This window comes from Bradyrhizobium sp. SZCCT0231 (assembly GCF_018130245.1).
Taxonomy (GTDB): Bacteria; Pseudomonadota; Alphaproteobacteria; order Rhizobiales; family Xanthobacteraceae; genus Bradyrhizobium; species Bradyrhizobium japonicum_F.
This window is the reverse complement of sequence record NZ_JAFCKP010000008.1, coordinates 1-112295: the sequence shown is the minus strand read 5'-3', so window position 1 is coordinate 112295 and position 112295 is coordinate 1. Positions and strand designations below refer to the sequence as shown.

Annotated in this window: 105 protein-coding genes and 2 tRNA genes (1 of these 107 running past the window's edge); 36 read left to right on the top strand and 71 right to left on the bottom strand. The window is 64.8% G+C overall.

Annotated elements, in window-relative coordinates; all coding sequences use genetic code 11:
• From lon to JQ566_RS20060, 5 genes are all read right to left on the bottom strand, one after another.
• Nucleotides 1-562, bottom strand: the 5' end (the start) of a protein-coding gene (gene lon, locus JQ566_RS20080; RefSeq protein WP_212374784.1) for an endopeptidase La. 1862 nt of this gene lie to the left of the window's left edge; the window shows 562 of its 2424 coding nt (coding positions 1-562); it begins with the start codon at nt 560-562; its stop codon lies beyond the left edge, outside the window.
• 320 nt (nt 563-882) lie between these two features.
• Nucleotides 883-2154: an ATP-dependent Clp protease ATP-binding subunit ClpX gene (gene clpX / locus JQ566_RS20075; protein WP_008547851.1), complete on the bottom strand. Its 1272-nt coding sequence runs from the start codon at nt 2152-2154 to the stop codon at nt 883-885.
• Between the two features lie 418 nt (nt 2155-2572).
• On the bottom strand, nt 2573-3208 hold the full coding sequence (locus JQ566_RS20070; RefSeq protein ID WP_212374782.1) for an ATP-dependent Clp protease proteolytic subunit: 636 nt from the start codon (nt 3206-3208) through the stop codon (nt 2573-2575).
• 379 nt (nt 3209-3587) lie between these two features.
• Complete coding sequence (gene tig, locus JQ566_RS20065; RefSeq protein ID WP_212374780.1) at nt 3588-4949, bottom strand: trigger factor; 1362 nt, start codon at nt 4947-4949, stop codon at nt 3588-3590.
• Nucleotides 4950-5123: 174 nt separating this feature from the next.
• Nucleotides 5124-5208: transfer RNA gene (locus JQ566_RS20060), tRNA-Leu, on the bottom strand.
• Nucleotides 5209-5362: 154 nt separating this feature from the next.
• Between JQ566_RS20060 and JQ566_RS20055 the strand changes: the two genes are divergently transcribed.
• Nucleotides 5363-6670 (top strand): multicopper oxidase domain-containing protein, encoded by a 1308-nt coding sequence (locus JQ566_RS20055; protein ID WP_212374778.1) that lies wholly within the window; start codon nt 5363-5365, stop codon nt 6668-6670.
• A gap of 36 nt (nt 6671-6706) precedes the next feature.
• Here the strand turns inward: JQ566_RS20055 and JQ566_RS20050 are convergent, their stop codons facing one another.
• Together JQ566_RS20050 and JQ566_RS20045 are read right to left on the bottom strand one after the other, a co-directional pair.
• Entirely contained in the window at nt 6707-7540 is an 834-nt protein-coding gene (locus tag JQ566_RS20050; RefSeq protein WP_212374777.1) for an outer membrane protein, read from the bottom strand.
• 121 nt (nt 7541-7661) lie between these two features.
• Entirely contained in the window at nt 7662-9161 is a 1500-nt protein-coding gene (locus tag JQ566_RS20045) for an NAD(P)H-hydrate dehydratase (RefSeq protein ID WP_212374775.1), read from the bottom strand.
• A gap of 380 nt (nt 9162-9541) precedes the next feature.
• On the opposite strand from JQ566_RS20045, the gene JQ566_RS20040 reads away from it, so the two are divergent.
• Both JQ566_RS20040 and glnA read left to right on the top strand, forming a co-directional pair.
• Nucleotides 9542-9880, top strand: coding sequence for a P-II family nitrogen regulator (locus JQ566_RS20040; RefSeq protein ID WP_007603495.1), 339 nt, complete (start codon nt 9542-9544; stop codon nt 9878-9880).
• 154 nt (nt 9881-10034) lie between these two features.
• Entirely contained in the window at nt 10035-11444 is a 1410-nt protein-coding gene (gene glnA, locus JQ566_RS20035) for a type I glutamate--ammonia ligase (RefSeq protein ID WP_212374773.1), read from the top strand.
• Between the two features lie 166 nt (nt 11445-11610).
• On the opposite strand, the gene JQ566_RS20030 is transcribed toward glnA, so the two are convergent.
• From JQ566_RS20030 to JQ566_RS20020, 3 genes are all read right to left on the bottom strand, one after another.
• Nucleotides 11611-12372, bottom strand: a complete 762-nt coding sequence (locus JQ566_RS20030) for a slipin family protein (RefSeq protein ID WP_212374771.1) — start codon at nt 12370-12372, stop codon at nt 11611-11613.
• Nucleotides 12369-13751: an NfeD family protein gene (locus tag JQ566_RS20025; protein ID WP_212374769.1), complete on the bottom strand. Its 1383-nt coding sequence runs from the start codon at nt 13749-13751 to the stop codon at nt 12369-12371. Before JQ566_RS20025 ends, JQ566_RS20030 begins: the two co-directional genes overlap by 4 nt.
• A gap of 180 nt (nt 13752-13931) precedes the next feature.
• The gene (locus tag JQ566_RS20020) at nt 13932-14186 is read right to left on the bottom strand and encodes a tautomerase family protein (RefSeq protein WP_212374767.1); all 255 of its coding nucleotides are present in this window, start codon (nt 14184-14186) and stop codon (nt 13932-13934) included.
• A 150-nt stretch (nt 14187-14336) separates the two neighbouring features.
• Between JQ566_RS20020 and JQ566_RS20015 the strand changes: the two genes are divergently transcribed.
• On the top strand, nt 14337-15314 hold the full coding sequence (locus JQ566_RS20015; RefSeq protein WP_212374765.1) for a GlxA family transcriptional regulator: 978 nt from the start codon (nt 14337-14339) through the stop codon (nt 15312-15314).
• Between the two features lie 358 nt (nt 15315-15672).
• Here the strand turns inward: JQ566_RS20015 and JQ566_RS20010 are convergent, their stop codons facing one another.
• On the bottom strand, nt 15673-16446 hold the full coding sequence (locus tag JQ566_RS20010) for a gamma-glutamyl-gamma-aminobutyrate hydrolase family protein (protein WP_212374763.1): 774 nt from the start codon (nt 16444-16446) through the stop codon (nt 15673-15675).
• Between the two features lie 280 nt (nt 16447-16726).
• Between JQ566_RS20010 and JQ566_RS20005 the strand changes: the two genes are divergently transcribed.
• Complete coding sequence (locus JQ566_RS20005) at nt 16727-17878, top strand: AI-2E family transporter (protein WP_212374761.1); 1152 nt, start codon at nt 16727-16729, stop codon at nt 17876-17878.
• 7 nt (nt 17879-17885) lie between these two features.
• On the opposite strand, the gene JQ566_RS20000 is transcribed toward JQ566_RS20005, so the two are convergent.
• The 6 genes from JQ566_RS20000 to JQ566_RS19975 all read right to left on the bottom strand — a co-directional run bounded on the left by JQ566_RS20000 (nt 17886) and on the right by JQ566_RS19975 (nt 21555).
• Nucleotides 17886-18182, bottom strand: coding sequence for an antibiotic biosynthesis monooxygenase family protein (locus JQ566_RS20000; RefSeq protein ID WP_025036647.1), 297 nt, complete (start codon nt 18180-18182; stop codon nt 17886-17888).
• A 99-nt stretch (nt 18183-18281) separates the two neighbouring features.
• A complete protein-coding gene (locus tag JQ566_RS19995; protein ID WP_212374759.1) occupies nt 18282-18518 on the bottom strand; it encodes a hypothetical protein in 237 nt (78 codons plus the stop codon).
• Nucleotides 18519-18574: 56 nt separating this feature from the next.
• Complete coding sequence (locus JQ566_RS19990; RefSeq protein ID WP_212374757.1) at nt 18575-19795, bottom strand: GGDEF domain-containing protein; 1221 nt, start codon at nt 19793-19795, stop codon at nt 18575-18577.
• A gap of 229 nt (nt 19796-20024) precedes the next feature.
• Nucleotides 20025-20504 carry a 30S ribosomal protein S9 gene (gene rpsI, locus JQ566_RS19985; RefSeq protein ID WP_018642439.1) on the bottom strand — a complete coding sequence of 160 codons (480 nt, stop codon included), beginning with the start codon at nt 20502-20504 and terminating at the stop codon, nt 20025-20027.
• A gap of 1 nt (nt 20505) precedes the next feature.
• Nucleotides 20506-20970, bottom strand: coding sequence for a 50S ribosomal protein L13 (gene rplM, locus JQ566_RS19980; RefSeq protein ID WP_011087726.1), 465 nt, complete (start codon nt 20968-20970; stop codon nt 20506-20508).
• Nucleotides 20971-21126: 156 nt separating this feature from the next.
• Nucleotides 21127-21555, bottom strand: coding sequence for a PaaI family thioesterase (locus JQ566_RS19975; RefSeq protein ID WP_100232682.1), 429 nt, complete (start codon nt 21553-21555; stop codon nt 21127-21129).
• An 86-nt stretch (nt 21556-21641) separates the two neighbouring features.
• Between JQ566_RS19975 and JQ566_RS19970 the strand changes: the two genes are divergently transcribed.
• From JQ566_RS19970 to JQ566_RS19955, 4 genes are all read left to right on the top strand, one after another.
• A complete protein-coding gene (locus JQ566_RS19970; RefSeq protein ID WP_212374755.1) occupies nt 21642-22466 on the top strand; it encodes an enoyl-CoA hydratase in 825 nt (274 codons plus the stop codon).
• Nucleotides 22467-22589: 123 nt separating this feature from the next.
• Complete coding sequence (locus JQ566_RS19965; protein WP_212374754.1) at nt 22590-23174, top strand: CoA-binding protein; 585 nt, start codon at nt 22590-22592, stop codon at nt 23172-23174.
• Nucleotides 23175-23323: 149 nt separating this feature from the next.
• Entirely contained in the window at nt 23324-24604 is a 1281-nt protein-coding gene (locus JQ566_RS19960) for an O-acetylhomoserine aminocarboxypropyltransferase (protein ID WP_212374751.1), read from the top strand.
• A gap of 120 nt (nt 24605-24724) precedes the next feature.
• Nucleotides 24725-25069: a hypothetical protein gene (locus tag JQ566_RS19955; protein ID WP_212374749.1), complete on the top strand. Its 345-nt coding sequence runs from the start codon at nt 24725-24727 to the stop codon at nt 25067-25069.
• Between the two features lie 19 nt (nt 25070-25088).
• Here JQ566_RS19955 and JQ566_RS19950 read toward each other — a convergent pair whose 3' ends face one another.
• Nucleotides 25089-26171 (bottom strand): COX15/CtaA family protein, encoded by a 1083-nt coding sequence (locus JQ566_RS19950; RefSeq protein ID WP_212374747.1) that lies wholly within the window; start codon nt 26169-26171, stop codon nt 25089-25091.
• A gap of 93 nt (nt 26172-26264) precedes the next feature.
• Between JQ566_RS19950 and JQ566_RS19945 the strand changes: the two genes are divergently transcribed.
• Nucleotides 26265-26486, top strand: coding sequence for a DUF2842 domain-containing protein (locus tag JQ566_RS19945; RefSeq protein ID WP_061877803.1), 222 nt, complete (start codon nt 26265-26267; stop codon nt 26484-26486).
• Here JQ566_RS19945 and JQ566_RS19940 read toward each other — a convergent pair.
• On the bottom strand, nt 26483-27529 hold the full coding sequence (locus JQ566_RS19940) for a polysaccharide deacetylase family protein (protein WP_212374745.1): 1047 nt from the start codon (nt 27527-27529) through the stop codon (nt 26483-26485). The genes JQ566_RS19945 and JQ566_RS19940 overlap by 4 nt on opposite strands.
• A gap of 130 nt (nt 27530-27659) precedes the next feature.
• Between JQ566_RS19940 and JQ566_RS19935 the strand changes: the two genes are divergently transcribed.
• Nucleotides 27660-28841 carry a GNAT family N-acetyltransferase gene (locus tag JQ566_RS19935; protein ID WP_212374743.1) on the top strand — a complete coding sequence of 394 codons (1182 nt, stop codon included), beginning with the start codon at nt 27660-27662 and terminating at the stop codon, nt 28839-28841.
• A gap of 203 nt (nt 28842-29044) precedes the next feature.
• Here JQ566_RS19935 and JQ566_RS19930 read toward each other — a convergent pair whose 3' ends face one another.
• Complete coding sequence (locus JQ566_RS19930; RefSeq protein WP_212374741.1) at nt 29045-31339, bottom strand: GumC family protein; 2295 nt, start codon at nt 31337-31339, stop codon at nt 29045-29047.
• Between the two features lie 191 nt (nt 31340-31530).
• Between JQ566_RS19930 and JQ566_RS19925 the strand changes: the two genes are divergently transcribed.
• From JQ566_RS19925 to JQ566_RS19915, 3 genes are all read left to right on the top strand, one after another.
• Entirely contained in the window at nt 31531-32664 is a 1134-nt protein-coding gene (locus tag JQ566_RS19925) for a glycosyltransferase family 4 protein (protein WP_212374739.1), read from the top strand.
• A 118-nt stretch (nt 32665-32782) separates the two neighbouring features.
• Nucleotides 32783-34333: an undecaprenyl-phosphate glucose phosphotransferase gene (locus JQ566_RS19920; protein ID WP_212374737.1), complete on the top strand. Its 1551-nt coding sequence runs from the start codon at nt 32783-32785 to the stop codon at nt 34331-34333.
• A 153-nt stretch (nt 34334-34486) separates the two neighbouring features.
• Nucleotides 34487-35743, top strand: a complete 1257-nt coding sequence (locus JQ566_RS19915) for an O-antigen ligase family protein (protein ID WP_212374735.1) — start codon at nt 34487-34489, stop codon at nt 35741-35743.
• On the opposite strand, the gene JQ566_RS19910 is transcribed toward JQ566_RS19915, so the two are convergent.
• Nucleotides 35712-36188 (bottom strand): MarR family winged helix-turn-helix transcriptional regulator, encoded by a 477-nt coding sequence (locus JQ566_RS19910; protein WP_212375054.1) that lies wholly within the window; start codon nt 36186-36188, stop codon nt 35712-35714. The genes JQ566_RS19915 and JQ566_RS19910 overlap by 32 nt on opposite strands.
• Before the next feature lie 147 nt (nt 36189-36335).
• On the opposite strand from JQ566_RS19910, the gene JQ566_RS19905 reads away from it, so the two are divergent.
• A complete protein-coding gene (locus JQ566_RS19905; protein ID WP_212374733.1) occupies nt 36336-37532 on the top strand; it encodes an FAD-dependent monooxygenase in 1197 nt (398 codons plus the stop codon).
• 130 nt (nt 37533-37662) lie between these two features.
• Here JQ566_RS19905 and JQ566_RS19900 read toward each other — a convergent pair whose 3' ends face one another.
• From JQ566_RS19900 to JQ566_RS19890, 3 genes are read right to left on the bottom strand one after another with little or no spacing between them, the layout of a single operon-like run.
• Nucleotides 37663-38841 (bottom strand): saccharopine dehydrogenase family protein, encoded by a 1179-nt coding sequence (locus tag JQ566_RS19900; protein WP_212374729.1) that lies wholly within the window; start codon nt 38839-38841, stop codon nt 37663-37665.
• A gap of 9 nt (nt 38842-38850) precedes the next feature.
• Nucleotides 38851-39633: a DUF169 domain-containing protein gene (locus JQ566_RS19895; RefSeq protein WP_212374726.1), complete on the bottom strand. Its 783-nt coding sequence runs from the start codon at nt 39631-39633 to the stop codon at nt 38851-38853.
• Between the two features lie 52 nt (nt 39634-39685).
• Nucleotides 39686-40453, bottom strand: coding sequence for a YdcF family protein (locus JQ566_RS19890; RefSeq protein ID WP_212375052.1), 768 nt, complete (start codon nt 40451-40453; stop codon nt 39686-39688).
• A gap of 168 nt (nt 40454-40621) precedes the next feature.
• Here JQ566_RS19890 and JQ566_RS19885 point away from each other — a divergent pair, with 168 nt between their 5' ends.
• From JQ566_RS19885 to JQ566_RS19875, 3 genes are all read left to right on the top strand, one after another.
• Nucleotides 40622-41563 carry an acetamidase/formamidase family protein gene (locus JQ566_RS19885; RefSeq protein WP_212374724.1) on the top strand — a complete coding sequence of 314 codons (942 nt, stop codon included), beginning with the start codon at nt 40622-40624 and terminating at the stop codon, nt 41561-41563.
• Between the two features lie 200 nt (nt 41564-41763).
• Nucleotides 41764-41961: a hypothetical protein gene (locus tag JQ566_RS19880; RefSeq protein ID WP_024341172.1), complete on the top strand. Its 198-nt coding sequence runs from the start codon at nt 41764-41766 to the stop codon at nt 41959-41961.
• A 74-nt stretch (nt 41962-42035) separates the two neighbouring features.
• Nucleotides 42036-42527: a GcrA family cell cycle regulator gene (locus JQ566_RS19875; RefSeq protein WP_212374721.1), complete on the top strand. Its 492-nt coding sequence runs from the start codon at nt 42036-42038 to the stop codon at nt 42525-42527.
• Between the two features lie 272 nt (nt 42528-42799).
• On the opposite strand, the gene JQ566_RS19870 is transcribed toward JQ566_RS19875, so the two are convergent.
• Entirely contained in the window at nt 42800-44323 is a 1524-nt protein-coding gene (locus tag JQ566_RS19870; RefSeq protein WP_212374719.1) for a porin, read from the bottom strand.
• A 406-nt stretch (nt 44324-44729) separates the two neighbouring features.
• Here JQ566_RS19870 and JQ566_RS19865 point away from each other — a divergent pair, with 406 nt between their 5' ends.
• Entirely contained in the window at nt 44730-45236 is a 507-nt protein-coding gene (locus JQ566_RS19865) for a MarR family winged helix-turn-helix transcriptional regulator (protein WP_212374717.1), read from the top strand.
• Nucleotides 45237-45265: 29 nt separating this feature from the next.
• Here JQ566_RS19865 and JQ566_RS19860 read toward each other — a convergent pair whose 3' ends face one another.
• Nucleotides 45266-46378, bottom strand: coding sequence for an alpha/beta hydrolase family protein (locus JQ566_RS19860; protein ID WP_212374715.1), 1113 nt, complete (start codon nt 46376-46378; stop codon nt 45266-45268).
• A 261-nt stretch (nt 46379-46639) separates the two neighbouring features.
• Nucleotides 46640-47611, bottom strand: coding sequence for an SDR family NAD(P)-dependent oxidoreductase (locus JQ566_RS19855; protein WP_212375050.1), 972 nt, complete (start codon nt 47609-47611; stop codon nt 46640-46642).
• A 558-nt stretch (nt 47612-48169) separates the two neighbouring features.
• Here JQ566_RS19855 and JQ566_RS19850 point away from each other — a divergent pair.
• Nucleotides 48170-48409: a hypothetical protein gene (locus JQ566_RS19850; RefSeq protein WP_015685698.1), complete on the top strand. Its 240-nt coding sequence runs from the start codon at nt 48170-48172 to the stop codon at nt 48407-48409.
• 155 nt (nt 48410-48564) lie between these two features.
• Here the strand turns inward: JQ566_RS19850 and JQ566_RS19845 are convergent, their stop codons facing one another.
• Complete coding sequence (locus tag JQ566_RS19845) at nt 48565-49539, bottom strand: alpha/beta hydrolase fold domain-containing protein (RefSeq protein WP_212374714.1); 975 nt, start codon at nt 49537-49539, stop codon at nt 48565-48567.
• Here JQ566_RS19845 and JQ566_RS19840 point away from each other — a divergent pair.
• Nucleotides 49538-50284 carry a TetR/AcrR family transcriptional regulator gene (locus JQ566_RS19840; RefSeq protein ID WP_249139615.1) on the top strand — a complete coding sequence of 249 codons (747 nt, stop codon included), beginning with the start codon at nt 49538-49540 and terminating at the stop codon, nt 50282-50284. The genes JQ566_RS19845 and JQ566_RS19840 overlap by 2 nt on opposite strands.
• Nucleotides 50285-52760: 2476 nt before the next feature.
• Here the strand turns inward: JQ566_RS19840 and JQ566_RS19835 are convergent.
• The 8 genes from JQ566_RS19835 to JQ566_RS19800 all read right to left on the bottom strand — a co-directional run bounded on the left by JQ566_RS19835 (nt 52761) and on the right by JQ566_RS19800 (nt 59314).
• Nucleotides 52761-53567, bottom strand: coding sequence for a transglutaminase-like domain-containing protein (locus JQ566_RS19835; protein ID WP_212374713.1), 807 nt, complete (start codon nt 53565-53567; stop codon nt 52761-52763).
• A 1004-nt stretch (nt 53568-54571) separates the two neighbouring features.
• A tRNA-Pro gene (locus JQ566_RS19830) sits at nt 54572-54649 on the bottom strand.
• Nucleotides 54650-54771: 122 nt separating this feature from the next.
• Nucleotides 54772-55350, bottom strand: coding sequence for a MerR family transcriptional regulator (locus tag JQ566_RS19825; protein WP_212374712.1), 579 nt, complete (start codon nt 55348-55350; stop codon nt 54772-54774).
• A gap of 24 nt (nt 55351-55374) precedes the next feature.
• A complete protein-coding gene (locus JQ566_RS19820) occupies nt 55375-55716 on the bottom strand; it encodes an integration host factor subunit alpha (RefSeq protein ID WP_212374710.1) in 342 nt (113 codons plus the stop codon).
• Between the two features lie 133 nt (nt 55717-55849).
• Complete coding sequence (locus tag JQ566_RS19815) at nt 55850-56830, bottom strand: beta-ketoacyl-ACP synthase III (protein ID WP_212374709.1); 981 nt, start codon at nt 56828-56830, stop codon at nt 55850-55852.
• Complete coding sequence (plsX, locus tag JQ566_RS19810; protein WP_212374707.1) at nt 56827-57888, bottom strand: phosphate acyltransferase PlsX; 1062 nt, start codon at nt 57886-57888, stop codon at nt 56827-56829. The genes JQ566_RS19815 and plsX overlap by 4 nt, the downstream gene beginning before the upstream one ends.
• A 299-nt stretch (nt 57889-58187) precedes the next feature.
• Nucleotides 58188-58754: a YceD family protein gene (locus tag JQ566_RS19805; RefSeq protein ID WP_212374705.1), complete on the bottom strand. Its 567-nt coding sequence runs from the start codon at nt 58752-58754 to the stop codon at nt 58188-58190.
• Nucleotides 58751-59314, bottom strand: a complete 564-nt coding sequence (locus JQ566_RS19800) for a ubiquinol-cytochrome C chaperone family protein (protein WP_212374703.1) — start codon at nt 59312-59314, stop codon at nt 58751-58753. Before JQ566_RS19800 ends, JQ566_RS19805 begins: the two co-directional genes overlap by 4 nt.
• Before the next feature lie 98 nt (nt 59315-59412).
• On the opposite strand from JQ566_RS19800, the gene JQ566_RS19795 reads away from it, so the two are divergent.
• Both JQ566_RS19795 and JQ566_RS19790 read left to right on the top strand, forming a co-directional pair.
• Nucleotides 59413-59898 carry an outer membrane protein assembly factor BamE gene (locus JQ566_RS19795; RefSeq protein WP_212374701.1) on the top strand — a complete coding sequence of 162 codons (486 nt, stop codon included), beginning with the start codon at nt 59413-59415 and terminating at the stop codon, nt 59896-59898.
• Nucleotides 59899-60092: 194 nt separating this feature from the next.
• Nucleotides 60093-61094 carry a Bug family tripartite tricarboxylate transporter substrate binding protein gene (locus JQ566_RS19790; protein WP_212374699.1) on the top strand — a complete coding sequence of 334 codons (1002 nt, stop codon included), beginning with the start codon at nt 60093-60095 and terminating at the stop codon, nt 61092-61094.
• A gap of 48 nt (nt 61095-61142) precedes the next feature.
• Here the strand turns inward: JQ566_RS19790 and JQ566_RS19785 are convergent, their stop codons facing one another.
• The 12 genes from JQ566_RS19785 to JQ566_RS19730 form a co-directional block, all read right to left on the bottom strand.
• The gene (locus JQ566_RS19785; protein ID WP_212374697.1) at nt 61143-62693 is read right to left on the bottom strand and encodes a peroxidase family protein; all 1551 of its coding nucleotides are present in this window, start codon (nt 62691-62693) and stop codon (nt 61143-61145) included.
• Nucleotides 62694-62864: 171 nt separating this feature from the next.
• A complete protein-coding gene (locus JQ566_RS19780) occupies nt 62865-64985 on the bottom strand; it encodes a sodium-translocating pyrophosphatase (RefSeq protein WP_212374695.1) in 2121 nt (706 codons plus the stop codon).
• Between the two features lie 236 nt (nt 64986-65221).
• Entirely contained in the window at nt 65222-66214 is a 993-nt protein-coding gene (gene thiL / locus JQ566_RS19775; RefSeq protein ID WP_212374693.1) for a thiamine-phosphate kinase, read from the bottom strand.
• 175 nt (nt 66215-66389) lie between these two features.
• Nucleotides 66390-66887, bottom strand: a complete 498-nt coding sequence (gene nusB, locus JQ566_RS19770; RefSeq protein WP_212374691.1) for a transcription antitermination factor NusB — start codon at nt 66885-66887, stop codon at nt 66390-66392.
• 4 nt (nt 66888-66891) lie between these two features.
• Nucleotides 66892-67383, bottom strand: coding sequence for a 6,7-dimethyl-8-ribityllumazine synthase (gene ribH / locus JQ566_RS19765; RefSeq protein ID WP_018644625.1), 492 nt, complete (start codon nt 67381-67383; stop codon nt 66892-66894).
• Between the two features lie 95 nt (nt 67384-67478).
• Nucleotides 67479-68102 carry a riboflavin synthase gene (locus JQ566_RS19760; protein ID WP_212374689.1) on the bottom strand — a complete coding sequence of 208 codons (624 nt, stop codon included), beginning with the start codon at nt 68100-68102 and terminating at the stop codon, nt 67479-67481.
• Entirely contained in the window at nt 68102-69250 is a 1149-nt protein-coding gene (ribD, locus tag JQ566_RS19755) for a bifunctional diaminohydroxyphosphoribosylaminopyrimidine deaminase/5-amino-6-(5-phosphoribosylamino)uracil reductase RibD (RefSeq protein ID WP_212374687.1), read from the bottom strand. Before ribD ends, JQ566_RS19760 begins: the two co-directional genes overlap by 1 nt.
• The gene (gene nrdR / locus JQ566_RS19750) at nt 69247-69729 is read right to left on the bottom strand and encodes a transcriptional regulator NrdR (RefSeq protein ID WP_131868092.1); all 483 of its coding nucleotides are present in this window, start codon (nt 69727-69729) and stop codon (nt 69247-69249) included. Before nrdR ends, ribD begins: the two co-directional genes overlap by 4 nt.
• A 71-nt stretch (nt 69730-69800) precedes the next feature.
• Nucleotides 69801-71099: a serine hydroxymethyltransferase gene (gene glyA / locus JQ566_RS19745; RefSeq protein WP_212374685.1), complete on the bottom strand. Its 1299-nt coding sequence runs from the start codon at nt 71097-71099 to the stop codon at nt 69801-69803.
• A gap of 264 nt (nt 71100-71363) precedes the next feature.
• Nucleotides 71364-71585, bottom strand: a complete 222-nt coding sequence (locus tag JQ566_RS19740) for a hypothetical protein (RefSeq protein WP_027573689.1) — start codon at nt 71583-71585, stop codon at nt 71364-71366.
• 37 nt (nt 71586-71622) lie between these two features.
• Nucleotides 71623-71859 carry a hypothetical protein gene (locus JQ566_RS19735; protein ID WP_212374683.1) on the bottom strand — a complete coding sequence of 79 codons (237 nt, stop codon included), beginning with the start codon at nt 71857-71859 and terminating at the stop codon, nt 71623-71625.
• A 108-nt stretch (nt 71860-71967) separates the two neighbouring features.
• Complete coding sequence (locus tag JQ566_RS19730; RefSeq protein WP_212374681.1) at nt 71968-74538, bottom strand: autotransporter outer membrane beta-barrel domain-containing protein; 2571 nt, start codon at nt 74536-74538, stop codon at nt 71968-71970.
• A 205-nt stretch (nt 74539-74743) separates the two neighbouring features.
• Here JQ566_RS19730 and JQ566_RS19725 point away from each other — a divergent pair, with 205 nt between their 5' ends.
• Nucleotides 74744-75748 (top strand): AraC family transcriptional regulator, encoded by a 1005-nt coding sequence (locus JQ566_RS19725; RefSeq protein WP_212374679.1) that lies wholly within the window; start codon nt 74744-74746, stop codon nt 75746-75748.
• Between the two features lie 176 nt (nt 75749-75924).
• Here JQ566_RS19725 and ldtR read toward each other — a convergent pair whose 3' ends face one another.
• Nucleotides 75925-76443, bottom strand: a complete 519-nt coding sequence (ldtR, locus tag JQ566_RS19720; protein ID WP_025036696.1) for a transcriptional regulator LdtR — start codon at nt 76441-76443, stop codon at nt 75925-75927.
• A 526-nt stretch (nt 76444-76969) separates the two neighbouring features.
• Nucleotides 76970-77467, bottom strand: coding sequence for a DUF6163 family protein (locus tag JQ566_RS19715; protein ID WP_212374677.1), 498 nt, complete (start codon nt 77465-77467; stop codon nt 76970-76972).
• Nucleotides 77468-77618: 151 nt separating this feature from the next.
• On the opposite strand from JQ566_RS19715, the gene hemB reads away from it, so the two are divergent.
• The 3 genes from hemB (at nt 77619) to JQ566_RS19700 (ending at nt 80318) form a co-directional block, all read left to right on the top strand.
• A complete protein-coding gene (gene hemB, locus JQ566_RS19710; RefSeq protein WP_212374675.1) occupies nt 77619-78680 on the top strand; it encodes a porphobilinogen synthase in 1062 nt (353 codons plus the stop codon).
• Between the two features lie 250 nt (nt 78681-78930).
• Nucleotides 78931-79473: an RDD family protein gene (locus JQ566_RS19705; RefSeq protein ID WP_212374673.1), complete on the top strand. Its 543-nt coding sequence runs from the start codon at nt 78931-78933 to the stop codon at nt 79471-79473.
• Between the two features lie 68 nt (nt 79474-79541).
• Nucleotides 79542-80318, top strand: coding sequence for an arginyltransferase (locus JQ566_RS19700; RefSeq protein ID WP_212374671.1), 777 nt, complete (start codon nt 79542-79544; stop codon nt 80316-80318).
• A 70-nt stretch (nt 80319-80388) separates the two neighbouring features.
• Here JQ566_RS19700 and JQ566_RS19695 read toward each other — a convergent pair whose 3' ends face one another.
• The gene (locus tag JQ566_RS19695) at nt 80389-81741 is read right to left on the bottom strand and encodes an Nramp family divalent metal transporter (RefSeq protein ID WP_212374669.1); all 1353 of its coding nucleotides are present in this window, start codon (nt 81739-81741) and stop codon (nt 80389-80391) included.
• Between the two features lie 171 nt (nt 81742-81912).
• Between JQ566_RS19695 and JQ566_RS19690 the strand changes: the two genes are divergently transcribed.
• Entirely contained in the window at nt 81913-83166 is a 1254-nt protein-coding gene (locus JQ566_RS19690) for an MFS transporter (RefSeq protein WP_212374666.1), read from the top strand.
• On the opposite strand, the gene JQ566_RS19685 is transcribed toward JQ566_RS19690, so the two are convergent.
• On the bottom strand, nt 83163-84422 hold the full coding sequence (locus JQ566_RS19685; RefSeq protein WP_212374663.1) for an adenylate/guanylate cyclase domain-containing protein: 1260 nt from the start codon (nt 84420-84422) through the stop codon (nt 83163-83165). The genes JQ566_RS19690 and JQ566_RS19685 overlap by 4 nt on opposite strands.
• A gap of 179 nt (nt 84423-84601) precedes the next feature.
• On the opposite strand from JQ566_RS19685, the gene JQ566_RS19680 reads away from it, so the two are divergent.
• Nucleotides 84602-85759, top strand: a complete 1158-nt coding sequence (locus JQ566_RS19680; protein WP_212375046.1) for an MFS transporter — start codon at nt 84602-84604, stop codon at nt 85757-85759.
• A 31-nt stretch (nt 85760-85790) separates the two neighbouring features.
• On the top strand, nt 85791-85982 hold the full coding sequence (locus JQ566_RS19675) for a hypothetical protein (protein WP_212374661.1): 192 nt from the start codon (nt 85791-85793) through the stop codon (nt 85980-85982).
• Nucleotides 85983-85991: 9 nt separating this feature from the next.
• On the opposite strand, the gene dmeF is transcribed toward JQ566_RS19675, so the two are convergent.
• The gene (gene dmeF / locus JQ566_RS19670; protein WP_212374659.1) at nt 85992-86975 is read right to left on the bottom strand and encodes a CDF family Co(II)/Ni(II) efflux transporter DmeF; all 984 of its coding nucleotides are present in this window, start codon (nt 86973-86975) and stop codon (nt 85992-85994) included.
• 196 nt (nt 86976-87171) lie between these two features.
• On the opposite strand from dmeF, the gene JQ566_RS19665 reads away from it, so the two are divergent.
• From JQ566_RS19665 to JQ566_RS19655, 3 genes are all read left to right on the top strand, one after another.
• Nucleotides 87172-87990: a chromate resistance protein ChrB domain-containing protein gene (locus JQ566_RS19665; RefSeq protein ID WP_212374657.1), complete on the top strand. Its 819-nt coding sequence runs from the start codon at nt 87172-87174 to the stop codon at nt 87988-87990.
• Nucleotides 87990-89375, top strand: coding sequence for a chromate efflux transporter (gene chrA / locus JQ566_RS19660; RefSeq protein WP_212374655.1), 1386 nt, complete (start codon nt 87990-87992; stop codon nt 89373-89375). The genes JQ566_RS19665 and chrA overlap by 1 nt, the downstream gene beginning before the upstream one ends.
• Nucleotides 89376-89610: 235 nt before the next feature.
• Nucleotides 89611-90012: a hypothetical protein gene (locus JQ566_RS19655; protein WP_249139611.1), complete on the top strand. Its 402-nt coding sequence runs from the start codon at nt 89611-89613 to the stop codon at nt 90010-90012.
• A gap of 225 nt (nt 90013-90237) precedes the next feature.
• Here the strand turns inward: JQ566_RS19655 and JQ566_RS19650 are convergent, their stop codons facing one another.
• From JQ566_RS19650 to rpoZ, 13 genes are all read right to left on the bottom strand, one after another.
• Nucleotides 90238-91782, bottom strand: a complete 1545-nt coding sequence (locus JQ566_RS19650; RefSeq protein WP_212374651.1) for a GMC family oxidoreductase — start codon at nt 91780-91782, stop codon at nt 90238-90240.
• Between the two features lie 4 nt (nt 91783-91786).
• On the bottom strand, nt 91787-93337 hold the full coding sequence (locus JQ566_RS19645) for an ABC transporter substrate-binding protein (protein ID WP_212374649.1): 1551 nt from the start codon (nt 93335-93337) through the stop codon (nt 91787-91789).
• A 401-nt stretch (nt 93338-93738) separates the two neighbouring features.
• A complete protein-coding gene (gene parC / locus JQ566_RS19640; RefSeq protein ID WP_212374647.1) occupies nt 93739-95997 on the bottom strand; it encodes a DNA topoisomerase IV subunit A in 2259 nt (752 codons plus the stop codon).
• A gap of 61 nt (nt 95998-96058) precedes the next feature.
• Nucleotides 96059-96346: a hypothetical protein gene (locus tag JQ566_RS19635; RefSeq protein WP_212374646.1), complete on the bottom strand. Its 288-nt coding sequence runs from the start codon at nt 96344-96346 to the stop codon at nt 96059-96061.
• 100 nt (nt 96347-96446) lie between these two features.
• Nucleotides 96447-97199: a DNA repair protein RecO gene (gene recO / locus JQ566_RS19630; RefSeq protein ID WP_212374644.1), complete on the bottom strand. Its 753-nt coding sequence runs from the start codon at nt 97197-97199 to the stop codon at nt 96447-96449.
• A 147-nt stretch (nt 97200-97346) separates the two neighbouring features.
• Nucleotides 97347-97727: a hypothetical protein gene (locus JQ566_RS19625; protein WP_212374642.1), complete on the bottom strand. Its 381-nt coding sequence runs from the start codon at nt 97725-97727 to the stop codon at nt 97347-97349.
• 21 nt (nt 97728-97748) lie between these two features.
• Complete coding sequence (gene era, locus JQ566_RS19620; protein WP_212374640.1) at nt 97749-98675, bottom strand: GTPase Era; 927 nt, start codon at nt 98673-98675, stop codon at nt 97749-97751.
• Nucleotides 98665-99501 (bottom strand): ribonuclease III, encoded by an 837-nt coding sequence (rnc, locus tag JQ566_RS19615; RefSeq protein WP_212374638.1) that lies wholly within the window; start codon nt 99499-99501, stop codon nt 98665-98667. The genes era and rnc overlap by 11 nt, the downstream gene beginning before the upstream one ends.
• Complete coding sequence (gene lepB / locus JQ566_RS19610; RefSeq protein ID WP_212374636.1) at nt 99498-100262, bottom strand: signal peptidase I; 765 nt, start codon at nt 100260-100262, stop codon at nt 99498-99500. Before lepB ends, rnc begins: the two co-directional genes overlap by 4 nt.
• A 249-nt stretch (nt 100263-100511) precedes the next feature.
• Nucleotides 100512-100931: a holo-ACP synthase gene (gene acpS / locus JQ566_RS19605; protein WP_212374634.1), complete on the bottom strand. Its 420-nt coding sequence runs from the start codon at nt 100929-100931 to the stop codon at nt 100512-100514.
• Complete coding sequence (locus tag JQ566_RS19600) at nt 100928-101680, bottom strand: pyridoxine 5'-phosphate synthase (RefSeq protein WP_212374632.1); 753 nt, start codon at nt 101678-101680, stop codon at nt 100928-100930. Before JQ566_RS19600 ends, acpS begins: the two co-directional genes overlap by 4 nt.
• 39 nt (nt 101681-101719) lie before the next feature.
• Nucleotides 101720-104008 (bottom strand): RelA/SpoT family protein, encoded by a 2289-nt coding sequence (locus JQ566_RS19595; protein ID WP_212374630.1) that lies wholly within the window; start codon nt 104006-104008, stop codon nt 101720-101722.
• Nucleotides 104009-104214: 206 nt separating this feature from the next.
• On the bottom strand, nt 104215-104607 hold the full coding sequence (gene rpoZ / locus JQ566_RS19590; protein ID WP_007603391.1) for a DNA-directed RNA polymerase subunit omega: 393 nt from the start codon (nt 104605-104607) through the stop codon (nt 104215-104217).
• 332 nt (nt 104608-104939) lie between these two features.
• Here rpoZ and JQ566_RS19585 point away from each other — a divergent pair, with 332 nt between their 5' ends.
• Nucleotides 104940-105584, top strand: coding sequence for a LabA-like NYN domain-containing protein (locus tag JQ566_RS19585; protein ID WP_212374628.1), 645 nt, complete (start codon nt 104940-104942; stop codon nt 105582-105584).
• A complete protein-coding gene (locus tag JQ566_RS19580) occupies nt 105565-106239 on the top strand; it encodes a uracil-DNA glycosylase (RefSeq protein WP_212374626.1) in 675 nt (224 codons plus the stop codon). Before JQ566_RS19585 ends, JQ566_RS19580 begins: the two co-directional genes overlap by 20 nt.
• Here JQ566_RS19580 and JQ566_RS19575 read toward each other — a convergent pair.
• Genes JQ566_RS19575 through dapA form a run of 4 tightly spaced genes read right to left on the bottom strand, consistent with a single transcriptional unit; the run spans nt 106236 to nt 108713 of the window.
• A complete protein-coding gene (locus tag JQ566_RS19575) occupies nt 106236-106817 on the bottom strand; it encodes a peroxiredoxin (RefSeq protein WP_212374624.1) in 582 nt (193 codons plus the stop codon). The genes JQ566_RS19580 and JQ566_RS19575 overlap by 4 nt on opposite strands.
• A gap of 4 nt (nt 106818-106821) precedes the next feature.
• Nucleotides 106822-107295, bottom strand: a complete 474-nt coding sequence (gene smpB / locus JQ566_RS19570) for an SsrA-binding protein SmpB (RefSeq protein ID WP_212374622.1) — start codon at nt 107293-107295, stop codon at nt 106822-106824.
• Nucleotides 107296-107354: 59 nt separating this feature from the next.
• Nucleotides 107355-107768: a large conductance mechanosensitive channel protein MscL gene (mscL, locus tag JQ566_RS19565; RefSeq protein WP_212375044.1), complete on the bottom strand. Its 414-nt coding sequence runs from the start codon at nt 107766-107768 to the stop codon at nt 107355-107357.
• Between the two features lie 54 nt (nt 107769-107822).
• Nucleotides 107823-108713, bottom strand: coding sequence for a 4-hydroxy-tetrahydrodipicolinate synthase (gene dapA, locus JQ566_RS19560; RefSeq protein WP_025036729.1), 891 nt, complete (start codon nt 108711-108713; stop codon nt 107823-107825).
• Nucleotides 108714-108992: 279 nt separating this feature from the next.
• On the opposite strand from dapA, the gene JQ566_RS19555 reads away from it, so the two are divergent.
• Entirely contained in the window at nt 108993-111392 is a 2400-nt protein-coding gene (locus JQ566_RS19555) for a lytic transglycosylase domain-containing protein (RefSeq protein ID WP_212375042.1), read from the top strand.
• A 453-nt stretch (nt 111393-111845) separates the two neighbouring features.
• On the opposite strand, the gene JQ566_RS19550 is transcribed toward JQ566_RS19555, so the two are convergent.
• The coding region (locus JQ566_RS19550; protein ID WP_212374620.1) for a porin at nt 111846-112295 on the bottom strand (450 nt) is incomplete at its 5' end.

Below are 112295 nucleotides of genomic sequence, written 5' to 3'. Positions count from 1 at the left end.
GGCGATCAGCAATCTTGACCGCGAGATGCGAGGCAACCGTGTCGGCGAGCTTGGCGAAGTCGGTGATCGCCTGCACGACGCCGACGACCTCGGCCGAGATCTTCTTGTTGAGCTTCACATAGCTCTCGAAATCGGACACGACCGAGCGCGCCAGCGCCTCCGCCTCGACCGACTTTGCGTCGGTGTCGGCGAGCGCAACGGCCGTCGCTTCGTAATAGTCGGCGCGGTCGGTGTATTTCGACACGCGCGCACGCTCGAGCCCTTCGACCAGCACCTTCACGGTGCCGTCGGGAAGCTTCAGGAGCTGGAGCACGCTGGCAAGCGTCCCGGTCTCGTAAATGGCATCGGGCGCCGGATCATCGTCGGACGCGTTCTTCTGCGTCGCGAGCATGATCAGCGCGTCGTTCTTCATCACCTCTTCGAGCGCGCGGATCGATTTCTCGCGGCCGACGAAAAGCGGAACGATCATGTGCGGGAAGACGACGATGTCGCGCAGCGGCAGCACGGGATAAGCGTGCGTTTCGCCATGGACGATGGTTGGCCGGGGTTTGGGATTAGTCATGGCCTTTTCCTTTTGCTTTGCCCCCTTGCACGCAGCCCGCTGATCATGCGCAACCGCCACAAGGTGCCGAGGTGATCCGCAAGACCGGTCGGCCCTCTACGAGTGGACCGGCTCGTCGGATCGGAACTGAGGCGAATCTTGAAGAGAATTTCGCTCGCCGCCGACATTAGGTGGCTATCGACCCGGGGGGTGTCAAGTCATTGAAAGACGCGCGCCATCAGGCGCTTACGCACGCAATAAGCGACGCAACACCGGCTGCGGAAATACCAGTTCCGCAGCCCACCTTGAGGAGACAATTGGAGCGTTCCAGCGCCGCCAGATCAGGCGCTGGCATTCTCGACGGCGCGATCGGATCGATCGGCGTAGATGTAGAGCGGACGCGCCGTTCCTTCCACCACTTCGCGGGAAATCACGACTTCTTCCACACCTTCCAGGCCCGGCAGATCGAACATGGTCTCGAGCAGGATCGCCTCGAGGATCGAACGCAGGCCCCGCGCGCCGGTCTTGCGCTCGATCGCCTTGCGGGCGACCGCGCCAAGCGCCTCGTCGGCAAAGGTCAGCTCGATGTTCTCCATCTCGAACAGCCGCTGGTACTGTTTCACCAGCGCGTTCTTCGGCTCCGTGAGGATCTTCTTCAGCGAGGTCTCATCGAGGTCCTCGAGCGTCGCCACGACCGGCAGACGGCCGACGAATTCGGGGATGAGGCCGTACTTCAGGAGGTCCTCGGGCTCGACGTGACGGAAGATCTCACCGGTACGGCGATCCTCCGGCGCGAGCACCTGGGCGCCGAAGCCGATCGAGGTCGACCGTCCGCGTGCCGAGATGATCTTCTCGAGGCCAGCGAAAGCGCCACCGCAGATGAACAGGATGTTGGTGGTATCCACCTGCAGGAACTCCTGCTGCGGATGCTTGCGGCCGCCTTGCGGCGGGACCGAAGCCACCGTGCCTTCCATGATCTTCAGCAGCGCCTGCTGCACGCCCTCACCCGACACGTCGCGCGTGATCGAGGGGTTGTCGGACTTGCGGCTGATCTTGTCGATTTCGTCGATGTAGACGATGCCGCGCTGGGCGCGCTCGACATTGTAGTCGGCGGCCTGCAGCAGCTTCAGGATGATGTTCTCGACGTCCTCGCCGACATAGCCGGCTTCGGTCAGCGTCGTCGCATCCGCCATCGTGAACGGCACGTCCAGGATGCGGGCGAGCGTCTGCGCGAGCAGCGTCTTGCCCGAGCCGGTCGGACCGATCAGCAGGATGTTCGACTTCGCGAGCTCGACGTCGTTGTGCTTGGTCTGATGGTTGAGGCGCTTGTAGTGGTTGTGCACCGCGACCGACAGGACCTTCTTCGCATGGCTCTGGCCGATCACATAATCGTCCAGCACCTTGCAGATTTCCTTCGGCGTCGGAATGCCGTCGCGCGACTTGACCAGCGAGGACTTGTTCTCCTCGCGGATGATGTCCATGCAGAGCTCGACGCACTCGTCGCAGATAAAGACCGTGGGACCCGCGATCAGTTTGCGGACTTCGTGCTGGCTCTTGCCGCAGAACGAGCAATATAGCGTGTTCTTGGAGTCGCTCGTGCCGACCTTACTCATTCCTGTCTCCGTCCGCGGTTCGATCCCGTTCCGCTCGATCGCTCCATTCCGACACGATGGTCGGCATGAAGCTTAAGTAGAGCAAATTCCGTACCAAAAAAGACCCTACGCTTTACTACATCCCGTACGAATCACGGCCGCTCGATTCTCCGCGATCTTAGCCGATCGATCGTAGCCAACCATGCTGTCACCCGACTATCAAGAATTCGCTAATCGGGGGTCGCCGGCTACCCGTGACAATACCGTGATTTCCGGTCTTGGCACGGGCCAAAGTGATCGAAATCACCCCGGCGTTGCGGGATTGCCACGAAAAACAAGCACGAAAGCGGAACTTTCTGCTTGTCGCAGCGCGCAAAACCACTTTTGCGACGCGCGCACCCGCGCCGACCGGAGGGATCGCCGTTATGACCCAGTATTGCTACGGGGCTTTCGCCGACGCCGGCTCCTCGGCGCGCTTGTCGATGACCTTGTCGACCAGGCCGAACTCCTTGGCGTCGTTCGCGGTCAGGAACTTGTCGCGTTCCAGCGCATCCTCGATCGACTTGTAGGTCTGGCCGGTGTGCTTCACGTAGATTTCGTTGAGCCGCTTCTTCAGGTTCAGGATTTCCTGGGCGTGCAGCATGATGTCGGTGGCCTGACCCTGGAAGCCGCCGGAGGGCTGGTGCACCATGATGCGCGCGTTCGGCAGCGAGAAGCGCATGTCCTTCTCGCCGGCGGCGAGCAGCAGCGAGCCCATCGAGGCCGCCTGCCCCGTGCACAGCGTCGAGACCGGCGGGCGGATGAACTGCATGGTGTCGTAGATCGCAAGGCCCGACGTCACCACGCCGCCCGGCGAGTTGATGTACATCGAGATTTCCTTCTTCGGATTTTCCGCCTCGAGGAACAGGAGCTGCGCGACGATCAGCGTCGACATGCCGTCCTCGACCGGGCCGGTCACGAAGATGATGCGCTCCTTCAACAGGCGCGAGAAAATGTCGTAGGCGCGCTCGCCACGGTTGGTCTGCTCGACCACCATGGGCACGAGGTTCATGTAAGTTTCAACCGGATCGCGCATGAGTCACCTAGGGTTTTTCGGAGACGGACATCGCCGGGCCTGGCTGCCAGTTTGGCTGGATGTGCCGGAAGGGCGGATGGACGTCCCGTGATGCAGGAACTTGGTAGAGGTAGAACGTGTAGCGACAGATATAGCCCAATTCGCGCCTGACAAGTGCGGAGCGCATTAAGGCTTAATCCGTCGGGGAGTTGAAGCTGATTCGCACAAAGTGGCCCAGCCGGCCATCTGGCTAGCTGGACCTCTTTCCCGATCATCCTTAACAGAAATCTGTCCTGGAGCGCCGTTCCGATGGAATCGGAAAGGGGCTCTGGCGTCTATTTTTAACGCATTCTCCTCACGCGAAGCGGTATCCACCTCGCTCGAAAACGCTCTAGAGCCCTCAGGCTGCGGTCTTTTCCGCGTCGTCGTCCTTGTAGAGATCCTCGCGCGAGACCTTCTTCTCGGTCACGTTGGCGAGCTCGAGGATGAAGTCGACGACCTTGTCCTCGTAGATCGGCGCACGAAGCTGGGCCAGCGCCTGGGCGTTGTTGCGATAGTAGTCCCAGACCTCCTTCTCGCGGCCGGGCATCGAGCGCGCGCGCTCGATCACGGCGCGGCCGACCTCGTCGTCGGTCACGGTGATCTTGTTCTTCTCGCCGATCTCGGAGAGCACGAGACCGAGCCGCACGCGGCGGTCGGCGATCTTGCGGTACTCTTCCTTCGCCTTGTCCTCGGTGGTGTCCTCGTCGGCAAAGGTCTTGCCGGCGGAATCCATCTCGGCCTTGACCGAGTTCCACATTAGATTGAACTCCTCGTCGACCAGCGAGGGCGGCGCCTCGAAGCGATGCGCCTCGTCGAGGCGATCGAGCAGCGCGCGCTTGACGCGCTGGCGCGTCGCGGTGGCGAACTCGGCAACCAGGCGCTCGCGCGCGGCTTCCTTGAGCTTGTCCAGCGATTCCAGGCCGAGCGACTTGGCGAACTCGTCGTCGATCGCAAGCTCCTGCGGCGCCTCGATCAGGGTCGCGGTGGTCTCGAACTCGGCGGGCTGGCCGGCCAGCTTCTCGTTCATGTAGTTCTTCGGGAACGACACCTTCAGCGTGCGCGTCTCATTGGCGCCGATGCCGACGAGCTGCTCCTCGAAGCCCGGGATGAAGGTGTTGGAGCCGATCAAGACCTGGATGCCCTCGCCGGTACCGCCCTCGAAGACTTCGCCGTTGATGCTGCCCTTGAAGTTGATGGTGACGCGGTCGCCCGAGGCGGCCTTGGCGCCCTCGCCCTTGGCGGCATAGGTGCGGTTGGAATCCGCGATGCGCTTGATCGCCTCGTCGACGTCGGCGTCGGAGACATCGGCAACGGGCTTCTCGACCTGGAAGGTCTTGAAGTCGGCGAGCGCGATCGCCGGCACCACCTCGATCGCGACCGTGTAGGTCAGATCGGTCTTGCCGCTCAGCAGCTCCTCGACGTCCTTCTGCTCCGTCGGCATGGTGATCTTCGGCTCGGTCGCGAGACGGAAGCCGCGCTCGGAGAACAGCTGCGTGTTGGTGTCGCGGATGGTCTGGTCGATGGTTTCGGCCATGACCGAGCGGCCGTAGACCTTCTTCAGGTGCGAGACCGGCACCTTGCCGGGACGGAAGCCGTTGATGCGGACCTTGTCCTTGAGGTCGACGAGCTTGGCACCGGCCTTGGCATCGAGATCAGACGCGGGAACGCTGATCTTGAACTCGTGCTTCAAGCCTTCCGAGAGGGTTTCTGTGACCTGCATGGCGTCCAATCTTCTTCTCGTTCGGTCCCGGCGCGTCGCGCGTCGGGACGCTGTCATTAATCGATCCGGCGCGAGGCGAACGCCTCTACGCCGGTGGTTCATCGGACCGCCTCCAGACGGACGAACATCCGCGCGGAAGCAGGTCTCGTAATCCGTGCAAACGCGATAAGCGCTTGGTGCGGGCGGAGGGACTCGAACCCCCACAACTTTCGTCACCGGAACCTAAATCCGGCGCGTCTACCAGTTCCGCCACGCCCGCGTGAATTTGCATCAAGACCGGCCGCGATGCCGCGGGCGGCCGGGCTTATAGCATGAGCCTGACTGTTCGCAGCAAAAAAATGGCCTGATGGAGGCAGGCTTCAAGTAGGCATGATGGCTGGACTTATCCAGCGCGGCGTGGTCGGGATCGGCCCATGACAACGCGGATCTTTGCCCCTCATCGGCGCGAGGTTTTGGCAGGCCTTGGCGCCTCCCTTGGAGCCTCGGCAGCCGGGCTGATCGCCGGCGGCGCCGGTCCATCGGTGACGGCCCAGCTCTCGCTGCAGGCGAGGCCGGCAACGCTGGCTCTGAGACCCGGTCAGCCGGCTACACCGATCTGGGAGCTGGCCGCCGTAAGTCATCTCAGGGATGTCCGTCTCAAGCGCGGCGACCGCTGCGAAGTGGTGTTTCGGAACGACCTGCCTGTGCCACTTGCGCCGGTCTGGTACGGCCGCAATGCCGCGACCGATCCACTGCGGGGGCGTGCGCCCGCCGCGCCAGACAGGACCGAAACGTCAATCATTTCAATATCAAGCGCAGGAACCCTGCTGGCTGACTTCCGTCTCTTCGAGGGCGGCCTGAAGCAGCCCGCGCGCCCGCTCCCGATTATCGCGGAAGAGACCAGCCGCCTCGCCGTCGACCGCGACGAGGTCCTGTTGATCGAGGAATGGCGCCTGCGGCCGGATGGCACCGCGGTCCCTCCGGGCCAGGACCCGAAGGACACGACGCCGCTCTACACGGTCAATGGCAAGACTTCATTCGAACTCTCAGCCGCAGCCCATGAGCGGCTGCGGCTGCGCTTTATCAACGGCTCCCAACGTACTGTTCTGGCGATCAAATTGGAGAGCCACGAGGTCCGGATCATGGCCCTGGACGGACAGCCGGCCGAGCCGTTCCCCGCGCGCAACGGCGCGGTGGTGCTGGCCCCGGGCGCACGGGCCGACGCCTTTGTGGATACTGCCATGTCGGCCCCATTCCTGCTCCACAACGGCAAGGAGGCCCGCCAGGTCGGAAGTCTCGCCATCTCTGGAAAGCTGGAGCGCGTGCCGCTGTTGCCGCCGCCGCCCCTCCCCTCGAACAACCTGCCTGACCAGCTCGATCTGAAAGGCGCCCTGCGGTTCGATGTCGCGCTCGGCGCGGCCGACGCCGGTTGGACGCGGCCCGCGAACTTCTCCACCGCCTCCGCCCCCGCCTTCCGCGCCAAGACCGGCCGCACCGTCGTGCTGGCCCTCAAGAACCCTGCCCCTCTCACCACCGTATTCCACCTGCATGGCCACCCGTTCCGCCTGCTCGACAAGCTCGACGACGGCTGGAAGCCCTATTGGCTCGACACGCTCGCGATCGAGCCCGGCCAGACCCAGCGCGTCGCGTTCGCCGCGACCTCGCCGGGACGATGGCTACTCGAGTCGGTTGTGACGGACTGGGCCGCGCCGCGCTTGGTGCGCTGGTATGGGGTGGAGTGATACTACGGGATGCGCGCAGCTCAGGTTGCTGATCGCTCAGAACTTGTAGCCGATGCCGAGCGTAACGACGTGCGTGCGGAGGCTGACTGAATAGTGCGCGGCATCGGCGCCGGGGTCGGCGACAGGCTGGTTGGGGAAGAGGACGCCTTCAAGCTTGCCGAAGTCGCTATAACGATACTCGCCGCGCAAAAGCCACGCGCCGAACTTGCGCTCGACGCCTGCGCCAAGCGTCCATCCCGTCCGCGTGTGGCCGTCGGTCTGGGTTTTGACAGCGAACGGCGGAGACTCCAGGCAGAGGGGATCATCAAACGTATTGGCGCAAGTGCCGGACACCTCTGCGTGCTGCCAGGCAACGCCGCCAGTACCGTAGACGAGCAACTCCGGCATCACGAGATAGCCGGCGCGCGCCCGCAAGCTCGCATCCCAACTGGAGCGCACGAAGGACGAGTCGACACCAGGCCCTGGGAATCCCGCCAAGCACTCGATCCTGCAGCCCGGCACGCCCACATGGGTGTCGGTTGCGTTCGACCAGGCTGCATCGGCTTCGAAGCCAAGCACCCATCGATCGATTTGCCAGCTGTAGCCGGCGTATCCTCCGAGCCGAACCCCTTGCGGACGAAAGCGGTCAGGCGAAGATGCATCGATGAACGCCGCTCCGACAAACGGCGATGGCGGATCGACAAGCTGCGTCGTTGTCCAATTGGCATCCGTCCATTTCCCGCCGACCGCAAGCCCAACGTACGGGCCCGTCCAACTCTGAACCGGTGCCGGGCTGTGGGCGGGAGCCTTGATCGGCAGGTCGGCCGCGAAAGCACTCGGCGCGAGCGCGCCCAAAGCGGCAACCAACAGGCTCGTCAATTTGACGCGCATCCGCGCCTCCCCCCCGTCGTCCAGCGCCGAAACGCCAGGCTCAAAATCTGGAGCCCGGGACCGCCTGCGCAGACCGTAGCAGTCTCTGGTTGCTGCGTTCAACAGGAATTCCCCCGCGCCCCTAATACTCCACCCCCAGTGCATCATAGATCCGCCGGTGGACGGCCGGCAACGTCTCGGTCAGGTCTTCCGCGATCAGGCCCGGCCCGGCTTCGCTTGCCGCCTCGCCGTGCATCCAGACGCCGATGCTGGCGGCCTCGAATGCCGGCACGCCCTGTGCCAGCAGCCCTGCGATGATCCCGGAGAGGACGTCACCGGCGCCGGCGGTGGCGAGCCAGGGCGGCGCGTTGGCGGCGATGGCGGCGCGGCCATCGGGCGCGGCGACGGTGGTATCCGGCCCCTTCAGGAGCACGACGGCGCCGGAGCGCTCGGCGGCGACGCGGACGCGTTCGAGCTTGGAGCGGCCGGGATGCTTGTTGCTGAGATCGGAGAACAGGCGCGGAAACTCGCCCTCGTGCGGCGTCAGCACCACCGCATTGTCCTGCGAGGATTTGATCGATTCAAACAGGTGCTCGGGGGTTGCGGCAAAGCTCGTCAGCGCGTCCGCGTCCAGCACCAGACGTCGTTGTGCGGCAAGCGCGGTGTGGACCATGTCGCAGGTGCGTTCGCCGATGCCGGCGCCGGGACCGATGATGCAGGTATTGTAACGCTTGTCGCCGAGCAGCTCGCCGAACTCGACCGCGGTATCGACGGGGCGGACCATCACCGCGGTGAGCGCGGCAGCATTGATCGCGAGCGCATCGCGCGGTGTGGCGAGCGTCACCAGCCCGGCGCCGGCCCGTAACGCGCCGCGCGCGGCGAGCCGCGCCGCGCCGGTCGCGGCTGCGTCGCCGGAGACCGCCAGCACGTGACCGCGCGCGTATTTGTGGCCGTCGATGCGCGGCACCGGAAAGGCCGCGCCCCAGAGGTCCGGATCGTTCTCGAAGGTCTGCGGCGCGATCTCGTCCAGGACCTGCGCGTCGATGCCGATGTCGGCGACGCGGACGCGGCCGCAATGCACGCGCCCGGGCAGCAGCAGATGCGCCGGCTTCCTGCGGAAGAAGGTGACGGTCTCGGTGGCGTTCACCGCGACGCCCATCACGGCCGCGCTGGTGCCGTTGATGCCGCTCGGCAGGTCGACCGCGAGCACCGGGGCGCCGTTGGCGTTGATCGCCTCGATCATCTCCCGCGCCTCGCCGTCCACGGTGCGGCTGAGGCCTGCGCCGAACAGCGCATCGATGATCAGCGCCGGCCTTCCGATCGCCTGCGGATTGAACGGGAGTACCGGGTGCTTCCAGCCCCGCGCAGCGGAGGCCGCATCGCCCTGGAGCTGGTCGCGCTCGCACATGAGGATCACCGAGACCTCGCGCCCCTGCGCGGCGAGCTCGGCGGCTGCAACGAAACCGTCGCCGCCATTGTTGCCGGGACCGGCGACGATCAGGATCGGCCCCTCCTCCACCAGCGCATGGGCGGCCTCGGCGACCGCCTGGCCCGCGCTCAGCATCAGCTTGAAACCGGGCGTGCCGGCCGCAATGGCGAGCTGGTCGGCCCGCTGCATCTCGGCGTTGCTCAGAACTTCCATGCCACTTCCTAGTACAAACGCCTCTTCAACAGGCATCTTCCTTGCCGATCCGGCGACAGGGACATCGATCTGCACATATATTGAACCGTTTGCCTATTTCGTAGTCTTCGGTATTTTGTGCAGATCGTCGCCGCACCCAGAGATGCTCGTTAAAAGGCTGATAACGCTCCAATAATCAGGGCATTTGCAACTTGGCATAGACCCTGCTTTCGAGGAAGCCGCTTCGGTTCGTCGTGCTCACTGGCATCTTACAGAGTGGGGCCCGCCGTTGTTGCCGGACTGGTCAGGGATCCCGGCATACAGAAGACAAGATCGTGCGTTGAGAAATGCGCATCCTGACGAAGACGTTGCTATTTGATCGAAAGGCCGGGAGTCGCGCAGTGAAGAAAATCGAAGCCATCATCAAGCCCTTCAAGCTCGACGAGGTGAAGGAAGCGCTTCAGGAAGTCGGTCTTCAGGGCATCACCGTCACCGAGGCCAAGGGCTTTGGCCGGCAGAAGGGCCACGCCGAACTTTACCGCGGCGCAGAATACATCGTCGACTTCCTGCCGAAGGTAAAAATCGAGATCGTGATCGGCGACGATCTGGTCGAGCGCGCCATCGACGCGATCCGCCGCGCCGCGCAGACCGGCCGCATCGGCGACGGCAAGATTTTCGTCTCCAATATCGAAGAGGCGATCCGCATCCGAACCGGCGAATCCGGGCTGGACGCTATCTGAGCCGGGTGCTATCCCGCATTTTGCGACACTCCGACAAGAGAATAAGGCTGCTTCGGCGGCCTGATTTCGTTTGTGCGGTCGCGCGCGAACTCGCCAAAAGCGAGAAAAATCCTGCTCACCTGGAAACCGACCCGCAGAGCCATAAGGGGTATGCATGAAGACCGCCAAAGACGTCCTGAAATCGATCAAGGACAACGACGTCAAGTACGTCGACCTGCGCTTCACCGATCCGCGCGGCAAGTGGCAGCACGTCACGTTCGACGTCAGCATGATCGATGAAGACATCTTCGCCGAAGGGACGATGTTCGACGGCTCCTCGATCGCCGGCTGGAAGGCGATCAACGAGTCCGACATGTGCCTGATGCCCGATCCGGTGACCGCGACGATCGACCCGTTCTTCGCCGAGACCACCATGGTCATCACCTGCGACGTGCTCGAGCCGACCACCGGCGAGCCCTACAACCGCGACCCCCGCGGCATCGCCAAGAAGGCGGAAGCCATGGTGAAGTCGATGGGCGTGGGCGACAGCGTGTTCGTCGGTCCCGAAGCCGAGTTCTTCGTGTTCGACGACGTGCGCTTCTCCTCTACCCCCTACAACACCGGTTTCCGCCTCGACTCCTCGGAGCTGCCGACCAACACCGACACGGAATATGAAGGCGGCAACCTCGGCCACCGCATCCGCACCAAGGCCGGCTACTTCCCCGTCCCGCCGCAGGACTCCGTGCAGGACATGCGCTCCGAGATGCTCGGTGCCATGGCCAAGATGGGCGTCAAGGTCGAGAAGCATCACCACGAGGTCGCTTCCGCCCAGCACGAGCTCGGCATGAAGTTCGACACGCTGACGCTGATGGCCGACCACCTGCAGATCTACAAATACTGCATCCACCAGGTCGCCCACATCTACGGCAAGACCGCCACCTTCATGCCGAAGCCGGTCTACGGCGACAACGGCTCGGGCATGCACGTGCACCAGTCGATCTGGAAGGACGGCAAGCCGGTGTTCGCCGGCAACAAATATGCCGACCTGTCGGAGACCTGCCTGCAATACATTGGCGGCATCATCAAGCACGCCAAGGCGATCAACGCCTTCACCAACCCCTCAACCAACTCCTACAAGCGTCTGGTCCCGGGCTATGAGGCGCCCGTGCTGCTCGCCTATTCCGCGCGCAACCGCTCGGCCTCCTGCCGCATCCCCTACACCGCTTCGCCGAAGGCCAAGCGCGTCGAGGTGCGCTTCCCCGATCCGCTCGCCAATCCCTATCTCGGCTTCGCCGCGATGCTGATGGCCGGCCTCGACGGCATCAAGAACAAGATCGATCCGGGTCCGGCGATGGACAAGGATCTCTACGACCTGCCGAAGGAAGAGCTGAAGCAGATCCCGACGGTATGCGGCTCGCTGCGCGAGGCGCTCGAAAATCTCGACAAGGACCGCGCCTTCCTGAAGGCCGGCGGCGTGTTCGACGACGACTTCATCGATGCCTATATCGAGCTGAAGATGACCGAGGTCGAGCGCTTCGAGATGACCCCGCACCCGGTCGAGTTCGACATGTACTATTCGGGCTGAGCGGCCCGACGGGACGAGACAGGCAAAAGGCGCTTCCGAAAGGAGGCGCCTTTTCGTTTGGCATCGTAGGATGGGGAGAGCGCAGCGAAACCCATCAAACTTTTTGGCGAGGCGACACGATGGGTTTCGCTGCGCTCTACCCATCCTACAGGCCAACCGCTACCCGCTACGGGTTGTTAGGCCGCGGCATCAAATGGTCGAGCAGGCCGGTCGGAAGCGGAAACACCACGGTCGACGAGCGTTCACCGGCGATGTCGTGCAGAGCCGCGAAGTAACGCAGCTGCATTGCCTGCGGCTCCTGCGCCAGGATCCGGCCGGCTTCGACGAGCTTTTCGGCGGCCTGCTGCTCGCCCATCGCATTGATCACCTTGGCCCGCCGCAAGCGCTCCGCCTCAGCCTGCTTGGCAATCGCGCGAACCATGGTTTCATTGATATCGATATCCTTGATCTCTATGCCGGTGACCTTGATGCCCCAGACGTCAGTCTGCTTGTCGAGGGTCTCCTGGATATCGGCGTTCAACCTGTCGCGCTCGGCGAGCATCTCGTCGAGCTCATGCTTGCCGAGCACCGAACGCAACGTGGTTTGGGCGAGCTGGCTGGTCGCCGCCATGTAGTCGCCGACCTTGATGATGGCACGCTCGGGGTCGACGATGCGGAAGTACAGGACGGCGTTGACCTTGACGGAGACGTTGTCCCGCGAAATCACGTCCTGCGGCGGCACGACCTGCACCATCACCCGCAGATCGACCTTGACGAGTTGCTGCACGATCGGGACGAGGAGGATGAGGCCCGGGCCCTTCACGCCGGTAAAGCGGCCGAGCGTGAAGACGACGCCGCGCTCGTATTCGCGCAGAATTCGAATGGCCTGGGATAGAAACACGATGACAAGCAGCGCAAGCGCCGCATACGTCAGATATTCCAGCATCATGATGTACCTCCCTCGCCTGTCCGGGCGGGTGTGCGGCGTATCAGCAGCGTCAGGTCGACGACATTGGCGACTTCGACCGTCTCTCCGGGCTTGAACGTTTCGGCGCCGCGCGCCAGCCAGCGCTCACCATGGGCGAAGACATGACCTTCGTTCCCGTTCCAGTCGAGAACCTCGGCGGGCAAGCCGCGCATGGCCTGCGCGCCGACCAGCGCAGGAGCCTTGCGGACGCGCCGAAGCGAGCCAAGCACGATCAGAGCAAAGCCGCTGAACACGACCGTAGTGGTGCCGATCACCCACCACGACAGTTGATACCCAGGCGCCTCGCTCCTGAAGAGCATCATTGCTCCCAGCACGAAAGCGATGATCCCTCCGATGCCGACCACCACGGTCGGGTTGAAGGCTTCGATGGTGAGAAGCACGAGTCCGATCAGCATCAGGGCGAGGCCGGCATAGTTGATCGGCAGCAAATTGAGCGCATAGAGGCCGATCAGCAGGCAGATCGCACCGACGACTCCTGGGGCGACGGCTCCGGGAGACATGAACTCGAAGATCAGGCCGTAGATGCCGATCATCAGGAGAATGAACGCCACGTTAGGGTTGGTGATGACCGCCAGGAACCGGGATATCCGTCCGGGCTCGATGGCTTCGACGACAGCATCCTTTGTCACGAGGCGTTGCGTCTTGCCGCCTGCGAGCTCCACCACACGGCCATCAACCTGCCGCAGCAATTCAGCCTGATCGCGCGCGACGAGATCGATGGCGTGCGCCTCCAGCGCGCCGTTGGCAGAGAGTGTTGCCGCCTCGCGGACCGCCTTCTCTGCCCACTCCGCATTGCGGTTGCGCAGCTCGGCGAGGCTGCGGATGAAGGCGACGGCATCGTTCGTGGCCTTCGCCGTCATCGCGTCCTTCGGCTCATCCTTCTTGTCTTTGCCATCCTTGTCGGGTGTGCCGCTCGGCAGGCCCGGAAGCGGCCCGCCGATCTGGACCGGCGTCGCCGCACCGATATTGGTGCCTGGCGCCATCGCCGCGATGTGGGTCGCATAGAGGATATAGGTCCCCGCACTCGCCGCGTGGGCACCGGAGGGAGCGACGTAGCCGATGACAGGGATGGGCGAGGCGAGCACATCCCTGATGATCTCGCGCATGCTGGAATTGAGCCCGCCGGGCGTGTTCATCCTCAGAAGCACGACCTCGGCGCGCCGTTCGCTCGCCGTGGCCAAAGCCTCCCGCACGTAGCTGGCTGACGCCGGGCCAATCGCCCCGTCGATCGAAACAACGAGGGCTACACGGCCGCTCTCCTCCGCTGAGCTGGGAAGGAGGCAGCAGGTCAAAGCCACGACGGTGATCGCCGCAACGAGGGCCGCCTTCATGGTCTGCACGGCAGGGCTCCCTTGCAGAGCATATGGTACTCTTCTCATGAACCTCAATGCTGCGCGTGGAGATCAACGTTGCGATTGTGCAACGCAATGGGAATGCCCATGCAGGATGGCGATGTGATCGGCTGAGCAGAGGCAGTGGCGGACCATGCCGACGCCTGATCCGCCCTGCGCCGGGCGCTGCTACCGCGTTACCCTCAGGCCGTCCGCTCCGATTGCGCCGAACGTGCTCGCGATGATCTCGCTCGTCGGCTGCATGCCGCCGAGCGACCAGTGCGAGGGCTCCTGCTCCTCGATCCTGACCCAGATGTTGCGGCGGAAATCCGGGTTGCCCTGCCCCTCGACCTCGACCAGGACATCGGTGACGCGTTCGAGCAGCGTCTTCTTCTGGGCCGCATCCAGGATGCCGCGCACGGTGGAAATGGTGACGTAAGGCATGTCTCTCTCCTTTGATGTCATGACGACGGCAGCAGATTGGACCAGACAGGGCCGGCGAGGCAGCGGCGGATAAGACAGAGATCGGGCAATTTCCGCCATGCGCCCCGCGCACCGATCGGATAGCATCGCGGGCAGCTGTCCGGAGGTCCCATGAAGCTCGCAATTCTCGCGCTGGAAGGTTGCATGCATTCGGCGATCGCCGGCGTCGCCGACATCCTGTCGCTCGCCAATCACGTGATGCAGCAGAGCGGCGCGAAATCCCGCTTCAGCTGCCGGACGCTTTCGCTCGACGGCAAGCCCGTGCGCGCCGGCGGCGGCCAGATGGTCGCGGTCGACGGCGCGATCGGCAAGCGCGGCAGCTTCGACGCGATCATCCTCCCCGGCAACCTCGTCGATCACGTCACGGCGGAGCGCCTCAAGCCGCAATACGCCCGCGCCGGCGCCTGGCTCCGGCAGCAGCACGCAAATGGCCGTCTGATCGGCGCATTTTGCAGCGGCGTGTTCCTGCTGGCGGGGGCAGGCCTGCTCGACAACCGCCGCGCCACCATCACGTGGTGGCTGCAAAGCGAGCTGCGGCAACGCCATCCCACGATCGACCTCACCCCCGACGCCGTCATCACGGTTGCGGACCGCATCGTCTGCGCGGCCGGCCCGATGTCGTGGGTCGACCTGCTGCTCAGGCTGGTCGAGTTGATCGAAGGCAAGCAGATCGCAAAGTTGTGCGCGGACTACGTCGTCATCGACACCGCCCAGCGCACCCAGTCGATCTTCATGCCCGTCGGCTATCTGCTGTCGCAGGACCCGCTGCTGACCCGGGCGGACCTCCTGGTTCGCCGCGCCGGCGAGGTCCCGATGACGGTCAAGCGCCTTGCCGACGCGCTCGGCCTCAGCGAGCGTACGCTGAACCGCAAATTCCAGGAGCTCACGCACGAGCCGCCGCAATCTTTCATCATGCGTCGCCGTGTCGAGCACGCGCGCACGCTGCTGGAATCGACGACGCAGCCGATCAAGACCATCGCGCGCGCCGCCGGCTATGAGGACGAGAGCAGCTTTCGCAAGGCGTTTCGCAAGCTGACACTGATGTCACCGCAGGCCTACCGCTCGCGACGGACGGAGCGGGCGGCGTGAGACGTGAGCGCGTCTCCGATTCGACCGCACGGGTGCGATGAACCTTGTGCCACGGAGTCTTCAGCTTTCGTTCTGCATCTGACTCCACTTCGTTCTCAAAGAACAAATCAGAACCGCAAAAATCGTGACGGAGCAATTCCTACTGATTGGTTTATCCAGCACAACTCGAAAGGATCGGGGTGCGAAATTCTATCCGCGGTGCAGGCCTTGATCTGGAGTTATCGGTGGATCTCCGTCATTGCGAGCGCAGCGAAACAATCCAGAACCCCGCCGCGGAAAGACTCTGGATTGCTTCGCTTCGCTCGCAATGACGGTGTAGCGAGATCATATCCCCACGGCCTCCCGCAGCGCTTGCCGCCTACGCCGCCGCCTTCTGCCTTGCCACCAGCGCTTCGCCAAAGGCCTCGAACAGCTTGCGGTTGATCGGATTGTACTGCGGGTCGTACTCCGCATGCCATTGCACGCCGAGCGCAAAGGTCGGAGCCTCCGCGATGCGGATCGCCTCGATGGTGCCGTCCTCGGCGACGCCCTCGATCAGCACGCGCTTGCCGGGATCGAGAATGCCCTGGCCGTGCAGCGAATTGACCCTGATCTTCTCGCAGCCGAGAATTTTTGCGAAGGCACCTCCCGGCGTCAGATCGACATCGTGACGGTCGGCGAACACCACGGTCGGATCGGGATGGATCTCGCCGTTCTCGAGCCGGGGCATGCGGTGGTTCATCCGGCCGGGGATCTCGCGGATCTCGGGATGCAGCGAGCCGCCGAAGGCGACGTTCATCTCCTGCAGGCCGCGACAGATGCCGAACAGCGGGATGCCGCGGGCGACACAGGCGACCGAAAGGGCCAGCGCGACCTCGTCGCGGTGGATGTCGTAAGGCTCGTGCTTCTCGCAAGGATCGACGTTGAAACGGGTCGGGTGCACGTTGGCGCGGGCGCCGGTGAGGATGATGCCGTCCACGGTATCGAGCAGCGCCGCGATATCGGTGATATCAGGGGAGCCCGCAAACATCACCGGCAAGCCGCCGGAGACCTCGGCCACGGCGCGCAGGTTTCGCTCGCCGACCATCTGGACCTGAAATCGATTTTCGACGCGATGGGAATTCCCGATCACGCCGACGACCGGCTTTCTCATCTGTCGTTCCGCGCCTCCCGGTAAGAAGATTCTGCAAACATGCCCCTCCGATGGGACAAATTCAACAGAAGGGATCGCGGGACGGCAATGCTATTTTCGCGCAAATGCCCGGCCTGGAGGACCTTGGCAGGCCGGGCGGACGGCTACTCCGATCGGTCGGAGGGGGCCCACAGCCCCGCGGCGATGACGAGCGCGCCAAACCGGCGCGCGCCCGGCTTGATCCCCGGCAGGATTTCGCGAAAGAGTGCGTTGGCGCCGCCTCGCTCGAAAAGGACCTCATGTGACGATTCTCAGAGATGAACGCCTCCGCACCCGCAGCGACCTGGCTCGGGACCAGGCCTGGGCGATTTCCGTCGGAGGCATCGGCGTCGTGGGGTTCACCGCGCTGCTCGCCTTCACCTGGTATTTTGCGGCCACCCTGCTGCTGATCTTCACCGGCATGCTGCTCGGCCTCGGCCTCAACGCGCTGGTCAATGCGCTCGGCCGCCGGGTCCCCCTGCCTCACACGCTCCGGCTTGCGATCGTCTGTGTCGCGCTCGCTGTGCTTCTGGCAGGCATCGCCTATCTCGGCGGCGCCACCATTGCCGAGCAGGCCTCGCTGCTGAGCAAGACCATCAAGTCGCAGATCACCAATGTCAGGTCCTTCCTCGAGAACCACGGCATCGACACCAGCTTCTTCGATCTCGGCAACGCTGCCTCGGACTCTTCGACCAACGCGTCGTCGGAGGCGACGCCCGCGCCGGCAGCGCCTTCGCGCGGTCCCTTGCCCGGCGCTGGCGCGCTCGCCTCCAGCGGCGGGGCGATCGTGAGCCAGACCCTCAAGCTGCTGCTCGGCACCATTCACGGCGTCGGCAACATCTTCATCGTGCTGTTCCTGGGCCTTGCCTTCGCCGCCCAGCCCAGCGTCTATCATGACGGCCTGCTGTTCCTCGCACCGGCGAGGCACCGCACGCGTGTCGCCCTCATCATCGACCGTACGGCTGAGACGCTGGAGCGCTGGCTGATCGCCCAGATCGTCGTCATGATCGCGGTCGGTGTCGTGACCTGGATCGGACTTGCCGTCATCGGCATCCCCGGCGCGTTCATCTTAGGGATCCAGGCGGGCCTGCTCGCCTTCATCCCGACCGTCGGAGCCATCATCGCCGGCGTCATCGTGGTGCTGGCGAGCCTCGCCTCGGGCTGGATCCCCGCCTTGTCGGCCTTTCTGCTCTTCATGGGCGTGCACGCCATGGAAAGCTACGTGCTGACGCCGATCCTGCAGCGGCAGGCGCTGGACATCCCGCCGGCCACGCTGTTCGCGTTCCAGATCCTGCTCGGCGTCGTGTTCGGCATCTGGGGCCTCGCGCTGGCGCTGCCGCTGGTCGCCATCGCCAAGGTCATGATCGACCATTTCAAGACGTATGAGGCGCCGCCCCTGGCGGAGGCGGCGTGAACCTCGCTCAGGTCGTGAGCACGGTCTCGGTGTGCTCGACCTCCGGGGGCGCGGCAAAATACTGGCCGACCAGGCCGCGCCATTCGGTGAAATTCTCCGAGCCGCGGAAATCGACGGTGTGGTTCTCCAGCGTCGCCCACTTCACCATCAGCCGGTAGCGTTGCGGCTTCTCGATCGACTTGTGCAGCTCGAAGCCGTGAAAGCCCTTGGAGCGGCCGAAAGCGGCCTTGGCCTTGGCGACAGCGGCTTCAAAGTCCTTCTCGCTACCCGGCTTGACGTCGATTTGCGCGATCTCGGTGATCATCGGTTTCCACCCTTTTGTTGATGGCCGTGTCTACCGCAGACGGCGACAAAGAAAAAGGCGCCGAAACGGCGCCCTGCCCGGCCTGGAAATGCAGGCCCGTCAGGCGAACAGCAGGACCGTGCCCGCGACGATCAGCGCACAACCGACGAACAGCGCGAGCGGCCAGTAGCTGCGCCCCTGCGCGTAGCGGCCCTGCGCGCGGCGCTCGGTGATCAGCGCCGTCTCGTATTCAGCCGCGGTCGAGAACAGACAGGCGAAACCGCCGCGCGCCGAGGCCGCAGCGGCTTCGAGCGACATCAGGGTGGCTTGCGGATTCTGTCGACGGATCGATTCCATATCGGAATGGTATGGGATCGAATGGTAAACAGAAGATTACCGCAAGCCCCCACGGTTCAGGCGGTGGCCGGACGCGCCTGCGATACACCGGTTCGCGCGGCGCTCTGGCGCCGCCAGTTCTCCAGCGACAGTGGCAGCTCCTCGGCCGCCTCGACGCGGTTGCGGCCGCCGCGCTTGGCCTGGTAGAGCGCGGTGTCGGCCGAGGCCAGCAGAACCTCGAGCTCGGTACCGGCCGGACCGCCGGCGACGCCGATGCTGACGGTGGTGTCGACCGGGCCTTCATCGACCACGACGCCGGAGGTCTCGAACGCCTCGCGCACGCGCTCGGCGACCAGCACGCCCTCCTCCAGCGAACACGGCAACAGCGCCGCGAACTCCTCGCCGCCGATGCGGCCCGAGAGGTCGGAGATGCGCAAATTGCTGACCACGACGGTGGAGAACAGTTTCAGCATCTCGTCGCCGGCGGGATGGCCGAAGCGGTCGTTGATCGACTTGAAGTGGTCGATGTCGAAGATCATCACGGTCACCGGCCGCCCCGCCTTGGCCTCGCGCTCGATCACGCGCGCACAGGCTTCCGAGAAGCCGCGCCGGTTGAGCATGCCGGTCAAAGGATCCGTCGACGCGGCAGTCCGGTGCGCGGTGACGGTGCGTTCCGACACCAGCATGAAGATCACGAACACGGTACCGACGGCATAGAGTATGAGCTCGACCGCGAACACGGTGACCCAGATGCTCGACGAGAAGCCGGCATCGTGCGGGCGCAGGAAACTGCCGATCAGAATCGGCAGCATCAATACGCAGCCGTGCATCGCCGGCATCACGAAGGCCGGCCAGCGTCGTTGCACGCTCTTGCGCCGCTCGGTCCAGAGCTCGCTCGCGGTCAGCGCCGCGTACACCGAGACGATGCCGGCACCGGCGAGCATGCGCAGCATCGATGCTGTGGGATCGAGCAGCGTCGCAGCAGTGACCCAGGCGAGCGCGCCGAGCATGAGGCCGGGCCAGTTCGGTTTGCGGCCATGAAAGACGCGCGCCGCGTTCCACACCATGCCGCAGGCGACGAAACCGACGGCGTTCAGCGCAAGGTAGATATGGGGGCCCAGCCTGTCGCCCGCCGCGGTCCATAGCGCGACGGAGGCGGCACCGAGGAGATAGGCGGTGCCCCACCATTTCAGCGCCGGGCTGTTCTCCTGCTTGCCGAAAAACACCATCATGGCGCCGAGCAATGCGGCAACCATGGTGGCGACCAAATAGAGCGTGATGCTATCGAGCGACATCATGTCGGCCCCCTCTAAAACATAGCAGTTACGCGATCGGCACATCCGATTTGCGCGCCCTTCCGAAGGCGACGCTAGGTCCCACGGGTTCCATTCAGGTTTTCGCGAGAGCCTAAGTTTTCGGGAAACACGCCATCAATTTGCATACAAACGAACAACAAAAAGGGCGCTGAAATCAGCGCCCTTTTGCATCTCATTGAAGCCGCTTTCGCGGCGAATGCGACAGAAGCGATTAACGCTTCGAGAACTGGAAGGACCGGCGGGCCTTGGCCTTGCCGTACTTCTTGCGCTCGACCACGCGGGAGTCGCGGGTGAGGAAGCCGCCCTTCTTGAGCACGGAGCGCAGCTCCGGCTCGAAATAGGTGAGCGCCTTGGAGATGCCGTGACGGACGGCGCCGGCCTGGCCGGACAGTCCGCCGCCGGCGACGGTGCAGATCACGTCGTACTGGCCCGAACGCTGGGCCACGGAGAACGGCTGCTCGATCATCATGCGCAGCACGGGACGGGCGAAATAGACCTCGACCTCGCGCGAGTTGACCGTAACCTTGCCGGCGCCCGGCTTGATCCAGACGCGGGCGACCGCGTCCTTGCGCTTGCCGGTGGCATAGGCGCGGTTGAACTTGTCGACCTTCTTCTCGTGCTTGGGCGCCTCGGGCGCCGCCGCCGTCTTGAGCTGCGAGAGCTGGTCGAGCGACTGGATGGATTCGGCCATGTTATGCGGCCCTCGTGTTCTTGCGGTTCAACTTGGCGATATCGATCTTCTCGGGCTGCTGCGCCTCGTGCGGATGATCGGCGCCGCCGTAGACACGAAGGTTGCCCATCTGCACGCGACCGAGCGGACCACGCGGGATCATGCGCTCGACGGCCTTCTCGAGCACGCGCTCGGGGTGCTTGCCCTCGAGGATCTGGCGCGCGGTGCGCTCCTTGACGTGGCCGACGTAACCGGTGTGCTTGTAGTAGGTCTTCTGCTCGCGCTTGCGACCGGTGAGGACCGCATGCTGCGCGTTGATGATGATGACGTTGTCGCCGCAGTCAACGTGCGGGGTATAGGTCGGGAGGTGCTTGCCGCGGAGCCGCATGGCGACGATGGTGGCGAGACGGCCGACGACCAGACCCTTGGCGTCGATCAGCACCCACTTCTTCGTCACCTCGGCCGGCTTTGCCGAAAAGGTTTTCATGTCAGAATTTCCGTGAGGGAGACATCGGCGCGAACACCGCACCGGACTGCGCGGGTTTCTAGAGAAGTGAGGCGCAACGGTCAATGTCCCAGAGCTGAAATTATGCCCATAAAATCAACGGCTTAAAAATATGGTGCTATATTACCTGCGAAAAGCTCAAATATTTGGAATGGAATAGGTCGAGGTGACATGGGCGATCGGGTCGGCTGACGTGCCCGACAAAAGGTTCACCTCCCCGACCGCCAGGCGCTTGCCGAGCTTAAGCAGCCGGGCCTCGGCCAGCACATCCTGCCCGGGCTGGCCCTTGCGCAGGAAGTTGATGTTGAGATTGGTGGTGACGGCGAGCCCGATCGGCCCGATCGCGGACAGCAGCACCACGTACATCGCGAAATCGGCGAGCGCCATCAGCGTCGGGCCGGACACGGTTCCACCCGGCCGCAGCATCCTTTCGCTGTAGCGCTGGCGCAAAAGGCTGGTCTGGCCGTCCGCGCTCTCGATCGTGATGTCGTCACCGCTGAAGGCCTGGGGAAATTCATCACGGAGGAACTGCTCGAGCTCCGCCACGCTCATTTTCGCTAACGCCATTCCGTTCCCCACCCTCGCTTCGCTTGCCCTGTTACATTAAGTTATTGGTGTCATCCAATTGCAATCATTTAGCGGAAATCGCGTCAATGTCCGTCCAGGCCGCCCGCGCCCCCTCCCCGCAACCGCCGATCCTGCTGCGCGAGATCGTCGGCAGCGTCGCCGTGCTCACGCTGAACCGACCAGCCGCGCGCAACAGCCTTTCGGAGGCGATGATCGGACAGCTGCATGCGAGCCTCAATGCGATCGCGGAAGACAAGCACATCCGTGCGGCCGTCATCGCAGCCAACGGCCCCGCTTTTTCCGCCGGCCACGACATCAAGGAACTGACCGCGCGCCGCACCGATCCGGATCGCGGCCGGGCTTATTTTGCGCAGATCATGACGGCGTGCAGCGCCATGATGCAGGCGATTGTGCGCCTGCCCAAGCCCGTGGTCGCTGCCGTCCAGGGCATCGCGACGGCGGCCGGCTGCCAGCTCGTGGCAAGCTGCGATCTGGCGATCGCCTCGGAGGCGGCGAGCTTCGCCACTCCCGGCGTCGACATCGGCCTGTTCTGCTCGACGCCGATGGTGGCACTGTCGCGCAACGTGCCGCGCAAGCAGGCGATGGAGATGTTGCTGACGGGCGAGCCTATTCCGGCGGCGCGTGCCCGCGAGATCGGGCTCGTCAATCGCGTCGTCCCCGCCGGCACCGAGCGCGATGCCGCGATTGCGCTGGCGCAGAAAGTCGCGTTGAAATCCGCCTACACGATCAAGCTCGGCAAGGAGGCGTTCTACCGCCAGGCCGAGATGAGCCTTGCAGATGCCTATCGCTATGCCGCAGAGGTCATGACCGAGAACATGATGGCGCGCGACGCCGAGGAAGGCATCGGCGCCTTCATCGAGAAACGCACGCCGACATGGCGGGATGAATAGTCAACTCCTCATCCTGAGGAGCCGCCGAACGCGGCGTCTCGAAGGATAGAGGCCCGACTGCCGCTTCATGGTTCGAGACGCGCGTTCCGCGCTCCCCACCATGAGGGTCAGAGAAAGAAAAACATGAACCACGACGCCTATCCCGACAATTACATCCGCGGCATCCTCAACAGCGTGAAGTCGATCGCGATGGTCGGCGCCTCGCCGGTCAACGTGCGACCGAGCTATTTCGCGTTCAAATATCTGGCGCAGCGCGGCTACGACATGATCCCCATCAATCCCGGCCATGTCGGCAAGGAGCTGCTCGGAAAGCCGTTCGTCGCCTCGCTCTCGGACATCGGCCGTCCCGTCGACATGATCGACATCTTCCGCAATTCCAGCCACATCATGCCCGTCGTCGAAGAGGCACTCACGCTCGATCCGCTGCCGAAGGTGATCTGGATGCAGCTCGGCGCGCGCGACGATGCCGCGGCGGCAAAGGCGGAGTCGGTCGGTATCAAGGTGGTCATGAACCGCTGCCCCAAGATCGAATATGGCCGCCTGTCGTCAGAGATATCCTGGATGGGCGTGAATTCGCGCACGCTCAGCTCAAAGCGGGCGCCGGTACCGACGCAGGGCATGCGGCTATCCCTCAATCGGATGAGCGTCGGTGGTGGCGAAACTGCAGCATCGGATCGCGCCGCGAAAAACAAGAGCGAGCAGAGCTGACGCAATCCGCGAAGGATTCATTTCGCGAACGCGACGATGCGTAGCAAGATCGCTCCCAAATCATTCTGATGTGAAGCGGCGCCTTGACGGCGAGCGCCCCGCCCATCAGCATGCCGCGCGATTTCAGACCACGAGAACAGGACGCCTCAATGAGCGATCGCCTTCCGGGATTTTCAACCCTCGCCGTGCATGCCGGTGCACAGCCCGACCCTACCACCGGCGCGCGCGCGACTCCGATTTATCAAACGACATCATTTGTCTTCAACGACGCCGACCACGCCGCCTCGCTGTTCGGCTTGCAGGCGTTCGGCAACATCTACACCCGCATCGGCAACCCGACCAATGCCGTGCTGGAAGAGCGCGTCGCCGCGCTCGAAGGCGGCACCGCCGCGCTGGCGGTGGCCTCGGGCCATGCCGCGCAGGTCGTGGTGCTGCAACAATTGCTGCAGCCCGGCGACGAGTTCATCGCAGCGCGAAAGCTCTATGGCGGCTCGATCAACCAGTTCACGCATGCGTTCAAGAGTTTTGGCTGGAACGTGGTGTGGGCCGATCCCGATGACATCTCGAGCTTCGAGCGCGCGGTGACGCCGCGCACCAAGGCGATCTTCATCGAGTCCATCGCCAACCCCGCCGGCAGCATCACCGACATCGAGGCGATCTCGACGGTGGCGCGCAAGGCGGGCGTGCCGCTGATCGTCGACAACACGCTGGCCTCGCCCTATCTGATCCGCCCGATCGACCACGGCGCCGACATCGTCGTGCACTCGCTGACGAAATTCTTGGGCGGCCACGGCAATTCGCTCGGCGGCATCATCGTCGATGCCGGCACCTTCGACTGGTCGACCGGCGGCAAATATCCGATGCTGTCGGAGCCGCGGCCGGAATATCACGGCATCCGGCTGCAGGAGACCTTCGGCAATTTCGCTTTCGCGATCGCCTGCCGCGTGCTGGGCCTGCGTGACCTCGGGCCGGCGCTCTCACCGTTCAACGCCTTCATGATCCTGACCGGCATCGAGACGCTGCCGCTGCGCATGCAGAGGCACTGCGACAATGCCAAGGCCGTTGCCGAATACCTCGCGGGACATCCGGCGGTGGCCTCGGTCAGCTACGCCGGCCTGCCGAACGACAAGTACAACCAGCTCGCGCGCAAATACGCGCCGAAGGGCGCGGGCGCCGTGTTCACCTTCAGCCTGAAGGGCGGCTATGACGCCGGCGTCAGCCTGGTGTCGAAGCTGCAGCTGTTCTCGCATCTCGCCAATGTCGGCGACACCCGCTCGCTGGTGATCCACCCCGCCTCGACCACGCACAGCCAGCTCGACGACGCCGCCAAGGTGAAGTCCGGCGCCGGCCCCGACGTGGTGCGGCTCTCGGTCGGGATCGAGGACAAGGAAGATCTGATCGCGGATCTGGAACAGGCGCTGAGCGCGTAACTGTCGTCGTCCGGGGCGGTGTGCCAAGCCGCCCCGGAACAACGCCGTCAGTTAACAGTCATTAACCATATCTGCCGCATACATCGTCTTTGGATTCGCCCCTTTGATTCGGAGCCGACGATGCTGCGCTGGATGGTGCCTGCCCTTGCGGCGATGCTGACGGTTTCGAGCGCGCTGGCCGCCGATCTGCCGGCGACGCCGAAGCGGCGCGTTGCCGTGCCGCCGCAGGACCCGCCCCAGGTCTATGTCGAGACCGATCCGGATGCGCTGATCTCGCCGGCCTATGGCATCGGCAGCTACATCCGCAACCTGCCGGGCACGCCGCTCCTGCCCGGCTCCAACACCTTGCCGGGCTATTACGGCCGGCCCTGGAGCTACGATTATAAGGGCCCGTATTACGGCGGGAAGCAGGTCGACTATTTCTGGCGCCTGCCCTACGCGTGCGGCGTTTACGGCTATTGCTGATCGGCCGGGCTGATGGTGATCAGCCGGGCTGGCTGACCGGAACCGCGCGCGGCTGGGTCTCCGCAGACCGCCGCGATGCGAGCCGTTCAAACTGCATCACCGCCAGTGTGAGCACCAGTATCGCAACCGCCTGATGCGCGAGCGCGAGATCGATCGGCACCTGGTTGAGCAGCGTGAGGACGCCGAGCACCGCCTGCAGGCTCACCGCCGCAAGCAGCCACAGCGCGCCGCTCGCGGCCGCCCCTGCGCGCGAGCGCACCGCGTCGATCGCATGCAGCACCGCCAGCACGAACAGCGCATAGGCCGTCATGCGGTGCTCGAACTGCACCGTCAGCACATTGTCGAACATGTTGCGCCACCACGGCGTCTCGAACCACAACCGATCCGCCGACGGGACGAACGCGCCATCGATCTCAGGCCAGGTGTTGTAGGCGCGGCCCGCGCGCAGGCCCGCGACCAGCGCGCCGAAATAGATCTGCACGAAAGTCACGACGAGAAGCAGCGCGCTGGTGAACCGCAGCCGAGCAGGTGCTGCGATCTGCTGCCGCTCCTTGAGCCGCCGCACCGTCCAGACGATCCCGGCGAAGATCAAAAGCGCCAGCACCAGATGCGTCGCCAGCCGATATTGCGAGACCTCGACCCGCTCGGTCAGGCCCGAGGCGACCATCCACCAGCCGACCGCACCCTGCAGACCGCCGAGCGCGAACAGCAGCCACAGCCGCCGCTTCAGCTCACCGGACAAGCCACCGCGCCAAAGGAAGAACAGGAACGGCAGCAGATAGGCGACGCCGATGAAGCGGCCGAGCAGCCGGTGGCTCCACTCCCACCAAAAAATCTCCTTGAATTCGGACAGGCTCATGCCGGCGTTGAGCTCGCGATATTGCGGAATCTTCTTGTAGGCCTCGAACGCCTCGGTCCACTGCGCCTCGGTGAGCGGCGGCACGCTGCCCATAACGGGTTTCCATTCGACGATCGAGAGGCCGGATTCCGTCAGCCGCGTCGCGCCGCCGACCAGCACCATCAAGGCGATCAGCGCGGCCACGGCGATCAGCCACCAGCGCACGGCGCGGTGCGGCTCGGACAGGGTGGACGTCGTCGTCATCAGGGGCGAAAACCAGGCTTGAACCGGACTGCGTGCCCCTTATAGTCCCCCGCTCCCGCAGCGCAAGTTCCGCCAGGACCGCGACATTCCGCCATGACGATCCGCACCCGCAAGTTCCTCGGCGCCATCCTGCTCCTGGTGCTGGCCACGGTCTGGTCCCTGCTCGGCATGGCGGCGGCGCAGATGCCCTGGATCGCCGAGTCCGGCTGGCGGCAGGCGATCTACTACGTCGTGGTCGGCATGGGCTGGGTGCTGCCGGCGATGCCGATCGTGAGCTGGATGCAGCGGCCCGACCGGGTCAAGTCCACTCGTTAGGTCTTGCCCGGAGCGCTGCCCGTCGGCTTCACCGGCGCAAAGGCAACACCCGACACCAGCACGCGCAGCATCCGCAGCGAACGCACCCGTCCATCCCAGGAAATCCGCGGCAGCGCGCGCAGATTGGTGCGTCCCTCCGCCTCCACGATGCCCGGGATCGTCGACACCGCGCTGGCGAAGCCCGCCTCCTCCGCCATCACGACGTGGCTGCGCCGAAACGAGGAGCGGTCGCCAAACGGAAAGGCGAAATGCCTGATCTCGCGCCGGAAAGCCGATTCCGCGACCGCTTTGCCCATCGTCATTTCGCGCAGCGCGGCGGCATCCTTCATGTTGGCGAGAACGGGATGGTTGACGGTGGCGCTGCCGATCGTCACCAGCGGATCGGCGGCGAGCTTGGCGAGGTCTTCCCAGTCCATCGACGCCTCGCGCGAGAGCGCAGCGAGGTCGACCCGGTAGCGCGTGCAGAGATCGGCGATCGCGACCGACAAATCCGCCGGCGGCAGCGAGCGAAGCCAGCTCTCCAGATACGAAAACAGCGCCTGCTTCCGGGCATTGTCGGCGACGGTGAAGCGCTGCTCCTTCTCCCCCATCATCAGGTTGATCCGGCTCTCGCGCGCGATCACCTGCTCCAGCCCGAGCCACCAGGCCTCGCCGACGCCGTCGGGAAAGGCGGTCGGCACATAGATCGTGAAGGGCACGGCGTGACGTGCGAGCACCGGATAGGCGAAATTGATGAGATCCTTGTTGGCGCCATCGAAGGTCAGCGCCACGAAGCGACGCTTCTCCGGCAGCGTCACCGCGCGCCGGCAGACCTCGTCCATGCCGAGGAAATCGTAATCCCAGCGCCGCAGCGCGCGAATGGCGCGGTCGAGGAATTGCGGCGTGATCTCGTTCGCGCGCAGCGGCTGAAATCCGCGGCGCCGCGGCCGCACATGCGCAAAGCGCAGGATGGCGCCAGCACCGCGACTGCGCAGCGCCGCCTGACCGCTGAACCAGGCCAGCTCGAGGCGCAGCCGTTCCAGCCATCTGTCGTCGGAAGCCAATATCCCACCTTCGCGCTCGCCCGGCAGCCCGTTCCCTCGCTTATTGTCATTACCCTTTGTTGACCTTTGTTTGCAAAGGTCGGCCACAGGCCGAATTACGCATTTTTCGTTTTCTCGACAGGTTTCGCGAATGACCATGGCTGCGGCGATGCAAAGCCGGACGGCAGAAGCGCCAGCGCGGTCGAAAGCGATCCGTATCGCGCTGGTCGATATCGTCACCGATCTCGCCGAGGCCGAGGCGGTCTGGCGTGCCTTCGAGGAAAACGGCCATCTCTTCACGCCCTACCAGCGCTTCGACCTGCTCAGCCCCTGGCAGCGACTGGTCGGCGCCCATGAAGGCGCCCGGCCGTTCATCGTGATCGCCCGCGACACCGAGCGCCGGCCGCTCCTGCTGCTGCCGCTCTCGCTACGCCAAAGCCACGGCGTGCGCACGGCCTGCTTCATGGGCGGCAAGCACACGACCTTCAATATGGGCCTGTGGAATGCCGAGTTCGCGGCGCAGGCTTCAATCGCTCATCTCGACGCGCTGCTTGCGCCGCTGCGCGCGCATGTCGACGTGCTCGCGCTGACGCAGCAGCCGCTGCGCTGGCACGACCAGCAGAACCCGTTTGCAGCTCTGCCGCGGCAGAGCGCGATCAACGGCTGCCCGCTGCTGACGATGGAGCCGGGCGGGCCGCCGGCATCGCGGATCAGCAATTCGCTCCGCCGCCGCCTCAAGAGCAAGGAAAAGAAGCTTCAGTCCCTCGCCGGCTATCGCTATCACCTCGCCACGTCAGACCCAGACATCACCCGCCTGCTCGACTGGTTCTTCCGCGTCAAGCCGGTGCGGATGGCAGAGCAAAAGCTCCCGAACGTCTTCGCCGAGCCAGGCGTCGAGCAGTTCGTCCGCAGCGCCTGCCTTGCGCCGCGCGGTGAAGGGCGCGTCATCGACATCCACGCCCTCGAATGCGACGACGAGGTGATCGCGATCTTCGCCGGCGTCGCCGATGGCCAGCGCTTCTCGATGATGTTCAACACCTACACGATGTCCGAGCACGCCCGCTACAGCCCCGGCCTGATCCTGATGCGCTACATCATCGATCGCTACGGCGAACGCGGCTACCGCTCGCTCGACCTCGGCATCGGTGCGGACGAGTACAAGCGGATGTTCTGCAGGGACGACGAAGACATCTTCGACAGCTTCGTCCCCCTGACCTCGCGCGGAAAACTCGCGGCGATGGCGATGTCCTCGCTCAGCCGCGGCAAGCGGCTGGTGAAGCAGAACCAGATGCTGTTCGACATGGCCCGACGGCTGCGGCAGGCGTTCGGGTAAAACCTCTCCGCACACGCCGATGTCGTAGGGTGGGCAAAGCGAAGCGTGCCCACGTCTTCTGTTGCTGTATTGGACAGATGGTGGGCACGGCACAAACGCGCCTTTGCCCACCCTACGATTCCGGACTCGTGGAGAGAGACCCCGTCTCGCCGCTTTGCGACGAGCCACCCTCTCCCACAAGGCGAGAGGAGTAAGAAAGAAGCCTACGCCGCCACGACGCGCGGCGTCTCCATTGCATCCGACGGCTGCACCGGCTTGCTCAGCATGGTCACCTCGCTGAAGCCGACCGCTCTCAGCTGCTCGCACATCTGCGTGCGCGCATCCGGTGCCATCGACGCATCGGGCACCACGACGGCGCGGGCATGCGCCGTCAGCAATTCGGCCGGAAGGTCGGAGGCGCTACCGGCGTCGATCAGCACGTGATCGTAGGCGCGCAGCAGCGCGTCGATCGCGAGCGCCACGCGCGGCGATTGCAGCAGGCTGCGGTCGAAGCCGGGACGACCGGCCATGACCAGATGCAGCCGCGAGAGCTTGTCGCGGGTGATGATTTGCGCGAACGAGGCCTCGCCCTGCATCAGCTCGGCAAGGCCCGGAGCCGACGCATCGACGGACACCGCGGCAATGGTCGGTGAGGACGCGGCGAGATCGACCACGACGACGCGGGCATCGCGCGAAAGGTGCCGGGCCAGCGTCAACGTCGACAGCGTGATGGCTTCGCCGGACGCGGTGCCGAGCACCGTGACCTTCCTGGCCGCCGCGCCCGCGGCACGCAGGCCTTCGGCGAGCTGCTCGATCTCGGCAAACTCCGTCACACCGGCATCGGCCGTCATCGCCGGCTGAAGCGGCGCCGGCTCACCCATCACCGGTTCGACGACCGGCTCGACCACCGGCGGAACGAGCGGCGGGACGAACGGTTCCTGCCGAACCGCCGCCTGGGCGTGCGCCGGCGCCGGAGTGAACACGGCTGCTGCGCGCGGCGCGGTCTGACGCAGCAGCTCACCGGTGACGACGACGCCGGACGACAGCAGCAGCGTCGCGATCGTCGCGATCAGCACGATCGGCAGCTTCTTCGGATAGGCCGGCGTGTTCGAGACGATGGCGCGCGAGATGATGCGGCCGTCGGTCGGGGCGGTGTCGATGGTTTCGCGGGTGTTGGCCTCGCGGTACTTGGCCAGATAAGTCTCGAGCAGATCGCGCTGCGCCTTGGCCTCGCGCTCCAGCGCGCGGAGCTGGACGTCCTGACCGTTGGTCGAGGCCGCCTGCTTCTTGAGCTGCTCGAGGCTCACGGTCAGGCCATCGACCCGGCCGCTGGCGATCCTTGCGTCGCTTTCAAGCGAGCGCGAGATCTTGGCCGCTTCGTCGCGGATTTGATTGTCGAGGTCGCCAAGCTGGGCCTTCAGCTCCTTGATCCGCGGATGATTGCCGAGCAGCGTGGATGACTGTTCGGCCAGCTGCGCGCGCAGCGTCACCCTTTGCTCCGACAACCGGCGCATCAATTCGGAGTTCACGACCTCGGACGCCTCGATCGGCTTGCCGCTCTGGAGCATTTCCTTGATCAGCCGTGCCTTGGATTCCGCGTCCGCCTTCATCGAGCGAGCATTGTTGAGCTGGGTGTTGACCTCGCCCATCTGCTGGTTCGACAGCGTGGTGTTGTTGGTGCCGACGAACAGGCTCGACTTGGACCGGAAGTCCTCCACCCTGGCCTCGGCCTCGGACACCTTCTTGCGCAAATTCTCGATCTCGCCGGCCAGCCATTGACTGGCGTTCTTGGCCTGCTCCTGGCGGGCGGCCTGCTGGAGCACGAGATAGCCGTCGGCGATCGAATTGGCGACGCGGGCGGCAAGCTCGGGATCGGCGGACTGGAATTCGACCACGATCACGCGCGACTTGTCGACCGCGTAGGCCTGGAGGCGTTCGTAATAGGCATCGAGCACGCGCTCTTCCGGCGTCATCGCGAACGGATCGCGGCCGATGCCGATCAGCGCGGCAAGAGACTTCAGCGGCGAGATGCCTTGCAGCACCGGGTCGAATTCAGGGCGTTCCGCAAGCTTGTTCTTCTTGATGATCTCGCGCGCGAGATCGCGCGACAGCACCAGCTGCACCTGGCTGGTGACGGCCTCGGCGTCGAGTGCCTGCCGCTCCTCGGTACGGTCGCTGCTCGGGCGCAGGAACACGTTCTCGCGGCCGTCGATCAGGATGCGGGCTTCGGACTTGTAGCGCGGCGTGACGAGATTGACGACAGCGAGGGACGCAACGAGCGCCAGCACCGTCGGCACGATGATCCAGCTGCGCTTGCGCGCCAATACCGCGCCGAGCGCGTGCAGGTCGATGTCGCCGGATTCGACTGCTGCCTGCTTCGCGACAACGGGCGCAGGCTTTGCTTCGACCTTGGCTTCAACTTTGGCTTCGACCTTGGGCGCAGCTTCGCCTTTGGACTTCGAGACAGCCCTTTCGATCACCGCCTTGTTCTTGCCGGCACGCCAGAACGCTAAACGCATCGAACACTCCCGCAGGGCAACGCTGCGACTCTACCTCAACCGGGGCGATTACACTCCATTAAGGTTGCCGCTGGGTTAATCGCGACATCGCGCGCGTGCGCGTCACCGTTTGTTAACCACGAGGCCCCTTAATCCCTCTCGATTATTTCGTGAGAATTGTTCGGCAGTCGCCGTCGAGCTGGTTTTGGATCATGCCCCCCTCTCCCGACCGGCCGCTTCGCATCCTGCACGCCGTGCGTGCTCCGGTCGGCGGCATCTTCCGCCACATCCTCGACGTCGCCAACGGCCAGGTCGATCGCGGCCATCATGTCGGCATCCTCGCCGACAGCCTCACCGGCGGCGAACGTGCCGACAAGGCCCTTGCCGAGCTCGCACCGCGCCTGAAGCTCGGCGTGCACCGCATGGCGATCCGCCGCGAGCCGTCACCCGATGATGTCATGGTATGGCTGCGGATGCGGCGCCTGATCGCGACGCTCAAGCCTGATGTCATGCACGGCCACGGCGCCAAGGCCGGCGCCTTCATCCGCATGCGCCGGCGCTCGGACGACACGATCCGCATCTATACCCCGCATGGCGGCTCGCTGCATTATCCCCTCAACACCTTCAAGGGCGAGTTCTACGCGCGGCTCGAACGCGCGCTGATGGGCGCGACCGATCTGTTCCTGTTCGAGAGCGCGTTTGCCCGCGACACCTATCAGCGCATCGTCGGCACGCCCAAGGGCGTGGTGCATTGTGTCTTCAATGGCGTCACTCCGGAGGAGTTCGAGCCCGTCGTAACGGCCGACGATGCGACCGACCTCTGCTATGTCGGCGAGTTCAGGCACATCAAGGGCGCCGACCTGCTGGTCGACGCCGTGGCGCGCCTGCATGAAGGCGGCAAGAAGGTCACGCTCACGCTCGGCGGTGACGGCGAGGAGACGGCCGCGCTGAAGGCGCAGGTCGAAAGGCTCGGCCTCGCCAGCGCCATCCGCTTCATCGGTCACGTCAAGGCGCGCTACGGCTTCTCCAAGGGGCGGCTGCTGGTCGTCCCCTCTCGCGGCGATTCCATGCCCTACGTCGTGATCGAGGCCGGCGCCGCGGGTATTCCAATGATCGCATCCAAGATCGGCGGCATCCCCGAGATCTTGGGCGCCGAGAGCCCAGCTCTGTTCGCGCCGAGCGATTCAGAGGCGATGGCGGAGGCGATCGCCGCCGCACTGGACGATCCGCAAACCACCGCGCAGCGCGCGGTGTCCTTGCGCGAGCGCATCTCGGCGCAGTTCTCGCAAGCCGCGATGGTCGAGGGCGTGCTTGCCGGCTATCGCGACGCATTTGCCAATCATTAACCACCCTTACGGCCGCTTTAGAAAATCTTCCGATTTGTTCGATAATCGAAGCGCCAGGGGATGCTTGCCCGGGGCGCGCAAGGCCGTGCCGCGGGTTTTGGAATGGACGTGGACGCCCGTGGAACCGCTCAACGCACGCTCGATGCTCGATGCCGCGACCAGCGCTGCGGCAAAGCCGGCTGACCAGCCCTTTGTGGAGCGCCGTCGCCGGCTCTCGCCTGCGGCGCTCGAAGTCGTCAACCAGAAGGTCGCCCGCGCCTATTCGCCGATCGTGATCGCCGGTTTCGTGCGCCTGGCCGATTTCGCGCTGCTGAGCCTCGTCGGCATTGCACTCTATGTCGGCTATGTCATGCCGCTGTCCGGCGCCTTCAGCTGGGTTTATCCGGCCGAGGTCGTCGCCGTCGCGGTGGCCGCCGTGGTCTGCTTCCAGGCCGCCGACATCTACCAGGTGCAGTTGTTCCGCGGCCAGCTGCGGCAGATGACGCGGATGATCTCGTCCTGGTCGTTCGTCTTCCTGCTCTTCATCGGCATCTCCTTTTTCGCCAAATACGGCAGCGAAATCTCGCGGCTGTGGCTGGCCGCCTTCTACTTCCTCGGGCTCGCCGCGCTGATGGCCGAGCGACTGGTGCTGCGCTCGCTGGTGCGCGGCTGGGCGCGCCAGGGCCGGCTCGACCGCCGCACCATCATCGTCGGCTCCGACAGCAACGGCGAGCAGCTGGTCGAGGCGCTGAAGGCGCAGGAAGATTCCGACATCCACGTGCTCGGCGTGTTCGACGACCGCAACGACAGCCGCGCGCTCGACACCTGCGCCGGCGCGCGCAAGCTCGGCAAGGTCGACGATATCGTCGAGTTCGCCCGCCGCACCCGCGTCGATCTCGTGCTGTTCGCGCTGCCGATCTCGGCGGAGACGCGCATCCTGGAGATGCTGAAGAAGCTCTGGGTGCTGCCGGTCGACATTCGCCTGTCCGCGCACACCAACAAGCTGCGCTTCCGTCCCCGCTCCTATTCCTATCTCGGCGAGGTGCCGACGCTCGACGTGTTCGAGGCGCCGATCACCGACTGGGACCTGGTGATGAAATGGCTGTTCGACCGCGTCGTCGGCAGCCTCGCGCTGCTCGCCGCCCTGCCGGTGATGGGCCTCGTAGCGCTGGCGGTGAAGCTCGACAGCCCGGGTCCGGTGCTGTTCTGCCAGAAGCGTTTCGGCTTCAACAACGAGCGCATCGACGTCTACAAGTTCCGCTCGATGTACCACCATCAGGCCGACCCGACCGCTTCGAAGGTCGTGACCAAGAACGATCCGCGCGTCACCCGTGTCGGCCGCTTCATCCGCAAGACCAGCCTGGACGAGCTGCCGCAGCTCTTCAACGTGGTGTTTTCCGGCAACCTCTCGCTGGTCGGCCCGCGTCCGCATGCGGTGCAGGGCAAGCTCCAGAGCCGCCTGTTCGACGAAGCCGTCGACGGCTATTTCGCCCGCCACCGCGTCAAGCCCGGCATCACCGGCTGGGCCCAGATCAACGGCTGGCGCGGCGAGATCGACAACGAAGAGAAGATCCAGAAGCGCGTCGAGTTCGACCTCTATTACATCGAGAACTGGTCGGTGCTGTTCGACCTCTACATTCTCCTGAAGACGCCGATCTCGCTGCTGACCAAGAACGAGAACGCGTATTGAATTGAGTTTCTCCGTCATGCCCCGGCTTGACCGGGGCATCCAGTACGCCGCAGCGGCAGCTGTTCTGCGCAATGGGCGCCGCGGAGTACTGGATCGCCCGGTCAAGCCGGGCGATGACAGCGTTGTGTGGCGTGCGAGTAGCGTGAGCGTGTGATGGCGTATGCGGCGACAGCCGGTGGAGTGAACGTTGCCGCACCGGCTGCCCCCGGCGTGCTGGCGCTGCAGCGCGCGCTGGTGTGGCTGGTCGGTGCCTGCGGCGCCATCGTCTTCATCGAGCCGAGCCCCTACGAGATCGCGACGCTGCTCGCGACCGTCGCCTTCTTCGCCACCGGCCTGCGCCTGCGGCTCGTGCTGATGCCGCTGGTGTTGATGCTGATCCTGCTCAATGTCGGCTACACCATCAGCGCGATCCCGCTGCTCGAGCAGCCCGAGGTGGTGAGCTGGATCGCGACCTCCTGGTACATGGCGGTGACCGTGGTGTTCTTCGCCATGGTCACCTCGGAGGACACGGCGGCCCGACTTGACATGCTGCGCCGCGGCCTCGTGGTCGGCGCGATAGTTGCCTCGCTGCTGGCGGTCGCCGGCTACTTCCACCTGGTTCCCGGCGGCAACGACCTCCTGACGCTCTACGGCCGCGCGCGCGGCACGTTCAAGGACCCGAACGTGCTCGGCGCCTTCCTGATCCTGCCGGCGCTGTTTGCGCTCCAGAGCGTGGTCTCCGACAAATTGGCCAAGGCCTTTCGCAACGTCATCGCCTTCGGCATCATGTCGCTGGCGATCCTGCTTGCCTTCTCCCGTGCCGCCTGGGGCGGGCTGGTGCTGACCTCCGCCTTCATGCTGGCGCTGATGGTGCTGACCAGCCGCACCAACGCGCAGCGCTCGCGCATCATCATCATGGCGATCGTCGCCGCGGTGCTGGGGCTGGCGCTGATCGCGGTGCTGCTGTCGTTCGATTCCACCGCCGAGATGTTCAAGCAGCGCGCGAGCTTCGACCAGAGCTATGACGAGGGCCGCTTCGGCCGGTTCGGCCGCCACATCCTCGGCGCAGAGATGGCGCTGGACCTGCCATTCGGCATCGGCCCCCTGCAATTCCACCGCTACTTCCCCGAGGACACCCACAACTCCTACCTCAACGCCTTCATGTCCGGCGGCTGGCTCTCCGGCGTGTGCTATCCCGCGCTGGTCTTCACCACCGTCATCATGGGCTTCCGCCACATCTTCATCCCTGTGCCGTGGCAGCGCGCCTATCTCGCGGTGTTTTCCGCCTTCCTCGGCACCGTCGGCGAAAGCTTCGTGATCGATACCGACCACTGGCGGCACTTCTGGATGATGCTGGGCACGATGTGGGGCATGATCGCGGCGGCGCAGATCTACAAGATCAGGGGTTCGGACGAAGCTTCTTCAGCTTGAGATCGGGACGCTTCTCCGGCGGCGTATCGAGCAGGCTCTTCAGCGCTTCCGTTGCCGCGAGCACGCCCTTGTAGCCCTCATTGGCGAAGCGCAGCAGCAGGCGCAGCTCCTCGTCCGAATAGGCGCCAAACACCTTTTCCATCGCCTGCTGCATCGGCACGTAGAGCTGGCCGATCTTCATGGCCGTCTCAGGCACGACGGCAATGAAGACCTTGCGGCGATCGGCCTCGTCCCGCTCGCGGCGCACGAGGCCGGCCTTTTCGAGCCGGTCGATCACGCCGGTGATGGCGCCGGTCGTGAGCCCCGTGACCTCGGCGAGCCGGCCCGCAGGGACGCGGCCTTCGAGATACAGGATGTCCATGCATTCCAGGTCGGAGTTGGCAATTCCGGCAACGTTCGCAACGGTCTGGCCGTAGAGCACGCCCTGCGCCGACGACCTGCGCATCGCCTCCTCGAGCTCCTGCAACAGCGCCGCGCGCGCCTTCGTCCTTGACAAGACCGGCCTCTTCTCTTACTCGATATATATCTTAGTCGCTAAGAGATTTAGCGACCGTAATTTCTCCTAGCACCACGGAAACGTTGGGAGCAAGCCATGTCCAGCCGCCCCCGCAAGGCCCTGATCATCGGTGCCGGCATCGCCGGGCCCGTCGCCGCCATCCTGCTGCGCCGCGCCGGCATCGAGTCCGCGATCTACGAGGCGTGGCCTTATTCGAAAGGTATCGGCGGCGGCCTGCAGATCGCGCCGAACGGCATGCATGTCATGGACGAGATCGGGCTCGCCAACGAGCTCATCAGCCGTGGCTCGGTCGCGGAAGCCTTCGACTTCTATTCGCAAGGCGGCGAGAAGCTCGGCTCGATCAACCGCGATTTGGCGCGGCGCTTCGGCCAGCCCGCGGTCAACATCTCCCGCGCCACGCTGAACGAGATCCTGATCGACAAGGCCTGGTGCGCCAGCGTCTCGCTCTATTTCGAGAAGCGGCTGATCAAGGTCGAGGATCGCGGCGACCAGCCGATCATCGCCTACTTCGCCGACGGCACCACGGCCGAAGGCGATTTCCTGATCGGCGCCGACGGCGTGCACTCGGTCGTGCGCCGCCAGGTCGTGCCGGACGGACCGCAGCCGTTCGACACCGGCCTGATCGGCTTCGGCGGCTTCGTGCCGCACGCCGTGCTCGACGGAAGGCCGATCGGACGGCACGTCGAGACCACGTTCGGACAAAGCGGCTTCTTCGGCTACGGCCATTGCAGCCCCGATCCGAACGACGGCGTGATGTGGTGGAGCACGCAGCCCGCGCACGACATGGACGCGGCGATGTTCCGCGCGCTCGATCACGCCACTCTGAAGCAGCATCTGCGCGGCTTCCACCGCGGCTGGCACGATCCGATCCCTGCCATCATCGAAGCGGCCGAGAACATCGTCGTCACCGACACGCTCGACGTCGCGACCCTGCCGACCTGGTCGCGCAAGCGCTCGCTGTTGATCGGCGATGCCGCGCACGCAACCAGCCCTCACGCCGGCCAGGGCGCCTCGCTGGCGCTGGAGGACGCGATGCGGCTCGCGCGCCTGATGCAGGAGCGGCAGGAGCTCGGCGCCACCTTCCAGGCCTTCGAGGCCGAGCGCCGCCCGCGCACCGAGAAGATCGTCGCGATGGCGCGCCGCAACGGCAACAGCAAGCGCGAGTTCAGCGCCACCGGCGCCTGGATGCGCAACCGGATGCTGAAATGGCTGCTGCCGCTCGGGGCCAAGGGCATGGAGTTCATGTACGCGTATGACGCGCGGGCGGTGTAGCGGCACGAACACTGCCGTAGGGTGGGCAAAGGCGCAACGCGCCGTGCCCACCATCTCTCCGCAACCGCGATGAAGTGGTGGGCACGCTTCGCTTTGCCCACCCTACGGCAGCTTGCAAGCCGGACGACAGTTAGCCTTCCACCCTGAACGTCAGCCCCGCATTGTCCTGCAGCCGCTTGATCAGCTTGTGCTGCATGGCTGCACCCGGGGTCCAGAAGCCGGCTGGAACGTCCGTCGCATCGCGCAGCAGGCAGATCGCGCATTCGGAGATCATCTTGGAGGTCGAGCCGTAGCCGGGATCGCGGTCGCCGGTGACGCCGGCGCGGACCATGCGGCCATCAGGCGCGATCGCGACATAGAGCAGATTGAACAGGCCCTTCTCGCGCTCTTCCTTCGAGGGCCCCTCGCCCGGCTTCGGCGCGTTCGGGCCGGTCTTCTCGGCATTGGCCGCCATCACGCGCTTGGCGTTGGCCTCGCCCTTCTCGCCGGGGCCGGTCAAAACCATCTCGTCGTAGACGAACTCCTTCCCGTAGGGAAAGCCCATCAGCATGTTGGAGCGATGGACGTTGCGGGTGTTGATCAGCGCCATCATGAACGGCGCGGCCCAGGATTGCAGGTCCTCCTCGAAGACCGCCCTGTTGCCCTTCGGCTGCTTCGGACCGGTGAAGCCCGGCGTCAGCGCGAAGTGATCGTTGAGGATGGCGACGAGGCTGAGGTCCTTGGCGACGGCGTCGAAGGTCGCTTTCGCGCTCGCCGCGGTGCCGCCGGACAGCGTGCCGCGCATGTCGCGCACGCGGCCTTTCACGCGTGCGGCCGGCGCGCCGAACACGCGCCTCGCCTCTTCCTGCACGAAGAAGGTGCCAAGCTCGAACGGCACGGAATCATACCCGCAGGAAAACACGATGCGCGCCCCGCTCGCCTTGGCCGCCGCCTCGTACTTGTCGATCATCTGCCGCATCCACACCGGCTCGCCGCAGAGATCGAAATAGTCTGCACCCGCAGCGACGCAGGCCGCGAGCAGGTCCTCGCCGTAGAATTGGTACGGACCGACCGTCGTGATCACCGACTTCGTCTGCGCCACCATCGCCTTCAGCGACGCCGCATCCGACGCATCCGCCACGATCAGCGGCGTGTCGGCGGGCGCGCGAATCGCATCGCGCACCGATTTCAGCTTGTCGAGGCTGCGTCCCGCCATCGCCCATTTCAGCGCCTTGTCGTCCTTGTAATGCGCCGCCAGATATTCGGCGACGAGCTGGCCGGTGAAACCGGTCGCGCCGTAGACGACGATGTCGAATTTCGCAGAGCTCATGATCGGCCTTTACTTCTTCGCGTAACTCACGCCCATGCCGGCACGGACGTCGCTTTGAATGCCATAGGGCGGGATCGGGTAGCGCAGGCCGTTCTTCGCCAGCGCCTTCATGCCTTCGATCGCCTTGGCGAGATGCGAGGGCTTCAACGCCATCAGCATCTCCTCGTCCGGCACGCCGCCATAGCGCCGTTCGGCATAGCATGGCAAGGACAGGCTGGGCTCCCCGGTCTTGAGCGCCCGCCCCCAGGAATCCGCGCACGCGGTCTCGCCGACCACGCCCCATTCGAATTTCTTGTAGCCGGTATATTGCAGCCCATTGATCAGGATGATCATTTGCCCCGGCGTCGCATAGACGAGGCAGATGTCGGGCGGATCGAGCCGGCCGCTCGCCAGCGGACTGACGGCGAGCGCCTGATACTGTCCGAACGGAACCACGTCCAGCGCCTCCTGGCGCTTGCGCGCATCCTCTGCGGTACCATGCCAGACGCCGACATAGTTTTCGCCGGCGAGCCATTTGTCGTCCTGGGGGTTGAGCCCGATCACCGCGCGGCATTGCGCTCCAACGAGATCGTCGGCGGTGATGCCGACGGTCCAGCCCAGGCGCGCGGCCATGCTGACGATCTGGTCGGTGGTGTGGATTGCGTTCGGGCGACGGATCTTCGGGATCGCCTCCATCTCTGCGACGCTCGCGAACAACTTCATGCCGATCGCGTTCGTCTTCAGCCGCAGCAGACTGTTGAGATCGGCGACGAGGCCGGCAGGATCGATCGTATCTGCACTCCGCTGCTGCATGGCTTCCTCCGCGCCGGCGATCGCGCGCCGGTTCTTGTCTTGGTGCCTCGTTCTAGTCCTTGCCCGGTCCCGGAAGCAACTCGCCGGTCCTGCCCATCAGGCGGTAAGCCACGAGGCCGATCCACTCGCGGACGGCGACTTCCGTTCGGCCCAGCCCGTCAGCCCCCATGTTCGTGAAGGAGAACAGATCGTCGCGTTCCCCCATCCGCCAGTCCACGGGATACGCCTCGACGTCGAATCCGGCCTTGCGGAAGATCCCCATCGAGCGCGGCATGTGGAAGGCCGACGTCACCAGGAGCCAGCGCTCGCCCGGCTTTGGTGACACCAATTTCTTGGTGAAGATCGCATTCTCCCAGGTGTTGCGGGAGTCACGTTCGAGGATCAGGCGGTCCTTCGCTATGCCGAGGTTCTCCAGGATCGGCGCGGAATAGTCGGCCTCCTTCGCCTCGGTCGAAACCAGGTTCGCTGTGCCTCCGGTGAAGACGATGCGCGCGTTCGGATAGCGGCGCGCGAGCTCGGCCGGCGCGAACAGGCGATCGGCCGCGTGTGCGACGACCGGCGTGCGATGCGCCGCCGACAGATCGGTGTCGACCGAGCCGCCGAGCACGATGATGCCGTCGGGCGCACCACGCGACGGATCCCACGCCGGGAAGCGCGACTCCAGCGGATAGATCAGAAGACTGCCGAGCGGCGAGAACGCCGCGAGCGCCAGCAGCACCAGCGTGGTCACGGCAAGCCTGCGGCCGAACGTGGCAAAGCGCGTCGCCATCAGCACGACAGACAGGATTCCGAGCTCGACCAGGAGATTGATCGGCAGCAGCGCGGTGCCCAGGGTCTTGGAAAGAACGAAAAACAGGGGAGCCTCGCTGAAATCATCTGGCCTGTCGGTTCAGGGCTTGACCGGCCCCGCCATCTTCAGAAATCTTCTTGAAAGAGGATCGATCGTTGGGTCAAGCCCGCGGCCGATGAAACCAAGCGGACGCGGCAAATGACCCATCATCACCTGCATTCCAGCCCCGAAACCTGCCATTGGGGCTTCTTCGAAGCCGCGCTTCAGCCCGTCCTCACCATTGCCAGCAGCGATGAGGTGACGGTCGACACCATCAGCGGCGGACCCGACATGCTGCCCGATCGCGACAAATTTCACATTCCGCCCGAGATGCACGAGGTTCATGCCAAAAGCGAGCGCATGCTGCCGGGCCACATCCTCACCGGTCCGATCGCTGTCGAAGGCGCCGAGCCCGGCGACGTGCTCGCGGTCGAGATCCTCGACGTTCAGCTCCGGCAGGATTGGGGCTGGAACATGATCAAGCCGCTGTCCGGGACCCTGCCCGACGATTTCCACGAGACGCGGATCCTGAACATCCCGCTCGACCGGTCGCGGATGACCGGCCGCATGCCGTGGGGCCTCGACCTGCCGCTCAAGCCGTTCTTCGGCGTGATGGGCGTGTCGCCACCGCCAGCCTGGGGCCGCATCTCCTCGCTGATCCCGCGCGCGATGGGCGGCAACCTCGACAACAAGGAGCTCGGCGCGGGCGCGACGCTGTACCTGCCGGTGTTCGTGCCGGGCGCGATGTTCTCCTGCGGCGACGGCCATGGCGTGCAGGGCGACGGCGAGGTCTGCGTCACCGCGATCGAGACCGCGCTGCAGGGCCGCTTCCGCCTGACGCTGCGCAAGGACCTCAGGCTCGACTACCCCCGCGCCGAGACGCCGACGCACTACATGACCATGGCGATGGACCCCGATCTCGACCAATGCGTGGTGCGCGCGCTTCGCGACATGATCGCGCTGCTCGGCGAGACGCGAAATCTGTCGCGCGAGGATGCCTACACGCTGTGCAGCCTGGCCGCCGATCTCCGGGTGACCCAGACCGTCAACGGCGCCAAGGGCATCCATTGCATGATCGAAAAGGCGATCGTGCACGGCTGAGCCGCCGGGCCCTTCCCTGACCTGCTGACATCGAGCCGCCGCCCGGTCTTCCCCGCGGCGCGCCGCGGCGTGCCCGATTCCCAAGCGATTCCAATTAGGTGAGCTGCCGCTTTGGCGCTGATTTGACTTCCACCCTCGAACCTAAATAGAGTCTTAATCGTTACTTTTATGTACCCGAGTAAGAGGCTAGCGTTCGCGCCATGGCCACCGAAAAAGCCGAGACTGACCGCATTCCCGTAACCTTGGCGCTCTCGACCATCGCCTACCTGGAGAAGCTGGTGAGACAGGGCACCCACGGCACCAGCGTTCCCGGCGTCGCACGGACATTGATCGAGGAAGGCATCCGTCTCGCCATCAAGGACGGGCTTCTGTCGATCCGCGACAATGGCAGGACGTGAGCGCGCTCGGTGCGTGAGGCGGACGGATCTCGAGACGGCGGATGGCCGACATCTGCAACCTGGGACCGTTACACATGCCTGCTCTCTCACCAGCCTCTTCACGAACCTGGACCGACGAACGCATTGAACTGTTGAAGCAGCACTTCGAGGCCGGCCTCTCCTGCAGCGAGATCGCCGCCGACATCGGCGTCAGCCGCAATGCCGTGATCGGCAAGCTGTCGCGGCTGAATCTGACGCGCGGCCGGACGGTCGACGACCGCAAGGTCCAGGACAGAGGCTTGGCGCCGGCGCGGATGCGCAAGGCCGTGCCGCGGCTGCAATACGAGATGCTCGCCACCATCTATGGCGAGACCGATGCGCCGGTGATTGCAGGCCCGATCGACGAGGCCAATCGCTGCTCGCTGCTGGAGCTGTCCGAGAACCGCTGCCGATGGCCGATCTCGACACCGGGCGAAGACGATTTCTGCTTCTGCGGCAACACGGCGCCCGATGGCCAGCCCTATTGCGCCGGTCACAGCCGCCTCGCCTACCGGCCGCATGGGCGCGCCCGCGTGATGCGCGGCTGACGTTGCGCCATCTCGAAAACAAAAAACCTCCGGCGGGGCATCACCGGAGGTTTCTGGAGGCTTAGCATGAAGCTAAGAGCCGCAACTTTCGTATTTGGCTGAGGGTTATATAGCTTAGTAACTCAGGTAAGTAAATAAATTTGAGGCGATCGAATCGCATGGCTCGTCTTCGCCGTCCGCACGGGCCGCCGGATTTTCCGAACGCCCCTCCTTGCGAAAAAAAGCCCCGGCGATTTCCCGCCGGGGCTTCATCACGTCCGAATACCCAAAGCTTACCAGTTGCGCTGGGCGCGCAGCAGCAGGCTGTAGGTGTCCTGGTCCTTCAGCTCGTAGGTGGCCGCCGGCTTGGCCACGCTCGTCAGTGCTCCGGTCGTGATCACGCCCGAATACTTCTGATCGAGATGGCTGTAGGTGAAGTCGGCCGAGAAGGTCAGGTTCTTCACCGGCGTCCAGCGGGTGATGACGCCGACCTGGCCGATGTTGAAGTCCGGGTTGCAGGTGCCGGTCAGGGTGGCGAACGCGGCGCTGCCGCAGATCAGGCCCTTCGCCGTGCCGCTGTAGTTGACCGCAGCCCACGCGCCGTAGACGGCCGTGTTCCAGAACGGGCTCCAGTTGTGGGTGTAGGCACCGCGGAAGCCGTAGGTCTTGGTCAGCTCGAGGTTGCCGCCGGGGCCGAACACAGCGTCAGAGACGCCGGCGAAGCCGATGCTCTGATAGGCGGCGTTCGAGCTGCCGAACATCGAGTAGCTGGTCGCTGCCAGCGACTGGAAGTTGTAGCGGCTCGCGCCCTCGGTGTAGACGCCCGAGATGTTGATCACGTCGCCGGCGCCGGTCGGAATATTCTTGATCGACAGAGCGAGCTGGACGGCCCAGCCCCACTTGTCTTCCGGATGACCGGTGACTTCAGTGGCCCCGTAGTAGCCGACGTGATTGTCGTGCGCGGCGACCGACGCCTGGAACAGGCCCCAGGCCTGGTCGACGCGGACGGTGCCGACGATGTCGGGCGACCGGGTGCCGCCGATGTCGTTCGAGCCGTACGCGCCGCCGAGGACACCGGTGGTGCTCATGCCGGCCGTGTTCCAGATGTTGGTCGTGAAGAACTGAGTCTGGTCCTGCGCCGAGATCGTCGCCGTCACGCCCTGGCCGAAATCGGCCGTGTAGGTGAACTGGGCGACGCCGTTGGTCGAGCCGCTGCCGCCGACCAGCTGGTCGAAGTTGTTGCCGGGATAGTTGACCCAGGGCGCGTCGAACTGCGACACCGCCTTACCCATGGTGAAGCCGGCGAACTGGATGAAGGCATAGTAGACGCCGAGCGAGCCGCCCGAGATGCCGCCGTCCGTCGGGTTGAGGCTGGACGAGCCAGCCGTCGTGGCACTGTAGCCGGTCGCACCTGTGGCAGAGCCGGTGCCGACATAGCTGCCGGTCGTCCAGGTGAAGACCGCATCGAAATAGGTGCGGACCACGCCGTACTCGGTCGCGGTGCGGGTGTCGATGTTGAGATCTTCACGAGCGCGCATCGAGTAGTAGTTGGTCAGGCGGTTGTTGGCCGCGGACACGCCGTTGTACTGGGCGCTGTAATTGCCGCCGGCATTGAGCGCCACTTCGGCACGCAGATAGCCGCCCAGCTTGATGCAGGTGTCGCTGCCCGGGATGTAGTAGAAGCCGGCGCCGTACAGCGTGCAGATCTTGACGTACTCGACCGCCTTGGCCTTGACCGGAAGATCGGCCGCCTGGGCTCCGCCGACGGCGATCAGACCCGCCGCAGTGCCGAGCAAAAGGCTCTTCACCATTCTCATTTAAAACCTCCAAGTTGCTCATTTTGCGGAGACCGGACCGTGAGGCCCCCCATGATCCCCGTCTCTCCAATCCGCTCGGCCGCTTTGCGCTTTCGGCCACACCCGCATTCGAGGCGAGGGACGTGAGCGAACCACCTGCAACGGGACGATCGAGTACCCCCCACCGTCGCGGACCAATATGCCTGCGCTGTTCCGCTAATCAAAATAGTTTATTAGGTCAGCTTATTGGTTTCACTAAACCTGTGCCCGGCATGCAACACCCGGGCCGGGCCAATCTGCTGAGCTGATCATCTTTGTAGTTTTAGTGACGAAATTACCCTGCTCTGCACTTGCGTCAGAGCAGGCTTGCGTGGACTATGGCATTCCACGAACACCGACCTGAACAATTGGTTCACGGAGTGACGCTGTGTCCGCGACGAGGAAAGAAGGAGCGCGCCTGCGCGCCATCGGCAATCTGGATATCATCAGGCGCTTCACCTGGGAGATATCGTCGATCAACATGTATCTCGAGGAGCTGCGTCAGTTCTGGGCGAGAACGCTCGGCATCAGCGGGCCGCAATGGCTGATCCTGATGGCCATCTCCGACCTCGACAAGGACGACGGCATCCCGGTCAACGTCGTGTCCAAGCTCCTCCACGTCGATCCGTCCTTCGTCACCACCCAGTCCAAGCTGCTGGAGAAGAAGGGCCTGCTGCGCCGCCGCCCCTCGCCGACCGACGCGCGCGTGGTGCGGCTGTCCCTGACCGAGAAGACGCAGAAGCACCTGGCGAGCCTCAACGAGCAGTACAAGACCATCAAGGAATTCGTCTTCCAGGAGTTCGACGAAGCCGAGCTGACGGAATTCACCGCCAAGCTTGCGACGTTGAAGACCCGTCTGGAAAAGGCCTGCGTCCGCCTGACCCTGGACTTTTGACGGTCGGCTTCTGACGCGGGCGGCCGCGGCTAGATGCGCCCGGCGTCGCCGAGCCGCGATTCGAGCCAGTCGAAGATGTATTCGTTGGCGAGGCTCGGATTGTCCGCATGCCCCTGCGCCGCGCCCGTCTCCGCCGCGGTGAACACCTTCAGCATGACATCCGAGCTGCCGAGCCGGGAGTTCTGGACGAGCTGACGCGCCCGATCGGCCTTGAGCCAGCCGTCCTCGCCGAGCGTGATCAGCACCGGACAGTCGGCGCTGGAGGCCATCAGCGGCGCATGCGGCACCGGGACGATGCTGACGTCGCTCATCGCGAATCGGCTGGCAAAGAAGGCCCGCTCGTGCAGGTCCCACAGGCCGCCGTCGCAGACGGCGGCGGCGAGCCGCGGCTCCTGCAACACCGCGCGCGCCACGAAGGACGAGCCCCAGCCATCGGCGATGATCCCGACGCGCGCGAAGTCGACGTCGCCGCGCGTCTCCAGATAGTCCATGACGCCGGGGATCGCGCTCTCGAGATCCCGGCGCCGCAACAGCGCGTCGAGATAGTCGTCGCGCTGGTCGCCGAACAGGTCGAGTGCCAGCATCGAGAAGCCGCGCTCGCGCGCATGCGGCACGAGCTTGACCAGAAACTCTTCCTTGCGGTGGCCGGGCTCGCCGATGCAGATCACGGTCGGAGCCCGCCCCTTCCCCGACAGCGCAGGAAGGAAGTAGCCCTGCAGCGAATGCCCGTCGAGCCAGGGTATCGTCACCACCTCGCCGGCCGGGCTGCGCGCGCCGAGGTAGCGGCGAGCGCATTCCTGCATCGCCAGCACCGCAACCCAGCGGCGCTCGTCCGCCGGGTCGAGCGGCATCGCCGCGGCACCATAGTAGTTCATCGCACGCAGCCAATTGCGCTGCGCGCTCGCCAGATGGCCCTCTGCGAACGCGGCCTCGGCGCGCTGCCGATTGGTTTGCGCCAGCCTCTTCCACTCGCGATGCCAGGACCGGTCGTCGCCGCGCTTCAGCTGCCGCGCGATCATGAGGCATTCCGCAATCGTGGCGCCGCCCTCCTGGGCCGCGGTGAGCAGCCGCGTGAACTCAGCGGAAATGTCCTCTCGCTCCGGGCAAAGGGTCCAGTCGTCGGAGAGGCATGCGGGCATCATCGGGAGCTACGCTCTAATCGTCGCGTTACCCCGACTGACTAAACCATTTCAGGTCACCGACCAAGCCGCTGCACGCGCCATTACAGACGTTTGAGATCAACATCACTTGAACATCGTCATGTCGCATGTGTGACATTCCGACAGCTCATGGAGCGGGACCAGCATTGGCAAGAGGTGGCACGTAAAATTGGGTGAGCCTCTCTTGCCATGACGATCATCATACCCATATTGGCGCGCCTCGGAGGAGCCTCGGAGGCGGCCTCAACCAAGCCGCCAGCCGACCTCCTGCGTGAAACTTTCGTAGAAGGCGCGGTCGTAGGCCTGCTCCGGGGTGGCGCGCACGCGCTCGTCGAGACGTTTGGCGTCCTCTCCGACGAGGATGCGCCAGCGCTCCGCCTTGACGCCGTCCAGAATGATCTTCGCCGCCTGCGCCGCCGTCGTCGGCGCATCCTCCAGGAAGCTGCGGGCGCGCTCGGCGAACGCCGCCTGGATGTCCTCGTCCGACATCCTGTCGGCATCCGGCACGCCGGCCGCAACCATGCGATTGCGGGTCAGCGCCACCTCGTCGGCGTTGAGCCGCTCCGAGCCATCGGCGCTCTGCACCTTGCGCGAATTGGAGACGATCGAGGTGCCGATATGGCCGGGCATCACCACCGAGCATTTGACGTGCGGGGCGTGCAGGCGGAGGTCATTGATCAGCGCTTCGGTAAATCCTTTCACCGCGAACTTGGCCGAGCTGTAGGCGGTGTGCGCCTGCCCCATGCCGATCGAGGCCCAGAAGCCGTTGACGCTGGCGGTGTTGACGATGTGGGCCTCGTCGGCCGCAACCAGCATCGGCAGGAAGGTGCGCACGCCGAGATAGACCCCGCCCCAGCAGATGTTGAAGGTGCGCTCCCACTGCTCGCGCGTGTTGGTGAACAGGCTGCCGCCGCCGCCGATGCCGGCATTGTTGAACAAGAGATGGATCTTGTCCGTCTTCTGCTGCGCGGCGAGCTCGTCGCGAAAGCGCTTGAGATGATCCTCGATCGCGACGTCGGCGACATGCGTCGTGACGCGCAGGCCTTGCGGCAGCTTCTCGACCTCGCAGAGCCGCTTGGTCTCGGCCATCGCGGCTTCCGAGACGTCGCACATCGCGACGTTGCAGCCTTCGGCGACGAGCTGCCGCGCGAGCTCGCGCCCCATTCCCGTGCCGCCGCCGGTGATGACCGCGATCTTTCCAGCAAAATCCTTCATGGGACTTCGGTCCCTCCCCTTGTCGGTATGTTTCTTCGTCACGGCGCCGCTGACCGAGGCGCGCGCGAAACTGTAGCAGCGCGACATCCGCGGGTAAAAGCCGTGTGCTGCCATGTTCGACATCCGTTATTTCGGCGGACGGACTATTCGCGGCACTCGAGCTACGGCACCTTCAACGCGCCGAGGCCCCCCAACGCCTGCGGCTCGCGGCGTGCTGCGCGCTTGATGCCTCCGGCATTTCCGGAACGGCGTCGTCATCGGCGGGATCACGCCGGTCGATCTCACCTTCGTGTTCTGCCCTCGCGTTTCCTGTGCGGGCCTTGTGAAGTGGCTCATACACAACGCGGCCCCGACAATCGATCATTCCTGGGTGTTGCTGCAGGTTCCCGTATTTGTCCGGCTTCGGGTCAAGGGCAATTTTTTTACAATCCGAATCGTCAAATGGGGGATGGACGCTGGGTTGAGTCGGCTAGGCCAGCGTGTTGTTTGCGTGTCACAGGCTCTGGCACTCCGCTTGCATCCTCTTCGTGGTCAGAAACAACCGATGAGGTGACAGGAATGTTCGTGACCGTCGTTGCCGTGCTTTGCCGGCTTAGCGCAGCCAGCTCAGGCAGTTGCGTCGAGGAAATCGTGACCGACAGCAACATGACGCCCGAGATTTCGATGATGCAGTGCGCGGTCGGCGCACAGGCGCCCTTGGCGAAATGGATGGGCGAGCATCCGATCTATCACGCCAATTGGCGCCTTGAGCGCTACAAATGCGTGCCGGGTCACTACGAGATCAAGGGCCACGCCTGAAGGCCCCGCAAAACTACTGGTACCAAGACGACGGATACCAGGACGACTGATCCAGGAGGAAACGCCCCGGGGGCTGCCTTTTCCCCTCCGTGCGGCACCGCCAGCGCCGGACCGTTCGCGGCAGTGCGCTCTGTGACGATGATCACGCCACCTCCCTAGGCCACCTCACGCAAGATGATTGCACGCGCCCGCCGCCCTTCCGGCGTCGGCATGAACGCGAAATTATGCGGTTGCTCGCGCAACAGGTGCAGCTCGACCGGCACGCCCACCGCCCTCGCCCTTTCGGCAAGATCGACGCTATCGGGATACAGCAGATCGCGCATGCCCGAAAAGATCGTCATCGGCGCCAGCGCGCGGAAGGCGCCGTTGAGCGGACTGACGAAGGGATGGCCGACATCGAGCTCGCCGGCATAGAGCCGCCCCGCCTCGACGATCCCCGGAATGTCCTGGATCGGATCGCGCGCCGCGATCGCCACCTGCTCCGGGCGGCTGACCGAGGCATCGGCTGCGGGCGAGATCAGCACCATCCGGCTCGGCTGCCGATGACCGCGATCGCGCAGCCATTGGCAGGCGGCGAGCGCGAGGCCAGCTCCGGCCGAATTGCCTGCTACCGTCACCTTTGCGTCGCCTGCGTCTTCCAGCAGCATCCTGAGCAGCTCGGCCGTCGCCGGCACCACGTCCTTCGCGGTCGCGCGCGGCGCCAGCGGATAGATCGGCACGACGCAGCAGACGCGCGCCTTGCGCGTCATCTCGCCAATGAGGCGCCAATGCGCCGGCACGATCTCGTTGATGAAGCCGCCGCCATGCAGGAACATGACGTAGTTGCAGCCTTCGTGTCCCGACGACGGCGCGGTGTAATAGACCGGCCATCCGCCCATCTTCGTCAGCGTTGCCTCGACGCCGCGGCCAAGTCCCGTCGGCTCGAACGATGCCGGCTGCAATGCGAGCTTCTGCACGTGTGCCTGCACGGCTTCGGCCGATGCCAGCTGCTTCTTGAACGGAAGAAGGCGCAGCAGCACGTTGAAGACGCGACTCTGCAGGCTCGGTGCGGGATCGCGCCGGGCCGGCGGGCCGAACACGCACCCGCCCGGGCACAACTGCAAGGCCGACACGATCCTGGCAACGCTCATGGCCACATCCCCATCGGGCTTATTCGAAACGGCGACAAAGAGGCTTGCCGACCCGCCGCCACTTGCCGGTATAATGCGAGCATTCGCTCGCTTTTCCTACTCGCATTCAGATCACAAGGCCGTGGCCCGCAAACCGCCCACAAAACCCCGGAAAAATGCCTCGCAGCAGCGATCCCGCGCCACCGTCGACGCGCTGGTCGAGGCGACTGCTCGCATTCTGGTCAAGGAAGGCTTCGAGATGGCGAGCACCAACCGCATCGCCGAGATCGCCGGCGTCAGCGTCGGCTCGCTCTATCAGTATTTTCCGAGCAAGGAGGCCCTCGTCGCCGCGGTGATCGAGCGTCACAACGAGGAGATCATGGGCATCGTCCGCACGGCGCTCACCGAGGTCGCCGACCTGCCGATCGACAAGGCCGTGCGCAAGCTAGTCACCGTCGCGATCGAAGCCCACCGCATCAACCCGAAACTGCACCGCGTCCTCGCCGAACAGATCCCCCGCACCGGCCAGCTCAGGGATGTCGAAGCCTTCAACCGCGAGGTCCATACCTTAGTGCGCGCCTATCTCGAAAGCCGCCGCAAGGAGATGCGCAGGATAGACCCGGGATTAGCGACGTTCATCTGCGTCAGCGCGATCGAAGCGGTCGCGCACAACACCGTGCTGAACGGGGCCGAGATGCTGTCGGAGAAGACGGTGCGGACGCTGGTGGAGGAGACGACTCGGATGGTGGTGGGGTATTTGAGGTAGGTGAGATATTGCTGCTTGCACTCCGTGAAAACCAATGGAAGATCGTTCTGGATGCAAAGCATTACGGGCCCTACCCAACTCAGAAAGAAGCCATCCGGGCAGCCGTAGATGCAGCCCACAAGGAAGCCGGCTTCGCGGCGCTATGAGCTAGCTAGTGTCAGCCACGGGCCAAGAGGCGACATCGACCAAGTTGCGCGCGCTCCCGCGGCACTTAAAGGCCGCCTTGTCAGCTTCTAGCAATTCGATGGCGCATCGGATCATCGCTAGGCTAAGCGCGTCCATTCCCGGTGCTATCAACCTGCGGAACTGTTCAATCTCGTTGGCTATCTGGTCGCACTTGTTGCACATGTGCATCCCGCGGCTTGGAGGCGGGAGCAACCAGCTCTCAGTCACCGATGTAGCCCAGGGATCCGAAAAGGTGATTAAGCTTAAAGCCGTTCTCCCAGCGGCGTTCCTAGAAAGCCACATGGAAATCACGATCAGCCGCTAGACGTCGCGTCCAATGGCATACCATCTCGAGCAAAAACGCCGCCCGCTTAAATAAAGCGCAGGCGGCGGCTTACCAGCCCCGGGAGGGTGAGAGTAAAATCCCGATAAACGTTGGTCTCCACGTGGCGTGCTGAAGTTCATCACGTCGGACAAGAACGAAGCCTAAAGTCAAGATGGTGGCTGTAGTCCCGGGGACGTCAACCACTTGTTGAGCTCCCCGGCCACATCGATCTGCCGGGCTTTTCGCAGAAGCTCCGTGCGGCGGACGCCAACTGGCATCCCCTCGGCCTGTAGGCGGAGATTGATCGCCTCTTGCGCGAGGCGGTATTCGAATGTCAAGGATTGTCCTGGGGACCGTTGAGCCGACATGTTTGACGCTCCGCTGCGGGGTTGAGCGGGAGCGCAGCTTGCGTTCACTCCACCGATAGATGCTAAGGGCCGCTCGATGGTAGTGAGACAGTGCGCCTTTATCTGCCGAATGGCGAGCGCTTTGTTCGGTTCCTGGCAGGAACTATTTGGGAATTGCTGGAAGCTAGTCGATGGTCTGCAACGCGGTACTGGCCGGGAGCAAGTCTCTTGCAATTCTCCGCCCTGGCGCCGAGCTTTTGTGATCCGCACTTGCGCCTTGCGACGCCGGCGTCGAGAGGCAACGTGCCGAGGACAGAGACCAAATTCACTGAAGCCGGAGCTGCAAACCGAGCGCTTCTACGGGCGTTGCTGATCTCTGAGCGATCGGCTGATCGCTCGTTCAACTGCGCTGACAGCCTCCGCTCGATTGAAGGAAATTCCGGTTCGGGGTGACCGACCGTCTCGCTCAAACGACCATTTCCAGCCGGGCGGATTGATCGTCTGGACCACCGTGTATTTAATGCCCTGATGTTCCATGCGCCATCATGACTCTGGGCCGAAGCGACCGTCCTCGATCACTCAGCATCGTTTGAAGTCTTCTTCGAACGGTCGACGCGGACCGATTTAAATTCCGCAGGGCCGTCAAGCAGGTACTGCTTTCTCGCCGATTGGTCCTTAGAGCTTGCGGAGCGGTCTGCCCTGCCATCCAAAACCGTGCCAGCCAGATGAAGAGCACGCTTTCGTTGGCGGACCACTCGGCGACCTTCAGCATCGTCGTTCGTCATCTTACAGGCTCTCTCAATTGAAGCGCTCATGTTCGGAAGCGAAACTTAGCAACCGCGGCAGATATTCTTTAGCTTCGCAGCGGTTCGGGCTTCTTCCGCAAGAAATGGATCCTTGTAACCTGACGATGAGTCGATGCCGGCTTCGGTGGGCTTCCTGGCTTTTGGAGGAAATGCCGCATCGTAACAGGAGAGGCGCGCGCTGGTGCTTTCGATCGCACGGCAGTTCGGCTCCGCGGCAAAAGTTGCTGACGTGTATGGGTCCAGTACCGATGCCAGCAAAAGCGCAACGGTCCATGTGCCTGTTCGAACCATCCTCATGCTGAGCACTCAATAGCTATTTGGTTTTACTCGCCCAGGTGGGGCTCTCGCCGGTCCAGGCCGGAAGAGCATCCCATTCGGACCAACGCATTCGGCGCTCCTCACCTCCGACCCTCACGAAGACAAAGGGCGCATCGTCCCGGCCAGTCTTCGAACCAACGAAGATTGCCGGAACCCCGTAGGCATCCCTGATGATTGCCGTGTTTGCCATTTGGGCTCCCGTTTGGCCTGAACTGGCTCAATGCCCCGGTTTCCAGTTCTGACGCATGGTGATTGAACGGACTTATCGCTATTAAATGGCCGTCACCGCAATCAGCAGTACGAGGAAGGCCGGTACCAACAAAGGTGGTACGAGCCACTCACGAATGTCGAATTTGTCGGAATTTGACATCTGACCGCCTTCTCTTGGGTTGAGGCGGGAGCGCAACGCTCTCAGTCACCGATAACAGCCACTTAGCGCGCGGTGATGCGAACTGTGTAGCAGTCTTCCAAGCAATTAGCGAGATCAATCTCAGCCGCCTGGTAAGGCGAGCGCTTTACACAAGCTCATCAGCCCACACCTTGAAACTGACGAGCGTGTTGGGTCCGAACGTTTGGGCAATCGGAACATCCGCCGCATCGCGGCCTTGCGCGATCAGGACGCGGCCGATTCGCGGAGTGTTGTTGCGTGCATCGAATGTGTACCAGCGGCCGCCAAGATAGGCTTCGAACCAGCCTGCAAAGTCCCCGGGAGCGTGGGGCGGCGGGATGCCGATGTCGCCGAGATAGCCGGAGCAATAGCGCGCTGGAATGTTCATGCAACGGCAGAATGCAATGGCAAGATGCGCATAGTCGCGGCAGACGCCCTTGCCCTCGTTGAATACTTCCCAAGCCGTCATGGTGGCCCGCGCGTGCTCGTAGCCGAACGCGATGTGATTGTGCACGAAATCGCAGATCGCCTGGACCCGTGGCCAACCCGGCGCCACTTTCTCGAACAGCTTCCATGCGATGTCGGAAAGCCGATCGGTTTCGCAGTAGCGGCTGCCAAGCAGATAAACGATGGTATCAGGTGGCAGATCCTCCACAGCCCATTGCGTGGCGGAAGGCACGACCACATCAGGCAACCCGCTATCGCGCACTGTACCGTTGGCGGAAAGGCGCATGCGGCCGGCGGGCGCAACGAACCGACTGCACCAGTTTCCAAAGCCGTCGCGGTATGGCGAGATCGGCACGGAAGGCTCAGTGATGAGGTAATCCGGCACAATGATGTCGGATGCGCGGGTGAAATGCATGCCGACGACAGCAATCAATGGTGTGACTTGCTGGAAGTCGTAGGTCATTTCGAAGCCAACCTGTATTTTCATGCTTAGGGCCTGTCTCGACTGCATTTGCTCGAATTGACTGCGGGGATGATCGTGTTGGCAACGGCGGCCGGCGGGCGGTCCGATGACAAGCCTAATCGAGCGCGCCCGAGGTCTGCAACGGGCCAATAGGCCACATGGCAGGTTTGCTCGGAGAAGAAAGTAGTCGCTAGCTGACGATGCCCCTTAGCGCCCATTGAAGAGATTGAACGTGCCAAAGCTTCGAAAATATCATCCGGCAGCAAAGTTCGTTCGTCTTGGGTGGACTCTCAAGTATGCGTTCCGCGCGGACGGCGACTAGTGCGCGGCCCACGCGATGCGCGGGCAGCTTTCAAGCATGCCAGGGCGGGCGGCGCCCTCGATGGAGAGGCAGGGCCGATCGATCGTGAGTGCGTAGCGATCCAAAAGCGCGCTGCGGTCCGGTTCGCCGCGCATGTGCAATTCGCGGACGCGGCCGGGCAGCGGCGCCTTCACTGTGACTAAATGTGGCTGATGAGACCGTCGCCGCTGATCGACGGGCGCTCACCGTCGCAATAATCTCGCGTGGTAGACCATCATCGTTCGGGGGCGACTTCCTGACACTGCATGACGCCCTGCGGCCGCGCTGCATCGCCCTCAATGCCTTCGATTGTGATGAATTACGGAATTACGGTGCTGGATATTTGGATCGAGACAAAGCCCCGCGCCATTATAGGAGGGCGCGTTAGATCGATTGAGTGCACGCAGCACCTGGACTGGTGCCAGGGGTGTGGACGCAATTTGCTGGCCAGGAGGCCCATCCCACAGGCCGGCACGATAACACCATACCCCTGTTTTGCCCGACGGGTCAAATCCGATTCGGAAAAACCTCATCCCACCAATGGCATCGCTACTGTGCATGGGGTTGTTTTCGGCATTTTAATTTTCCGACCCCGAACCAGCCGCCGCCACCGACCGTCGCGCACGCGTCCCCGGGGGGAGCAGGCTCCACGCCGACGGTCAATCCACCCGACAGATGTTGGAAAAATTGGTCGGAGCGAGAGGATTTGAACCTCCGACCCCTAGTCTCCCAGACTAGTGCGCTAACCGGGCTGCGCCACGCTCCGAATGCCGTTCCATTAGCTAGGATCGCCGCGTTGCGCAAGGCGAGGCCGCAGCATTTTGGCGCCTCTCCTCAATCGGGAGCCCAAAGCTCCCGGAACTGCCCCGGAAAGCCCGCGCGCGACCCCTACCCGTCCTTCAGGGCCTGATCCAGCATCTCCTTAGCTGCGACGAGGTCGGCGAGGGCCCGCCCCAAACGCTCCCGGTCGAGCGCGCTGGGGCCGGCGGGCGCGGCGGCGGCGCCGCCTTTGCGGAAGGTGGTGAGGATCTCCTCGTCGTCGATCTCGGTGAAGCGGAAGTCGATGCCTTCCTCCTCATTGCCCTGGAAGTCGTCGTCGTCGGTGTCGGTGATGCCCTTGATGGGCGCCTCGTCCTCGGGCTCCATCAGGCTGGCGCCGATGGCGTCCTCGATGGCCCCGAACGAGACCGCGGCCGCACTGTCGGCGAGGCCCTGCACCGATTTGACGCCGTGCTCCTTGAGGATCCGCTGCACCCCGCGGATGGTGTAGCCCTCCCCGTAGAGCAGCCGGCGGATGCCCTTGAGCAGGTCGACGTCGTCGGGGCGGTAGTAGCGGCGGCCGCCGCTGCGCTTCATCGGCTTGATCTGGGAGAACCGGGTCTCCCAGAATCGCAGCACGTGCTGCGGAATGTCGAGTTCCTGCGCTACTTCGCTGATGGTTCGGAACGCATCCGGCGCCTTGTCCAAATGCCAGTCCTTTCCGAAAGGCGGTTATGCCTCTTCTTGAGCCTTGGTGGCGTCGCCATTGGTGCGGTGCTGGGCGTTAATCCGCTGCTTCAGGATCGCCGACGGCTTGAACACCATGACGCGGCGCGGCGAGATCGGCACCTCGGTGCCGGTCTTCGGGTTGCGGCCGATACGCTGGCCCTTCTTGCGCACCATGAAGGAACCGAACGAGGACAGTTTCACCGTCTCGCCCTTCTCCAGGCAGTCGGTGATTTCCTTCAGCACGAGTTCCACGAAGGCGGACGATTCCGTGCGCGACAGGCCCACCTTCTGGTAGACGGCTTCGCACAGATCGACACGCGTTACGGTTTTACTTTGATCGGTCATCGCCCTGCCCCACATCACGGCGAACAATTGTTGTCTGAAATTATGAGGTTACGATACGACGGTCAACACCGCTCATCAATGCAGACGCATCGATAATCGGCACTGATTCCGGCAAAATTTTATCGACTGTGTCTTACCAGCGCACCAGCGCGGAACCCCAGGTGAAGCCGCCGCCCATGGCTTCCAGCAGGACCAGGTCGCCCTTCTTGATGCGGCCGTCCTTGCGCGCCACCGCCAGCGCCAGCGGAATCGAGGCCGCCGAGGTGTTGCCGTGACGGTCCACCGTCAGCACCACCTTCTCCGGCGCGATATGCAACTTGTGCGCGGAGGCATCGATGATTCGCTTGTTGGCCTGGTGCGGCACGAACCAGTCGATGCTGTCGGCATTGAGCCCGGTCGCGTTGAAGGCATCGACGATGACATCGGTGATCATGCCGACCGCGTGCTTGAAGACCTCGCGGCCCTCCATGCGCAGATGGCCGACGGTCTGGGTCGAGGACGGTCCGCCGTCGACGAACAGCTTGGCCTTGTGGCGGCCGTCGGAGCGCAGATGCGTGGTGACGACGCCGCGGTCGGTCGCGGCATTGCCAGGCTGCTCCTGCGCCTCCAGCACCACGGCGCCGGCGCCGTCGCCGAACAGCACGCAGGTGCCGCGATCGTTCCAGTCGAGGATGCGCGAGAAGGTCTCGGCGCCGATCACCAGCGCGCGCTTGAAGGCGCCGGTGCGCAGGAAATTGTCGGCGGTCGCGAGCGCGAACACGAAGCCCGAGCACACCGCCTGGAGGTCGAAGGCCGCGCCGTGGTTGATACCGAGCGCGTGCTGCACGGCGACGGCCGTCGCCGGGAAGGTGTTGTCCGGTGTCGAGGTCGCCAGCACGATGAGATCGATCGACTGCGCGTCCATGCCGGCATCGCGGAGCGCGGCCTGCGCCGCCTTGATCGCCAAATGCGAGGTGAACTCGCCCTCGGCCGCGATGTGCCGCTCGCGAATGCCGGTGCGCTGCACGATCCACTCGTCGGAGGTGTCGATGCGCGCCGCCAATTGGGCGTTGGTCACCACCTGCTCCGGCAAGTAGGAGCCGCAGCCGAGCACGACCGAACGAATTTGAGTCACGAAACAGCCTCCTGCGCGGCCTGCACGGAACTGAGTGCACCACCCTCGCGGTTGAGCATCTGATTGATCTTGTTCAGGAGATCGTAGTGAGCCATCTCATAGCCAACATCGATCGCATAGGCAAAGCCTTCGGCGCTGGTTCCGCCGTGGCTCTTGACCACTAATCCGTTCAAACCCAGGAACACGCCGCCATTGGACTTGTTCGGGTCCATCTTGTCGCGCAGGGCCTGGAAGGCGCTGCGCGCAAAGAGATAGCCGAGCTTCGACAGCCAGCTCCGCTGCATCTCATTGCGGAGTAAGTCCGCCATCTGCCGCGCGGTTCCCTCGGCGGCCTTGAGGGCGATGTTGCCGCTAAAACCTTCGGTCACGATGACGTCGGCCAGCCCCTTGCCGATGCCGTCGCCCTCGACGAAGCCGATATAGTCGAGCTCCGGCAGGTTCCTCGCCCGAAGGATCTCGCTGGCCTCGCGGATCTCTTCGTGCCCCTTGATCTCTTCGGCCCCGATATTGAGCAGCCCGACCGTGGGCCGCTTCTTGTCGAACAGCACGCTCGCCATCGCTGCGCCCATCACCGCGAGCGACACCAGATGGTGCGCGTCACCGCCGATGGTGGCGCCGAGGTCGAGCACGACGGACTCGCCGCGCCTGGTAGGCCATATCCCCGTGATCGCGGGACGGTCGATTCCGGGCAGCGTGCGTAGGTGGAAGCGGGACATCGCCATCAGCGCGCCGGTATTGCCGGCGGAGACCGCGACATCGGCCTCGCCCTTTTTCACGGCGTCGATGGCAAGCCACATCGAGGAGGTCTTGCGGCCGCGCCGCAGCGCCTGGCTCGGCTTGTCCGAGCCGCTGACGGCCACGTCGGTGTGGATGATCTTCGAAGCGGCCTTGAGGGCGGGATGCTTCTCGAGCTCGGGCTCGATCCTGGCGTGGTCCCCGACCAGCAGGAACTCTGTCCCGCGATGCCTCTGAAGCGAGATGGCGGCGCCGGGAATGACCACGGCGGCGCCGGCGTCGCCCCCCATGGCGTCCAGCGCGATGCGAATCTTGCTTGGCATAAAAGTCCTGGAAACCTGGTCTGGTGCGGTCTTGAGCTAGCGGGGCCGCAAAATGGGTTCGCCACGGACATGGCGATCGGCCAAGCGCCACGCCGCGCCCGGACCGGGGCGCGACAATAGCGTTTTGTGCCCCCGAAACAACCTCTTGCCCCCAGCCTTTTGCATTCGGGACGATCCGGCCACGAGCCCCGTATTTCGCATGAAATACATTGAAATCAGAAAGATAAGCAGTTCTTTCAAACCATCAAGGCAAATGGCCCGTGTCCCCTCGCAAGGCGGTCACAAGCGGAAGACGCCCCCTATTGGCCCTTCTTCTTGTCCTGCAGCGCCTTCAGCACCGCGAAGGGATGATCCCCGGGGTCGGGAGCGGTGACCTCCGCCTCGAACACGGCCCCCTCCTTGCGCGGATAGGGATCGATCGCCAGGAAAAGGGCGTCGGTGGCGAGCCGGCCGAGGTCGATGATGCCGCCAGCGATCGGCTCGGGAGGGTCGGCAACCTCAGGCGCCTCGCCGTCCTGCCCCTCCTCGATCAGATCGGCCAGGCGGCGCGCCTCGGCCTCGGGGGCGAACATCAGGTCCACCTCCTCCTCGATCTCGCTCTCGATCGGATCGAGCGTGACGACGCAGGTCTGGCCGATCCGGCCGCGAACGAGCCCCATGACCTGGACCCGCCCACCGCTTTTCGGCACGACATCGAAGCTGGCATGCGCGGACAGGATCTCGCGCACGCCTGCGACCTCCGCCATGGCCTGCCGCTCGGCCGCCGAGGCCTCGAGCTCGCGATGCAGCCCGGCGTCGGGGATCTGCGCCACGATGACGGGCGCCCGCCAGGGATCGGGCTCGGATCCGGTATTCGGTCGGCTCATGGCGTGACATCCTCAGGGAGTGCTGGAGGAAACTTGAAGGCGGCGCGCAGCAGCGCGGCCTCCCCGGTCCGGCCAAGATCGGCCTCACTGGCCCTCGCATAGGCCGCAAGCCGCTGCGCCTGGTCGAAGCCGGTCCCGTTCAAGATATTCTTGCAGATCGCCGATGCCAGCGCCTCGCCGCCGGCTTCCATGGCCTGGTCATAGGCCTGGACGCGGCCATAGAAGGCCTCACCGAAGGCCCGCATCCGCTTCGGCACGGTCTGGTCGCCCACCCCCATCTCGCGCAGATTGTCGTCCATGTCCTCGCAGAAGCGGTCGAACAGCGCCTGGGACAGTTCGGTGGCGCCTCCAGTGACGCCTTGGACCGTGCGCAGGCGGCGCAGCAGCAGCCAGAGATGCAGCAGCAACAGGTCGAAACGCCCGTTAACCGTATCGGGTACGCCCAAGTCGCGGTAAAAGGTGGGTTCTCGCGCCTGCGTCACGATCATGCCATAGATGGCTTCAATGGTGCCCAGCGGGGTTCGCCGGGGTTTCCTGAAGTGATTGAACGGCCAAAGCATTGTGGTTTCCGCAAGCGGGCGCGCGCGTGTTGCATTAAGACGCCCAGCCCGGTACTTCAGCGCCTCGCGCGACGCAAGGGGACGGAATCAGTTCCGCTATGACGATAACGAACCAGACCAGCCTGCGCGCGGACAAGCGGCGCGGCCTTCACGCATGCTGGCGCGGCTTGCGCATGCTCGCGGCGACCGCCGTGGTCGGCGTGGCACTTGTGGCCTGCACCGGCGAGCAATTCCAGAAGGGTTACATCCTGCCGCCCGGCGCGCTCGAGCAGATTCCGATCGGTGCGAGCCAGGACCAGGTGCTGATCGTGATGGGCACGCCCTCGACGGTCGCGACCCTCGACGGTGAGGTGTTCTATTACATCTCGCAGCGATCGGAGCGTCCGGTCGCCTTCATGAACCAGAAGGTGGTCGATCAGCGCGTCATCGCGATCTATTTCGACAAGAACCGGCGCGTGCGCCGGCTTGCGAATTACGGCCTCCAGGACGGCAAGATCTTCGACTTCATCAGCCGCACCACGGCGACGTCGGGTCAGGAGATGAGCTACCTCGCGCCGCTGTTCAAGCTGCTCAGCTTCAACTGAGTCGCCAGGGCATTTTCGAGCGAAGCGGATATGGGCTCGCGTCATAGAGCCCGTTCAAATTCCACCGCAAGGTATATGGCTTGAGCCTGCGGCGTCGTGCCGCCCTCCGCATGGCGCTTGCCGTCGCGCGCGACTTGCGGTCGCACGAGCGGTTCCGTACCGTCCCTGCAAAGCAAGAAGCAGGGAGTGGATTCGTGCCTAAGCCTTTGTTGTCCCGCCGTCGTGTGCTCGCCGGCGCTGCCGGCCTTTCGGCCGCAGCGATCCTACCGCGATCGAGCCTTGCCGACTGGAAGCCTACCGAAAACGTCCGCCTCATCGTGCCGGCCGCCGCCGGCGGCTCGACCGACGTGATGGGCCGGCTCCTGGCCGCACATCTGCAAACCGCCTGGGGCCAGTCGGCGGTCGTGGAAAACCGCTCCGGCGGCGGCGGCACGATTGGAACGGCCGAGGCCGTGCGCGCCAAGCCGGACGGTCACACCATCCTGGTCGGCAACCCCGGCCCGAACGCGATCGCCTACAGCATCTTCAAGAACCTCAGCTACAAGCCGGACCAGCTGCAGCCGGTCTCGAACATGATCCGGATCCCGAACATCGTCTCGGCGCATCCGAAGACCGGCATCAAGTCGATCCCCGAGTTGATCGCTTACCTGAAGGCCAATCCGGACAAGCTCAGCTATGCCTCCTCCGGCGTCGGCCAGAGTCCTCACCTCACCGGCGCCTGGTTTCTCCAGCTCACCGGCCTCAAGATGACGCACATCCCGTTCCGCGGCGCCGGACCCGCGCTGCAAGCGGCCCTCGCCGGCGACATCCAGGTCTTGTTCGACAATCTCTATCCGAGCCTGCCGCAGGTGCAGAACGGCACGCTCAACGGCCTCTGCGTCACCACGACCGAGCGCAGCGACCTCGCGCCGAACTTGCCGACGATGCGCGAGAGCGCGCCGGAGCTGGCCAGTTTCGACATATCGTCCTGGTTCTCGGTGTTCCTGCCGAAGGGCGTCTCACCCGAGGTGCTCAACGCGCTCAATCTCCAGATCAAGGCGATGCTCGAGCGCGACGACATCAAGAAGCAGATCGCCGCGATGGGCGCCCGCGCCGACTACGGCACCCCGCCGCAATTTGCCGCCTTCCTGGACGCCGAGACGAAGAAGTTCGCCGGCATCATCCAAAAGGAAGGCCTGCAGATGGACGTGCAGTAGTTCTCGTGTCCCGGATGCCGCCTGCGGCATCCGGGACTTGAGGAACTGCTATCCGGTCGTGACCCCGTCGATCGGACTGATATCTCCGACGAAGCGCAACAGATCGCTCATCAGGAAAGTGCCCGGAGTCTTCGCCGGCAGCGTCGGTTTCCAGTGCTTCTGGCTGAGATAGGATTGGTTATCGCCAGCGACGATGCCAATGAACACCTCAGCCACGATGCGTGCGCCGACAGGACCGAGCCGAAGGCCACCGGCCTTCACCTGGGCCTCTTTGAGGATGTAGTACCAGAGCGGCGTCTTTCGATCGAAACCTTGCGCGGCCGCGACGGTGCCGTCCGTACCGGTTGCGATCTCCGCTGGCTTAAGCGCTGGAATCCCCATCGCACGAGCCACATCTTGCCCCGACGGCAATCCAAGATTGACCCCGCGTTGCAGGTTGCGGAACGGGAGGCTGCCGCCGCCACCTGGAAGATCGTGCAACTTCGGAATCAGGAATGGATCGATCTTGCGCGAATGGTTGAACAGGAAGTTTGGCGTCGGCGGAGGCGCCAGATCGAATTCGTAGAAGCGGCTCCAGTCGACGATCCAATCCGTGGGCAAAGTGCTGACGTTGGGTGGGGAATTGGGCGCGTTGGGAACAGTACCGGCAATTTCGCCCAGTATGCGGCCGGACAGCCCAGAGAAAAAGAACTCGAGGTTGAGCGTCGCCGCAGCAAAGCCGCCGGGGCTCGTGAACACATGGTTGTGGCTATATGTCTCGCGAACCATGCTGTGTCCGAGCCGGTAGGCTGCCGCCGAGAACTCGACCGGCATATAGGGCACCTTCTGGAATCGATAGAACTTCCGGCCCTCGTGCAGAATATTGGCGACGATGCCCTTCTCCGTTAAGCGCTCGACGAAATCATGCAGCACCATCCATTGATAGTGCCAGGTCACCAGCTTTCGCGCTTCAGAGAAGAGCTTGTCGGGAGCCGGCGGGTTGGGACCGGCTGCGAGCATGTCGACGACCTTGTTGTGGAATTTCAGGAACGCAAGGTGCGTCTGTGCGACCAGCAGATTCTCGTCATTGCGATGGTCGCCGATCAGGGCTCGCCCTTCCGAATTCCTCGTCAGATCATTCGGAAAGACGCCGGCCGCGCGCGGCGTGGGCTCTGTCTTGCCGAGCAGGAACTTCGGCCCAGGCTGTGTGATGTTGTTGGTGGCGCGAGCGTAAAGTTGGGGGCTGCCATCCGGTCCCAGACCGTAAATGCTGTCCAGATCGAGCCTCGGCGTGCGGAAGTTTGTGGTGGCGTTGGGATCCTCCTGTTTCTCGGCAAGCGACGTGAGATCAAGCGTGATATCGTGATCGACGAATTGGCCGAGATAGGTAAAACCCGACGGGATGTTGGAATTGTTGCCGGTCACATCGTCCGGACTGGCGTCCTTCATCGCGGCGGCAAGCGCCTGCAGCGCAGCCTCCGGCGCCGTGAATGCCGGCAAGTCAAACATCCGGCCGAACAAGCCGGGATCTGCATTGGCGCTGGGCGGTTTCAGACCAGCCCTGGTCGGCTGACGTCCGGCTTTCCCGTGTCTTGGATTTAGGTTTGCAGCTTGCGTCATACTTCCCTCCAATGGGTGAGACAGCGGCTGCACGGTAGTCCCCGGAGGGAAGACACTTTGTAATTGAGCTCACAGTTCCGCTGCGAAAATGCAGCCGCGAAGGGAACGATATCGTGAAATAAAAACCCCGCGGCTTGCGCCGCGGGGTTTGTCGTGTGCCGCTTCCGCCGCTCAGTGCGCCAGGATCGCCAGCAGCAGCAGAGCCACGATATTGGTGATCTTGATCATCGGGTTCACCGCAGGTCCCGCCGTGTCCTTGTAGGGATCGCCGACGGTGTCGCCGGTCACCGCCGACTTGTGGGCGTCAGACCCCTTGCCGCCGAAATGGCCGTCCTCGATGTACTTCTTGGCGTTGTCCCAGGCGCCGCCGCCCGAGGTCATCGAGATCGCGACGAACAGGCCCGTCACGATCACGCCGAGCAGCATCGCGCCCACCGCCGAGAACGCCGCCGACTTGCCGGCCGCGCCGCCGCCCGCGATCGCGTAGATCAGGAAGTAGACGACGATCGGCGACAGCACCGGCAGCAGCGAGGGGATGATCATCTCCTTGATTGCCGCACGCGTGAGCAGGTCGACCGCCTTGCCGTAGTCGGGCTTGTCGGTGCCCTGCATGATGCCCGGCTTCTCGCGGAATTGCCGCCGCACCTCCTCGACGATTGCACCGGCCGCACGGCCGACCGCGGTCATGCCCATCGCGCCGAACAGGTACGGCAACAGACCGCCGAACAGCAGGCCCACCACGACGTAGGGATTGTTCAGTGAGAAGTCCGGATTGACGCCGGCGAAGTAGGGATGCTGCGCGGAGCGGGCCACGAAGAACTTGAGGTCCTCGTTGTAGGCCGCGAACAGCACCAGGGCGCCGAGACCGGCGGAGCCGATCGCGTAGCCTTTGGTGACCGCCTTGGTGGTGTTGCCGACCGCGTCGAGCGCGTCGGTCGACTTGCGCACCTCCTTCGGCAGTCCCGCCATTTCGGCAATGCCGCCGGCATTGTCGGTGACGGGGCCGAAGGCGTCGAGGGCGACGATCATGCCGGCCAGCGCCAGCATGGTGGCGGTCGCGATCGCGATGCCGAACAGCCCGGCGAGGCTGTAGGTGACCAGGATGCCGGCGATGATGACGATCGCAGGCAACGCGGTCGCTTCCATCGAGATGGCGAGGCCCTGGATCACGTTGGTGCCGTGGCCGGTGACCGAGGACTGGGCGATCGACTTCACCGGACGATAGTCGGTCCCGGTGTAGTATTCGGTGATCCAGATGATCAGGGCGGTGACGACGAGACCGACCACGCCGCACTCGAACAGTGCCAGACCGGTGTAGTTGACGCCGTCGAGCTTGCCGAAGCCGATCAGGTAGTAGATCACGAGGGCGATGCCGATCAGCGACAGGATGCCGGTCGCGATCAGGCCCTTGTAGAGAGCGCCCATGATCGACTGGCTCGGCCCGAGCTTGACGAAGAAGGTGCCGATGATCGAGGTGATGATGCAGATGCCGCCGATCGCGAGCGGCAGCGTCATCATGTTGGCGAGGATCGGCGTCTTGGCGAAGAAGATCGCAGCCAGCACCATCGTGGCGACCGCGGTCACCGCATAGGTCTCGAACAGGTCGGCGGCCATGCCGGCGCAGTCGCCGACATTGTCGCCGACGTTGTCGGCGATGGTCGCGGGGTTGCGCGGATCGTCCTCGGGAATGCCGGCCTCGACCTTGCCGACGAGGTCGCCGCCGACGTCCGCACCCTTGGTGAAGATGCCGCCGCCGAGACGGGCGAAGATCGAGATCAGCGAGGCGCCGAAGCCGAGCGCCACCATGGCGTCGACGACAGTGCGGCTATCGGGCGCGAGCTTCAGCGAGTGGACCAGGAAGCCGAAATAGAGGGTCACGCCTAACAGCGCGAGACCGGCCACCAGAAGCCCGGTGATGGCGCCCGCCTTGAAGGCGAGCTCGAGGCCGCCGGCGAGCGACGTCGTTGCGGCCTGGGCCGTGCGCACATTGGCGCGGACCGAGACGTTCATGCCGATGAAGCCGGCCGCCCCCGACAGGACGGCACCGATGGCGAATCCAATCGCGACATAAACCCCGAGGAAATAGGCAAGCAGCACGAAGATGACGATGCCGACGAGACCGATCGTGGTGTATTGGCGCCGCAGATACGCCTGTGCGCCTTCGCGCACCGCTCCTGCGATCTCCTGCATGCGCGGCGACCCCGCATCCGCGCCCAACACCGAAGACGTCGCCCAAATCGCGTAGACGACGGAAAGCACTCCGCAGAGCACTATCAACCATAATGCTGTCATGTGATTTTTGCCTCAGATCCTTGATGTACCCCCGGCGCCTTTTGTTGTCCGTCGTGCGGTGCGGCGCCTTGATTTTGAACAAAGCCGCCCCCTTTGCCCCAAGGGACGGCCTCAGTCGGTTGCGAGCTTGCCAAAATCAAATTGAGGGTGCAACGCCGGATGAGGTCGAAAACGCCGATCTGGGCAGGTATTTAGGACCCAGTGCTGCGAACTAAGATGCCGATTTGGAGCAATTCCTAGAAGTGGCTGTAAGACAGCCGCGTCAAGAGCAGTTCCTGGCCCTGCCCGTCCAGGAAGCGCGGCGGCTCGTGACCCTCCGCGATCGTGCCGATCGCCGTCACGGCAATGCCCATGGCCCGCCCCGCGGCAATCAGCCCGTCGCTTTGCGCAGGCGGAACGGTGCACAGCACCTCGTAGTCATCGCCTCCCGCAAGCAGCGCCTCGACGCAAACGACATTGCGGGCGAGCAGGCCGGCCGCCGCGGCCGAGAGTGGTACGCTTGTCACGTCGACCGAAGCCGAGACCCCGGACGCTGCGCAGAGCTTGGTCAGATCGCCAGCGAGTCCGTCGGAGACGTCCATCGCTGCGGTCGCATGGTCGCGCACGGCCCGCGCCAGCACGTTGCGCGGCTGCGGCACCCGATAGCGTGAGACCAGAAAATCCCGTGCAGCAGGATCGGATGTCAGCGCGCCGGCAGCGGCGCCGTCTCTGAGCACGTCGAGGCCGAGCGCGGCGTCACCGATCGTCCCCGTCACCAGGATGCGATCGCCCGGCCTTGCGCCGGTGCGTCCAATCATCCGTCCCCGAGGCACGCGGCCGAAGGCCGTGATCGAGATCATCTGCGGGCCCGGTGTCGACACCGTGTCGCCGCCGAGCAGAGGACAAGCGAAGGTCTTTGCGTCCTCGCCCAGCGCGTCCGCAAAGGGACGGAGCCAGGCATCCTCCTTGCTGCGCAATGCCAGCGTCAGCACGAAGCCGGCTGGCAGAGCGCCCTTGGCGGCGAGATCGGACAAGTTCACCCGCAGCGCCTTGCGCGCGATGGTATCAGGGGGATCGTCGGCAAGATAATGCACGCCCTCGACCACGGCATCGGTGGTGACGACGACGTCGTCGCCGGACGACGACAGGATCGCGGCGTCGTCGACCAGCCCGAACGCGCCGGGGTCGGTCGCCAGCGGCTTGAAATAGCGCGCGATGAGGGAATCTTCGCCGGAGGGATTGTTTGCCATCAGCGCCAGCCACATCCACCGCTGTCATCGCCCGGCTCGACCGGGCGATCCAGTATTCCAGAGGCGGTTGCGTAAAATCGATAGGCCGCGGCGTACTGGATCACCCGCCTTCGCGGGTGATGACAGCGGAATATGGGGCAGCCGTCTCGCATCACTTCACCGCCCTCGCGGGAAACTACCCTCGCCCGAACTCGTCACCGCGGAACTGCCGGCCGATCTGGTCGAGCACGGCATTCACCATGCCGGTCTCCTCGCGGTCGACGAACGCATTGGCGACGTCGACATATTCCGAGACCACCACCCGGCCTGGCACGTCCTTGCGATGCTGGAGCTCATAGGCCCCGGCCCGCAGCACTGCGCGCAGGATCGCCTCGATCCGCTTGAGCGGCCAGCCCTTCGACAGCGCCTCGTCGATCAGCGGATCGAGCTTCTTCTGGTCGCGCACCACGCCCGAGACGACGTCGCGGAAGAACGCCGCCTCGGCCGGCAGGTAAGTGTCGCCCTCGACCTCGTTGCCCAGCCAATGGCTCTCGAACTCGGCGAAGATGTCGTTGATGCCGGCGCCGGCGATATCCATCTGATACAGCGCCTGCACGGCTGCGAGCCGCGCCGCACCGCGCCGGTTGGCTTTTTTCTCCGGAGTGCCCGCCGGCTTCCTGGTGTTGTCGGCCATGGCTTCAGGCCCGCGCCAGGCGGCGTTTGATGCGCAGCATCGCAAGCGCCGCGCGCGCGGCATCGCCGCCCTTATTGAGCTCGCTGGCGCGCGCCCGCGCCCAGGCCTGGTCCTCATTGTTGACGGTGAGGATGCCGTTGCCGAGCGGCAGCTTTCGCGCCACGGCGAGGTCCATCAGCGCGCGCGAGGATTCCTGCGAGACGATCTCGAAATGAATGGTGTCGCCGCGGATCACGCAGCCAAGCGCGATCACCGCGTCATAGGGCTTGCCGTTCGCCGCCGCGGCATCGACCGCGATGGCCACCGCCGCCGGGATCTCCAGCGCGCCGGGAACCGTGATGACGTCGTGGGTCAGGCCGGCCGCCTTCAGCTCGGCCACCGCGCCGTCGAGAAGCGCGTCCTGGAGATCGTCATAGAACCGCGCCTCGACAATCAGCGCGCGTGCGCCGGAAATGTCGGTCTGGTCCTTCAGGGGTGCGCGCCGCGCGTCTGCCATCGTTCAATCCGTTTCGAAAGGGTCGGCGCTATGTAGTCGCCGCCAGAGGCTAAGCCAAGTTCAAAGACAGTGTCATTTCAGGCCGGCTTCGCCGGTCACTTCATTTCCGTCAGCCGCGCCGCGTAGCGGGCCATCAGATCGACCTCGATATTGACCTCGTCCCCCGCCTTCCAGCCGCCGATCGTCGTGACATCAAGCGTGTGTGGGATGATCAGCACCGAAAAGGTCACATCTGCAACCGTATTGATCGTCAGCGAGACGCCGTCGAGCGTAATCGAGCCCTTGGTGGCGATGAAACGCGCCAGCTCCCGCGTCGTCGAGAGCACGAACCGCGCCATGTCGGGCAGGTCCTCGCGGCTGACGATGGTGGCGATCCCATCGGCGTGGCCGGCGACGATATGGCCGCCGAGCTCGTCGCCGATCTTCAGCGCGCGCTCGAGGTTGAGCCTCGTGCCGACCTTCCAGTGTTTTGCCGTCGTCAGCGCCAGCGTCTCGGCCGCGGTGTCGACGTCGAACCAGGTCCTTTGCTTAGAGTCCCTGCCGTCCGCAACGCCCGAGGCGACCACGGTCAGGCAGACGCCGTTGCAGGCGATCGAGGCGCCGTCGGCGATGGTGCTCTGATCGTAGCGGCAGGCAATCCGCAGCCGGTGCAGCTGCCCCTGCGCCGTTGGCGTGAAGCTGACGATCTCGCCGATATCGGTGACAATGCCGGTGAACATTACGCGCGCTCGTAGATGGTGAGAGTATCCTTGCCGAAGGTCTCGCTAGCATGAACCTTGTAGGCCGGCGACTGCGTGATTTTCGACAGGGGCAATGCATCGAGCGCATCGACACCGCCTTCGCCGACCTCTTCCGCGCCGCGGAACAGCCAGATCTCGTCGACGAGATCGGCCGCGACGAAGGACGCCGCAATACGGCTGCCACCCTCGACCATCAGCCGCGTGATGCCCTTCTTGGCCAGCGCATGCAGCACGGCCGGCAGATCGAGCCCTGCTGCACTGCCCGGCGGCACGCGCAACATCTGCGCACCGGCCGCCCCAAGCCGCGTTGCGGCCGCGGCTTCGGCGAGCTCAGACCCCACCACCCAGAGCGGCGTCTCGCGCGCGGAGCGCACGAGCCGGCTCGATGCCGGTATGCGCAGGCTCTGGTCGAGCACCACACGCACCGGCGAGCGGTCCGCCATGCCCGGCAGGCGGCAGGTGAGAAGCGGATCGTCCGCCAGCACCGTACCGATGCCGACCAGGATGGCATCGCTCTGCGCGCGCAAGATGTGCACGCGATCGCGAACGGCCTCGCCCGTGATCGCAACCGGCTTGCCGCCGGCCGCGCCGATCTTGCCGTCAGGCGAGACCGCGAGCTTCAGGATCACATGCGGGCGCTTGTCCCGGATGCGGCGGAAATGCCCGGCGTGGTCGAACGCGGCCTCAGCCGCGCACAGACCGACGTCCACCGTGATGCCGGCCGCGCGCAGGCGCGCATGGCCCTGGCCCGCGACATCAGGATTGGGGTCCTCGATCGCCGCCACCACGCGCTTGATGCCGGCCGCGATCACCGCATCGGCGCAAGGCGGCGACTTGCCGAAATGCGAGCACGGCTCCAGCGTGACATAGAGCGTGGCGCCCCGCGCCGCTTCGCCTGCGCGCCGCAATGCTTCGGGCTCGCCATGCGGACGCCCACCGGGCTGCGTCCAGCCGCGGCCGACGATGACGCCGTCCTTGACGATCACGGCGCCCACTGCCGGGTTGGGCCAGGTGCGCCCCTGCCCGCGCCTGCCCAGCGCGAGCGCCAGCTCCATGAAACGGCGATCAGCATCCTTGGCCTCGCGGGCCTTCTGCGCGAATTGGTCTTCCAGAATGCGGAAGATCATTTGCGGATCGCGGCGAGCCGCGCTTCCTCCTCACCGGAGAGCTCGCCGAGCACGTTGGCGAAATCCTTGGCCTCGCGGAAGTTGCGGTAGACTGAAGCAAAGCGCACATAGGCAACGTCGTCGAGCGTGCGCAGATGCTCCATCACGGTCTCGCCGATCACCTCCGAGGAGATCTCGGCCTCGCCCCCGGTCTCGAGCTCGCGCACGATGGTGGAGACCATCTTCTCGACCCGCTCCGGCTCGACCTGCCGCTTGCGCAACGAGATCTGCACCGAGCGCATCAGCTTGTCGCGGTCGAACGGCACGCGGCGGCCGTTGCGCTTGATCACCGTGAGCTCGCGCAGCTGCACGCGCTCGAAGGTGGTGAAGCGGAAATTGCAGGCGACGCACACGCGCCGCCTGCGGATCACGGACGAGTCCTCGGTCGGACGCGAGTCCTTTACCTGCGTATCGAGACTGTTGCAGTTCGGGCAGCGCATCCAACGAGACCTTTATTTTCGCATGATCTTTTCGGAAAACCGGTACCCGCTTTTCCGGATCATGCGGCGCCTTACTGGTAGATCGGGAACCGGTCGGTGAGCGCCTTGACCCGTTCCTTGATCGCAGCTTCCACCAGCGGCGCCTTGCCGTCGGAGGATTGCGCGATCGCGTTGAGAACCTCGGCGATCATGCCGCCGACCTGCTGGAATTCGGCCACCCCGAACCCGCGGCTGGTCGCGGCCGGCGTGCCGAGCCGAATCCCGGAGGTGACAAAGGGCGACTCCGGGTCGAACGGAATGCCGTTCTTGTTGCAGGTGATGGCCGCGCGGACCAGCGCCTTCTCCGAGACGTTGCCCTTCAGGCCCTTGGGCCTGAGATCGACCAGCATCAGATGATTGTCGGTGCCGCCGGAGACGATATCGAGACCATGACCCTTCAAGGTCTCTGCCAAGGCCTTGGCGTTCTCGACGACGCTCTTGGCGTACACCTTGAAGTCCGGACGCAACGCCTCGCCGAAGGCGACCGCCTTGGCCGCAATCACGTGCATCAGGGGACCGCCCTGCAAGCCCGGGAAGATCGCCGAATTGAGCTTCTTGGTCAGCGTCTCGTCATTCCACAGCATCAGGCCGCCGCGCGGACCGCGCAAGGACTTGTGCGTCGTGGTGGTGGTGACGTGCGCATACGGCACGGGCGAAGCATGCACGCCGCCGGCGACGAGCCCGGCGAAATGCGCCATGTCGACCAGCAGGTACGCGCCGACGCTGTCGGCGATCTCGCGGAAACGCTTGAAGTCCCAGGCGCGCGAATAGGCGGAGCCGCCGGCGATGATCAGCTTCGGTTTCACCTGCTCGGCCTGCTTGGCCACCGCGTCCATGTCGATGACCTGGTCCTCGCGGCGCACGGTGTAGTGCGCGGCCTTGAACCACTTGCCGCTCATGTTGACGGGCGAGCCGTGGGTGAGATGGCCGCCGGCGGAGAGATCGAGGCCCATGAAGGTGTCGCCGGGCTGCAGCAGCGCCAGGAACACCGCCTGGTTCATCTGGCTGCCGGAGTTCGGCTGCACGTTGGCGAAATTGGCGCCGAACAGCTTCTTGGCGCGATCGATCGCAAGGTTCTCGGCGACGTCGACCCACTCACAACCGCCGTAATACCGCGCGCCCGGATAACCCTCCGCGTACTTGTTGGTCATCACCGAACCCTGCGCTTCCAGCACGGCCCGGCTGACGATGTTCTCGGAAGCGATCAGCTCGACCTCATGGCGCTGCCGGCCAAGCTCGCCCTTGATGGCGGCTGCGATTTCCGGGTCGGCCTGCTCGAGCGAGGCGGTGAAAAACGAATCGGGCGCGGAGGCGGTTTTTGCGAGGGTCATCTTGCGAATATCTCCACCGCCGCAGCCTTTTGGCGGGCTACGGGCGGGTCTGGTGTGGCGATCGGAAGCACGCGCGATCTACCACATCGCCCGCCCCGGGCCAAGCATTTGCGGGTCGGGCCTGATATTTATGCAAGATATGGTGGGATTGGAGGTTTTCAGCCGGGAGCGGTTCTATGGAACCGCTCCTCTGCAATCTCTGGACTGGGGCCGCTTTGGGCCTCATCTCGCCGACGGGCCCCACCGGGCGGAGCCGGCGTCGTTTCACAGCCCCGTATACCCCGCCTTCACCGGGTCCACGCTGCCGTCGAGCTGGCGCAGATAGGTCAGGCCGCACACCGTCAACCTGTGGGGGTCCGTCTCGCCGGCTTCCATCAGGATGTTGAGGTAATTCGTGACCTTGACACGCGCCTCCTCGCTGGCCGCCGCAGTGCGGTTGGCGAGCAGGTCATAGGTCTGCATGATGCGGTCGATGGCAGCTTCCATGGCATCCTCTGGTTCGTCGGGATATTGGGAATTTTGATCAGGCAACCGCTCTGGCCTCGGTCTGCGCCTGGAACCGGGCGATCGCCTTGTTGGCCAGCCTGATTCTGTTGGATTCACCTTGCTGGATCAGCTTGACGATGAGGCCGAGCAGGCGTTCGTCGGTGACGAGAGAGTCCGGGATCGCGCCGGAACGGCGAAGGTAGTTCGCGGCGATGGCGTAGGCTTCGCTTACGAGTTCCACGTTCATCGCCTGAAGCCCGCGCTCGACCAGCATCGCACCCTCCGGTTGGGGAGAACAACGGCAGGGCGCGGAACTTGTTCCGCAGGACGAGCAGTTTTTTTGCAGGTGCGAACCGGAACCGTCGGCGGCGTTTCCGGCGGCCTACCAGGTCACGCGCGCGCCGCCCTTGCCGAAATAGGTGCGCGCGACATCGTTGGTATAGGTCGCCTCGCCCAGCGCAAACAGCGTGAGCCGGCCCATCTGCCAGTCGACGCCGGCGCTGCCGTAGCCGCCGGCGACGCTGCCGCGGTCCGACGTGGCTGCGACGAAGTTCTGCCCGAGCAAGACGACGTTGAGCAGGTCGCCCGCGCTGCGCTGTTGCGCGAGCGCACCGGCAGAGACTCGCGCGGTCACGCGATGTCCGTTGGCAAGCGTCGCGCTGTTGGCGAAAGTGAGTTCGGCACGCTCCTCCCAGGCCTGGAAGTCGCGGCCGGTGACGCTGACATTGGCGGGGCCCGCGCCCGTCTCGGTGTAGCCGCCGAAATGCGCCGCCACGTAGCGCACTTTCACCGCCGGGGTGATGGTGAAACCGCGCCCGTCGACGTCGAGGCGGCGCCCGAACATCAGCGCCGGATTGACGAACCAGCCGCCATAGGAGGCCGTTGCCGTCGCGAAGGCGAGACCGCCCCCGATATTACGCTGGTTGGTATTGTCCAGGCTTCCTCCAATCACGGACAGATCGAGGAAGATGCCGCCCCAGATCTTGCGGCCATAGGCGCCGCCGAACACGGTGTCGGTGCCGGTGCTGCCGGCGTTGAAATGAAGGTTGGTCTTGTTGGCGCTGCCGCCCGCCAGCACACCGAGCCTGAGGTCCGGACCGACGAGGCGCTCATAGCCGACGGCACCGCCATAACCGGTTGTGGTCCCGCCGATCAAAGCGCTGCTGTCGTCCTGCTGGCGTTGGCCGCCGAAGGCCTTGGCCCAGACCGCGTTGCCGTCGCCATAGCTTGCGCTCGCCGCCTTGAAGACGGGCGCCCGGGCGTACCCCAGGGCATCGGAGGTGGCATCGGAGGGGAAGCTGGCGAACGCATCGAACGGGGACGGCGAGCTTTCCGTTGCGGCAAACGCGGTGGCCCCACCCGCGCCGGGCGCGAACACCGGCGCATCGGGCAGGACCGACGCGATCCAGCCGGTGATGTCCATGATGGCGCGGTTCTGGGCGCCGGCGCCGGAGAGATCGGCAACAATGATCTGGTTGGGCGTAACCACATAAGGATTGCCGGCGGTGGTCACGGTCGACAGCGTCTTGTCAAAATTGGCCGTGTTCAGGATCCAGCTTCCCGGTCCGAACCTGACCGTGTCGGCACCGCCGCTGAAATCGACCGCGCCGCCGAAGCGCGCGCCGGGAAGCACGGTCAGGCTGTCGGATTGTGCCGGTGTCGTCGCTCCGAACTGGATCGCCGTCCCGCCCGCGCCGATGATCGTGCCGGAATTGACCACGCTGCCGGCGGCGCCCGAAACCACGCCGACACCCGAAGGCCCGGTCCCGACGATTGTCCCCGAATTGACGATGTTGACGCTGCCATTGACCGCGCGAGCGCCCGCGCTGCTTCCGCTGATCGAGCCCGAGTTCGTCAGGAACAAACTATCGTTGCTCGCCGAGATACCCGCCGAATGGTCCCCGATGATCGTGCCCGAATTGGTAACGCTCGCCGTCTGGGAGGCGATGACGCCTTCCCAATAGCCCCGCAGCACCCCGGAATTCGTGATGTCCACGTTGCTGCCGCTCACGCCGGAACCGTTGTTCGCGATGATCGTGCCGGAATTGGTCACCTTGGCATTGCCGGCAGAAATGGCCGGGCCAAATCCCGTGACGATGATCGATCCCGAATTGGTCACGTCGATATTGCCGCTCGAGAAAGGCCCTGCTCCGGCAGACATGATGGTGCCGGAATTGACGAGCGTCAGACTGGTCAGGGCGTACATGGCGCTGCCGGAACTCCCCAGCATCGATAGCGTACCCGAATTGATCACGACGGCACTGCCGCTGGCAGCCCGGATCACACTCGCCTGGGCGACGATGGTGCCGGAATTGGTCACGAAGGCGTCGCCGCCAACGAGGATCCCGTGGGAATTGCCGGTGATGCTCCCCGAATTGACGACGGTGGCGTTCTGGCCGGCGTAAACGCCCTCGAAGGGGGCGGTGATGGTACCGGAATTGGTGACGGTGACGTTGGTGCCGCCCCGCACGCCGTCACCGTTGAAGGACGAAATCGTCCCGGAATTCGTCACGACCGCAGTCCCGCTGGAGGCGACGCCGTACAGGCCGCTGAGCGCCCCGGAATTCGTCACGGTGACGCTGCTGATGGCCTCGATGGCGGACAGGTTCGTGCCGGTGACCGTACCGGAATTGACGACCGATCCGCTGTTGAACCTGATGCCGTAATTGGTGCCGGTCACCGTCGCACCCTGGACGACGGTCACGCCGAGATTGTTGATCAGAGAGGTGCCGAAGCCATTTGGATTGTCCTGGTTGACGGTACTGCCCGTACAGGTCGCCGAGACATTGTCGGCGGCCGCGGGGGTGCAGACCGCGTGGGCCGGCGCCGCGAACAGCGTTATGGCGGCAAAGGCCGCGAGGGCCGCAGCAAAGGAAACAGCCGCCGCGCATCGGCGCCCGGATGAATGCGGAAAATGACCGGGAGCGGCACGCAACGGATGAGGAGTGGGCATCTGCAAAGGCCTTGAGCGTCAAATCACTTGCGACCAATAGGTCGCCAGCATCGTACAACGGATTCGGGCTCTGCGAAGCGCAGCCGACCAAGTTTGAATTCAGCGGTCAAGTCTTCCGGTCCAGGAAGTCAAATTCTTCTTCGGCGCGCGTCGGGCGCCGTTCTATAACGGCCATCGATAGACGTTGGGATTTCACCGGCAGATCATGTCCACCCCCATTCCCGTGCTGCATTTCGACACCAGAGATTTTCCAGAGCAGGACAGATTCGACATTTGGCGTTCGGGCATCGCCACGCATCAGGTGAGCCGCCTCGAGCCTGACGCCGCTTTCGAGGCCATCGTGGATGCCTGGACCCTGGGCGACATGGTCGTGACCCATTCCCGGATCGGTGCAGCCAGGATGGCGCGGACCGCCGAGATGGCGAAGGCCGACGGGCTCGACGTGATCCAGGTCGTCTTCCTCAAGGCCGGCACGGTAACCTTCACCGACGACGCGCCCTCCCCGCGCACGATGCGGCAGGGCGAACTGGCCGCGTTCGATACACGCCGCGCTCTCGTGACCGAGGGCTCGGCGCTGGATTGCATCACCTGCACCATTGCGCGGCGCGCCTTCGAGCGCACCGGCTACGATCCCGCCACGCACGGACTGATCATTGACGGGGCATGGGGCCGCCTTGTCGCGGATTTCCTGTTGTCCTTCGTGCAGCAGCTCGAGGAGATGAGCGTCAACGATGCGGCCAGCCTGTCGGCCGCATTCGTGGGATTGCTGACGACGGCGATGCGCGCAAGGCCGCCGAGCGTCGACGGCGCGAACGGCAGGTCGGTGACATCAGTCCGCGAGCGGGCCGAGGCCTATATCGACCAGCACCTCGCCTCCGACAAGCTCGGCATCGCGGCGATGAGCCGGGCGCTGGCGACTTCGAAATCCAATCTCTATCGCGCTTTCGCCAATGCCGGTGGCGTCACGGCCTACATCCGCAAGCGACGGCTCGAGACGATCCACGCCCGCCTGAACGCGGGAGAGCCGCTTGCGATTCATGATATCGCCAGGGAATACGGTTTTGCCAGCGCGGCGCATTTCAGTCGCGCGTTTCGCAAGCAATTCGGATTCAGCCCGCGGCGCGCGCGCCTCGGCTACGTGTCGGCCCCGGTCGTCGCGGCCGATGACGACGTCGCACTGTTTCGCCAGTGGGAGGAACGTTTGCGCTGAGGAGCGCGCGGGCTCACTCGACGTGAAGATGCTGCGCTCTGCGCATCAGAGTTGCGTACACGCGCGAACGGCGCACCAGTCCGAACAAGCGGACCGGCGCGCTTGGGGAGGTCAGACTTTCGTTCGGGAGGCTTGCCGGTCTTGTTGCGGGCCGGCTTGGTTTCCCTTGCGAAAACTCAGAGGCGATAGAGGATCTGGTCGGTCCAGAACCGCTCGAGGCGGTGCAGCGACTTGTTGAGGGTCGCGAACTCGTCGCCGGAGATGCCGCCGACCTGCTCGACCGTCTTGACGTGCTTCTGGTAGAGCGCATCGACGATGCGGCGGACTTCCTGGCCCTGCGGGGTGAGGCGGATGCGCACCGAGCGGCGATCGACGCGCGAGCGCTGATGATCGAGGAAGCCGAGCTCGACGAGCTTCTTCAGATTGTAGGAGACGTTGGAGCCGAGATAGTAACCGCGCGTGCGCAGCTCGCCCGCGGTCAGCTCCTTGTCGCCGATGTTGTAGAGCAAGAGCGCCTGCACCGAGTTGATGTCCGCACGGCCGCGGCGATCGAATTCGTCCTTGATCACGTCGAGGAGCCGGCGATGCAGCCGCTCCACCAGCGTCAAGGCTTCCAGATAGAGCGACTGCACCGAACCCTGCTGGCCGGAGACGCGCTCTGCGGTATCTGCCGCAGTTGCGACGGCTTTCATCATGACACTTCCCCTGTTGTCGTTTTTATCGACACTTATTCGACGAAACTTGTGTCCCGTCTGATAGGTGCAACTTAAGGGGCGCGTTTGAAGATCGGCTTAAATAAGAGAATAAAGAGATCATGAATTTAAGACAGTGAATTGCTGATTAAGCCTGTGCCACAAGCACTTTTCGCAACCGTCTGTTGACCTTCGCAAGGTCCTGTTCACCCTCCGTCCGCCCCGGTTGTCGCATTCCAGAACAGCCCCGCCCCGTTTCGAAACGGGCGCGTAACGGCTGTGGCGGAACCGGCTGGTCAATGAAAACTTACCGCGAATTTTAGGCAACCAGCGGTCAACCAAGCGCAACACTCTCGTGTCCCGGACAAGCGAAGCGCAGAGCCGGGACCCAGAACGCCGCAAACGAGATGTTGGAGAGATGGGCCCCGGCTCTGCAGCGCACCGCTGACCGGACGATGCTTCGCATCGCCGGGATAGCGCTGCGCTGCGTCCGGGGCACGAGAGTATTGTTGATCGCGACGTTGTCGCGCTACGGCGGCCGTTCGCGCGCGGCCATCCAGGCGAGCGCAAGATAGGCGGCAAGCATGAAGACCTCGACGCCGACCACGACGAGGCTGCCGCCGTAGATTCCCGGGAACATCAGTTCGATCACCGCCATCGACACCACGGTCGTCAGCCACACCACCGCGCCCCAGGGCGTCGCGAGCCAGAGGCCGACGGCGGCCACGAGCTCGATCACGGCGAAGTAGACGGTCGCGGCCTGCCAGGCCATCGACTGGTTCTCGAACGCCTCGTCCTCGCCGCCGACGAAGCCCGTGACCTGCGCCCAGTGATAGAGACCCTTGAGGATCGAGAGCAGCGCCATCACCCGCAGGAACAGCACGAGCCGGCGGGTCCAGACATTGTCGTCGGACTCTGAGCGCTCCGACGAGATCGCCGCCACCGACAGTGCGCTCTCTCTGGCATTGTCTCGGGCGGCGTCCCTGGCGCTGTCGCGGGTCGCATCGCGGGTGGAGATCTCGGACATGGCCCCCTTCTGGCTGCTTCGGCCCGCAAAATCAATCGGCTGCCCAAGATCGACAGCCACGTCAGTTCAATTCTGCCTTGCGGCAGGTCAAGCCGCGGTGACGGGAACCGTGCGAGCTGGTATAAGAATAATTCCAGCCGGAGGAAGAGTGATGGCGATCAAATACGGACGTCCGATCGAATTGCGCGAGGTGTCGCGCCGGGATGGCGGAACAGCCTCCCCTGCCCTCGATCTGACCGTCCGCCCACGCCGCAACCGCAAGGCCGAATGGGCCCGGCGGATGGTGCGCGAGAACGTCCTCACCACCGACGATCTGATCTGGCCGCTGTTCCTGATCGACGGCAACAACAAGCGCGAGCAGATCGCCTCGATGCCGGGCGTCGACCGCCTCAGCGTCGACCAGGCCGTGCGCGAGGCCGAACGCGCGATGAAGCTCACCATCCCCTGCCTCGCGCTGTTTCCCTACACCGATCCCTCCTTGCGCGACGAGGAAGGCTCGGAAGCCACCAATCCGAACAACCTGGTCTGCCAGGCGGTGCGCGCGATCAAGAAGGAGTTTCCGGAGATCGGCGTCCTCTGCGACGTCGCGCTCGATCCCTTCACCAGCCATGGCCATGACGGCCTGATCTCCGACGGCAAGATCCTGAACGACGAGACGGTCGCCGTGCTGGTGCGCCAGGCCTTGGTGCAGGCCGAAGCCGGCTGCGACATCATCGCGCCCTCCGACATGATGGACGGCCGCGTCGGCGCGATCCGCGAGGGGCTGGATCGCTCAGGTCTGCTCGATGTGCAGATCATGGCCTATGCGGCCAAATACGCCTCCGCCTTCTACGGCCCGTTCCGCGACGCCATCGGCTCGGCCAAGACACTGACCGGCGACAAGCGCACCTACCAGATGGACAGCGCCAACACCGATGAAGCGCTGCGCGAGGTCGAGCTCGATATCGCCGAGGGCGCCGACATGGTGATGGTGAAGCCCGGCATGCCCTATCTCGACGTCGTTCGCCGCGTGAAGGACACGTTTGCGATGCCGACCTTCGCCTACCAGGTCTCCGGCGAATACGCGATGATCGCCGCCGCCGCCAACAACGGCTGGCTCGACGGCGAACGCGCGATGATGGAAAGCCTGCTCGCCTTCAAGCGCGCCGGCGCCGACGGCGTGCTGAGCTATTTTGCGCCGAAGGCGGCGGAGAAGCTGCGCAGCCAAGGTTAAGGTCTCGTGGGCAAAGCGTCCGCCGTAGCTCGAAGAGCGAAGGAAGGCGGAAGCGTGCCCACCATTTCTGCTGCGGTGTTGGGATAGATGGTGGGCACGGTGCTAGCGCGCCTTCGCCCACCTACAGGACTGCCCGATCCTCCGCCCCCGAATCGCCGGAATATTTCGGCTTGTTAACGTCAGCGCGCCCTTGGCGCGGGCATGGCCTGTTCCCATGTCCTGCGACGGGGCTTCGCTGGGAGAACGGACCATGTCGTACGACTCGGGCAATTCGGGCGCCTGGCGCAATGACGGCGGGGTGCAACCGCATGCCTACGATCCCTATCTGCATCCGGAGCTGTTCCGGGGCGTAGCGACGCGGCGGGTGTTCGCCTTCCTGATCGACATGGTCGTGATCTCGGTCCCGGTGATCCTCGGCTACATCTTCATCGCCTTGTTCGGCGTGGTCACCCTCGGCCTCGGCTGGGCGCTGTTCTGGATCGCCTGGCCGGCCTCCGTGATCTGGGCCATCGTCTATTACGGCGCGAGCATCGGCGGTCCGTCCTCCGCCACGGTCGGCATGCGCCTGATGGACCTGGAGCTGCGCACCTGGTACGGCGCGCCAGGCTACTTCGTGCTCGGCGCCACCCATGCCGTGCTGTTCTGGGTGACGGTCTCGTTCCTGTCGCCGTTCGTGGTGCTGGTCGGCCTGTTCAACGGCCGCCGTCGCCTGCTGCACGATTTCGTGCTGGGAACGGTCGTGATCAACAATTCGGTTCGCATACCCGCACCCCAGGCGGCGCGGACATGGTGAGCTAATCGATTGACCGGGGGCTTCTGGAGCGCGATGCTGATGCCTGTTTCGGAGGCCCACGACGTCCCTTGACCCAGCACTCGCGCGACACCCCACAGTTTTACCTCACGGCGCCCTCCCCTTGCCCGTATTTGCCGGGCCGGCATGAGCGCAAGGTGTTCACGCATCTGGTCGGGGACCGGGCCGGTGACCTCAACGACCTCCTGACCCATGGCGGCTTCCGCCGCAGCCAGTCGATCGCCTACCGGCCGGCCTGCGACCAATGCCGCGCCTGCGTCTCGGTCCGGGTCATCGCCAACGAGTTCCGCCCCTCCCGTAGCTTCCGGAAAGTCATGGCGCGCAATGCCGACATCATCGGCGAGCAGCGCAGTGCGGTGCCGACCTCCGAGCAATATTCGGTGTTCCGCGCCTATCTCGACGCCCGCCACCGCCACGGCGGCATGGCCGACATGACGGTGCTCGACTACGCCATGATGGTCGAGGACAGCCACGTCGAGACCCGCATCATCGAATACCGCAAGCGCGGCCCCGACAGCGGCCTCACCGGCCGCGGCGAGGAGCTGATCGCGGTCGCCCTCACGGACGTCCTCAGCGACGGCCTGTCGATGGTCTATTCGTTCTTCGAGCCGAGCCAGGTCAGCCGCTCGATGGGCACCTTCATGATCCTCGACCACATCGCGCGTGCGCGACGTCAGGGCCTGCCTTACGTCTATCTCGGCTACTGGATCGAAGGCTCCAAGAAGATGGACTACAAGGCCCGCTTCCTGCCGCAGCAGCGCCTCGCCCCGTCAGGCTGGCTGCGGATCGATGCGCAGGGCGACTCGGCGTCCGAGCCGCAGGATTGAAGAAGCGAATGGTGACTGGCGAATAGCGAATAGATGAAACACTCGCTATTCGCTATTCCCTATTCGCCACTCACCCGAACAGCGTATCCGCCAGCAGCTTCACGTTCAAAATCACGATCACGCCCGCAACGATCCACGCGATCGCAGCGACGGACACCGGGATCGCAAACTGGCCCATCTTGCGGCGGTCGGAGACGAAGCGCACCAGCGGGATGACGGCGAAGGGCAGCTGCATCGACAGCACAACCTGGCTGAACACGAGCAAATCGGCCGTGCCGCGCTCGCCATAGATCGCGGTGACGATGATCACGGGAACGATGGCAATGCCGCGCGTGAGCAGACGGCGCGCCCAGCTCGGCAGGCGCAGGTTGAGAAAGCCCTCCATCACGATCTGGCCGGCGAGTGTCGCCGTCACCGTCGAGTTGAGGCCCGAGGCGAGCAGCGCCACCGCGAACAGCGTCGAGGCGATGCCGAGACCGAGCAGCGGCGACAAAAGCTCAAAGGCCTGGCCGATCTCGGCGACGTCGGAATGGCCGGTTTTGTGGAAGGTCGCGGCGGCCACGACGAGGATCGCAGCGTTGATGAACAGCGCCAGCATCAGCGCGATGGTGGAGTCCGTCGTCGCCCATTTGATCGCTTCGCGCCGGCCGGTGTCGTTGCGCTCATAAGCGCGCGTCTGCACGATCGAGGAGTGCAGGTAGAGATTATGCGGCATCACGGTGGCGCCGATGATGCCGATCGCGATGTAGAGCATGTCGGAATTGGTGAAGATCTCGCTCTTCGGCACGAAGCCACGCAGAACCTCCGCCACCGGCGGGGCCGCCGCCGCGATCTGGACCACGAAGCAGACCGCGATCACCGCCAGCAGCGCAATGACGAAGGCCTCCAGGAAGCGGAAGCCGCGGTTCATCAGGAGCAGCAGCAGGAAGGCGTCGAGCGCGGCGAGCAATGCGCCGCCGATCAGGGGAATGCCGAACAGCAGTTTCAGCGCGATCGCCGTGCCGATCACCTCGGCGAGATCGCAGGCGATGATCGCTGCCTCGCAGGCGAGCCACAGCAGGAAGTTCACCGCCGGCGAATAGGTGGCGCGGCAGGCCTGCGCGAGGTCGCGGTCGGTGACGATGCCGAGCCGCGCCGCCAGCGACTGCAGTAGGATCGCCATCAAATTCGAGAGCAGGATGACGGAGAGCAGCGTGTAGCCAAACTTCGACCCGCCGGCGAGGTCGGTCGCCCAATTGCCGGGGTCCATGTAGCCGACCGAGACGAGATAGCCCGGACCGACGAAGGCCAGCAGCCGTCGCCACCAGCGGCCCGCGGCCGGAATGGCGACTGTGGAATTGACCTCAGCGAGGCTCTTGGTGATGGGCGCGTCAGCGCGCCAGCCGGCGGCGTCGGGGCTCAGGTCGGGTGATCGGGCGTCCATGTCGGCAGAATACCCAAGTTCGTTCTTATTGCAACTCATTTGCAACTGCATCTAGCCGCAACTGTTCCCGCCGCGGACCGTGGGGATTTCGCCTCTTGTCGGGAAGCGGGTGGGTTTGGTGGTCGTCAGGGGCGAACATTGGCGCAAATTTGCCTTTGCAGGATATGAGCCATGTCAACGCCCCCTCGCCTCCCCGACACCTTCAACCGCCTCGCCTGGTCGAATCTCGCGGCGCAGTCGGCCGAGCAGATCGCACTCGCCGCAGCGCCCATCGTCGCGGTGCTGACGCTGGGCGTTGCCGAAGGCCAGACCGGCCTGCTCCAGACCGCGCTCACCTTGCCTTTCGTCCTGTTCGCCATTCCCGCCGGCGTGCTCGCCGACCGCATCTCCCGCCGCTGGCTGATGGCGGGCGCCGAGGCGTTGCGGGCCGCCGCGCTCGCGGCCGTCGTGCTGCTGCTCGCGCTGGGGGCCCTCAATCTGCCGCTGCTGGCCTTGCTCGGCTTCGCCGCCGTGTGCGGCACCGTCGTCTACAGCGTGGCGGCGCCGGCGCTGGTGCCCTCGTTGGTGAGCTCCGACCTGTTGCCGGCGGCGAATGCCCGCATCGAGCTTGCGCGCACCATCGCCTTCGCCAGCGGCCCTGCACTCGGCGGGGTACTGGTGGGATGGTGGGGCGCGAGCCCGGCGTTCGGCTTTGCCGCGGCGCTCTCGGCCATCGCGGTGGTGCTGCTCTCCGGCATCTACGAGCCCGCGCGCGCGCCGGCGCCGCGGCGTCATCCCTTCCAGGAGATCCGCGAAGGCGCGGCCTTCGTGTTTCACCATCCGCTGCTGCGGCCGGTGTTCGTCACCCAGTTCATCTTCAACACCGGCTGGTTCCTGCAGATCGCGGTATTCGTGCCCTACGCCGTGCGTCATCTCGGCTTGACGGCCGCCGGTGTCGGCACGGTGCTCACGATGTACGGTGTCGGCATGGTGATCGGCGCGCTGATTGCCACGCGCGTGATGAAGCGCGTTGCCTTCGGCACGGTCGTCGGGCTCGGCCCCGTCACCGGCTTCGTCGCCGCCTTGGTGATGGCGCTGACAGTGCTGCTCCCTTCGCCCTGGCTCGCAGCCCTGAGCTTCTTCCTGCTCGGCGCGGGGCCCATCCTGTGGGTGATCTCGACCACAACCCTGCGCCAGTCCGTGACGCCGCCGCGCCTGCTCGGCCGCGTCTCCGCCATCAACATCATGAGCTATGGCGCCCGCCCGCTCGGCTCGGCGTTGGGCGCGATCGTCGGCGGCCTCTGGAGCGCGGAAGCGTGCCTCTATCTCGCCGCCGCCGTCTTCGGCCTGCAGGCGTTGGTGATCTTGCTGTCACCGGCGGTGGGGCTGGACCGGCAGCCGGACATGGTGGGGGACGAGGCGGCGGCGCTGGAGCAGCCTGCCTAACCCGCCAGATACCGCTCGTAGCTCCCCATCACCGGCTCGCTCGCGTCGACCTCCGGATCCAGCGTGTAGAGATCCTGCGCGCGGCCGATACCGCGCAGCGCATAGCGGCCGGTGGAGACGAGATAGCGGCGGCCGGCGGCATCGAGGCCCTTATAGAACTCGGATGAGGCCAGCAGCTCGCGGTCGACCGAGCGGCTCATCGAGGCGATGCGGCTGACCTCGTTGACGGTCGGGCCGACCACGGTGAAATCAAGCCGGTCCTCGCTGCCGATATTGCCGTAGAGGACCTCGCCGACATGCAGGCCGATATAGGCCGACGTGGTCGGACGGCCCTCCGCCGCCCGCCGCTTGTTCAGCGCGGCGACATTCTTGCGGAACAGGTGCTCGGCCCGTAACGCGGCCCGCCGCGCATCCGCCATGTCCTCGCCCCAGAACATCGCGAGCACGCCGTCGCCGATCAGCTTCAGCACGTCGCCGCCGGCTTCGTGGATCGGATCGATCACGGCCTGCGCATAGTCGTTGAGGAACGGAATGATCTCGTCGGGACCGATGCTCTCGCTGATGCCGGTCGACCCGCGCAGGTCCGAATACCACAGCACGGCGTTGATGCGCTCGGTGACGCCGCGCGAGATGCGCCCGCGCAGCACCTGCTCGGAGGCGTCGCGGCCGAGATAGACGCGGCCGAGCGTGCGCGCGATGTCGACCTGCTGCGCCGATTTGATCGCGAGTCCGAGCACCGGCACGAGATCGCGCAGCGCCTCGAGCCCGCCTTCGCCAAAGCCTTCGGGACGGCGCGTGGTCCAGCAGGAATACAGGCAGTCCATCAGACCGAGCGCGCCGTTCTCGCCGAAACGATGCACGAAGGCGAGATAGTGCTTGTGGCCCTTCTCGGCGAGCTCGCCGATCTGCGAGAAATCCAGCGACGGCGCGTCGGCGAGATCGATCACCATCTCGTCGTGGCCGTGCTCGAGCATGTGAAAGAACACCGAGCGGCGCCACTTCTTGTTGGCATCGCCCTCGGCGGTCGAGCCATATTCGAAGGCGTCGCTCTCGTTGCTGGGGCGGTCGCTCCAGAGGAAACCGCGGCCCTCATAGATCGGATGCAGGGTGTCGATGACGATGAGGGCGCGCGAGAGTTCCAGCCCTTCGGCGCGGCAGCGCTCGCAGAACCCGCGGAGCAGTTCGTTTTCGGGCAGGCCCGTGAGCCCCTGGCCGGTCAGCCAGTTCATCAGCGCAAGGCGCGAGGTCAATTGCATGCGCCATTATGGCGTGCATTCGTGACGAGCGGAAGGCGCAAGCCTCGCGCGGGGCCGAGTGCAAGGTTCCCCGTCCCTTGCAGATCGAATATGTCGCGGGCGCGGTTGACGCACTTGCCGTGCGGGCGGCAAATGCCGGCGATGAAGACTTCCTCGGCCAGAATCGGCGGCACGCGCCGATGACCCATCGCCAGCTTCCGATCATCCTCGCGCTCGGCACCACGCAGACCCTCGCCTGGGCCTCCAGCTACTATTTGCCGGCGCTGCTCGCCGATCCCATGTCGCACGACCTCGGCGTCTCCTCCAACTGGATCTTCGGCGCATTTTCGGCCGCGCTGGTGATCTCGGCAATGCTCGGACCGCGCATCGGACGGCAGATCGATCTCGTCGGCGGCCGTCAGGTGCTCTCGGCCTCGAACCTGACCATTGCCGCCGGCCTCGTGCTCCTTGGGTTCTCGCAATCGATCGCGGTGATGGCGTTCGCCTGGCTCGTGCTCGGCATCGGCATGGCGATGGGTCTCTACGACGCCGCCTTCGCAGCGCTCGGCCGCATCTACGGCACCGAGGCGCGCAGGCCGATCACCGGCATCACGCTGATGGCGGGCTTCGCCTCCACCGTCGGCTGGCCGCTCACCGCCTGGGGCATCGCCCATATCGGCTGGCGCGAGACCTGTTTTGCGTGGGCCGCCGCCAACATCCTGATCGGCCTGCCGCTCAATTTCTTCATGCTGCCGGTGATCAAGGGCGCGAAGCAGGCCGCGGCCACGGCGAAGAAGCCGCATATGCCGCTCGACCGCACCATGCTCCTGCTCGCCTTCATCTTCGCCGCGGTCTGGACCGTCACCGGCGCGATGGCCGCGCATTTCCCGCGCATCCTGGAGACGACGGGGGCCACGCCGGCCGAGGCCATCGCGGCCGGCGCACTGATCGGCCCGGCGCAAGTCGGTGCCCGCATGTTAGAGGCCGGCTTCCTCAGCCGCTTCCATCCGCTGTGGTCGACACGGCTCGCCAGCCTCACCCACCCGGTCGGAGCCGTGATCGTCGCGATCTTCGGCGGTGCGGCTGCAAGCGCCTTTGCGCTGTTCCACGGCTCCGGCAACGGCATCCTGACGATCGCCCGCGGCACGCTGCCGCTGTCGATCTTCGGCCCGAAGGATTTCGGCTACCGCCTCGGCATCATCGGCGCGCCGGCGCGGATGGCGCAGGCGGTGGCGCCGCTGGTCTTCGGCCTGCTCATCGACGTCATGGGCGCCAAGGTGCTGATTGTCTCATCCGCGCTCAGCCTGTCGGCGCTGGCGGCGCTGTTCCTGATCCGTGCCGAGCGGCGGCCGGATTGACCGCACCGTCGCTTTCGCGCACAAGCGAGCCATGAGCAACGACGCCGGCCCGCCCCGCACCTTCAAAGGCCTCCTGCGCTGGGCGACCACGCCGCCGCAGGCCTGGGGCGTCTACCTTCTCGCCGTCCTCCTGGTCTGGCTGCTGTCGTTCTATGCCGGCATGCTGAAGCCAAAGAAGACGCCGGACGCGAGCCCGCCCACGGTGACGGCGCCGAAAGGCTGATCCCTCACGTCAATGCGGGCAGGTCTCGACCTCGACGGTGACGTGGCTGAGGCCCTTCAGCCCCGCGAGCCGCCGCTTGTAGACGGCCGGCTGCTTCGGCTTGTCCGACACCACCGAGAGCAGCACGGCGCAATGGCCGGGGCCGACCTGCCAGAGATGCAGGTCGGTCACGCGATCGTCGCCGACCTCCACGCGCGAGCGGATCACCCGCTCCAGCTTCTCGTCGGCGCGCACGTCGAGCAGCACCGCACCCGATGTCTTGATCAGGCCGAACGCCCAGCTTGCGATCACGACGCTGCCGATCAGGCCCACCGCCGGATCGGCCCAGACCCAGCCCGAATACATGGCGACGGCGAGCGCTGCGATCGCCAGCACCGAGGTTGCGGCATCGGTCATGACATGGACATAGGCCGCGCGAAGGTTGTTGTCGTGGTGATGGTGATGTTTGCCGTGATGATCGTGGTCGTGGTCATCGTCATGATCGGCGCGGTCATCATGCGCATGGCCATGGTCGTGACCGTGACGGTGATGATCGTGGCTATCGCGCAGCAGCCACACGCTGGCGAGATTGACGCACAAGCCGAGGACAGCCACGGCCATGGCTTCGCCATAGACGATCGGCACCGGCGTGATCAGCCGCAGCACGCTCTCATAGGCGATCTCGACCGCGATCAGCCCGAGGATGATTGCGCTGGCGAAGGCGGCAAGGTCGCCGAACTTGCCGGTGCCGAAGGTGAAATGCGCATTCCCCAGATGCCGGCGCGCGAAGCGATAGGCGAAGGCGGCAATGCCGAGCGCTGCCGCATGCGTGCCCATGTGCCAGCCGTCGGCCAGGAGCGCCATCGAGCCGAACAGCGAGCCGGCAACGATCTCGCCGGCCATCATGACCAGCGTCAGCACGACCACGAACCAGGTGCGGCGCTCGTTCTCGTCGTGCTTCTCGCCCAGGAAGGCGTGGTCATGGGTCCATTGTTCGATGGAATGCGAATGCATCGAATTCTCCCGAAGATTCAGGTCTGTCGGCGCGCAATATAGACGGGGGGCAGCAATTTTCTAAGGTCCAATCGTCCCGCGGATTGACAGTGCTTCTTAGTTTCGCTGTAATCAGCGCCATGGGGATTTGAGCGATCTCCCCACGAGGCGACAAGCCCAAGCATCGCGTCCCGTTCGTTTCTTGCGAGGACGCATCATGTCTACATTCACGACCATCTCATCTGACAAACTGGCACGGCTGATCGGCACGGCGAACGCGCCTGTTCTGATCGATGTTCGGACCGAGGAGGACTTCGCCGCCGACCGGCGGCTGATCCCCGGCTCCATCAAGCTCAGCCACGACAATGTGACGGACTGGGGCGGCGCCTTCGCCGGCCGCCGTGCCGTCGTCTCCTGCTTCCGCGGCGAGAAGCTCGCGCAGGGCACCGCGGCCTGGCTGCGCCAGCTCGGCGTGCAGGCCGAAACGCTGGAGGGCGGCTTCGAGGGCTGGAAGGCGGCCAAGCTGCCGCTGGTCGATGCCCGCAAGCTGCCGCCGCGCGATGCCAAGGGGCGCACCGTCTGGGTGACGCGCGCCCGGCCGAAGGTCGACCGCATCGCCTGCCCGTGGCTGATCCGCCGCTTCGTCGATCCCAACGCGGTGTTCCTGTACGTCGCGCCGTCGGAGGTGGTGGGCGTCGGCGAGCGCTTCGGCGCGGCCCCCTTCGACATCGAGAACGTGTTCTGGAGCCACCGCGGCGAGCTCTGCACCTTCGACGTCATGATCGAGGAGTTCGGCATTGCGACGCCGGCCCTGCTTCGCCTCGCAACGCTGGTGCGCGGCGCCGACACCGCGCGGCCCGACCTCGCACCTGAAGCGCCCGGCCTGCTGGCGGCCTCGCTCGGGCTGTCGCGGATGTACGATGACGATCTCGAGCAGCTCGAGGCCGGCATGACGCTCTACGACGCCTTCTACCGCTGGTGCCGCGACGCCACCACCGAGACCCACAACTGGCCGACCAACAAGGTGAAGGCGTAATGGACACCCGTAACGTTCAAGCAGGAGCTGACGCCGGTCACGGCGTCAGCTTCAACGAGGCGTTCCGCGTCTGGGTCCGCGTTGCCTGCCTCAGCTTTGGCGGGCCCGCGGGCCAGATCGCGGTGATGCACCGCATCCTGGTCGACGAGAAGAAATGGATCTCCGAGGGCCGTTTCCTGCATGCGCTGAACTATTGCATGCTGCTGCCGGGACCTGAGGCGCAGCAGCTCGCAACCTATGTCGGCTGGCTGATGCATCGCACCGCCGGCGGGCTGATGGCGGGCGGGCTGTTCATCCTGCCCGGCATCATCGCCATCATGGGTCTCAGCTACATCTATGCCGCCTTCGGCAATGTCAGCTTCGTCGAGGCGCTGTTCTTCGGCCTCAAGGCCGCCGTGCTCGCCATCGTCGTCGAGGCCGTGGTGCGCGTCGGCAAGCGCGCGCTGAAGAACCGCATCATGATCGCGCTCGCGGCCGCGGCCTTCATCGCGATCTTCTTCTTCGCGGTCCCCTTCCCCATCATCATCATCGCCGCCGCCATCATCGGCTATGCCGGTGCGCGAGCTGGCCGTCCGGAGTTCGCACCGGTCGGTCACGGTCCTGGCGGCAGCGGCGCCGTGATCGACAGCATGCTCGGCGATGCCGTGCCCGATCATGTCCGCCCCGACACGGCGCGCGCAATCCGCGTGGGCACGCTGTGGCTGGCGCTCTGGCTGGTGCCCGTGATCGCGCTGCTCGCGGCGCTCGGACAGGCCAACGTCTTCAGCCAGATCGCGCTGTTCTTCTCCAAGATGGCGCTTGTCACTTTCGGCGGTGCTTATGCGGTGCTGGCCTACGTTGCCCAGCAGGCGGTCGAGCACTATCACTGGCTCAAGCCCCACGAAATGCTCGACGGCCTCGGCATGGCCGAGACCACGCCGGGCCCGCTGATCATGGTGCTCCAATTCGTGGGCTTCATGGCGGCCTACCGCGACCCCAGCGGCCTGTCGCCGATGCTGGCGGCCACGCTCGGCGGACTGCTCGCGACCTGGGTCACCTTCACGCCCTGCTTCCTCTGGATCTTCGTCGGCGCGCCCTATATCGAGCGCCTGCGCGGCAACACGGGCCTCGCCGGCGCGCTCAGCGCGATCACCGCCGCGGTCGTCGGCGTGATCCTCAACCTCTCGATCTGGTTCGCACTGCATACGCTGTTCCGCGAGACGGTTCCGGTGCATGCCTTTCCGCTGAACTTCGACATGCCCGTGCTGACGAGCGTCGACGTGCCGGCGCTCGTGCTGGCCATCGCAGCCGCCACCGCGATCTTCCGATTCAAGCTGGGGATGCTGACGGTGCTGGCGGGGAGCTGTGCTGCCGGCGTGGTGCTGCGGATGGCGGGGGTGATCTGAGGGCGCGTGCAATCGCATCGGTTCGCTGCCGGAAGGACGTGAGCGGCAGCATTCTCGGCACGTGCGGGAGCGTCACCGACGTTAACCCTGTCGGTAAATGATCCGTCGCGGGTGGGCGGCCCGCCGACAAGTTGCCTCATTGGAGCGGAGAATTTCCAGCAGCACTAACGCAGGTTAGAGGCGCATTATGCTGAGAATGGCGTTGTTGGGCCTCCTTATCCTGCTGAGTGTAGGAATGCTGTCGGCGATGGAGCTGAGAGCTCCACCGCGTCGCGCAGCCGTGATCGCCGAGCAAAGCACAGGCATTTCTGCTTCACATGGCGCCCTGGCGAAGGCTGATCGCCTTGAAACTGTTGCTGTGAACAGCGAGACGCCGACACAGGCTGCTTTGGTTGAAGACCGCGTTGCTCCGCCAGAAGACGTCCATATTGGCTCGTCCGAGCCGAAGCCGATTGCCCGTCATCGGCACAATTCGAAGAAGATCGCGACCGCTCCCAAGCCGAAGCCCAGGGCAACCGTTATCAGGCAAACCGCCAATGTCCAACGTTCAAAGGCCGCCAGCTCTACCGAGCCCTGTCGGCTCAAGGCATTTGGTGGCTTGCTCAAGGCATTGAATTTGACCGGTTGCGAAATCTGAAGATGCTTCTGGGCGTGGCCGGCGCCCGGCCTTCCCTGCGCCCTTGTCTTCTTCGAGGGTGCTGCGAGAGGTAGAACTCGGGCGCTTTAAGCCCCGAGAACGCGAACGCTCGCCCGCTGTTTGAAACGTGCAACGGAGCGGTGGCCAGTCTTGCCTCATTCTCGGTGTCATCGCCCCCCGTGCGCAATTGCGCACTAGACGGGGCATGACACCATCGTTGTCGCGCTACCGCATCATCATCCGCGCAATGGCCTCGCCGATCACCACCGTCGTGAAGTGCGTGTTGGCCCGGCAATCCGACGGCATGATGGACGCGTCGGCGACGCGCAAGCCGCTGATCCCTTTCACCGTGCCGTCAGGATTGACCACGCCATCGGCGTCGCCAGCGCCGCTCATGCGACAACTGCCGGCGGCGTGCTGGATGTCGCCGGTCTCCCGCCGCAGCAGCGCATCGAGCTCGTGATCAGGCAGCGCTGCCGCCTGCGGCAGCGTCAGGTCGGTGTCCGTGAGCCTGATCCAGTCAGTAATGCCTGATAGCGCCGGCTGCGAGGTGATGACGGCAAGGCGCTTCACCGCATCCATCATCCGCAGCATGTCGCGGGGATCGGCCAGCATGTTCTCCTCGACGATGGGATCGATCGCGGGGTCGGTCGAGGCCAATTTGAGCGTTCCACGAGAATACGCGTTGAACAGCCCGGCGCCGATCGCCCCTGCTACCCCGATGCCGCGATGGTTGAACGCGATCAGGATCATGTCGCGCTTGCCGCCATTGGCGAGGCCCGAAGAGTAGGTCACGCAGCAATTGGTGTGGCGGGTATCGGGATCGGTGGGACGAAACTCCTCCCGCAGCTGGATCGTGGCACGAAACAGCGGGTGGTCGAAGAAGTGGCGGCCGACCGGCAGATCGCGCGCGACCGCGATTCCCATCGCCCTCAACTCCTCGGCCGGTCCGATGCCCGAGCGCAGCAGGATCGCCGGACTGTGAATGGCGCCGGCGCAGAGCACGATCTGGCGCGCGCTGATGTCGTGGGTGCCCTGCCCTTCGATGTGAACGCGGAGGCCGGTTGCCTTTCCGTCGCTGATCAGCACGCGATCGACCAGCGCATGGCCGCGGATCTCCAGATTGGCACGGCCACGCGCGGGCTCGAGATAGCCCTCATTGGTGGTGATGCGGCGCAAGTTGCGGCTGTTGATGGGGTAGCAGGCGACGCCCTCGCCATCAGGACCATTGACGTCGGCACACCAGGGATAGCCGCTCGCCAGCGCCGCGTCGCGCAAGCCGCGATCGATCGGGCCCCATGTCTCCGGCGGCGCGCGATAGACCGGCAGCGGCCCGCCGCGACCATGGCCATCGGCATCGCCGAACTCCAGATCGTCCTCAATGACCGAAAATAGCGGCATCACCTCCTTGGCCGACCAGCCGGTGCAACCATTGGCCGCCCATTCGTCGAAGGCATCGGCAACGCCGCGGATCGCGATCTGGCCGTTCATCATCGAAGAGCCGCCGAGACCCTTGCCGCGCCAGTAGAAGCGCTGCTCCTGTCCGGCCACGCGGCGCGTCAAGAGATCGGGCCACTGCCATTTCTCCTGATACTCGCGCTTGTGGATGATCGGGATCGGGTTCGGCGTCCGCACCTCCCAGGGCGCCTCATCGGCGCGCCAGTCGAGACCGGCCTCTAACAGCAGGACGCGCCGTGCCGGATCCTCGGAGAGCCGTGCCGCAACAGCAGCGCCGGCAGAGCCGCCGCCGACAACAATGACATCGTACATCGCGTTACTTCTCAACGTTCCAGAACACGGGGATGGCGGACGGTATCAGACCGCGCAGAGTGGCGCGATAGGCCGCGGGCTGCGCGAACTGGCCCCACGGGATTGCGGGCGCCTGGTCGTACATGACGGTCTGGATCTCGCCCGCGATCTTCTTGCGGTCCGCCTCGGCCGGCGCCTTGGCGAAGGCTTCCATCAGCGGCGTGATGCGCGCATCGCATTGCCAGCCGGTGAAGTCGGCGCAGTTGAAGGCGACCATGACGTTGGTCAGCGGCGAGCCGAGATCGAAACCGCCGGCGTGAACGCCATAGACGCTCCAGCCTTCCTTCTTGGCGCGGCGCGCCAGCACGCTCGCCCAGTCCATCACCTGCAGATCGACGTTGAAGCCGGCAGCCTTCAGCCGCTCGGCCAGCACCTGCGCCGAGACGCGCGGAGCCTCGAGATCGTTGGCCTCCATGACGACCACGGGCTCGCCGGCATATTTGGTCGCCTTCAGCGCAGCCTTCGCCGCTTCGATCGAGGGCTTTGCCGCAGCTTCCGTGCCGGCCTTGCTCTCATAGGTGGTGCCGCAGGTGAAATAGGTCGCGCAAGGAGCGGCGTATTTGGCATCGAGCCCGAGCGCATCCAGCACCTCGCGCTGGTCGACCAGCTTCCACAGCACGCGCCTGATCTCGGGATCGTCGAACGGTTTCGACGCGGCGTTAAGGCGGTAAGCGCCCGCGAACATGTTGCCGCCGGTGAAGTTGACGAGCTTGACGCGGGAGTTCTTCTCCAGCTGCGGCAACAGATCGAACGGGGCGTATTGCATGAAGTCGATCTCGCCGGCCTGGAGCGCGGAGGCTGCGGTCGCACCGTCGGGAATGACGCGGATCTCCAGCGTGTCGACATTGACTCGCTTGCCGCCGGCGAGGAAGTCGGCGGGCTCGGGGCGCGGCACATAGTCGGCGAACTTCTTCAGGATCATGCGGTCACCGGTGCGGTGATCGGCCTTGCTGTAGACGAACGGGCCGGAGCCGATGATCTCGGTGATGCGCTGGTCGCCCGGCGTCTTCGCGATGCGCTCGGGCATCATGAAAGCGACCGGGCTGACGGGATTGCCGAGCGCGTCGATGACGAGGCCGGAGGGCTCCTTCAGCGTCAGCACGAAGGTCTTTGCATCGGTCGGTTCGAGCGAAGCCGTGATCGCGAAAATGCGGCGGCCGAGCGCGCTGCGGGTGCCCCAGCGACGCAGCGAGGCCACGCAATCGGCCGCCGTGACCGGCTGGCCGTCATGCCATTTCAGGCCATCGCGCAACGTGAACGTATAGGTCAGGCCGTCAGGCGAGACCTTCCAGTCCTGCACCATTTGCGGCTTGATGTCGCCCTTGGAATCCTTCGCAAACAGCGTGTCGAACACCATGTAGCCGAACGTGCGCGAAATATAGGCCGTGGAGAAATGCGGATCGAGCGTGACAATCTCCGCCTCGAGCACCGCGACGAGATTGCCCGCCGCATGTGCGGGCGCCGCCACCAGCGCAAGGCCGAGCAGCGCCGGAATGAAAGCCTTCAGTTTGAACATGGGAGTGTTTTTGCCTTTTGACCAGCCGTTTTGCAGTCGCCAGGAAAAGGCAATGTTCGTGCCCGATCGACGCAGGCACTTATGCGCTCACGACTATCTGCCAAGCGTTTGCGCGCCACGGGATGCAAATTGGAGAAGCGCGCTGCTACTTCTCGTCATTGCGAGCTCCGCGAAGCAATCCAGAGTCTTCCCGCGGCGGCAGTCTGGATTGCCTTCGCTGCGCTCGCAATGACGATGGGGAGAGAGCCTGGCACACTCCCTCGTGCGCCGGACGTAGCGCAGCGCGTAGCGGTGCGCTGCTGAGCCGGGGCCCATGTCTCCCAGCAATCCGTGTGGCGTGGGTCCCGGCTCTGCGCAGCAACGCGAAGGGCGTTGCAGCGCGTCCGGGACAAGAGACTGCTCTACCCGATCACGCGGCCGAACTTGTTCGACTTCGGGAAACCCTTCGGCGGCAGGCGGCCGGCGTCGGCGCGGGTGCCTTGCCACTCGGCGAGCTCCTTCATGGTCGCACTGAACTCGCGTCCCGCGGAGTCCTTCCAGGTCAGGCCTGCCTTGGCGTCGAACACGGCGACATCAGAGAGACCGCCGTCCTTGTACTTCTGCAGGCGCACGCCGCGGCCGCGGGCCATCTCCGGCACCTGATCGAGCGGGAAGACCAGCATCTTGCGGTTCTCGCCGATGACGGCGACGGTGTCGCCGAGCACCTCGGTGACCGCGCGCGCCTCGTTCGGCATCTCGACGTTGAGGACCTGCTTGCCCTTCTTGGTGGTGCCGACGCAATCGTCCTCGTTGACGACGAAGCCCTGGCCCTCACTGCTCGCGACCAGGAATTTGCGTCCGCCCTTGTGGACGAACAGCGCGACGGGTGCCGCCTCCTGCTCGAGGTCGATGAACAGCCGGATCGGCTCGCCGTGACCGCGACCGCCCGGCAGCTTCGCGACGTCGAGCGAGTAGAACCTGCCATTGGTCGCAAACAGCAGAAGCTTCGAGGTCGTCTCGGCGAAGAAGGCGAAGCCGAGCTTGTCGTCCTGCTTGAAGGCGAGCCCCGAGAGATCCTCGACATGGCCCTTCATGGTGCGGATCCAGCCCTTGTCGGACACGACGACGGTCACCGGCTCGCGCTCGACGAAGGCCTCCTCGATCGCGGCGAGGTCGTGCTCGGGCGCATCCGCAAAAGTGGTGCGGCGCTTGCCGAGCGGCGTCTTCGGTCCGAACATGTCGCGGACCTTGCCGACCTGCTCGCCGACCTTCTTCCACTGCTCGGCTTCGGAGGCGAGCACCGCATTGATGCCCTTGAGCTCGGCGCGGAGGTTCTTGTCCTCGGTGCGGATCTCCATCTCCTCGAGCTTGCGCAAGGAGCGCAGGCGCATGTTGAGGATGGCTTCCGCCTGCACCTCGGTAAGCTTGAACGCTTTCATCAGCTCGGGCTTGGGCTCATCCTCGGTGCGGATGATCTTGATCACCTTGTCGATGTTCAGATAGGCGATCAGGAAGCCGCCGAGGACTTCCAGCCGGTGCTCGATCTGCGCCTTGCGGAAGTTGCTGCGGCGGATCAGCACGTCGCGCAGATGGTCCAGCCATTCGCGCAGGCACTCCGCGAGCCCCACGACCTTGGGGATGCGGCCCTTGATGAGCACGTTGAGGTTCAACGGAATCTTGTTCTCGAGCTCGGTCAGCCGGAACAGCGATTCCATCATCAGGGCGGGATCGACGTTCTTCGACTTCGGCTCGATGACGAGGCGCACGTCTTCAGCGGACTCGTCGCGGACTTCGCCGACCAGCGGCAGCTTCTTCTGGTCGAGCAGCTCGGCGATCTTCTCGACCATCCGCGACTTTTGCACCAGATACGGAATCTCGGTGACGACGACGACCCAGGTGCCGCGCGCGCCCTCTTCCTGCTCCCACCTGGCGCGGACACGGAACGAGCCGCGGCCGGTGGTGTAGGCTTCAGCGATGGCCTGCTTGGAATCGACGCAGATGCCGCCGGTCGGGAAATCCGGGCCCTTGACCCACTTCAGCAGCGCCTTGGATTTCGCGTCGGGCTTCTCGATCAGATGCAGCGCGGCGTCGCAAAGCTCGGCGGCATTGTGCGGCGGGATCGAGGTCGCCATGCCGACCGCGATGCCCTGCGCGCCGTTGGCGAGCAGGTTCGGGAAACCACCGGGCAGCACGACGGGTTCTTTCGACTGGCCGTCGTAGTTGGCGCGGAATTCGACGCCATCCTCGTCGATGCCCTCGAGCAGAAGCCGCGCGACGTCGGTCATGCGCGCTTCGGTGTAGCGGTAGGCGGCGGGGTTATCGCCGTCGATATTGCCGAAATTGCCCTGGCCGTCGACCAGCGGGTAGCGCGAGGAGAAATCCTGCGCGAGGCGGACCATGGCGTCGTAGATCGCCTGGTCGCCATGCGGATGGAACGAGCCCATCACATCGCCGACGATCTTGGCAGACTTCTTGAACCCGGTGCCGGGGTCGAGCCGGAGCAGCCGCATGCCGTAGAGGATGCGCCGGTGCACCGGCTTCAGGCCATCGCGCGCGTCCGGCAGCGCGCGGTGCATGATGGTGGACAGCGCATAGGCGAGATAGCGCTCTTCCAGCGCCTCACGCAGCGGCACGTCATGAATTTCGGCCGGTTCTTCCGGCGGAACGATTCGTTTTCCCATGCCGCCCGGTTAAACCGTGGAAGCGAATCGGGCAAGGATCGAATGGTTCCCTGTGGGCGGCCTACTGGCCTGCCCAGCCGGCCGTGACTGTCTGGGTTTTGGCCGGACCAGGCGCTTGAGCAGGCGCCGGCGCATTTGCCACGCAGCGGCGTGCGGCCTCGATCTCCGCCTCGGTCGCGCCATGGGACCGCGCCCATGTCTCTGCGGCGGCAGCGGAATATTTCGCAACATAGTACCGCACCACCGTGCACGAGGCCCGGCGAAACACGCCGGGCTGCGGCTCGCCGGCCATGGCGTCGGGCGCGAACGCAAGCAGCGTCGCGGATAAGGCGAATCCCCTGATCAACATTTAGGCTATCCCCAATGTGGAACCTGAAGGCGAACTCGACCGGCCCGATTTAGTTCCGCGGAACTCCATGCCGAATAGCAATGCAGAATCCCGATTGGGCTCATGGCGCGGGGATCGCCGCCCTCGCCTGCTGCCGCATCAAGGCGTTGATGAAGCCGGCCCGCGCATCGGAATGGCCCTGCCCGCGCGGCTCCAGCACGTGGCGCAGCAGGAACAGTCCGGTGAGCCGGAAGCCGTCCTGGAGGTCCTGCTCGGTGAGGTCGCTCGCGGTCTCGCCCTGGCGCAGGAATGGCGGCAGGCGCAACAGCCGATCGCGCCACGGCTCGCCCGCGCCGCGCGACACCGCGCCGCCGGATTTCGGCGAGACGTAAATCAGGTCCGTGGTCTCGCCGGTCACCGCGCAATTGTCCAGCGCCAGGCCAAAACCCAGCTCGGCGAGCATCGCCAGCTCGAAATGAATCAGGTGCACGGCGGCGCTGCCGATGTCGTCGAAATCGTCGAGCGAATGTTCGAGCAGCGCAAAGATTGCTTCGTGCGGATCGCGCTCCGGCAAGAGCCGCGCGATCGAGGCGAGATGGGTGACGCCATAGACACCGTGGGACGATGCCAGCAGCGTCGCCGCGCGCAGCTTCAAGCCCTCGATGGCATAGGTCCCGAGATGCTCGTCGAGCCGGGCTCGCCACACCGCGCTGACGCTGTTCCCCGGCTGCAAAAGCGGCCGCATCCGCGAGCCGGCGCCGCCGCGCACGAGGCCGAGATGGCGGCCGTGCCCGCGCGTCAGCAGCTCGACGATGGCGCTAGACTCGCCATGCCGCCGCACCCCCAGCACGATGCCTTCGTCGGTCCATTCCATGGGGTGAAGTCTAGCGCAATTCGAGCTATCGTAGGGTGGGCAAAGCGAAGCGTGCCCACCAATTTTCACCGACCGAACATTGGCGATCGCGGTGGGCACGGCGCGCAAGGGCGCGCCTTTGCCCACCCTACGGCACCGCCTGAAAACTCACGCGTTGAACCAGCCCTGCGCATCGCCGGTGAAGGAGAAGTACAGGCCTATCGTCGTCAGCGCGCAGGAGACGATCTCGATGGCGCTGTCGAGCTCCATGCCCTTCTCGCCGATGATCTGGCCGAGCGATATCACCGACAGCACCAATGCTGCCGCCAGCACCCAGCGCGGCCAGTTCTTGCGCCAATGCGCGGCGAGCCGGACGAAATAGACCAGCAGCAGGATCATGCCGCCGGCGAGCAAGGTCGCCGTCATGATCATCTGCTCGGTCATCTCGGCATTGGGCGTGCGGTCCTGCACGGCAACCGAGACGGCATCGAGCATCAATGATGCATAGAGCAGCGCTTCGAAGCGCTGGACGTTGGCGGGTACGCTCATCGAATGCCGATCTTTTCTTGGTTATTCTTTGGGGAAGTCCAGGCCCATCTCGCGGTAACGGTCGGGATCGTCGCCCCAGTTCTCGCGCACCTTGACGAACAGGAACAGATGCACCGGCACGTCCAGGATCAGCATCAATTCTTTCCGCGAATCCGCGCCGATCGACTTGATGGTGGCGCCGCCCTTGCCGAGCACGATCTTGCGCTGGCTTTCGCGCTCCACGAAGATCGTCTGCTCGATCCGCACCGACTTGTCCTTGCGCTCCTCCCACTTGTCGGTCTCGACCGTGGACTGGTAGGGCAATTCCTGGTGCAGCTTCTGATAGATCTTTTCGCGCGTGATCTCGGCCGCGAGCTGCCGCATCGGCGCGTCCGACATCTGGTCCTCGGGATAGAGGAACGGGCCCGGCGGCACCATGTCCGCGAGCGTCTTGCGGATGTCGTCGACGCCGTCGCCCGAGATCGCCGAGATCATGAACGTCCGCGCGAACGTCATGCGCTCGTTGGCGGCTTGCGCCAGCGCCAGCAGCTTCTCGCGCTGGACCAGATCGACCTTGTTGATGACGAGGATCTTGTCGTGATTGACGCTGGCGGCCTTGGCGAGGATCGCCTCCGCTTCCTCGTCGATCCCGGTCTTGGCATCCAGCAGCACGCAGACGAGATCGGCGTCATGCGCCCCGCTCCAGGCGGTCGAGACCATGGCGCGGTCGAGCCGGCGCTTCGGCAGGAAGATGCCGGGCGTGTCGACCAGGATGATTTGCGCGTTGTTCTCGATGACGATGCCGCGGATCAGCGCGCGCGTGGTCTGCACCTTGCGCGAGACGATCGTGACCTTGGCGCCGACCAACGCGTTGACCAGCGTGGACTTGCCGACATTCGGAGCGCCGATCAGCGCGACGAAGCCGCAGCGCGTCGCAGTGGGCGCCTCGCCGCTTGCTTCAGCCGTCATTGCCGCCGCCAACACCTTCGCGTTCGATCATCACTGAGGCTGCCACCTTCTCTGCCGCGCGCTTGCTGCCGCCGATGCCCTCGGCCGGCGCCAGCCCCGGCAGATCGACGGCGACACGGAACTGCGGATCGTGATGCGGGCCGGTGCGCTCGACCTCGCGGTAAACCGGCGTCGGCAGCCCCTTGCCCTGCGCCCATTCCTGCAGCACGGTCTTGGGATCGCGCAACGGACGCCGCGGCTTGTGCATGCGCTCGGTCCAGTTACGCCTGACAAACTCGGCCGCCGCGGCATGGCCGCCGTCCAGGAAGATGGCGCCGATCACGGCTTCGCAGATGTCACCGAGGATGGATTTGCGTAAGCGCGCATCGGCGCTGGAGCCGACTGAACCGAGCTTGATGTCGTCGAGCAGGCCGAGCAACTTGGCCACGTCCGCACAGCTCTCCTTGCGCACGAGCTCGGCAAGACGCTTGGACAGCTCGCCTTCGTCGGCATTCGGGAAGGCATGATAGAGCATGTCGGAGACGACGAGCCCGAGCACGTGGTCGCCGAGGAATTCCAGCCGCTGATAGCTGTCGCCGCGCTTGCGCCCGGATTTCAACGCCGAGACATGCGTGATCGCCTGCATCAAGAGGTTCGGGTCAGTGAAGCTGTGGCCGATGCGCGCCTCGAGCGCCGCGTTCGCATCCGTGCCCTTGGCCTTGCTGCTGCGCGCCCGCTTCTTCTTCGCAGGTGTCTTGTTTGCAGGCGTCTTGGTCGCAGCTTCCCCTTCGGGGCCCGCTTGCGCCTCGATCGGTTGGGTCGCGATGTCCTTGGCTTCGTCTTTCATCGGACGATTTTGAAGAAACGATTCCAGCGCACCGCCCACGGCCAGCGCCAGAACATCCAGGCATGCTCGCCTTCAGCGATGGAGAAGAAGATCATCTGGGCGCGGCCGATCAAGTTCTCCTGTGGCACATAGCCGACCTGGCCGAGAAAGCGGCTATCGGTGGAGTTGTCGCGATTGTCGCCCATCATGAAGAAGTGACCGGGCGGCACCGTGTAGACATTGGTGTTGTCCATGTAGCCGTTGTCGGCGCAGTCCAGCGTCTCGTAGGACACACCGTTCGGCAGCGTCTCCTTCCAGCGCTTCACCCGGGAGATGCCGCCGCCTTCCGAGCCGCAGGGGTCCTCGCCGACATATTCGCTCATGCGCTGCCGCTCGACCGGCGAGTTGTTGATGTAGAGCAGCCCGTCCCGCATCTGGACGCGGTCGCCGGGAAGACCGATCACGCGCTTGATGTAGTCGGTGGAATCGTCCTTCGGCAGGCGAAACACGACGATGTCGCCGCGGTTCGGATCCGAGCCCCAGATTCGCCCCGAGAACAGCGGTGGCGAGAACGGGATCGAATAGTGGCTGTAGCCGTAGGAATATTTCGAGACGAACAGATAGTCGCCGACCAGCAACGTCGCCTTCATCGAGCCGGACGGGATGTTGAAGGGCTGAAACAGGAAGGTGCGGATGACCAGCGCGATCAGGAGAGCATGAATGACGACCCGGATCGTTTCACCGACGCCGCTCTCAGTTTTCGTTCCCGAAGTCACGCTCATTGCTCTCTCAATTCCGGCCGGCGGTCACAGAGCGCCCTCCTGGCGCGAACAGCCCATTGCTTCGCGGCCCATGGAGATTGTCCTGATTCTGATAGTGAGGGCCAATTCCGGCGTAAAGCCGAATTCGCCCAAGCTGATTTGCGTCCGCGGACTTTTAGACGGTTGTCGGAGGCCACGCAATCAAGGATCGCATCAAAACTGAATAAGGCATTGATTTCAAATACGAATTATAAAATCGAACGGATCGCGTCAGGGCTTCGCCGGCGGCACGGCCGAAATGATGACAAAGGCCTGCGCCAGCGGCCAGTCGTCGGTGATCGAAACGTCGATCCGCGCCTCGAATCCCTCCGGCGTCAGGGCCTGGAGCCGGGCCAGGGCGCCGCCGGTCAGTTGCATGGTCGGCCGCCCGCCCGGCAGGTTGACCACCCCCATGTCGCGCCACCAGACGCCGCGCCTGATGCCGGTGCCGAGCGCCTTGGAGCAGGCCTCCTTGGCGGCGAAGCGCTTGGCGTAGGTCGCCACCACCATCTTCTCGTTCTTGGCCCGCCGCTCCGCCTTGGCCCGCTCGGCCGCCGTGAAGATGCGGTCGAGGAAGCGCTCGCCATGGCGCTCGATCACCTTGGCCACGCGGGTGATGTCGATCAGGTCGGAGCCGATGCCGATGATCATGCCCGGCTCCGGCCGCGGTCCATCGCCGCGCGCATGGTGCGCACGGTCTCGGCCAGCCCCACGAACAGCGCCTCGCCGATCATGTAGTAGCCGATGTTGAGCTCCATGATCTCCGGCAGCGCGGCGATGGTCTCCGCCGTCGCATAGTCCAGCCCGTGCCCGGCATGGACCTCGAGCCCCGCGGCCTTCGCCAGTTTCGCCCCGGCCACGATCCGCTGCCATTCGGCCTCGGCCTTCTCGGTGTGGCCGTCGACGACGGCGTCGCACCAGGCGCCGGTGTGGATCTCGATCACGGGCGCGCGCAGCCGTGCCGCCATCTCGATCTGGGCGGGATCGGCGGCGATGAACAGCGAGACCCGGATGCCGGCATCGTTCAGCCGCGCGATATAGGGCGCGAGCGCGTTGTGCTGGCCGACCACGTCCAACCCGCCTTCGGTCGTCACCTCCTGGCGCCGCTCCGGCACGAGGCACACCGCGTGCGGCTTGGTGGCGAGCGAGATCCGCATCATGTCGTCGGTCGCCGCCATCTCGAAATTGAGCGGCTTGGAGATCTCCGCCTTCAGCCGCGCCATGTCCTCGTCACGGATGTGCCGGCGATCCTCGCGCAAATGTGCGGTGATGCCGTCGGCGCCGGCCTCGATCGCGAGCAGCGCCGCGCGCACCGGATCTGGATTGCGGCCACCGCGCGCGTTACGCAGGGTCGCGACATGGTCGACATTGACGCCGAGGCGGAGCGGAGGTGCGGGCATTTCAGAACTCACGAAATCGGGGCGATAGACGCCAAGCGTCTATCCATTAACACGTTCGACACGGGCGACGACCGCCTTCGCGCGCAACTGGGCTATGATCGCGCTCAGGTGCTTCAGGTCGTAGACTTCGAGATCGATCGTCGTCTCCGTGAAATCCGGCGAGCGGCGTTGCATGCTGATGTTGTCGATGTTGCCGTCGTGCTCGGCGATGACAGTCGCGATCTGGGCGAGCGCGCCGGGCTCGTTGACGTTCTCGAGCCTGATCCGGGCCGGGAAACGCTGCGGCACCGTGTCCTCGATGTCCCAGCGGACGTCGAGCCAGCGCTCCGGTTCCTCCTCGAAATCCTTCAGCGCGGGTGCCTGGATCGGGTAGATCGTGATCCCCTCGCCCGGCGTAACGATGCCGACGATGCGGTCGCCCGGCACGGCGCCGCCGTTCGGCGCGAACTTGACCGGCAGGTCGGAATTGATGCCGCGGATGGGGATGGCGACCGGGCTGCGCGACGGTTCGGAGACCCCCTTCTCCTTGAGCTTGGCAGCGAGTCCCTTCTTGACCCCGTAGCGCGCGACGCGCTCCTCCTTGTAGTCGGGGTACATCGCGCGCGCGACGTTGGAGGCCTTGATCTCGCCGCGGCCCACCGCCGCCATGACGTCGTCGATCGAGGTGCGCGCAAGCCGCGGCAGCGCGCCCTTGAGCTTGTCGTCGGCATATTCGATCTTGGCGCGCTCGAACAGGCGCTCGACGATGCGCCGGCCGAGACCGGCATATTGATCGCGCACGGCGGTGCGCGTGGCGCGGCGGATCGCGGCACGCGCCTTGCCGGTGACGGCCAGCGTTTCCCAGGCCGACGGCGGCGCCGATTGCGCCTCCGAGGTCAGCACCTCGACCTCGTCGCCGTTCTGGAGCTCCGAGGACAGCGGCGCGAACTTGCCGTTGATCTTGCAGCCGACCGCGCTGTTGCCGACGTCGGTGTGCACCGCATAGGCGAAATCGATCACGTTGGCGTGGCGCGGCAGCGCGATGAGCTTGCCCTTCGGGGTGAAGCAGAACACCTGGTCGTGGAACAGCTCGAGCTTGGTGTGCTCGAGGAATTCCTCGGGATTGGCGCTCTCGGAGAGAATTCCGATGGTGTGGCGCAGCCAGGCGAACGCGTTCGACTCGCGCTTGAGGTATTCGGTCGGCGAGCCCACGCCTTCCTTGTAGAACACGTGCGCGGCAATGCCGCGCTCGGCGATCTGATCCATCGCCTCGGTGCGGATCTGGAGCTCGACGCGCTGGTTACCGGGGCCGATCACCGTGGTATGGATCGAGCGGTAGTCGTTCTGCTTCGGCGTCGAGATGTAGTCCTTGAAGCGCCCCGGCACGACCGGCCAGGTGGTGTGGACGATGCCGAGCGCGCGATAGCAGGCCTCGATGTCGCTGACGACGAGGCGAAAGCCGAAGATGTCGGACAATTGCTCGAAGCCGATCGATTTGCGCTCCATCTTGGTCCAGATCGAGAACGGCTTCTTGCGGCGGCCATAGACCCGCGCCCCGAGGCCCCTGTGGCGCAGATTGTTGGAGAGCTGGTCCTCGATCTCGCCGATCAGATTGCGGTTGCGCTCGGCGAGCGCGTCGAGCCGCTGCATCACGACCGAATAGGCTTCGGGATCGAGGGTGCGGAAGGACAGATCCTCCAGCTCCTCGCGCATTTCCTGCATGCCCATGCGCCCCGCCAGCGGCGCGTAGATGTCGAGCGTCTCCTCGGCGATGCGCCGGCGCGATTCCGTCGGTACGAAATCCAGCGTGCGCATGTTGTGCAAGCGGTCGGCGAGCTTGACCAGGAGCACGCGGACATCGTCGGCAATGGCCAGCAGCAATTTGCGCAGGTTCTCGGCCTGCTTGGCCTCGCGCGAGACCAGCTCGAGCCGCTTCAGCTTGGTCAGGCCCTCGACCAGCGCGCCGATCTCCGGCCCGAAGATCTGGTCGATCTCGGCCCGCGTCGCCTCGGTGTCCTCGATCGTGTCGTGAAGCAGCGCGGCCACGATGGTGGCGTCGTCGAGCTTCAGGTCGGTGAGAATCGCCGCCACTTCGAGCGGGTGCGAGAAATACGGATCGCCCGAGGCGCGGGTCTGCGAACCGTGCGCCTTCATGGCGTAGACATAGGCGCGATTCAGCAGGTCTTCGTTGGTGTTGGGATTGTAGGATCTGACGCGCTCGACGAGGTCATATTGACGCATCATGCGGGCGCGGGGCCTGGCCGGGCGCGCGACCGGCGCAGTCGGGGCCATGGCAACCGATTCGGTTGCGGCCTGCATCTGCGTGAATCTGCGGCGCCGATATACCATGCCGTCCTGCCTTCAAACGGACCCTGAGCCGGCCCGTTGCATACATCCTAGCTCCGATCGCGCTGGCGTCCGATCAATTCAGTGACAGGCGCAGCGCCAACCGGCAACGCTATGGTAACCACGAAAAGGTCAACAAAAGCAAAGGCCCGAACGACGGTTCGGGCCTTTGATAAGATCACAAGAAGTCGATGATCGCGACGGAGGAATTACTCGTCTTCCTCAGGCTGCTCCTCGGGCGGAGCGAGGCCTTCCAGGCCCTTCAGAAGCTCCTCCTCGGTCATGCGCTCGACGGCGACTTCGGTATCGTCCGCATCGACGCTGGCACCTGCGGAACCGATCAGCGGCACCGTATCCGGCTCGGGCTCATCCACCTCGACGAACTTCTGGAGCGAGTGCACCAGCTCCTCGCGGAGGTCCTCCGGCGAAATCGTCGTCTCGGCAATTTCACGCAAAGACACAACAGGGTTCTTGTCGTTATCGCGGTCAACCGTTAGTTGTGAGCCGGACGAGATCATGCGGGCACGGTGGGCGGCCAGCAGGACCAGGTCAAACCGGTTGTCGACCTTGTCGATACAATCTTCTACGGTGACGCGAGCCATGGACTGTCGCTCCGTTGTGGTTGGGACGAAATATGTGGATGATTGGCGCTAGTTATAGGGGCCGGGACGGTTTCGCAAGGCCAATTTGTGATTTGGCCTCGCCAAACGGCTCTGATACCCCCACATTGGGGCTTGGGTGGGTGATTTCTCCGGGGCTGCCATCGAGGGCGGCGCCGGGTGCATGAGAGTCCGCCATAACTATACCTTGATTGCCCCGACTTCTCCGGATTTGCGGTTTCGACGGGTTTAGGCGCCACCTTGGGACTGCGCGGCTGGCTGCCGCCGCGCCAACAATAAACGATCAATCACGACACACTACGCGAGCAAACTGAATGTCACCTTCTCCTACCAACAAGATCGCGCTCTTCATCGACGGGGCCAATCTCTACGCGACGGCGAAAACGCTGGGCTTCGACATCGACTACAAGCGCCTGCTGAAGGAGTTTCAGAGCCGCGGGACGCTGCTCCGGGCGTTCTACTACACCGCCATCATCGAGGATCAGGAATACTCCTCGATCCGCCCGCTGATCGACTGGCTGGACTACAACGGCTACACCGTCGTCACCAAGGCGACCAAGGAATTCATCGACGCCTCCGGCCGCCGCAAGGTCAAAGGCAACATGGACATCGAGCTGGCCGTGGACGCCATGGAGCTCGCCGAGCACATCGACCAGATGGTGCTGTTCTCCGGTGACGGCGATTTCCGCTCCCTGGTCGAGGCGGTGCAGCGCCGCGGCGTGCGGGTCACGGTGATCTCCACCATCGCCAGCCAGCCGCCGATGATCGCCGACGAGCTGCGCCGCCAGGCCGACGTCTTCACCGACCTCGTCGAGCTGCAATCCAAGCTCGGCCGCGATCCGTCCGAACGCCCCGCCCCGCGTGACCGCGGCGAGCGTGGCGAACGCCACCACGCCCCGCAATTCCTCCAGCGCGCAACCACGATGGCGCCGAGGGGCGATGAAGACTTCGAGGAGTGAGGCGGCCCGGTCAAGCCGCCAGCCCCTCACCGTCGTTCCCGACCGCGACTGTCCACTCTGCCCGCGCCTGGTCGCCTTTCGCGAGGCGAACCGTGCGCGTGAGCCGTCGTGGCACAATGCGCCCGTTGCGCCCTTCGGCGACATCAAGGCGCGCCTTTTGATCGTGGGCCTCGCGCCGGGAATGCAGGGCGCCAACCGCACGGGACGGCCGTTCACCGGTGATTATGCCGGCGACCTGCTCTACGCCACGCTGATCGAATACGGCTTTGCCAGGGGCACCTATCAGGCGCGCCCCGACGACGGCCTGAAGCTGGTGGACTGCCGGATCGCGAACGCGGTGCATTGCGTGCCGCCGCAGAACAAGCCGCTGCCGGCCGAGATCAACACCTGCCGCCAGTTTCTTGTCGCGAATCTGGCCACGATGCCGAACCTGCGCGCGATCGTCGCGCTCGGGCGGATTGCGCACGACAGCGTGCTCAAGCCGCTGAATCTGAAAGGCTCGCAGGCCCCCTTCGGCCACGGCGCGGTGCATCAGGCCGGCCGGTTCAGGCTCTACGACAGCTACCACTGCTCGCGCTACAACACGAACACCGGCGTGCTGACGCCGGACATGTTCAGATCCGTATTCGCGAAGGTGAAGGCGGATCTCGATTAGCTTTGGACGGGATTCGCCTTGAGCCAGTCCAGGACGTCACCGGCGTTCCGGTCGGGCGGAAACACCGGGTAGAACACATGCGTGATCCTGGCGTCGTCGATGATCAGAGCTAGGCGCTTGATCAGCGTCAGGCCTGCGACCTCCATGGTCGGCAAGTTCAGGGCGCGCGTCAGCGCCAGCTTCTCGTCCGAGAGCACCGGGAACGGCAGATGCAGGCGCGAGGCCATCTCGGTCTGGTAGTCGTTGCTCTGGGTCGAGAGGCCGAACACGTGTGAGGCGCCGGCGGCTTTCAGCTCGGCGAACAGATCGCGAAATGCGCAAGTCTGCGGCGTGCAACCGCGCGCCCCCGGGATCATGTCCCAGTCGTCGACCAGCGCGATCTTGCCGGGCTCGCCGGTGCGGGGATAGGCGAACACGACGGTGCGGCCGCGCAGCGCCGACAGCGTGACCGAGGTATCGTCGGTCGCGAGCAGGCCGATCGGTGGCAGCGTCATGCCCTTGAGATGCGCGGCGCCGCCGTCGGCGGCGGGCGCGGGAATCTGGCTCCAATCGACCTCGAGCAGGTTCCGTTGATTCATCTCGTCATCCCCTCGCCCGCATCAGCCGGCCCTTCTCCCGGCTCCAGTCGCGCTTCTTCTCGGACTCGCGCTTATCGTGCAGCTTCTTGCCCTTCGCAACCGCCAGCTGCAATTTGGCGCGCCCGCGCTCGTTGAAGTAAAGCTTGAGCGGGATCAGCGTCATGCCCTCGCGGTCGACCGCGCCGATCAGCTTGTTGATCTGCCGACGATGCAGCAGCAGCTTTCGCGGCCGCTTCGGCTCATGATTGAAGCGATTGCCCTGGAGATATTCGGGAATGGTGGCGTTGATCAGCCAGATCTCGCCGTCCTTGGAATCGGCGTAGGATTCCGCGATCGTGCTCTTGCCGCTGCGGATCGACTTGACCTCGGTGCCGGTCAGCGCAATGCCCGCCTCGATCGTGTCTTCGATCGCATAGTTGAAGCGGGCCTTGCGATTTTCCGCCATGACCTTGATCGGACGTTCGTTCTTATCGGCCATGATGGGCAAACCTGATCGAGATGCGCTCGGATTCTAACAATTCGGATGAAGTGGGCGCGTCACTTCTTGAGGAGATCGCGGATCTCGGTCAGGATCTCGACCTCGGCCGACGGTTTTGGCGGAGCGGCAGGAGCGGCCTCGTCCCTGCGCTTCAACGTGTTCATGGCGCGGATCACCAGGAACAGCACGAAGGCGATGATGATGAAGTTGATCGTCAGCGTGAGGAAGCTGCCCCAAGCCAGCACGGCGCCTTGCTTTTTCGCATCAGCTAAGTTGGTGGCTGTGACCTTCGCCGACAAGGGGGTGAAGTAGTTCGAGAAGTCGAGCCCGCCGGTGACGGCACCGATCATCGGCATGATCACGTCGCCGACCAGCGAGTTGACGATGGCGCCGAACGCCGCGCCGATGATGACGCCGACCGCGAGATCGACGACGTTGCCCTTCATGGCGAATTCACGGAACTCCTTCAGCATCCGCGCGCCCTTTTCCTCGACGCTCATAAAAGGCTCCCCCGACGGGCTAACGCGTCAGTTGATCAGGCCGGCGTGAACCATCGCGCTGCGCACGGCAACGCGGGTCGGCTCGGAAACCGGAACCATCGGCAGCCGCAGCGTCTCGTCCAGCTTGCCGAGCAGCGACATCGCGTACTTGATCGGCGCCGGGTTGCTCTCGATGAAGAGGTTGTTGTGCAGCGGCATCAGCTTGTCGTGGATCGCGAGCGCCGCCTTGGTGTCGCCCTTCTGCCAGGCGGCGTGGAACTCCGAGCACAGGCGCGGCGCGACGTTCGAGGTCACCGAGATGCAGCCATGGCCGCCATGGGCCATGTAGCCGATGATGGTGGCGTCCTCGCCCGAGAGTTGGTTGAAATCCTCGCCCATCGCCGCGCGCTGCTGCGACACGCGAACCATGCTGGCGGTGGCGTCCTTGACGCCGGCAATGTTCTTCAGCTCCCACAGCCGCTTCATGGTGTCGACCGACATGTCGATCACCGAGCGCGGCGGGATGTTGTAGATGATGATCGGAATGCCGATCGCGTCGTTGATCGCCTTGAAGTGCTGGTACATCCCTTCCTGGGTCGGCTTGTTGTAGTAGGGCGTCACGATCAGCACGGCGTCTGCGCCCGCCTTTTCGGCGTGCTGGGAGAGCTCGATCGCCTCCTTGGTCGAGTTGGAGCCGGCGCCCGCGATGACAGGCACGCGGCCCTTGGCTTCAGCGATGCACCATTCGACGACCTTCTTGTGCTCGTCATGGCTGAGCGTCGGGCTCTCGCCGGTGGTGCCGACCGGGACCAGTCCATTGGTGCCCTCGGAAATCTGCCAATTGACCAGGGAGCGGAACGCCGCCTCGTCCAGCGCGCCGTTCTTGAACGGCGTGACCAAGGCGGTGAACGACCCCCGGAATTTCGTCTTGGCTGCCATGGACTTCCTCCGTACGCGGCTATCTCTTGAGCAAGCCCCATTCATATCGGGTCTATCCCGCCGGTAAAAGGGCCGGCGCCGGGTGACGCACCGTTTAGGCCGCGATTTTGCCGCGGTGGTGGTGCAAACCCGCCGGAAGTAAGCGGCTGTTGGTATTTTCTCCGCATATTCAATCAGATTCAGCTAGGTCTTGAGCCACTTCACTGATTCGGGGCGACAAACGCCGTGACCTCCTTTTCTCGTGCCGCATGGCGATCCACCGGTCTGGCCGTGTGCCTGATGGCAGGGCTGTCGGTGGGCTGCGCCGCCCTCGCCAAGTCCAATGACAAGTCCAATGAGACGGCCGCGGAGACCAAGGATACCGCGAAGCCGGCCGCCAAGGACGCCGCGAAGGGGCCAGCCAAGGGATCGCCCAAGGAGACAGTCAAGGGACCCGGCAAGGACGCAGCGAAGGGCGCGAGCAAGAGTGCGGCTGGCGCGCCGGCCAAGGACGCCGCGAAGAAGCCTGCCAGGGATGCTGGTAAGGTTGCTGCCGGCAAGGAACCCGCGAAGGACAAACCGAGACCCGCGGCAGCAGCCCCCTCGCCCAAATCACAACCGAGCACCAGCGGGTCGCCACCCAAGACCGGCCCCGCGCCGGGCGTGACGGCCACTGTCAGACCCACCGCCCCAGCCGCCGCCAGACCGGTTGCAGCTCCCGTGCTGGCCCCTGCGACCCGCCAGCATGCGGCGCCGCGCAAGCCGGTCATCCCGGCGGCCGTCGCTGCGACATCGTCGACGTCGCAAGCCGACAAGGACACGCTGGAGAGCGTCATCGAGCTCGTGCGCAAGCGCAAGGGCGGCGACGCCACCAATGCGGCGGCCGGCATCTCCGATCCGGTCGCGCGAAAGCTCGCCGAATGGATCATCCTGCGCAGCGAGGACAACGGCGCCACCGTGGAACGCTATCGCGCCTTCCTCTCCGCCAATCCGAGCTGGCCGTCGCAGACCTTCCTGCGCCGGCGCCTCGAGGCCGCGATGTGGGACGACAGGCGCGACGATTCGGTCGCGTGGTCGTGGTTCGAGAACGAGTCTCCGATCTCCGCCAAGGGCCGCTTCACGCTCGCCAAGGCGATGCTGGCGCGCGGTGACCGCGCCAATGCCGAGCGGCTGGTGCGCGAGGCCTGGCGCAGCGATCCGATGTCGGAGGACACCGAGAACAACGCGCTCGACCAGTTCGGCGCCCTGCTTACGCCGGGCGACCAGAAAGCGCGGATGGACACCCTGCTCTACGGCAGCGAGACCGAGGCGGCGCTGCGCGCCGCCAAGCGCCTCGGCGCCGGCTATGTCGCGCTCGCCAAGGCCCGCATCGCCGCGGTCAAGAAGGCGCCGAACGCGCGGGCGCTGCTCGATGCGGTGCCGCGCGAGCTGCACGGCGATCCCGGCTTCGTCTTCAGCAAGATCCAGCTCTTGCGCCGCGACGAGAAGTTCGCCGAGGCCGCCCAGCTGATGCTGTCCGCGCCGAAGGATCCGGGTCGCCTCCACAATCTCGACGAATGGTGGATCGAGCGGCGCCTGCTGGCGCGCAAGATGATCGACACCGAGGAATTCCGCAGCGCCTATCTGATCGCGCGCGATGCCGCTCTGCCTTCGCGCGACATCTACAAGACCGAGCAGGAGTTCACCGCCGGGTGGATCGCGCTGCGCTTCCTCAACGACCCCGCGACCGCCACCCAGCATTTTGCCCGCATCGGCGTCGGCAGCGTCAATCCGACCACGCTGGCGCGTGCCGGCTATTGGCAGGGCCGCGCCGCAGAAGCGATGGGCCGCCAGCAGGAGGCGCGCAACGCCTATGCCCGTGCAGCCGAGCAGTCGACCAGCTATTACGGCCAGCTCGCGCGCGCAAAGCTCGGCCTGCCGCAGATCCAGCTCAACAACCAGCCGCGCGGGCGCGGCGCCGAGCGGCTGGAGATCGTGCGCGCGGCGCAGCTGCTCTACGAGCTCGACGAGCGCGAGCTCGCGGTGCCCATGCTCGCCGACATGGGCGAGAATGGCGATCCCGAAGCGCTTGCCGGCCTCGGCGAGCTCACCCAGCGCTACAGCGATGCGCGCGGCATGTTGCTGCTCGGCAAGGCCGCGCTCAACCGCGGCCTGCCGTTCGACTTCTACGCCTACCCCGTCAATGGCATTCCGCACTTCACGCCGATCGGCCCCGAGGTCGAGCGCAGCATCGTCTACGCGATTGCCCGGCAGGAGAGCGCGTTCAATCCGTCGGTGGTCTCGCCGGCGCAGGCCTATGGGCTGATGCAGGTGACGCCGGATGCCGCGCGCTATGTCTGCAAGCGGCACGGCGCGACCTACGATCTGGGACGCCTCAAGAACGATTCAGTCTACAACGCCACGCTCGGCTCGGCCGAGCTCGGCGGACTGCTCGAAGATTATCGCGGCTCCTACATCATGACCTTTGCCGCCTACAATGCCGGCCGCGGCAGCGTGAAGAAGTGGATCGACCGCTACGGCGATCCGCGCGACCCCAAGGTCGATGCGGTCGACTGGGTCGAGCTGATTCCGTTCTCCGAGACGCGCAACTACGTGCAGCGGATCATGGAGAACCTGCAAGTCTACCGCGCCCGCTTCGGCGGCGGCACCCGCTTGCAGATCGAAGCCGATCTGCGTCGCGGCGCCGGCAGCGTGGAATAGAGGGACCCCTTTCGAGCCACCGCCGTCAGCGCGGATGGCGAGCGCACGCTCGTCGAGAGCCGAGTCGCCCGGACACATCCAGCGACCATCCGCGATCGCCAGGCGAGCCGTTTCGATCCGCCGCGACCATTGCGGTCCGATCGGCAAGCTCGCTGGTGCCGGAGGCTCGAATGCGAAGGCTTCGGTCGCACCTGCTGCAGCGCGATTCGATCAGGACGTTTTGCGCCGCGGGCGGGCCGGCCCCACCGCACTTCCCTCTGCGCGCGAAGCTCGGGGACGGCATGCAGCCCCGCCCCTCTCCTTCACGGCGACTTCCATCGGGTTGCAACGAGCAACGAAGAGCGCCAGGGCAGCTCCCGCGCCCATTGCGTGAAGCGAGCACAGGAGGGCTGGCACAAGAAAAAGCCCCGGCGGTTTCCCGCCGGGGCTCTCTGTCAGGTCGTTAGACCGAACTTACCAGTTGCGCTGAGCGCGGAGCAGCAGGGTGATGCTGTCCTGATCCTTCAGCTCGTACACAGCAGTCGGCTTGGCAGTGTTGGCAGCCGGGCTGAGAAGAGCCGTGCCCGAATACTTCTGGTCCAGATGGGTCCAGTTCAGGTCGGCCGAGAACGTCAGGTTCTTGACCGGGGTCCAGCGGGTGATGATACCGATCTGACCGATGGCGAAGTCAGGGTTACAACCCGTGACACCCGCGAGGGCGCCGAACACGCCGCCAGCACCGCCAGCGCCGCAGAGGGTGGTCTTGGCAAGCGTGCCGAACTGCGCCTGAGCGTAGGCACCGTAGAGCGCGGTGTTCCAGTACGGATCCCAGTTATGGGTATACGCACCACGGAAGCCCCAGGTCTTGACCGTCTCCTGCTGCGAGCCGGTGATGAACACCGTGTCAGGAGCATTGGCGAAGCC

Bases quoted from the DNA above. Each gene is read 5' to 3' on its own strand.
- clpX (WP_008547851.1), bottom strand. From the start codon at position 2,154: ATGAGTAAGGTCGGCACGAGCGACTCCAAGAACACGCTATATTGCTCG.
- JQ566_RS20070 (WP_212374782.1), bottom strand. From the start codon at position 3,208: ATGCGCGATCCGGTTGAAACTTACATGAACCTCGTGCCCATGGTGGTC.
- tig (WP_212374780.1), bottom strand. From the start codon at position 4,949: ATGCAGGTCACAGAAACCCTCTCGGAAGGCTTGAAGCACGAGTTCAAG.
- JQ566_RS20055 (WP_212374778.1), top strand. From the start codon at position 5,363: ATGACAACGCGGATCTTTGCCCCTCATCGGCGCGAGGTTTTGGCAGGC.
- JQ566_RS20050 (WP_212374777.1), bottom strand. From the start codon at position 7,540: ATGCGCGTCAAATTGACGAGCCTGTTGGTTGCCGCTTTGGGCGCGCTC.
- JQ566_RS20045 (WP_212374775.1), bottom strand. From the start codon at position 9,161: ATGGAAGTTCTGAGCAACGCCGAGATGCAGCGGGCCGACCAGCTCGCC.
- glnA (WP_212374773.1), top strand. From the start codon at position 10,035: ATGAAGACCGCCAAAGACGTCCTGAAATCGATCAAGGACAACGACGTC.
- JQ566_RS20030 (WP_212374771.1), bottom strand. From the start codon at position 12,372: ATGATGCTGGAATATCTGACGTATGCGGCGCTTGCGCTGCTTGTCATC.
- JQ566_RS20020 (WP_212374767.1), bottom strand. From the start codon at position 14,186: ATGCCTTACGTCACCATTTCCACCGTGCGCGGCATCCTGGATGCGGCC.
- JQ566_RS20015 (WP_212374765.1), top strand. From the start codon at position 14,337: ATGAAGCTCGCAATTCTCGCGCTGGAAGGTTGCATGCATTCGGCGATC.
- JQ566_RS20010 (WP_212374763.1), bottom strand. From the start codon at position 16,446: ATGAGAAAGCCGGTCGTCGGCGTGATCGGGAATTCCCATCGCGTCGAA.
- JQ566_RS20000 (WP_025036647.1), bottom strand. From the start codon at position 18,182: ATGATCACCGAGATCGCGCAAATCGACGTCAAGCCGGGTAGCGAGAAG.
- JQ566_RS19995 (WP_212374759.1), bottom strand. From the start codon at position 18,518: ATGGAATCGATCCGTCGACAGAATCCGCAAGCCACCCTGATGTCGCTC.
- JQ566_RS19990 (WP_212374757.1), bottom strand. From the start codon at position 19,795: ATGATGTCGCTCGATAGCATCACGCTCTATTTGGTCGCCACCATGGTT.
- rpsI (WP_018642439.1), bottom strand. From the start codon at position 20,504: ATGGCCGAATCCATCCAGTCGCTCGACCAGCTCTCGCAGCTCAAGACG.
- rplM (WP_011087726.1), bottom strand. From the start codon at position 20,970: ATGAAAACCTTTTCGGCAAAGCCGGCCGAGGTGACGAAGAAGTGGGTG.
- JQ566_RS19975 (WP_100232682.1), bottom strand. From the start codon at position 21,555: ATGGCGTTAGCGAAAATGAGCGTGGCGGAGCTCGAGCAGTTCCTCCGT.
- JQ566_RS19970 (WP_212374755.1), top strand. From the start codon at position 21,642: ATGTCCGTCCAGGCCGCCCGCGCCCCCTCCCCGCAACCGCCGATCCTG.
- JQ566_RS19965 (WP_212374754.1), top strand. From the start codon at position 22,590: ATGAACCACGACGCCTATCCCGACAATTACATCCGCGGCATCCTCAAC.
- JQ566_RS19960 (WP_212374751.1), top strand. From the start codon at position 23,324: ATGAGCGATCGCCTTCCGGGATTTTCAACCCTCGCCGTGCATGCCGGT.
- JQ566_RS19955 (WP_212374749.1), top strand. From the start codon at position 24,725: ATGCTGCGCTGGATGGTGCCTGCCCTTGCGGCGATGCTGACGGTTTCG.
- JQ566_RS19950 (WP_212374747.1), bottom strand. From the start codon at position 26,171: ATGACGACGACGTCCACCCTGTCCGAGCCGCACCGCGCCGTGCGCTGG.
- JQ566_RS19945 (WP_061877803.1), top strand. From the start codon at position 26,265: ATGACGATCCGCACCCGCAAGTTCCTCGGCGCCATCCTGCTCCTGGTG.
- JQ566_RS19935 (WP_212374743.1), top strand. From the start codon at position 27,660: ATGACCATGGCTGCGGCGATGCAAAGCCGGACGGCAGAAGCGCCAGCG.
- JQ566_RS19930 (WP_212374741.1), bottom strand. From the start codon at position 31,339: ATGCGTTTAGCGTTCTGGCGTGCCGGCAAGAACAAGGCGGTGATCGAA.
- JQ566_RS19925 (WP_212374739.1), top strand. From the start codon at position 31,531: ATGCCCCCCTCTCCCGACCGGCCGCTTCGCATCCTGCACGCCGTGCGT.
- JQ566_RS19915 (WP_212374735.1), top strand. From the start codon at position 34,487: ATGGCGTATGCGGCGACAGCCGGTGGAGTGAACGTTGCCGCACCGGCT.
- JQ566_RS19910 (WP_212375054.1), bottom strand. From the start codon at position 36,188: ATGCGCAGGTCGTCGGCGCAGGGCGTGCTCTACGGCCAGACCGTTGCG.
- JQ566_RS19905 (WP_212374733.1), top strand. From the start codon at position 36,336: ATGTCCAGCCGCCCCCGCAAGGCCCTGATCATCGGTGCCGGCATCGCC.
- JQ566_RS19900 (WP_212374729.1), bottom strand. From the start codon at position 38,841: ATGAGCTCTGCGAAATTCGACATCGTCGTCTACGGCGCGACCGGTTTC.
- JQ566_RS19895 (WP_212374726.1), bottom strand. From the start codon at position 39,633: ATGCAGCAGCGGAGTGCAGATACGATCGATCCTGCCGGCCTCGTCGCC.
- JQ566_RS19885 (WP_212374724.1), top strand. From the start codon at position 40,622: ATGACCCATCATCACCTGCATTCCAGCCCCGAAACCTGCCATTGGGGC.
- JQ566_RS19880 (WP_024341172.1), top strand. From the start codon at position 41,764: ATGGCCACCGAAAAAGCCGAGACTGACCGCATTCCCGTAACCTTGGCG.
- JQ566_RS19875 (WP_212374721.1), top strand. From the start codon at position 42,036: ATGCCTGCTCTCTCACCAGCCTCTTCACGAACCTGGACCGACGAACGC.
- JQ566_RS19870 (WP_212374719.1), bottom strand. From the start codon at position 44,323: ATGAGAATGGTGAAGAGCCTTTTGCTCGGCACTGCGGCGGGTCTGATC.
- JQ566_RS19860 (WP_212374715.1), bottom strand. From the start codon at position 46,378: ATGATGCCCGCATGCCTCTCCGACGACTGGACCCTTTGCCCGGAGCGA.
- JQ566_RS19855 (WP_212375050.1), bottom strand. From the start codon at position 47,611: ATGAAGGATTTTGCTGGAAAGATCGCGGTCATCACCGGCGGCGGCACG.
- JQ566_RS19850 (WP_015685698.1), top strand. From the start codon at position 48,170: ATGTTCGTGACCGTCGTTGCCGTGCTTTGCCGGCTTAGCGCAGCCAGC.
- JQ566_RS19840 (WP_249139615.1), top strand. From the start codon at position 49,538: ATGGCCACATCCCCATCGGGCTTATTCGAAACGGCGACAAAGAGGCTT.
- JQ566_RS19845 (WP_212374714.1), bottom strand. From the start codon at position 49,539: ATGAGCGTTGCCAGGATCGTGTCGGCCTTGCAGTTGTGCCCGGGCGGG.
- JQ566_RS19835 (WP_212374713.1), bottom strand. From the start codon at position 53,567: ATGAAAATACAGGTTGGCTTCGAAATGACCTACGACTTCCAGCAAGTC.
- JQ566_RS19820 (WP_212374710.1), bottom strand. From the start codon at position 55,716: ATGACCGATCAAAGTAAAACCGTAACGCGTGTCGATCTGTGCGAAGCC.
- plsX (WP_212374707.1), bottom strand. From the start codon at position 57,888: ATGCCAAGCAAGATTCGCATCGCGCTGGACGCCATGGGGGGCGACGCC.
- JQ566_RS19805 (WP_212374705.1), bottom strand. From the start codon at position 58,754: ATGAGCCGACCGAATACCGGATCCGAGCCCGATCCCTGGCGGGCGCCC.
- JQ566_RS19800 (WP_212374703.1), bottom strand. From the start codon at position 59,314: ATGCTTTGGCCGTTCAATCACTTCAGGAAACCCCGGCGAACCCCGCTG.
- JQ566_RS19795 (WP_212374701.1), top strand. From the start codon at position 59,413: ATGACGATAACGAACCAGACCAGCCTGCGCGCGGACAAGCGGCGCGGC.
- JQ566_RS19785 (WP_212374697.1), bottom strand. From the start codon at position 62,693: ATGACGCAAGCTGCAAACCTAAATCCAAGACACGGGAAAGCCGGACGT.
- JQ566_RS19780 (WP_212374695.1), bottom strand. From the start codon at position 64,985: ATGACAGCATTATGGTTGATAGTGCTCTGCGGAGTGCTTTCCGTCGTC.
- thiL (WP_212374693.1), bottom strand. From the start codon at position 66,214: ATGGCAAACAATCCCTCCGGCGAAGATTCCCTCATCGCGCGCTATTTC.
- nusB (WP_212374691.1), bottom strand. From the start codon at position 66,887: ATGGCCGACAACACCAGGAAGCCGGCGGGCACTCCGGAGAAAAAAGCC.
- ribH (WP_018644625.1), bottom strand. From the start codon at position 67,383: ATGGCAGACGCGCGGCGCGCACCCCTGAAGGACCAGACCGACATTTCC.
- JQ566_RS19760 (WP_212374689.1), bottom strand. From the start codon at position 68,102: ATGTTCACCGGCATTGTCACCGATATCGGCGAGATCGTCAGCTTCACG.
- ribD (WP_212374687.1), bottom strand. From the start codon at position 69,250: ATGATCTTCCGCATTCTGGAAGACCAATTCGCGCAGAAGGCCCGCGAG.
- nrdR (WP_131868092.1), bottom strand. From the start codon at position 69,729: ATGCGCTGCCCGAACTGCAACAGTCTCGATACGCAGGTAAAGGACTCG.
- glyA (WP_212374685.1), bottom strand. From the start codon at position 71,099: ATGACCCTCGCAAAAACCGCCTCCGCGCCCGATTCGTTTTTCACCGCC.
- JQ566_RS19740 (WP_027573689.1), bottom strand. From the start codon at position 71,585: ATGGAAGCTGCCATCGACCGCATCATGCAGACCTATGACCTGCTCGCC.
- JQ566_RS19735 (WP_212374683.1), bottom strand. From the start codon at position 71,859: ATGCTGGTCGAGCGCGGGCTTCAGGCGATGAACGTGGAACTCGTAAGC.
- JQ566_RS19730 (WP_212374681.1), bottom strand. From the start codon at position 74,538: ATGCCCACTCCTCATCCGTTGCGTGCCGCTCCCGGTCATTTTCCGCAT.
- JQ566_RS19725 (WP_212374679.1), top strand. From the start codon at position 74,744: ATGTCCACCCCCATTCCCGTGCTGCATTTCGACACCAGAGATTTTCCA.
- ldtR (WP_025036696.1), bottom strand. From the start codon at position 76,443: ATGATGAAAGCCGTCGCAACTGCGGCAGATACCGCAGAGCGCGTCTCC.
- JQ566_RS19715 (WP_212374677.1), bottom strand. From the start codon at position 77,467: ATGTCCGAGATCTCCACCCGCGATGCGACCCGCGACAGCGCCAGGGAC.
- hemB (WP_212374675.1), top strand. From the start codon at position 77,619: ATGGCGATCAAATACGGACGTCCGATCGAATTGCGCGAGGTGTCGCGC.
- JQ566_RS19705 (WP_212374673.1), top strand. From the start codon at position 78,931: ATGTCGTACGACTCGGGCAATTCGGGCGCCTGGCGCAATGACGGCGGG.
- JQ566_RS19695 (WP_212374669.1), bottom strand. From the start codon at position 81,741: ATGGACGCCCGATCACCCGACCTGAGCCCCGACGCCGCCGGCTGGCGC.
- JQ566_RS19690 (WP_212374666.1), top strand. From the start codon at position 81,913: ATGTCAACGCCCCCTCGCCTCCCCGACACCTTCAACCGCCTCGCCTGG.
- JQ566_RS19685 (WP_212374663.1), bottom strand. From the start codon at position 84,422: ATGCAATTGACCTCGCGCCTTGCGCTGATGAACTGGCTGACCGGCCAG.
- JQ566_RS19680 (WP_212375046.1), top strand. From the start codon at position 84,602: ATGACCCATCGCCAGCTTCCGATCATCCTCGCGCTCGGCACCACGCAG.
- JQ566_RS19675 (WP_212374661.1), top strand. From the start codon at position 85,791: ATGAGCAACGACGCCGGCCCGCCCCGCACCTTCAAAGGCCTCCTGCGC.
- dmeF (WP_212374659.1), bottom strand. From the start codon at position 86,975: ATGCATTCGCATTCCATCGAACAATGGACCCATGACCACGCCTTCCTG.
- JQ566_RS19665 (WP_212374657.1), top strand. From the start codon at position 87,172: ATGTCTACATTCACGACCATCTCATCTGACAAACTGGCACGGCTGATC.
- chrA (WP_212374655.1), top strand. From the start codon at position 87,990: ATGGACACCCGTAACGTTCAAGCAGGAGCTGACGCCGGTCACGGCGTC.
- JQ566_RS19655 (WP_249139611.1), top strand. From the start codon at position 89,611: ATGCTGTCGGCGATGGAGCTGAGAGCTCCACCGCGTCGCGCAGCCGTG.
- JQ566_RS19650 (WP_212374651.1), bottom strand. From the start codon at position 91,782: ATGTACGATGTCATTGTTGTCGGCGGCGGCTCTGCCGGCGCTGCTGTT.
- JQ566_RS19645 (WP_212374649.1), bottom strand. From the start codon at position 93,337: ATGTTCAAACTGAAGGCTTTCATTCCGGCGCTGCTCGGCCTTGCGCTG.
- parC (WP_212374647.1), bottom strand. From the start codon at position 95,997: ATGGGAAAACGAATCGTTCCGCCGGAAGAACCGGCCGAAATTCATGAC.
- JQ566_RS19635 (WP_212374646.1), bottom strand. From the start codon at position 96,346: ATGTTGATCAGGGGATTCGCCTTATCCGCGACGCTGCTTGCGTTCGCG.
- recO (WP_212374644.1), bottom strand. From the start codon at position 97,199: ATGGAATGGACCGACGAAGGCATCGTGCTGGGGGTGCGGCGGCATGGC.
- JQ566_RS19625 (WP_212374642.1), bottom strand. From the start codon at position 97,727: ATGAGCGTACCCGCCAACGTCCAGCGCTTCGAAGCGCTGCTCTATGCA.
- era (WP_212374640.1), bottom strand. From the start codon at position 98,675: ATGACGGCTGAAGCAAGCGGCGAGGCGCCCACTGCGACGCGCTGCGGC.
- rnc (WP_212374638.1), bottom strand. From the start codon at position 99,501: ATGAAAGACGAAGCCAAGGACATCGCGACCCAACCGATCGAGGCGCAA.
- lepB (WP_212374636.1), bottom strand. From the start codon at position 100,262: ATGAGCGTGACTTCGGGAACGAAAACTGAGAGCGGCGTCGGTGAAACG.
- acpS (WP_212374634.1), bottom strand. From the start codon at position 100,931: ATGATCATCGGCATCGGCTCCGACCTGATCGACATCACCCGCGTGGCC.
- JQ566_RS19600 (WP_212374632.1), bottom strand. From the start codon at position 101,680: ATGCCCGCACCTCCGCTCCGCCTCGGCGTCAATGTCGACCATGTCGCG.
- JQ566_RS19595 (WP_212374630.1), bottom strand. From the start codon at position 104,008: ATGGTATATCGGCGCCGCAGATTCACGCAGATGCAGGCCGCAACCGAA.
- rpoZ (WP_007603391.1), bottom strand. From the start codon at position 104,607: ATGGCTCGCGTCACCGTAGAAGATTGTATCGACAAGGTCGACAACCGG.
- JQ566_RS19585 (WP_212374628.1), top strand. From the start codon at position 104,940: ATGTCACCTTCTCCTACCAACAAGATCGCGCTCTTCATCGACGGGGCC.
- JQ566_RS19580 (WP_212374626.1), top strand. From the start codon at position 105,565: ATGAAGACTTCGAGGAGTGAGGCGGCCCGGTCAAGCCGCCAGCCCCTC.
- JQ566_RS19575 (WP_212374624.1), bottom strand. From the start codon at position 106,817: ATGAATCAACGGAACCTGCTCGAGGTCGATTGGAGCCAGATTCCCGCG.
- smpB (WP_212374622.1), bottom strand. From the start codon at position 107,295: ATGGCCGATAAGAACGAACGTCCGATCAAGGTCATGGCGGAAAATCGC.
- mscL (WP_212375044.1), bottom strand. From the start codon at position 107,768: ATGCTGAAGGAGTTCCGTGAATTCGCCATGAAGGGCAACGTCGTCGAT.
- dapA (WP_025036729.1), bottom strand. From the start codon at position 108,713: ATGGCAGCCAAGACGAAATTCCGGGGGTCGTTCACCGCCTTGGTCACG.
- JQ566_RS19555 (WP_212375042.1), top strand. From the start codon at position 108,993: ATGGCAGGGCTGTCGGTGGGCTGCGCCGCCCTCGCCAAGTCCAATGAC.